Raw genomic sequence first — 113,407 nt, forward strand, 5'->3', positions numbered from 1 at the left:
TTCGTAGAGGCAGTTGTGGAAGTAGAAGAATTCGAGATTCTTGAACTCGGTGGTGGCCGCGCTGAACAGCTCCTCGCACAGCTTGATGAAGGGATCCATCGAGCCGCCGACATCGAGGAACAGCAGCAGTTTCACGGCATTGTGCCGCTCGGGCCGCATGTGGATGTCGAGCCAGCCCTGCTTCGCCGTACCCTCGATCGTCGCATCGAGGTCGAGCTCGTCCGCCGCGCCCTCGCGCGCGAAGCGGCGCAGGCGGCGCAGCGCCATCTTGATGTTGCGGGTGCCCAGTTCCTTGGTGTTGTCGAGGTTCTTGAACTCGCGCTTGTCCCACACCTTGAGCGCGCGCTTGTGCTTGCTCTCGCCGCCGATCCGCACCCCCTCGGGATTGTAGCCCGAATTGCCGAAGGGCGAGGTGCCTCCGGTGCCGATCCACTTGTTGCCGCCCTGGTGGCGCTTTTCCTGTTCCTCGAGCCGCTTCTTGAGCGTCTCCATGATCTCGTCCCAGTCGCCCAGGCTCTTGATCTTCTCCATTTCCTCGGGCGTGAGGAATTTCTCGGCCACTGCCTTGAGCCAGTCCTCGGGAATGTCGACCGGGTTCTGGCCGTAATCGGTGAGGATGCCCTTGAAGGTTTTCTGGAACACCTGGTCGAACCGGTCGAGCAGGCCTTCGTCCTTCACGAAGGTCGCGCGGCTGAGATAGTAGAATGCCTCGGGTGATTGCTCGATCACGTCGCGGTCGAGCGCCTCGATCAGCGTGAGGTGTTCCTTGAAGCTTGCGGGAATTCCCGCCGCGCGCAGCTCGTCGACGAAATTGAAGAACATGCCCGGAGGTCTAGCGCGTGCCGAACGGCTGCACCAGTGCCGGAATCGCAAAGCATTTTTACGGTCCGCTAACCATCTGTCTTTATGGCGACCCGCAGCAAAAGATATCGGGGGTCACACAAGAATGGAACTCAGCGCGATCGATGCCCGTGGCGCATCGGCCCTGGACCAGATTCCGGAAGCTTGCGGCAAGGTAACCGTGGGCTGTTCGGACGTTGCAGGCATCGTCCAGGGAGTGATCGATTCCTTCGGCCATTTGCGCAGCGAATATGTCGAACTTCAGGGCACGGTGAGTGCGCTCGACGAAGACCAGCGCAAGGTGCTCGAGGCCAGCGACGAAGCTCGCCTGCTTTCCGAACGCGCGATCGAACGCCTCACCCATGGCTCGACCATGATCAGCAATTCGCTGAACGAGATCGGGAACCTCCTCAGCCTGGTCGAAACGCTGACCGAGCATGTCACCGGCTTCGCCGCAGCGATGGACCAAGTGCGCCGTTCGAGCCAGGAAATCGACCAGATCGCCGAAACCACCAACATCCTCGCGCTCAACGCCACGATCGAGGCGATGCGCGCGGGCGAGCAGGGCCGAACCTTTGCAGTCGTCGCCAACGAGGTGAAGGCGCTCGCCAGCGAGACCCGCAAGGCGACCGAAGAGATCGGGCGGACAATCGACATGCTGGGCAACGAAGCCGGCATGGTCATCGAGAAGATCGAAACGGGTGCCCAGGCGAGCAGCCAGGCCAAGAACTCGGTGAGTTCGATCGAAGACACGATGCGCAGCGTCACCGAGTTGCTGTCCGAAGTCGACGGCCAGCAGGACCTTATCGCCCGCAACACCGCGACCATTTCGGGCCACGTCCATCGGGTGCAGGATGTGCTCGGCGATTTCGATGGCGCGGTGAGCGAGAACGAGGAGAAGCTCGCGACTGCCCATGGCCGCATGGAAGAGCTCGAGCTGATTGCCAGCGACATGTTCGACAAGCTGGTCAAGGCCGGGCTGTCGCCGCAGGACAGCGCCATGGTCGAGAAGGCGCAGAGCCATGCGCAGGAGATCGTCGACATTGCCGAACAGGCCATCGCCGACGGCAAGCTGACGATGGACCAGCTCTTCGACCAGAACTACCAAAAGGTGCCGGGGACCAATCCGGAGCTGTTCCGCACCGGACTGAGCGACTGGGCCGATGCCAATTGGCGACCGATCAACGACCGCGTAAGCAATGAGGGCGGGGCGGTGATCATGTGCTCGCAGGCCGACATGAAAGGCTTCCTGCCGACGCATGTCAGCGAACACTCGCGCAAGCCGACCGGCGAACTGGTGCACGACACCAAATATTGCCGCAATGGACGGATCATTCTCGAAGGCGTCGATCACGTCGCCAAGACCACGAGCGATCCCTACACCATGGCGGTCTACCGCCAGGAAGGCGACGGCAAGAACTACCTCGTCGTGCGCAACGTCTACGTGCCGGTTCACATCAACGGCCGCCGCTGGGGCGACTTCGAGCTCGCCTACAGCTTCAACTGAGCTGACGCCTTTCTCCTGGGCAAGACGCCGGTTCGCGCAGAGGCGCGGGCCGGCGTTCTACGTCTGCCGGCGCGCCATGAAGGCAAGGCGTTCGAACATCATCACGTCCTGCTCGTTCTTGAGCAGCGCGCCGTGGAGCGGCGGGATCGCGGCGTTGGGATTGGCGTCCTGCAGCACGTCGAGCGGCATTTCCTCGTTGAGCAGCAGCTTGAGCCAGTCGAGCAACTCGCTGGTCGAGGGTTTCTTCTTGAGACCCGGCACTTCGCGGATCTCGTAGAAGACCTCCATCGCCTTGGTGACGAGGTTCTTCTGGATGCCGGGAAAGTGGACCTCGATGATGTCGCGCATGGTCTCGCGGTCGGGGAACTTGATGTAGTGGAAGAAGCAACGGCGCAGGAAGGCGTCGGGCAGTTCCTTCTCGTTGTTCGAGGTGATCACCACGATCGGGCGTTCCTTGGCCTCGATGCGCGTATGCGTCTCGTAGACGTCGAAGCTCATCCGATCGAGCTCCTGCAGCAAATCGTTGGGAAACTCGATGTCGGCCTTGTCGATTTCGTCGATCAGCAGGACGGGCAGCTCAGGTGAGGTGAAGGCCTCCCACAGCTTGCCCTTCTTGATGTAGTTCGAAATGTCGTGGACGCGCTCGTCGCCCAGCTGACCGTCGCGCAGGCGGGCCACCGCGTCGTATTCATAGAGGCCCTGCTGCGCCTTGGTGGTCGACTTCACGTTCCATTCGATCAGCGGGGCGTCGATCGCCTTGGCGATCTCGTGCGCCAGCACCGTCTTGCCCGTACCCGGCTCGCCCTTGACCAGCAGCGGTCGACGCAGCGTGACCGCGGCATTGACGGCCACCTTGAGGTCGTCTGTGGCGATATAGGATTTCGTGCCTTCGAAACGGGTCGGTTCGGTCATCGGTTTTCCCTTGCAACTTTACGTTAGCGTTAGGGGGCGGGCACGAGACACGCAAGGGGGCGTTGAGGGTTCAGACCCGAGGAGGACACATGCCGACCGAACGGCTCACCATTCCCACCACCCGTGGCTACGAACTGTCGGGAGCGCTTGAACTGCCGAGCGGGCTGGTGCGCGGCGCGGCGGTGTTTGCGCATTGCTTCACCTGCACCAAGCAGAGCCTTGCGGCGGTTGAGGTCACACGCGCGCTGGCGCAGCACGGGATCGCGACGCTGCGCTTCGATTTCACCGGGCTGGGGCAGAGCGGCGGCAATTTCGGGCGCGCGGGCTTCGCGAGCGACCTCGAGGATTTGATCGAATCGACCCGCTACCTCGCGGACCGCTTCGGCAAGGGACTGCTGCTCGTCGGCCATAGCCTCGGCGGGGCGGCGGTGCTGGCAGCCGCGGACATGCTGGAGGAGGATACTGTCGCCGCCATCGCGACCATCGGCGCGCCGGCCGAGGTCGAACACGTGCTCGGCACCATGAAGGGCGATTTCGCTGCCATCGAGCGCGATGGCGAAGGCGAGGTCGATATCGGCGGTCACCACTACAATCTCAGCCGCGACTTCCTGGAGGCGGTCCGAGAGGTCGACCTGCTCGCCAAGGTCAAGGCGCTGCGTATCCCGCTGATGTTCTGTCATTCCCCCACCGACGAGATCGTCGACGTCGACAATGCGGCACAGCTCTTCACCGCCGCCAAGCATCCCAAGAGCTTCATCAGCCTCGCCGGGGCCGATCACCTGCTGACCCGCAGCGAGGATGCGGGCTTTGCTGCCGGGGTGATCGCGAGCTGGGCGCATCGCTACATCCCGATGCGCGAAGACTGGCCGATGCCCGAGCAAGGCGTGGTGGTGAAGACGGGGCACGGGAAATTCGGCACCGAGGTGCATACGCACAGCCACCGTTTCCTAGCCGACGAGCCCACCAGCTATGGCGGCGACGACAGCGGCCCGACGCCCTACGATCTGCTCAACGCCGCGCTCGGCACCTGCAGCGCGATGACGATGAAGATGTACGCCGACCGGAAGGGCTGGCCGCTCGAGGGTGTCACCGTCACGGTCACACACGAACGCGACCACAAGGACGAGTGCAATCATGTCGCGGCGATGGAGGAGGGCCGCCAGATGCAGGCGCTCCACCGGCGAATCGAGCTACAGGGCGACGCGCTCGACGAAGACCAGCGCGCGCGGATTATCGAGATCGCCGACAAGTGCCCGGTTCACCGCACGCTCGAAGGCGTGCTGCACGTGCATACGAAGAGCGTCGACTAGGCGTCGATCATCTCGCGGTCGAACTCGCCGGCATTGTTCTGGATGAAGTTGAAGCGGTGCTCGGGGTTGCGGCCCATCAGCTGGTCGACGAGGTCCTTGACCTTGGCGCGGTCCTCGAATTCGGGCGGCAGGGTGATGCGGATGAGGCTGCGCGTGTCGGGATCCATCGTGGTCTCGCGCAGCTGGCCGGGGTTCATCTCGCCGAGGCCCTTGAAGCGACCGACCTCGACCTTCTTGCCCTTGAACACCGTTTCCTCGAGCTCCTTGCGGTGCGCGTCGTCGCGGGCGTAGCGGCTCTCCTTGCCCGCGGTCAGGCGGTAGAGCGGGGGCTGGGCGAGGTAGAGATGCCCGTTGCGGACCACCTCGGTCATTTCCTGGAAGAAGAAGGTCATCAGCAGCGTCGCGATATGCGCGCCGTCGACGTCGGCATCGGTCATGATGATGATGCGGTCGTAGCGCAGGTTTTCGGGGTCGCAATCCTTGCGCGTGCCGCAGCCCATGGCGAGCGTCAGGTCGGCGATTTCGCTGTTGGCGCGGATCTTGTCTGCAGTAGCGGAGGCGACGTTGAGGATCTTGCCGCGGATCGGCAGGATCGCCTGCGTCTTGCGGTTGCGCGCCTGCTTGGCGCTGCCGCCCGCGCTGTCGCCCTCGACGATGAACAGCTCGGTCTCGCCGTCGCCTTCGCCCGAACAGTCGGTGAGCTTGCCCGGCAGGCGCAGCTTCTTGGCATTGGTCGCGGTCTTGCGCTTGATCTCGCGTTCCTGCTTGCGCCGCAGGCGCTCGTCCATCCGCTCCATGACCTGGCCGAGCAGCGCCTTGCCGCGGTCCATGTTGTCGGCGAGGAAATGGTCGAAATGGTCGCGCACCGCGTTCTCGACAAGGCGCGCCGCCTCGGGCGAGGTCAGGCGGTCCTTGGTCTGGCTCTGGAACTGCGGATCGCGGATGAAGACGCTCAGCATCACCTCGGCGCCGGTCATCACGTCGTCTGCGGTGAGGTCCTTCGCCTTCTTCGCCCCGGTCAGTTCGCCGAAGGCGCGCAATGCCTTGGTCAGCGCGCCGCGCAGGCCTTGTTCGTGGGTGCCGCCATCGGGTGTCGGCACCGTGTTGCAGTACCAGCTGGTCGAGCCGTCGGAATAGAGCGGCCAGGCGATCGCCCATTCGACGCGGCCGGCTTCGTCGGGGAAGTCCTGACTGCCCGCGAAGGGCTGCGCGGTCACGCATTCGCGCCCGCCGAGCTGTTCGGCGAGATGGTCGGCGAGGCCGCCAGGGAACTTGAACACGGCTTCGGAGGGGACGTCCTCGCTGGCGAGGCTCTCGGCGCATTTCCAGCGGATCTCGACCCCGGCGAAGAGATATGCCTTGGAGCGCGCCAGCTTGAACAGCCGCTTGGGGCTGAACTGGCGGTCGCCGAAGATCTCGGTATCGGGCACGAAGCTGACCGTGGTCCCGCGGCGATTGGGGGTCGGGCCGAGCTGTTCGAGCGGGCCGAGCGTCTGGCCCTTTGAAAAGCTCTGCGCGTAGAGTTGCTTGTCGCGCGCCACCTCGACCCGCGTGTCGCTCGACAACGCATTGACCACCGAGACTCCAACACCGTGGAGGCCGCCGCTGGTGGCATAGGCCTTGCCCGAGAACTTGCCGCCCGAATGCAGCGTCGAGAGGATTACCTCGAGGGTGGACTTGCCGGGAAACTTGGGATGTTCGTCGACCGGCATGCCGCGGCCGTTGTCCGCGATGGTGATCCGGTTGCCCTCGTCGAGGCGTACCTCGATCCGCGTTGCATGGCCGGCAACCGCCTCGTCCATCGAGTTGTCGAGCACCTCGGCGACCAGGTGGTGCAGCGCGCGGTCGTCGGTCCCGCCGATATACATGCCGGGGCGGCGGCGCACGGGTTCGAGGCCTTCGAGGACCTCGATAGAGGAAGCGTCATAGTCGCCGGAGGAGGTCGGCGCATTTTCGAACAGATCGTCGGACATGGGTAAAGGCTATATCGCGCGCTTCTCTCTTCGAACAAGCGCGCGGGAGAGGTTATCCGCCTCGCTCAGAAGCGGTCGGCCGCATTCTCCACGACGACCACAGAGCCCTCGCGGACCTCGCGCACTTCGAAGGCGCGCTCGACCAGCCCGTCGCGGGTGAAGCGGAACGCCCCGTCGAGCCCGAGGAAGCCGTCGTCGCTGCGCAGCGCGCCCTGCGGGAAGTCGCGGCCCACGCGCCAGTCGCGCGCGACACGGAGGGTCAGTAGCACTGCGTCGTAACCGAGCGTGGCAATGCGATAGGGCTGGCTGCCGAAGCGTGCCTCGTAGCTGTCGACGAAGCGCTTGTAGCGACCGTCCGATACGGCCGAGAACCACGCGCCGCGAAGCGCCGATGCGCGGGTGACCGAGCTCTCGCCGCTCCACAATTCGGTGCCGAGCAGCTGCGGCGTGGTCGCGCCGCCCGATTTCAGCACGCCCGCCGCCTGCGCCGCGAGACGAGCGCCATCGGCGATCAGCACGGTGTCGTAGCCGCCATGCGCCTTGAGTCGTTCGGCCGCACTGACGATGGAGGTGTTGCCGCGTGCGAAGCGCTCGGTCCACACCACCGTCCCGCCATAGGCGGCAACCGCATTGCGCATCGCACTCTCGGCCCGCGCGCCATATTCGCCGTCGGGGGCGATGATGGCGAAGTTCCGCGCCCCCTTGCCGCGCGCGTACTGCACGCTGCGCATGATCGACTGCTCGGGAATGTGGCCCATGATGTAGACGTCCGGGCCGGCCGCGCCGGTGTCGTTCGAGAAGGAGATCACGGGCACATCGGCCGCCTGGGCCGGCGCCACCACCGAGGGAATGTTCGAACCGAGCAGCGGGCCGAGGATCAGCTTGTTGCCCTCAGCGATCGCCTGGCGCGCCGCCGCCTCCGGACCCTTGGCCGTATCATAGGTGGTGATCCGCAGATTGCTCGCATTGGTGTCGAGCAAGGCCATGGTCGTGGCATTGGCGATCGACTGGCCGACCGCGCCGTTCTGGCCCGACATCGGCACCAGCAGCGCGATGCGGTGGCGCGTCTCGTCGCTCGGCAGCGTCTCGGTCGGCTCGGGCGCGGGCGTGGTGGCGACGGGGCGAGGGCGCTCGGCGCCCTTCGGGATCACCGAACAGGCACCCAGAATGGCGGCCAGTCCTACCGTTACCAGTGTCCGACGGTCGAAAGTCCAGCGCTTCATCTTGCCGCGTCCCTCACTCTTGGTTCATGGAGCAGGAGTGACAGACGCCACCCTTCCCGAAAATTCCCTTACGCCGGGGCTCTATATCGTCGCCACCCCGATCGGCAACCTTGGCGACATTACCCTGCGTGCCATCGAGGTGCTGCGTGGCTGCGATGCGGTCGCTTGCGAGGACACGCGGGTGACGGGCAAGCTGCTCAAGCATCTCGGGATTTCCAAGCCCTTGTGGCGCTATGACGACCACAGCGAGCATCGCGACCGCACCAAGCTGGTCGATGCCGCCCGCACGCGCGCCGTCGCATTGGTGAGCGACGCCGGGACGCCGATGATTTCCGATCCGGGCTATCGCCTCGTCAACGACTGCCGCGCCGAGGGAATTCCCGTTACCGCATTGCCCGGCGCCTGCGCCGCGATCACAGGGCTGGCGTTGAGCGGTCTGCCCAACGATCGCTTCCTATTCGCCGGTTTCCTGCCCTCCAAGGACAAGGCGCGCCGGGAAATGCTCGAGGAACTGGCGAGTATCGATACGACGCTGGTGTTCTACGAAACCGCTCCACGCCTGGCGAAATCGCTGGCGGCGATCGAGGAGGTCCTGCCCTATCGCGATGTGGCGGTGGCGCGCGAACTGACCAAGCTGCACGAGGAGCTTCGGCGCGGGCTCCCCGCCGGCCTGATCGCCTATTACGAGGCCAACCCGCCACGCGGCGAGATCGTCCTCTTGGTCGGTCCTCCTCCCGAAGAGTTGGCGAGCGAGGAAGATGCCGATGCGCTGCTGGTCGAGGCGCTGCGGACGCTGAAGCCTTCGCAGGCGGCGGCACAGGTCGCCAGGTCGACAGGCTTCGATCGCAAGACGCTCTACGCCCGGGCGATGGAGCTCCGCTCCGCATGAAGCGCCAGCTGGCCGAGAAGAGTGGCCGCGAGGGCGAAACCCGGGCGGCGCTCTGGCTCAGGGCCAAGGGCTGGCAAATTCTCGATCGGCGGGTGAAGACACCAGCGGGCGAAATCGACCTCGTTGCCAAGCGTGCCAATGTGGTCGCTTTCGTCGAGGTCAAATGGCGCCGCAAGCGCGCCGATCTTGACCACGCGGTGGACGAATACCGCCTCTCGCGCGTCGCCGCCGCGGTCGAGGCGGTTGCGCATCGCTATGCGCAGGGCGGCGAAGATATCCGCATCGACGTCATCCTCCTTGCGCCGGGAAGCTTCCCCCGCCACATCGCCAATGCATGGCAGCCCTGATCGCGGGCAGGCCGCAGGAAATCGGAGTTCGAGATGAGTTTGCGCGTCGCCGTCCAGATGGACCCGCTCGAGAGGATCAATATCGCGGGCGACAGCTCCTTTGCGCTGATGCTCGCGGCGCAGGCGCGCGGTCACGAAGTCTGGCATTACGATGTGAACAGCCTCGCCTATGAAAGCGACGGTACGCCGCACGGACGAATTACTGCCCATGCGGCTCCCGTCACCGTCCAGCGGGTCGAGGGCGGTCATTTCAGCATGGGCGAGCGCCGCCGGATCGATCTTGCGCGCGATATCGACGTCGTCCTGATGCGTCAGGACCCACCGTTCCACCTCGGTTACATCAGCGCGGCCTTCCTGCTCGACCGTCTCAAGGGTACCACGCTGGTGGTCAACGACCCCCGCGAGGTCGTCAATGCGCCCGAGAAGATGTTCGTGCTCGACTATGCGCGCTTCATGCCGCCGACGCTGGTCGCGCGGCATCTCGACGATCTGCGCGATTTCCAGAAGAAGCACGGCGCGATGGTGGTCAAACCGCTCCACGGCAATGGCGGCAAGGCGATCTTCCGCCTCGATGAGAGCGGCACCAATCTCTCGGCCCTGTCGGAAGTCTTCGACCAGACCTGGCCCGAACCGCACATGGTCCAGCCCTTCCTTCCCGAAGTCTCCGAAGGCGACAAGCGCATCGTGCTGGTCGATGGCGAATTCGCCGGCGCGATCAACCGCTTCCCGGGCGAAGGCGAGTTCCGTTCGAACCTCGCGCAGGGTGGCCATGCCGAAGCGACGACGCTGACCGCGCGCGAGGAGGAAATTTGCGCCGCGATGGGCCCCGAACTCAAGCGACGCGGACTGGTCTTCGTCGGCATCGACGTGATCGGCGGCAAGTGGCTGACCGAAATCAATGTCACCAGCCCGACCGGCATCGTCGCGATCGACAAGTTCAACGGCACCGACACGCCCGGCCTCATCTGGGACGCGATCGAGCGCAGGCAGGCGGACCAATAGCGCGCCTCGCGCATTGAAGCGCCATGCACGGCTTCATTCTCGGTGCGATCGCCGCAGGCGGCTATCTCGGCATTTTCGTGCTGATGGCGCTGGAGAACATCTTCCCGCCGATCCCGTCCGAGATCATCATGGGCTACGGCGGGTTGCTCGTTGCCCGCGGGCAGATGGAATTCCTTCCGTTGCTGCTTATCGGGACTTTGGGCACCGTCGCGGGAAATTACTTCTGGTTCTGGCTCGGCAAGCGCTGGAAGGAAGACCACCTCAAGCGTTTCATCGTGCGTCATGGCCGCTGGCTGACCTTCGAGTGGAGCGAGTTCGAGGCGGCACGCGACAAGTTTCGCCGAAACGGCGAATGGATCGTCTTCTTCCTCCGTTTCTCGCCCTTCCTGCGGACGATCATCTCGCTGCCAGCGGGGCTGGCGCAGATGAAGCTGTGGCGATTCCTCCTGTTCACCTTCCTCGGCTCGCTGGTCTGGAACGGAGCGTTGATCGCAGGTGGATCCGCGCTCTCCGGCCTGATCGAACGCTACGAGACTTACGCCAGCTGGGCGGTTGGCCTGTTCCTGCTCGGCGGGCTCGTCTGGTACCTCTACCGGATCGCCAAGTGGAGCCCGAGCGAGGCCGACACCTAGTCCTTCTCGCGCGGATGCGCGTTGCGATAGGTGTCGAGCAGGCTTGCCGCATCCACCTTGGTGTAGATCTGCGTCGAACCGAGGCTCGCATGCCCGAGCAGTTCCTGCAGGCTTCGCAAATCCGCGCCCGCGCCCAACAGGTGCGTCGCAAAGCTGTGGCGCAGCGCATGCGGCGTCGCGCTGTCGGGCAGTCCCAGCGCCTTGCGCGCCCGGGCGGTCGCCTTCTGGACCATGCCCTGCGCCAGCGGGCCGCCCTTCGCCCCGCGAAACAGCGGATCGTCCCTTCCCAGGGGCCAGGGGCATTGCGCAGCATAGTCGGCCACCGCCTCGCGCACGATCGGGAGCAGCGGGACCACACGCTGCTTGTTGCCCTTGCCGGTGACGGTCAGCCGTTCGCCGAGGGGGAGCGCACCCCCGGTCAGCGAGAGCGCCTCGGCAATGCGCATCCCCGCCCCGTAGAGCAGCAACAGCACCGCACGGTCGCGTGCGCCGATCCAGTCCTCGGTCGCGATCGCTTCGACAGTGTCGGCGAGACCGAGCGCGTCGTCTGGCGTGACGGGACGCGGGAGCCCCTTCTTGATTCTCGGGCCGCGCAGGCGCGGGGGGTCGGTCAGCGCATGCCCGGCCTGGGCCCGGGCGAATGCGATGAAGGCCTTGAGGGCGGACAATTCGCGCGCGGTCGAGGCATTGGCGAGCCCGTCCGCGCGGCGCGATGCGAGATGGCCGCGCAGGCGCGTCGCGTCGAGCGCGGCCACGCTGTTCCAGTCGGTCAGTTCGAGAGCGGCAAGCAGCCGCTCTGCCGTCCTGCCGTAGGCGCGCACTGTGTGCGGGGACCGCCGCAGGCCGAGCGCGAGATGATCGTGCCAGGCCTCGAGCAGGTCCGCCTTGCTCATGAAGCGACGAGGTCCGCCTGGACCAGTTCGCCGAGCAGTGCGTCGAGCAGGGGCATGCCGCGCGGAGTGACGCCGATCCGTTTTCCCTCGCTCCAGGCCAGTCCGAGGTCGCGATACAGAGCCAGTCTGGGCTGGTCGATCAGGGCTTCAGCGGTGGTATCGAAGCGTCGGGCGAGGGCGGCGAGATCGATGCCCTCCGCCAGTCGCAGCCCCATCAGCAGCGCCTCGCTCGCCTGCTCGCGGCGGCCGAGATCGCGCGCTTCGGCGATGCCATGGCGCTGCCGCGCGACGGCAGCGAGATAGTTCTCGGGCTTGCGATGGCGCACCGTCGCGATCTCGCGCCTGCGTCCATGTGCACCGGGTCCAATCCCGATGTAATCCTGATAGCGCCAGTAGGTGAGGTTGTGGCGGCTTTCCTGGCCCGGGCGGGCATGGTTGCTGATCTCGTAGGCGGGCAGGCCGGCCCTGCCGGTCATCTCCCGAGTTACCGCGAAGAGATCGGCCGCACGGTCGTCGTCGAGAGGTTCGAACAGCCCGCGCCGCACGTCGGTGGCGAAGCGCGTCGCCGGTTCGATGGTCAGCTGGTAGAGCGAAATGTGATCGGTGCCGAGCGCCAAGGCGCGGCCCAGTTCGGCGTGCCATGCGGCCTCGGTCTGGTCGGGACGGGCATAGATCAGGTCGATCGAGATTCGCTCGAAGTTGCTCTGCGCGGTCGCGACGGCCGCGAGCGCCTCGTCGACGCCGTGCATCCTGCCGAGAAAACGCAACGCCTCGTCGTGCAGACTCTGCACGCCCAGCGACACCCGGTTGACCCCGGCAGCGGCCAGATCGGCGAAATTCGCTGCCTCGACGCTGTTCGGATTGGCTTCCAGAGTGATTTCGATTCCGGGGTCGAAGCCCCACAGGCGCTCCGCCTCGTGCAGCAGATCGGCCACGAGAGCCGGCGGCATGAGCGAGGGAGTTCCTCCTCCAAAAAAGATACTTGCTAGCGGTTCTTGCGAATCCGCTTCAGCATGCTCGTGGTGCATGTCCGCGAGCAGGGCCGCCTTCCATTCCGCGACATCCGCAGAATCCCGGACATGGCTGTTGAAGTCGCAATAAGGACATTTTGCGATGCAGTAGGGCCAGTGAATGTAGAGTGCGCGAGCCACGTATGCCTTCAGTCAATCTTAACCATCACGGCCGATTCAGCGCCGTCATGACCCAGTCGAAAAAATGGATTGCGCCCCTTGCCGGGGCATTTGCCCTTCTTTGTGCCACGGGCAGTGGCATGGCTGCAAGCAGCTCGTCCTCGAGCATGGCGAGTCGCGACCTTCCCGCAATGCGCTCGGTCGACCGGCGCGGCCCCAGCGATCTTCATCTCGCGGCGCGGATCCTGAGGGCGCATAACGACGAACGCCAGCGCCTGAGCCTCAAGCCGCTCAAGTGGAATGTCCACCTCGAGCGCGAGGCGCGGGAATGGGCGCAACATCTCTCGAGCAAGGGGATGCTGCAACATGCCGACCAGCGAGGCCGCAACCAGACGGGCGAGAACCTCTGGATGGGCACGGCGGGGCATTGGCCGGTCGAAAACATGGTCGGCATGTTCATCGACGAGAAGAAGCACTACCGGCACGCGCGCTTCCCCGACATTTCCAAGACCGGCAACTGGGCCGATGTCGGCCATTACAGCCAGATCGTCTGGCGCGATACGCAGGAAGTCGGCTGCGCCGTCGCGACTGCGCGGGGCAACGACGTGCTGGTGTGCCGCTATTGGCCCGCAGGCAATGTCTGGGGCCAGAAGGCCTACTGATCCTCAGCCGAACTGATCGGCGACCAGCTTGCCGAAAGCGTCGGCACGGTGGCTGATGGCGTGCTTTTCCGCCGGATCGACCTCGGCAAAGGTCTGCTCGCGTCCCTGCGGCACGAAGACCGGATCGTAACCGAACCCCATCGCCCCGCGCGGCGGCCAGGTCAGGCTGCCCGGCGCGGTGCCCTCGTAGACCGCTTGTTCGCCATCGGGCCAGGCGAGTGCGAGCACGCAGTGGAAGGCACAGGACCGGTCGACCCCGTCGCCTTTCGCCTGCAGCATGCCCTCGACCTTGCCCATCGCCATGTACCAGTCGCGCCCCGGTTCGCCTTCGAACCACTGCCGTTCGGCCCAGTCGGCGGTGTAGACTCCCGGCCGCCCGTCGAGCGCATCGACCGACAAGCCGCTGTCATCGGCAAGCGCCACGAGCCCCGAGGCCTCTGCCGCCGCGCGCGCCTTGATCAGCGCGTTCTGGACAAAGGTCGTGCCGGTTTCTGGCGGCTCGGGAAGACCGAGCGAGCCGGCCGAGATGCACTTCACCCCATGCGGTTCGAGCAGCGCGGAAATCTCCTTGAGCTTCCCCGCGTTATGCGTGGCGATCACCAGCGTGCCCGAACCGATGCGGCGGGTCATTTGCGGACGGCCTCGTCCTGTGCCTTGAAGATCTGCGCACAGCCCATCTGGGCAAGCCGCAGCAGCCGCAGGAAGGCTTCCTCGTCATAGGGCGCGCCTTCGGCCGTGGCCTGCGCCTCGGCGATCTTGCCGCCCTCGATCAGCACGAAATTGGCGTCCGCATCGGCATTGCTGTCTTCGGGATAATCGAGGTCGAGCACCGGCGTGCCCTTGTAGACACCGCAGGAAATCGCCGCCACCTTGGCGGTGATCGGGTCCTGCGTGATCGCGCCCGACTTCAGCAGCCCGTCGACCGCGAGCCTGAGCGCAACCCACGCGCCCGAGATCGAGGCGGTGCGCGTGCCGCCATCGGCTTGGAGCACATCGCAGTCGAGCGTGATCTGGTGCTCGCCGAGCTTCTTCATGTCGACCACGGCGCGCAAGCTGCGTCCGATCAGCCGCTGGATTTCCTGCGTCCGCCCGCTCTGCTTGCCCTTGGCCGCTTCGCGCTGGCCGCGCGTATGGGTGGCGCGCGGGAGCATCGAATACTCGCCGGTAACCCAGCCTTCGCCCTTGTTGCGCATCCACGGCGGCAGGCGATCCTCGACGCTGGCGGTGCACAGCACGCGCGTCTCGCCGAAGCTGATCAGGCAGCTGCCCTCGGCATGCTTGGTATAGCCGGTTTCGATGGTGATGGCGCGCATTTCGTCGGGCGCACGGCCGGAAGGTCGCATGGGAATCTCCATTGCAGTCGAGTCTCGACGGGCGCTGTGGCGCATGGGTCTTGAGGCCGCAAGGGGAGTGGCTAGATAGGAGGCATGAATTCGCCTCCACTCACCGATCTCAGCGACCGCGCGCGCGAGATATTCCGCCTCGTCGTGGAAGGCTATCTCGACAGCGGCACGCCGGTGGGATCGAAGGCGCTCGCGGGCCCAAGAGAAGAAGGGGGCGGTGGAGTGAACCTGTCCCCCGCCTCGATCCGCAATGTCCTCGCCGACCTCGAGGCGCGCGGACTGCTTGCCGCCCCCCACACCAGCGCCGGACGCATGCCGACCGAGACGGGCCTGCGGCTGTTCGTCGATGCGATGATGCAGGTTGCCGAGCCCACACGCGAGGAGCGCGCGGCGATCGAACAGCGGTTGTCCGAACCCGGTCCGATCGAACGCGCGCTCGAGGAAACCAGCGCGCTGCTGTCGGACCTGTCGGGCGCTGCGGGGATGGTCATGGTGCCGACGCGCGAACCGAGGCTGGCGCAGATCACGCTGACCGCGCTCGATGCCACGCGCGTTCTGGCCGTGCTGGTCAGCGAGGACGGCCATATCGAGAACCGTATCCTGTCGCTCCCCGCCGAAGCTTTGGCCACCTCGCTCGAACAGGCGAGCAACTATCTCACCGCGCGGATCGCCGGGCGGACGCTGGCCGAGGCGGCGGGCGCAGTCGAAGAAGAAATCGCCAGCGGCAAATCGGCGCTCGACGAGGCTAGCCGCGACCTGGTCCAGCGTGGACTGGCGATCTGGAGCGAGGATTCGGCCCAGCGCCCGGTGCTGATCGTGCGCGGTCAGGCGAACCTTCTCGACGAGTCCGCGCTGGGCGATATCGAGCGCGTGCGTTCGCTGCTCGACGACCTCGAAAACAAGCAGTCGCTCGCGGGTCTGCTCGACCGCGCGCGCCGCGCCGAGGCGTTGCGTATCTTCATCGGCAGCGAGAACCGGCTGTTCTCGCTCTCCGGCTCATCGGTCATCGCCTCGCCCTATCGCGACCGCGATGGCAAGGTCGTCGGCGTGCTGGGGGTGATCGGCCCGACTCGGTTGAATTACGCGCGGGTCGTCCCCATGGTGGATTTCACCGCCCGATCCTTGGGCAAGAGAATAGGCTGACAGGGTTTTTCGAGTGAACGACGAGAACAAGCACGAACCGCAGAAGCAAGCGGTCGACGAAGAAGTGGCGCGCGAGATGGAAGGCGTGCCCGAGCACCTGCGCAGCGACAGCGACGAAGCCGACGGTGAGGACAAGGCACTCGAAGAAGCGCTTTCGAAGCTGCGCGGCGATCTCGAAACCGCGATGCAGGACGTGCTCTACGCCCGCGCCGAAACCCAGAACGTGCGCCGCCGCCTCGAAAAGGACGTGCAGGACGCACGCAATTACGGTGCGACGAGCTTTGCGCGCGACATACTCAGCGTGGCGGACAATTTGTCGCGCGCGCTTGATCACGTGCCCGAGGAACTGCGCGAGAGCGACAAGGCGAAGAACTTCATCGCCGGGATCGAGGCGACCATGCGCGAGCTGGACAAGGTCTTCAACGCCAACGGCATCACGCGCATTGCCGCCAAGGGCATGCCGCTCGATCCCAACCAGCACCAGGCGATGATGGAGATCCCGACCGCCGAGGCCGAACCCGGCACGATCGTGCAGGAAATGCAGGCCGGCTACATGATCAAGGACCGCCTGCTGCGTCCGGCGATGGTCGGCGTGGCCAAGAAGCCCGACTGATCGGCCAGAGGAGGGACGACACATGAGGACTGCCATGATCGGAGCGGCGGTCCTCGTCGCCTCCGCCTGGGTTTCACCTGCCATCGCTCAGGACAGCGCCGACGAGCAGGTCGAAGCGCTGGGCGATGCCTATTACGACTACAATCTCGCAGAGTTCGGCCTGACCGAGACGGCCAGCGGCGATACCGAATATGGCGATCATCTGTGGTCGGTCACTCCTGCGGCGCAGCGCGCGCGGGCGGCGAAGTACGCGGAGCTCCTCGCACAGCTCGATGCCATCGACCGCTCGCAGCTGAGCGAGAAGGTGGTCACCGATGCGCTGGTCCTCAGGACCTTGCTCGAGGGCGAGATCGGTGACGCGCGCTTTGCCGAATGGGAAATGCCCTTCGACAGCGACAGCAATTTCTGGTCATACCTCGCGTCGTCGCGCGGCTTTACCACGGTCGAGGATTACGAGAACTACATCGGCCGGATGCGCGACATTCCGCGCTATTTCGCCGAACAGACCGCCAACGCCCGCGCCGGGCTGGCGCGCGGTTTCTCGGTCCCGCGCGTGACGCTCGAAGGGCGCGACGTCTCGATCGCTTCCTATGTCGTCGACGATCCCGAGCAGAGCCCGTATTGGAAGGCTTTCGCCGACATGCCGCGCAGCATCCCGGAAGCCGAGCAGGAGCGGCTGCGGGCGGCAGGCCGCGCGGCGATCGCCGAGAGTGTCACTCCGGCCTATGCCGACTGGCTGCGCTTCTTCCGCGAGGAGTATCTGCCGCGCACGCGGACTTCGCTCGGCGCAAGCGAGTTTCCCGAAGGCGAGGCCTATTACGCCCAGCAGATCCGGCAATACACCACGACCGACCTGACCGCCGAACAGATCCACCAGATCGGCCTGAAAGAAGTCGCGCGGATCACCGCCGAGATGGAGAAGGTCAAGGCCGAGGCAGGCTTCGAGGGCACGCTCGGGGAATTCGTCACCTTCCTGCGCACCGATCCGCAATTCGTCGCCAGGACGCCCGACGAGCTGATGGGTGTCTCCGCCTATGTCGCCAAGCGGGTCGACGGGAAGATCGGCGACTATTTCGGCTTCCTGCCGCGCCACCGCTTCACCATCCGCCCGGTCGATCCGGCGATCGCGCCGTTCTACACGGCGGGGCGGGGCGGGCTCGATGCCTGCCAGATGAACACATACGACCTGCCCTCACGCCCGCTCTACAATATCCCCGCTTTGACGCTGCACGAATGCTCGCCCGGGCACAGCTTCCAGGGTGCGGTCGCGCTCGAGCAGGAAGAGGCGCCGCGCTTCCGGCGCCAGACCTATTTCTCGGGCTTCGGCGAGGGCTGGGGTCTCTACACCGAATATCTCGGCGAGGAGATGGGCATCTATCGCACTCCCTACGAGAAGTTCGGGCGGCTATCCTACGAAATGTGGCGTGCCGCGCGGCTCGTCATCGATACCGGCATCCACCGGTATGGCTGGACCCGCGAGCAAGCGGTCGAATATTTGTCGAGCCACACCGCGCTGTCCGATCGCGAAGTCGGGACCGAGATCGACCGCTACATCAGCTGGCCGGGGCAGGCGCTGGCCTACAAGCTCGGCGAAATAACCATCCGCCGCGTGCGCGCCAAGGCCGAAGAGGCGCTCGGCGAACAATTCGACATCCGCAAATTCCACGATGTCGTCCTGTCGCTCGGCTCGGTGCCGCTACCCGCGCTCGAAGCGCGGATCGACGCCTTCATCGCCGATGGCGGGCAGGGCCTGCCCGGCGTGACCTACGACTGAGGCCAGGATCCCCGGGAACGCACGCAGACTGCATCCGTAAGTGACCCGACAGGGATGCAAACGGAGATTTCCATGAATATGAAGCTTCTTCTCGCACCGGCTCTGGCCGTGTCGAGCCTCAGCCTGGGTGCCTGCGCGCAAAACTATGCGGTCGAAGGCGCTGCCGCAGGCGCTGCGGCGGGTGCCGGGCTGGGCCTGCTGCTCGGCGACGACATCGAGACTTACGCGCTGGCGGGCGCCGCGATCGGCGGCGTCATCGGCTACGCCAAGGACAAGAACGATCGCTGCGACGGGTATTACGGCGATGGCCGCTATGTCGACGATGACTGCCGCTACGACGATCGCTACGCGCGCTACTGGTAGGCCTCGATCTCGAGCGACCCCTAGCCGGTCGCCCCTGGGAAGCGCACCAGAAGGTCATAGGCGGAGGCGTCCGCGGCGCCCGCCAACTTGATCCCGTTGCGTAACCAGAAGGCGTGTTTGACGATCTCGGCCTGCTGCTCGATCCCGTAACGATCAAGCGGCCAACCGGGCTTGAGCGCATAGTCGTATCGGGCCCAGGGCATCCGGCGCGTGACGAGATACCATTCGCCGCGGGTCTGCACCTGCCAGACATGCACCAATTCGTGAATGAGCAGTCCCTGCCGCAACACGTTCGCGACCGAGAAATCGTCGCAGTAGCTGTCCGAATCCGGGTGAAAATGCAGATGTCCGCGCGGCGCCATGGTGACCCGTCGCGGCTGAAGAGGAAACCATTTCCGTCGCCGGATGGTCACCCGCGAATAATCGATCGCGTCGCCAAACACCGTCCGTGCGAGTTCGATCTCGCCCGACGTCAGTGGACGTTCTCCTCCTGCCCGGCAGGAAGGCGCGACAGCACTATCGTGGCTCTTGAGGCCGAGACTGTCGCGCCCTAGGCTCAGCGCTCGTCCCCCGCCGCGCGGATTTCCACCGGGAAGGACTTCTTCTTGCCGCCGACCACAGTCAGGGTCATCTCGGTCGTCCCGCCGGCTTCCATCGTCGGGGCGAGATCGAACACCATCACATGGAAACCGCCAGGCTCGAAACTCTGGCTATCGCCGGCGTTGACCAGCACCTGGCCGAGGCTGTCCATCGTCATCTGGCCGTCCATTTCCATCGAACCGTGCAACTCGGCGCTGCCCGCTCCTTCGACATCCGCGCGCCGGATCGCGTAATTCTTCTCGCCGGTGTTCTTGACCTCGAAATAGATCGCCCCGGGATTGCCCGAAACCGCGGGCAGCATCAGCCGCGCATTGCTGACTTCGAGTGCGACCTCGTCGGCCGCGGGGGCCGCCACGTCACTGGATTCTCCCGAACAACCGGCCAGTGCAACCGTCGTCAATGCCAGCGCCACGGGCGCGAAATGCGTAAATTTCATGGATTTGTTCCCCTCTCTTCCTGCCCGAAAAACTAGCGCGGCCCCTCCCTTGTGCCAAGAGAAACCACACCTATATCGCCCATGTAATACACCACCGGATCGAGCCGCCGACCGGTTCCGCCATTCTCGGGGAACCCATAGTGCGGTGTCCAACGACTTGAAACAGATGGGGAAACCATGAGCAAAGTTATCGGTATCGACCTCGGCACCACCAACAGCTGTGTCGCCGTGATGGACGGGGGCAAGCCCAAGGTCATCGAGAATTCCGAAGGCGCGCGTACCACGCCGTCGATCGTCGCCTTCACCAAGGATGGCGAGCGCCTGATCGGCCAGCCGGCCAAGCGTCAGGCGGTCACCAACCCCGACAACACGCTCTTCGCGATCAAGCGCCTGATCGGTCGCCGCTTCGACGATCCGCTGACCAAGAAGGACATGGAGCTCGTCCCCTACGACATCGTCAAGGGCAAGAACGGCGATGCGTGGGTCGAAGCCGGTGGCGAAGACTATTCGCCCAGCCAGGTTTCCGCCTTCATTCTGCAGAAGATGAAGGAAACCGCCGAGAGCTATCTCGGCGAAACCGTTACCCAGGCGGTGATCACCGTCCCCGCATACTTCAACGACGCGCAGCGCCAGGCGACCAAGGACGCCGGCCAGATCGCGGGCCTCGAGGTGCTGCGCATCATCAACGAGCCGACCGCCGCGGCGCTCGCCTATGGCATGGACAAGGAAGACGGCAAGACCATCGCCGTCTACGACCTTGGCGGCGGCACCTTCGACGTCTCGATCCTCGAGATCGGCGACGGCGTGTTCGAAGTGAAGTCGACCAATGGCGACACCTTCCTCGGCGGCGAGGACTTCGACAGCGCGATCGTCGAATATCTCGCTGAAGCGTTCAAGAAGAAGGAAAACATGGACCTGAAGGCCGACAAGCTCGCCCTCCAGCGTCTCAAGGAAGCTGCGGAAAAGGCCAAGATCGAGCTTTCGAGCTCGGCCCAGACCGAAGTGAACCTGCCCTTCATTACGGCTCGCATGGAAGGCGGCAGCTCGACCCCGCTGCACCTCGTCGAGACGCTCACCCGCTCGAAGCTCGAGCAGCTCGTCGGCGATCTGATCAAGCGCACGCTCGACCCCTGCAAGAAGGCGCTCGCCGATGCGGGCGTGTCGAAGGACCAGATCGACGAGGTCATCCTCGTCGGCGGCATGACCCGCATGCCCAAGGTGCGCGAAGTGGTCGAGGAATTCTTCGGCTCGAAGCCGCACACCGGCGTGAACCCCGATGAAGTCGTGGCCATGGGCGCCGCGATCCAGGCCGGCGTGCTCCAGGGCGACGTCAAGGACGTGCTGCTGCTCGACGTGACCCCGCTGTCGCTGGGCATCGAGACGCTCGGCGGCATCATGACCAAGATGATCGACCGCAACACGACGATCCCGACCAAGAAGACGCAGACTTATTCGACCGCCGAGGACAACCAGAACGCGGTGACCATCCGCGTTTTCCAGGGCGAGCGCGAAATGGCGGCCGACAACAAGTTGCTCGGCCAGTTCGACCTGGTCGGCATCCCCCCGGCGCCGCGCGGCGTGCCGCAGATCGAAGTCACCTTCGACATCGATGCCAACGGCATCGTCAACGTCAGCGCCAAGGACAAGGGGACCGGCAAGGAGCAGCAGATCCGCATCCAGGCCTCGGGCGGTCTTTCTGACGACGACATCGAGAAGATGGTCCAGGATGCCGAGAAGTTCGCCGACGAGGACAAGAAGCGTCGCGAGGGCGCCGAAGCCCGCAACCAGGCTGATAGCCTCGTCCACGCGACCGAAAAGCAGCTCGAAGAGCATGGCGACAAGATCGATGCTTCGCTGAAGAGCGAGGTCGAAGAGAAGGTCGCGGCGCTCAAGACCGCGCTCGAAGGCGACGATGCCTCGGACATCAACGCCAAAGCGCAGGACCTGTCGCAGTCGGCGATGAAGATGGGCCAGTCGATCTACGAGCAGGAGCAGGCCAAGGCATCGACCGAAGCTCCCGAAGGCGGCGACGCCGGGAACGACGGCGGTGCGGAGGAAGAGGTGGTCGACGCCGAATTCTCCGAAGTCGACGAAGACTCGAAGAACTGATCGCCGGATGAGAAGCCAATCGCCATCGGTGCGCCAATGCACCGGTGGCGATTAGCCATTGGAAAGCCATGTCGACGACCGAAACCGACCTTTACGAACTGCTTGGGGTGACCCGCGACGCCGATGGCGCGACGATCAAGTCCGCCTATCGCAAGCTGGCGATGAAGCATCATCCCGATCGCAATCCCGGCTGCACCGAGAGCGAAAACACCTTCAAGGCGGTCAGCGCCGCCTACGAAGTACTCAAGGACCCGCAGAAGCGTGCGGCCTATGACCGCTACGGCCATGCCGCCTTCCAGAATGGTGGTGGCGGCCACGGGGGCGCCGATTTCGGCGACCTGGGCGATATTTTCGAGACCATCTTCGGCAGCGCCTTCGGCGGCGGTGGCGGGCGTGCCCGGCCGCGCCGCGGTGCCGATCTGCGCTACGACATGCAAATCGATCTCGAAGAGGCCTTCCACGGCAAGTCGACCGAGATCGAGATCGAGGTCTCGCAGAATTGCGAAACCTGCCACGGGTCGGGCGCCACGCCCGGCACCCGCGCGCGGACCTGCAATTTGTGCCACGGCCAGGGCACCGTCCGCGCCAAGCAGGGCTTCTTCGTGGTCGAGCGTCCATGCCCCAATTGCCACGGTAGCGGCGAAGTCATCACCTCGCCGTGCCGCGACTGCCGCGGCGAGGGCCGCGTCGACAAGCCGCAGACGCTCGAAGTGGACATCCCGCCGGGGGTCGATACCGGCACGCGCATCCGCTTGTCGGGCAAGGGCGAGGCGGGCCCGCGCGGCGCACCTCCCGGTGACCTCTACATCTTCGTCCACGTCAAGCCGCACGCGATCTTCCAGCGCGAAGGCACCACGCTCGCCACGCGCGTGCCGATCAGCTTCACCACCGCCGCGCTCGGCGGCTCGATCGAGATCCCCAATCTCGACGGCGAAAATGTGACGATCGAGATTCCCGCGGGTATCCAGTCGGGCAAGCAGTTGCGCCAGCGCGGTGCGGGCATGCCCGTGCTGCAGGGGCGCGGTCGCGGCGACCTGGTGATCGAGATTGCGGTCGAGACGCCGACACGGCTGTCGAAGGTCCAGCGCGCGCTGCTCGAACAGTTCCGCGAGCAGGAAACCGGCGAAGAATGCCCCGAGAGCCGCGGCTTCTTCGACAAGGTGCGGGATGCCTTCGGCGGGTGATTGCCAAGCGGGGCGGTGCTCGCGATAAGCGCCCTCCATGCTGCCATCGCTGACGATCATCGACGATTTCCTTGCTGACCCCTGGGCCGCGCGCCGCGCGGCGCTGGCGCTCGACTATGCCGCTCCCGGGGCGGGCGGAAACTATCCTGGGCGCGATTCGACCAAGCCGCTACCGATGGACGGCATCGACGCCGCGGTGTCGCGCCATGTCGGGATCGAACTCACCGGCGCCAAGGGCACCGAACACGGCCATTGCCGGATCACGCTCAAGTCCGACAAGGGACGGAGCGGTGTGCATATCGACCCGGCATTCTATTCGGGCATCCTCTATCTCTCGCGTCCCGAGGATTGCGCGAAGCCGGGAGCGGGCGGGACCGATTTCTTCCGCCACAAGCGCACCGGGCTCGAGCGCGTGCCCCCCAATGGCGCGGACCTTGCCGCCAGCGGTTACGACACGCTCGACGACCTCATCACCGACGTCGTCAACAAGGACACGACCCAGCCAGCCAGGTGGGAGCGCGTGATGCGCGTGCCGATGCGCTTCAACCGACTGGTGCTGTTTTCGCCCTGGCAGTTCCACAACGCCGCGCCCGCTTTCGGGACCGAGCCTGAGAATGCGCGCCTCGTTGCGCTGCTCTTTTTCGGCCGGAAGAAAGCCTAGGAGAAGCGCTCGGCGACTTCGCCGCGGATTTCGTCGATCAGGTGCTGTGCGCAGCGGCCCGATGCCTGTTCCTCGTCGAGGATCGCGTCGAAGGCTGCGCGCTTGACCTTGCGGCATCGTTCCTCGGGAAGCGGCTTGTCCACCGTCGAACAGACGAGGTCGATCATGCGCTCGGCGCCGTGGAGGCGGCCCCAGAGATAGTCGTTCTCGCGATAGGCCCGGCTGAAGAAGGCACCGAAATTGTAGAACTCGATCCCGCGCAGTGTCGCCGTCGTCCCGCCCTCGCGTATGCTCCGGGCATCGTCGGGGCTGATGCGATCGACCTTGACCGGGTCGAATTCGGTCAGCCCCTCGTTGCGCAGCAGCGGGAGCGTGGCGACATCGTAGAAGGGGAAGCCCAAGTAGGTCAGCAGCATGCGTCGACGCAGGTTCTTGGGCATCTGGTCGAGCGCTACCGAAAGCATCTCTTCGGCTCGGTCGTCGAGGTCGGGCAACAGGCGTTTCGCCTCGACGCGGTCGAGCAGTGCGCCAGGTTCCGCCATGACTCCTTCGGCGGCCTGTTCGAAATCGGAACCCAGAGCGTTGACACCCTCCTTTGCGAAATAGAGCGCGAGGATGCGGTAGACGGCATCGCGCCCGCGTTCGAGCGCCTCGTCCGAAATGTCCGGGTCCGCTTCCCAGTCGCGCGCCATCCGACGGGCCAGGAGGCGCAGCCGGCGGATGCGAAACCCGATATCGTGCTCGCGGAAGAAGGCGATTGCCTCGGGAGACGCACCCCCGGAAGGGGCAGTCAGCCGCTCCAGCCCGCGTCGGAGCAACTCCTCTCGCAGGACGGCTTCGATCGGGGAAGGTTCGTCGAAGCCGAGCTTGGGCGCGCCCGACAGCGCGAGCCGCGCGAGGCGCATGACGATGGCGGAGAACTTGGCCTGGGCGTAGGCGTGAAAGGCATAGCCGGCGCGTTCGGCGGCAGCCTGCTGCGCCTTCTGCCGCCACGCCCGGAGGCGCGCGGGCGTGGGGCTGTCGAGGAACAGCGTGCGACCGAAGAGCTTCTCGACCACCGCATCGACCTCGGGGCGCAGCGCGGCGACGATCCGGTTGAGGCGCTCCGCCTCGCGGCTCTGTTCCTGGATCTGGTCGAGATTGTCGCGGATCGGCTGCTCACGCGGGATGGTCGAAAGCGACCCGAAGATCGCGGAGAAGAAGCCAACCGGTTCGTTCTTGCTGGCATTCACATCGCCGAAACTATCGGGCCGCGGATCGATATAGACGAAGCGACGATCGACCTCGCGCTGTGCGGGCCGCCCCTCCAGCGCCGCAATGGCTCCCGAAAAGGGCTTGTTGACCAACACCGAGCCATCGATGAGCGAGACGTGGTCGAGCGAACCGCGCACTGCGTGGACCGGCATGATGCGCTCGAGAAAGGCCTCGCGGCCCGGCCAGGCGCGCTCCGTGAGATCGGACAATGTGTCGATCTCCTCGATCCGCAGCGGAGGGAAGGCGCCGGGAAAACTCGCCGTGGCGCGCGCGGCGAAGACCAGTTCGAGCGGATTGGCCAGGTCGGATCCGCCCCTCGCCGGCGTATTCGCGCGGAAGGCAATCGGCATCCGGTGCTCGGTATCCTCGACCACCGGCGGGCTGTGGAGACGGATCAGCTCGTGAAAGCCGTAATAGTCGGTCGCCGTGACATAGAGGTCGAGCGGGTGTCCGGGCGGGAGAAGGGGATCTTCCACCGGCCCTGCAGCCATGGCCGAAAACGCGGTTTCGAGCAGACGCGAGAAGCCCAACCCCGAAAACGGAGGCTCGAACCACCGGCCGCGGATCAGGTGCGAAACTTTGCGCTCGACCTCGGACTGCGTCTCGGGCGAGACCGCATCGGCAATATCGCTCCCCGGGCGGTTGAGCAGCCAGGTCGCAAAGGGTTGCGCCCACATCTTCGAGAAACGCCATTTCAGCCGCGCGGCCGGATCGACCAGTTCGTCGACGTCGGCGACTTCGAGCCACAGATCGGTCAGCGGTTCGAGCGATTGCCCCGAATGCACCGCCTGGGCCAGGAAGACGGCGTTGATCCCGCCCGCGCTCGCGCCGCTCATGATGTCGGGCAGCACCCTGAGCCGCAGCCCCTGTTCGCGCGCCAGGCTTTCCAGCAGCTCGCGATAGACCGCTTCGACGCCCTTGCGGGCAGGCCCCTCGACATGGAACTCGCGACTGGCCCGGGCCAGGTGCCAAAGCTCGCGTGTCACACCGTGCATGTAGATCGCCAGGCTCACGCCGCCATAGCAGACCAGTGCGATCCTCAATTCCTTTTGACGCATCGAAGGTGCTGTGCACGGATAATACGCGCAAGGCAATTGCGTTCCGCAAATGTTCCGTTTAGCAGGGGGCATGGCCAAGCCCAAGAAACGCTATGTCTGCCAGGCCTGTGGCAGCGTCTCGCACCGCTGGCAGGGCCAATGCGCCGACTGCGCAGAATGGAATACGCTGGTCGAGGATGTCCCGGCAACGGTCTTCTCGATGAAACACGACCTGTCGAGCGGGGGCAGGGCGGTCGAGTTCGTCGACCTCGACAAGCCCGGCGCGCTACCCACGCGGCAGCCCACCGGGCTCGCCGAATTCGACCGGGCACTGGGCGGTGGACTGGTTCCCGGATCGGCGATCCTGCTCGGCGGCGATCCGGGGATCGGCAAGTCGACGCTCCTCTTGCAGGCTGCGGCGAAGATCGCGCGTGAAGGACGCGGCGTGGTCTATGTCAGCGGGGAGGAGGCTACCGCACAGGTCCGCATGCGCGCCGCGCGATTGGGGCTGTCGGATGCACCGGTAAAGCTCGCTGCGGCGACCGGGGTGCGCGATATCCTCACCACAATTGGTTCAATGGACACGCCCGCACTGCTGGTGATCGATTCGATCCAGACGATGCATTCGGACACGATCGAGGGCGCTCCGGGTACGGTCAGCCAGGTGCGCGGCTGTGCCTTCGAACTGATCCGCTACGCCAAGGAAAACGGTGTCGCGCTGGTCCTCGTCGGCCATGTGACCAAGGACGGCAGTATCGCCGGTCCGCGCGTGCTCGAACACATGGTCGACGTGGTGATGAGCTTCGAGGGCGAACGCAGCCACCAGTACCGCATCCTGCGCGCGCTCAAGAACCGTTTCGGCGCGGTCGACGAGATCGGCGTCTTCGCCATGGCGGGCGAGGGACTCGAGGAGGTCGACAACCCCTCGATGCTGTTCCTCTCCGGACGCGACGAACCGATGGCGGGGAGCGCCGTCTTCCCCGCGATCGAAGGCACGCGACCGGTGCTGGTGGAGATCCAGGCGCTGATCGTGCGGCTGCAATCGGGCGCGACGCCGCGCCGTGCGGTTGTGGGCTGGGACAGCGGGAGGCTCGCCATGCTGCTGGCGGTGCTCGAATCGCGCTGCGGGCTCAATTTCTCCTCGGCCGAGGTCTATCTCAACGTCGCCGGCGGCTATCGCCTGTCCGACCCGGCAGCCGACCTCGCGGTGGCCGCGGCGCTGGTCAGCGCCATGGCCGACCGGCCGCTCCCTCCGCGCAGCGTGTGGCTCGGCGAAGTCTCGCTCGCGGGCGAGATCCGCCCCGTCGCGCATGGCGGATTGCGCCTACGCGAAGCGGCCAAGCTCGGCTTCGATCGCGGCTTCGGCCCCGCAGACGTTAAGGCGGGATCGGCGGCCATGACCTACGATGGCCTCTCCCAACTGGCCAATCTCGTTGACCGGATAATCGGGAGTTCATAAGGCCCCGATGAAGGAAGGGTCATGACGGGTTTCGACTTTATCGTCCTGCTGATTGTCGGCATCGCCGCCGTGGGCGGCTTCCTGCGCGGCTTCCTGCAGGAAGTGCTGTCGCTCGCTGCCTGGGTACTGGCCGCCTTCGCCATCCGCTTCCTGCACACGCCGCTCACGCTGGCGCTGCACGACTACATCGGCCGCGACATCACCACCTCGCTCCTGTCCTTCACCCTGCTGCTGCTGATTCCCTATGCGGCGATGAAGGTCATCGCCAACAATGTCGGCAAGGCATCGCGGGATTCGCTGCTCGGCCCGGTCGACCGCGTGCTCGGCTTCGGCTTCGGGGCACTGAAGGGCAGCGTCATCGTGGTCATCGCCTTTTCGCTGCTGGTGCTCGGCTACGACACCGTCTGGGGATACAAGGGCCGGCCCAGCTGGATCACCACCGCGCGCAGCTATGAGCTGGTCGATGCGAGCTCGCGCGCTCTGGTCGAGGTGCTTGCGCAGCGGCGCGCGCAATTGCGCGAACGCTCCGCCAGCGAAGAGTGATGGCGTCCCCACGCGCCGCGGCGCTCTATTCACCCGAGCTGCTGGCGCTCGCAGTCGAACTGGCCGAGGTCCCCTACGACGATCGCGCGCGCGCCATCGGCCATGCGCGTTCGCGCAGTTGCGGCAGCGTGATCGACCTCTCGTCCTCGAACGCAGAGAGGATCGAAACGGTCGGGATCCGGGTCTCCGCCTGTGCGGTGGGGCAAGCCTCGGCAGCGATCTTCGCCCGCGAGGCCGCCGGAATGGATGCCGAGGCGGTCCAGACCACGATCGAAGAGCTCGGCGAATGGCTCGAGGGCAGGGCGCCGAGCGCCATCCTGCCGCGGCTCGAACTGCTCGAAGCCGCACGTCCGCACCGCGGCCGCCACGAGGCGATTCTCCTGCCGTGGAGAGCCGCGCTAGCCGCGCTTTCCAACCCAGGAACGCCGGGCTAGACCTTTTTTCAGACAGAACGATATCGCGGATGAGGGAGCGCGACATGCCCGACGGCGCAGAGGCCACGCAGAGGGAACCGACCGAGCAGGAAATCCGCCTGGTCATCGCCGCCAGCAGCGCGGGGACGATCTTCGAGTGGTATGATTTCTTCATCTACGGCACGCTCGCCGGGCTGATCGGCGCGGCCTTCTTCCCGAGCGACAACGAAACGCTCGAAATCCTGCTCGTCTGGGCCGGCTTCGCGGTCGGCTTCGGCTTCCGCCCGCTGGGCGCGATCCTGTTCGGCTTCCTCGGCGACAGGCTCGGGCGCAAATACACCTTTCTCGTCACCGTCACCCTCATGGGGATCGCCACGGCAGGCGTCGGGCTGATCCCGAGTGCGGCGAGCATCGGCCTGGCCGCGCCGCTGATCGTGCTCGGCCTGCGTATCCTCCAGGGCCTCGCGCTGGGCGGCGAATATGGCGGGGCGGCGATCTATGTCGCCGAACATGCGCCGCCCGAGAAGCGCGGCTTCTACACCAGCTTCATCCAGGCGAGCGTGGTCGGCGGTTTCGTCCTGTCGATCATCGTGGTGATCGCCTGCCGTGCGCTGATCCCGGCGGAGGATTTCGCCGCGTGGGGCTGGCGCATTCCCTTCCTGCTGTCGATCGCTTTGCTCGGCATATCGCTGTGGATGCGGCTCAAGCTGTCCGAGAGCCCCGTGTTCAAGGCGATGAAGGAGGCCGGCGAGACGAGTGCCAATCCGTTCAAGGAAAGCCTGACCTATCCGGGCAATCCCAAGCGCATCTTCGTCGCGCTGTTCGGTATCACCGGCGTGCTCACCACCATCTGGTACACCGCCTTCTTCTCGGGCCTGTCGTTCCTGCGCGGTCCGATGCGGGTCGAGGAGAGCCTCGTCGAATGGATGCTGCTGATCGCAGGCGCAATCTCGATGAGCTTCTACGTCGTCGTCGGCCGCTGGTCCGACAGGGTGGGGCGCAAGAAACCGATCATCATCGGCGCGCTCGCCTCGCTCGCGCTGCTGTTCCCGGTGTTCTGGGGCATCGGATCGCTCGCCAATCCGGGGCTCGAAGCAAGCGCCCGGGCCGCGCCCGTCACCGTCAGCGGTGCGCAGTGCGAATACGATCCCTTCGCCGAAATTCAGGCCAGCCCCTGCGGCCGGGCGCTGCAGGATCTCACCGCGCTCGGGGTCCCATATGCCATCGGCGACGGCGCGACCGCCGAACTCGCGATCGGGCAGGACAGCTACAGCTACGAAGGCCTGCCCGACACCACGCGCCGTGCGATCATCCAGGCCTGGCTCGAAGGCAATGGCTATGATTTCGCGCGCCAGACGCCGCCCTTTGCCAGCGTGATCGGGATCATCGCGCTGCTGCTCGTGCTGGGCATGCTCTCGGCGCTGACCTACGGCTCGGTCGCGGCTTTGCTGACCGAGATGTTCCCGGCCAAGATCCGCTACAGCTCGATGTCGATCCCCTACCACATCGGCGCAGGCTATCTGGGCGGTTTCCTGCCGCTGATCGCGGGATATATCGTGGCGATGACGGGCAATGCCTACGCCGGGCTGTGGTACACCATGGTCGTGGTCGGTTTCGGCCTCATCGTCGCCTGGTGGGGCCTGCCCGACGGCCCGCCGCGCGACTTCGCGGACGGCGGGCAGGACCCGGCCGCCTCTCCCGCCACATCGTGAGTATTGCATGACCGAGCTTCCGCCGCCGACACTGCGGCTGCGTATCGACAGCGACGCGCTGACGCATAACTGGCAGACCCTCGACGAGCTGTCGGGCGGCGCACGCGCAGGCGCAGCGGTCAAGGCGAACTGCTACGGCCTCGGCGTCGATCGTTGCCTGCCGATCCTGCGCGACGCCGGCTGCCGCGATTTCTTCGTGGCGCATTGGAGCGAGGTTCCCGCGGTGCTGCGGCATGTCCCTGCGGACCAAGTCTCGGTCCTCCACGGGCCGCATGGCGCCGATCATGTCAGCTTTGCCCGCGCGACCGGCGTGCGACCGGTGATCGACAGCCTGCAACAGGCGAAGCTCTGGACCGAGGGCGGGGGAGGGGCCTGCGACCTGATGGTCGACACGGGGATCAATCGGCTCGGCGTGGCTCCTGCGGACCTGTCCGCCCCGCTCATCCAGGCACTCGAGGTCGATGTGCTGATGAGCCACCTCGCCTGCGCCGACGAGGACAGCGCGATGAATGCGCGCCAGCTCGACCGTTTCCGCGCCTGCCTGCCCGCAGTGAAGCACAAGGAAGCCAGCCTCGCCAACAGTGCGGGCATCGCGCTCGGCGAAAACTATGCCTTCAATCTCACGCGCCCCGGCCTCGCGCTCTATGGCGGCACGCCCCGGGCGGAACTCGATGGCCGCATCGCCCAGGTCGCCTTCCCGCAGGCGGCGCTGATCCAGACGCGCGAGCTGCAGGCGGGCGACACGGTCGGCTACAACGCCACCTTCACTGCGCCCCGGGCAATGCGCACCGGGGTGGTCTCGCTCGGCTATGCCGACGGTATCCTGCGCAGCTGGGGCGGGGGGCATTTCGTCCACGCCGACCGCAAATTGCCGATCCTCGGCAAGGTCTCGATGGACATGATCGTGCTCGACCTCACCGAGGCCCCCGAACTCGCCGAGGGCGACTGGGTCGAGCTGCCGTACTGCCTGTCCGATGCTGCGCAGCAAACCCTTCTTTCACAATATGAATTGCTCACCGTTCTGGGCCGTCGCTTCGGTTGACCTTCGCGTGATGTTGCGCTGCGGTTTGTGCACGTGCTAATCCTCTTGCAGCGCACAATTGGGGAGCATGTGACAATGGCCAAGCGGACCGCCGAGGGCGAACCGATCATCATCAAGAAATACGCCAACCGGCGACTCTACAACACCGACACCAGCAGCTACATCACGCTCGACGACCTCGCGAAAATGGTACGCGAGAATGTCGACTTCCATGTGCTGGACGCCAAGACCGGCGACGACATCACCCATACGATCCTGACGCAGATCATCGTTGAAGAGGAAAGCCACGGTTCGCAGATGCTGCCGGTCAGCTTCCTGCGCGATCTCATCTCGATGTACGGCAATTCGATGCAGGCGATGATGCCGAGCTATCTCGAGGCGAGCATGGCGAACCTGCGCAAGAACCGCGAGCAGTTGCAGGCGGCCTTCGCCAAGGGGATGGAGAACAATCCGCTGGCCAAGATGGCCGAGGCCAATTTCAAGATGATGCAGAACGCGGCCGAAGCCTTCATTCCCGGCCGCAACAAGCCGGGCCAGGACAAGCGGACACCGGGCCAGTCGGACGAGCTCGCCCAGATGCGCGAGCAGATGGCGGCGATGCAGAAGAAGCTGGACGAATTGAGCAAATGACGGCATCGGCCCGCGCGCCGATCCGACCAGCAACAACGGGAACTACATCTTGGCCCAGATCCGCCATGCCTTGAACACCAGGCGCGAAGACGATTTCGCCGCATGGTACCAGGAAGTCATCAGCGCTGCCGAAATGGCCGAGGAATCGGGCGTGCGCGGCTGCATGGTGATCCGTCCGTGGGGCTATGGCATCTGGGAGCGGATGCAGCGCCTGCTCGACGACCGGATCAAGGAAACCGGTCACGAGAACGCCTATTTCCCGATCTTCATCCCGCTGTCGAATTTCGAACGCGAGGCCGAGCATGTGGAAGGCTTCGCCAAGGAAATGGCCGTCGTCACGCACCACCGGCTGATCGCGGGCAAGGATGGCGGGCTGGTGCCCGATCCCGAAGCCAAGCTCGAAGAACCGCTCGTCGTCCGTCCGACCTCGGAAACCATCATCGGCGACGCGATGGCGCGCTGGGTCCAGAGCTGGCGCGACCTGCCTCTGAAGCTCAACCAGTGGGCCAATGTCGTGCGTTGGGAAATGCGCACCCGCATGTTCCTGCGCACCAGCGAATTCCTCTGGCAGGAAGGCCACACGGCGCATGCCGACGAGGCCGAGGCCAAGGAGCACACGCTGCGGATGCTCGAGGTTTATCGTGCCTTCGCCGACGAGGATCTCGCGCTGGCGGTGATCCCCGGCGAGAAGCCCGAGAACGAACGCTTCCCCGGCGCGGTGGAGACCTGGTCGATCGAGGCGATGATGCAGGACGGCAAGGCGCTCCAGGCCGGGACCAGCCATTATCTCGGCACCAATTTCGCGCAGGCCTCGGGCATCAAGTTCCAGAACAAGGAAGGCAGCGAGAGCCTCGCCCACACCACCAGCTGGGGCGTCTCGACGCGCATGGTTGGCGGCGTGATCATGACGCATGGCGACGATGACGGGCTGCGCCTGCCGCCCAAGATCGCGCCGCAGCAGGTCGTGATCCTGCCGATGCTGCGCGACAAGCCCGAAGACCAGGAACTGATCGACTATTGCGAGGCACTGCGCGCGACGCTCGCGACGCAGAGCGTGTTCGGCGAGCGCCTGCGCGTCCTGCTCGACACGCGCCCCGGCAAGGCCGCGCAGAAGCGCTGGGACTATGTCCGCAAGGGCGCCCCGATCATCGTCGAGGTCGGCGGTCGCGATATGGAAAACGGCGTCGTCTCGATGCTCCGCCGCGACCGGCTATGGGACGAAGAGACGGGCAAGCCTGCCTTCCAGAACCCGACCCGCGAGGTGGCCGGCCAGACCATCGCCGACGTGCTCGCCGACATGCAGGCTGCCTATCTCACCGAAGCCGCCGAGCGCCGCGATGCCAACATCATCCGCGGCGTGACCGACTTCGCCGAGGTGGAAAAGCACTTCGCCGCCTCGCGCTATCCGGGCTGGGTCGAGGTCCAGTGGTCGAAGCCGACCGGCGACGCGCTCGAAAAGGTCGTCGAGCGGCTGAAGGAACACAAGCTCACTATCCGCAACGTCCCGATGGACGCGGCGCCGGTCGACGGCAGCTGCATTTTCACCGGCGAGGCAGCGGTCGAGCGAATCCTGCTAGCGAAGGCCTACTGACTTGAAATGACGCGGGCTTTGCCCGAAGCAGGCGCGCATGAAGAAAACGCTCCTGCTCGCCGCCCTCGTCGCCACCCCGCTTTCCGCACAGGAGAGCGATCCTGCGGCGGGCGTGTCGCAGGAGCGGCTGCGTGCCGATATCGACACGCTGGTCGGCTTCGGCACGCGGCACACGTTGTCAGAACAGGATAATCCCGAGCGCGGGATCGGCGCCGCGATCGACTGGGGCCTCGCCGAATTCGGCCGCATTTCCGACGACTGCGGCGGCTGCCTGACCGTGGTCGCGCCGGAGCGGATGGTGACGGGTTCGCGCATTCCCGACCCCGTCCGCCTGCGCAATGCGGTCGCGATCCAGCGAGGGACCGAGCGGCCGAACGAGGTGGTCATCGTCCAGGGCCATATCGACAGCCGGGCCAGCGACGTGCTCGACTGGCAGAAGGATGCCCCCGGCGCGAACGACGACGGGTCGGGCACGGTTCTCGTGCTCGAGGCCGCGCGCAATCTGTCGCAGCGCAGCTATCCGGTGACGATCGTCTATGCGCTGCTGTCGGGCGAGGAGCAGGGCCTCTTTGGAGGCCGGCTGATGGCCGACTATGCGGAAGAGCACGGCTGGCAGGTCAAGGCGGTGCTCAACAACGACATCGTCGGCGGAAGCTGCGGCAGCGATGGCTGGTGCGACGATGCCCATGTTCGCGTCTTTTCCGAAGGGCCGCGTGCCGACCTGACCGAGGACCTCCGCGCTGCGCAGCGTCGCGAAGGGGGCGAGAACGACACGCCGAGCCGCAACCTCTCGCGCTATATCGACCGGCTGGCCGACGAGAGCGAAGGCGGGCTCGACGTGCGCCAGATCTGGCGGACCGACCGCATGGGACGCGGCGGCGACCAGATTCCCTTCCTCGAAAAGGGCTATCCGGCGGTGCGCTTCACCGTCGCGGTCGAGAACTACAACTGGCAGCACCAGGACCTGCGGACCGAGGACGGGATCGAGTATGGCGACACGCCCGACAAGATGGACTTCGCCTATCTCGCCAAGGTGACCCAGCTCAATATCCGCACGCTCGATGCGCTCGCCCGTTCGCCCGTGCCGCCTGCCTCTCAGGCCAAGGCTGCGGTGCAGACCTTCACCGACGTTGCCTGGGAAGAGGTTCCCGGCGCGATCGGCTACACCGTCTGGCAGCGACGCACCGACGAGCCCTACTGGCGCCCCGAGCCGGTGATCGAGAATGTCGTCGCGACCAGCGCCCGCCTCAATGGCGTGCGCGGCGACGACTGGATCTTCGGTGTCAGCGCGATCGGCGCCGACGGAACACGGAGCCCCGTCTCCAGCGCGGTCCCCGCGGGACAATTCGCGCCCAATCCGGCGGAGGAGGGTGAAACCCGCTAGGCGCGTCCCCATATGGCGCGCATGACAAAACAGAACAAATTCCAGCAGGCCAAGGGGCTGCCGTCGAAAGAACAAATTCTCGAATTCATCCAGACCTCCGACACCCCCGCCGGCAAGCGCGAGATCGCCAAGGCGTTCGGGCTGAAGGGGCAGGAAAAGATCGCGCTCAAGAAGCGCCTCAAGGACATGGCCGAGGAAGGTCTGATCGACGGCAAGCGCACCGCCTATCACCGCATGGGCGGCGTGCCCAAGGTGACCGTGCTCAAGGTCGTCGCGATCGAGGATGGCGAAGCCATTGCCGAGCCCGAGAACTGGGCCCCCGACAGCAAGGAAAAGCCGCCACGGCTGGTGGTGAAGGACAGCAAGAAGGTTGCCACGGTCAAGCGCGGCGACCGCATCCTCGCGCGTAACGAGGAAACGCCGCGTGGCTGGGTCGCGCATCCGATGAAGAAGCTGCCCGCACGCACCGAAGGCCTAATGGGCGTCGTCGAGTTCGATGGCGCGGGAAAGCCCTGGCTCGCGCCGGTCGACAAGCGCGTGCGCGACAGCGCGCCCATCGGCGATCTCGGCGAGGCGAAGGAAGGCGAGCTGGTGCTCGCCGAACGCATGGGCAAGTCCGCGCGCTCGAAGGTCAAGGTGGTCGAGGTGGTCGGCGACCCGCTCGCGCCCAAGGCCTTCAGCCTGATCGCCATCGCCAAGCACGGCATCCCGCACATCTTCCCGCAGGAAGCCATCGCCGAGGCCGAACGCGCTGTCGACCTGCCGCTCTCGCCCGACCACCGCGAGGACCTGCGCGACGTCCCCATCGTCGCGATCGATCCCGCCGATGCGCGCGACCATGACGATGCCATCTGGGCCGAGCCCGACGGGAAGGGCGGCTACAAGGCGATCATCGCGATCGCCGACGTCAGCTACTACGTCCGCCCCGGCGGCGCGCTCGACCGTGAGGCGCGGAAGCGCGGCAATTCGGTCTATTTCCCCGACCGCGTCGTGCCGATGCTGCCCGAAGTGCTCAGCGCCGATGTCTGCAGCCTCAAGCAGGACGTCGACCGCGCGGCGATGGCATGCCACATCCGCATCGACAAGGACGGCAAGGTCAGCGACTGGCGCTTCACCCGCGCCATCGTCCGCCTGGCGAAGAACATCGCTTACGAGGACGCACAGGCGGCCGTCGATGCGGGCGATGCGCCCGAATACCTCCAGAACCTGTGGGGGGCGTGGAAGCTGCTGTTCAAGGCCCGCGAAGCCCGTGATCCGCTCGACCTCGAGCTGCCCGAACGGCAGGTGCGCCTCAACGACGAGGGCAAGATCGAGGAAATCACCGTGCGCGAGCGGCTCGACGCGCATCGCGTGGTCGAGGATTTCATGATCGCCGCCAATGTCGCCGCGGCCAAGGCGCTCGAGGCGAAAGCCGCGCCGGTCGTCTATCGCGTCCACGAACAGCCGAGCCGCGAGAAGCTGCTCGCCTTCCGCGAATATCTCGCCAGCCAGGGCCGCAAGTTCGCCCTCGGCCAGGTGATCACGCCGGGCCTGTTCAACCGCATGCTCAAGGACATCGCCGACCCGGCGGAAAAGGCGCTGATCATGGAAGCGGTGCTGCGCAGCCAGACGCAGGCCTTCTACGGCCCGCAGAACGCAGGGCATTTCGGCCTTTCGCTCGGCAGCTACGCGCATTTCACTTCGCCGATCCGGCGTTATGCCGATCTGCTCGTCCACCGCGCGCTGGTCGATGCCTACAAGCTCGAACAGCCCAAACCCAAGGTCGACCTGCCCGAGGGCACCGGCCTGTCCGACCGCGACAAGACCGCGCTCCACCAGATCACCGACGCGATCAGCCAGACCGAGCGGCGGGCGATGGAGGCCGAGCGCGACACGATCGACCGCTATGTCGCCGCCTGGCTCTCGGGCCGCGTCGGCGAGACCTTCGATACGCGCATCACCGGCGTGCAGGGCTTCGGCTTCTTCGCCACGATCGACAAGCTCGGCGGCGATGGGCTCGTCCCTGTCAGCACGCTCGGGCGGGAGTATTTCAGCTATGACGAGGCCGCGCGCAAGCTCGTCGGCGAGAGCAGCGGCAAGGAATATGCCGTGGGCGACCGGCTGAGGCTCAAGCTCGCCGAAGCCAATGCGCTGACCGGCGCGCTCAAGTTCGAAGTCCCCGACAGCGACGGCTCGGGGATCGAACCGCGCGGCAACCGCGCCCCGGAGAAAAAGCGCACGCACCAGAAGCGCGGCCCCAAGAAGGGCCCCGCCAAGGGCAAGGGCGCACCGCGCCAGTCGTACGATCAGGGCAAGCGCGGTCGGCCGGGCAATATCCGCCACCAGGGGCGCAAGAAGAGCTAGGCCATCAGCCGCTGGAGCAGTTGCGCCGACGGGCGATCGGCGGGGTAGAACGCCTCGATCGCCAGTTCGGACAGCGTCACGTCGACCGGCGTACCGAAGATCGTCACCGTCGAGACGAAGGACACCCGCCCGACCACCGTGTCGATCACCAGCGGCACCGCGATATCGGTGGCGAGCGTGGTCTCGTTGTCGTTCGCCTGCCGGTCGTAGCCCGCCAGTTCTTCGTGCAAGGCGGCCAGAACCGGATCGGCACTCGCCTCGACCTGCCGCGCGAGGCGGTGGAGGATATGCGCGCGCCATTCGTCGTAATTGACGATCTGCGGAGCAAGCCCGTCGGGATGCAGCGCGATCCGCAGCACGTTTGTGGGCGGTTCGAGGAGCGCGGCGGACACCTGCTCGGTCAGGATCGTCACCGCGGCATTGGCCGCCACCATGTTCCAGTGGCGGTCGACCGCCAGCGCGGGGTAGGGCTCGTGCCCGGCGAGCACATGGTCGACGATCGCGCGCATCGCCGCCATCTCCTCGCTGGCCAGCGGCCGCTCGCGATATCCAGGGGCGTAGCCCGCCGCCAGCAGCAGCGCGTTGCGCGCACGATGCGGCACGTCGAGACATTCGGCGAGCCGTTCGATCACCTCGGGGCTGGGGCGCGAGCGCCCTGTCTCGATGAAGCTGAGGTGCCGCGTCGAGATCTCGGTATCGAGCGCCAGGTCCATCTGGCTCATCCGCCGCCGCGCGCGCCATTCGCGAAGCTGTTCGCCAAGCGGTGCTACGTCCATCGCAGGGCTCCCTTCACCCGCCTGCCTAGCGTGGGCGCGAATGCAGTTCCATTACCTCGCGGGTAATCGACCCGCCGCCTTTCCGGCGCGATGCTGGCGACTTCGACAACCGGAGTATCGATCATGAACCTTCGCACCACATTGCTGCTCGATGCCGCCAGCGCGGCGCTGTTCGTCCTCCTGTGCCTCGGCGCCACCGGCACGCTCGCCGCGATGACCGGCCTGCCTGCAACCGTCGTCGCGATCGCCGGCTGGATCTGCGTGCCCTCCGCGCTGCTGTTCCTGTGGCAGGCCTTCAGTCCCTCGCGCCCGCTGCTCGCCGCGGTGGTCGCGGGCAACGCCGCCTGGGTCCTGGCCAGCATCGGCGTGTGGCTCGCCTTCTTTAGCCAGCTCACGCCGCTCGGCCACGCAATCCTGATCGGCCAGGCTTGCGCGGTCGAATTCTTCGCCTTCATGGAATGGCGCGGCGCGAAGGCGCTGCGGCGCGAACAGCTGGCGAGTTAGGCCAGCTCGTCGATCGCCTCGCGGCTCAGCCCGCCGGGGACGAGGTAGAGCGGGCAGGGCAGCTGCCCGGCATGCCCCGCGAAATGCGTCACCAGCGGGCCCGAATTGCCCTCCGCGCTGGTCGCCAGGACCAGCGCGGCGATGCCGCCGTGTTCCTCGATATATTTGCGGATCACGTCGGCGGGCGGGCCCGGACGCACCGCGATGATCGGCATCTTGCCCATTTCGCCGAAGATGTTGCCGGCGGCCGAATTGGCCATCACCTCGGCGCGCTGGCGCGCTTCCTCCTCGATCGTCGCCTGCACCCCGCCGAAGGCGTTGAAGGTCTGCTGCGGCACCAGCGCGAGGATATGCACCGATCCGCCGGTCTTCTGCGCGCGCAACGAGGCGAAGCGCAGGGCGGTCTTGGCTTCCTCGGTCTCGTCCATCACGACAAGGTATGTACGCATAGTCGATTTTCCCCTCGCGCAGCGCCTATCCGCTAATTCGTATTCTACGCAAGGACCTTGCGGCGCATCGCCCTTTTCGCCAGAGGTGCCAGCGAACTCACTCCCCAGCGAGGACGTAACGTCAAGACCATGCCCACGCCGATCAAAATGCCCGCCCTGTCGCCCACCATGGAGGAAGGCACGCTCGCCAAATGGCTGGTGAAGCCGGGCGACAAGGTCGAGGCCGGCGACATCATGGCCGAGATCGAGACCGACAAGGCGACGATGGAATTCGAGGCGGTGGACGAGGGCACGATCGCCTCGATCGCGGTCGACGAGGGCACCGAAGGGGTCAAGGTCGGCACCGTCATCGCCATGCTCGCCGAAGAGGGCGAAGATGTGGACGAGGCCGCCAAGGCTGCGCCCGCGGAAGCGGAGAGCGAGGCCAAACCCACCCCCGCTCAGCCTGAGCCTGTCGAAGGCCAGGCGAAACCGGCAGCGGCAGAGTCCGGTAACAGTCCTTCGACAGGCTCAGGACGAGCGGATGGTGCCAAGGGTGACCGCATCATTGCCTCGCCGCTGGCGAAGCGCATTGCCGAGCAGAAGGGCATCGACCTCGCGGGTGTGACGGGCAGCGGTCCCAACGGCCGTATCGTCAAGGCGGACGTCGAAGGCGCGCAGCCCGGCGCTGCACCGGCGAAGGCCGAAGCGGCACCCGCCGCGGCCGCTCCCGCCAAGCCCGCAACGCTCGGCGGCGATCTCGATGCGCCCTACGAAGCGCAGAAGCTCAACAATGTCCGCAAGGTCATCGCGCGGCGCCTGACCGAAGCGAAGCAGACCATCCCGCATATCTACCTTACAGTGGACGTGCGCCTCGATGCGCTGCTCAAGCTGCGCGGCGAGCTCAACAAATCGCTCGAGGCCGACGGCGTGAAGCTCTCGGTCAACGACCTTCTGATCAAGGCGCTCGCCCGCGCGCTCCAACGCGTGCCCAAGTGCAATGTCAGCTTCCAGGGCGACGAGCTGTTCCAGTACAGCCGCGAGGACATCTCGGTCGCGGTCGCCGCGCCCTCGGGCCTGATTACCCCGATCATCCGCGATGCGGGCCGCAAGGGCCTCGCGCAGATCAGCACCGAGATGAAGGAGCTTGCGGGCAAGGCCAAGGACGGCAAGCTGCAGCCGCAGGAATTCCAGGGCGGCACCGCCTCGCTCTCCAACCTCGGCATGTTCGGCACCAAGCAGTTCGACGCGGTGATCAACCCGCCGCAGGCGATGATCCTCGCGGTCGGCGCGGGCGAGCAGCGCCCCTGGGTGGTCGACGGAGCATTGGGCGTCGCCACCGTGATGAGCGCCACCGGCAGCTTCGACCACCGCGCCATCGACGGCGCCGACGGCGCGCAGCTGATGGAAGCCTTCAAGCAGCTGTGCGAGAACCCGATGGGGCTGGTGGTCTAAAGCGTGTTACCTCGTCGCCTCAAGATTCAGCTCTGGGTCGCAACTCTCATCACGCCAATAGTTGTTTGGCCACTTGTCTGGCTTGCGAGGGAGATTGACGTCGATGGCTTCGCTTGGCCGCAGGATGCTTACGTTCTGACCGGTGTGTACGGATCGAGCGTCATCCTGACGGGACTCGGCTTACTTCTGGTTGCTCTCCCCTCAACCTTTGCAGGCGAGAAGCTATCTCAAGGCAAGCGATGGGGCGTCATAGCAACAAACTCCTGTGTCGCTGTACTGCTATGCGCCGGGATCAATGCGCTCGGAATTGCGGAACCATTGCTAAGCGCAATGCTCGCCCACGTTGTGTTCGCGGCCACGATATTCACTGCGCTCTACGCAACAAGGGACGATTTCGTTGGTGAGACCGCAGTTGCCTGATCGCTCCCCCCTCATCCGCGTCACCGCCATGCCGACCGATCTCAACCCCTATGGCGGGGTGTTCGGCGGCTGGCTGATGAGCCAGATGGCGCTCGGCGCCGGTTCGCTCGCGAGCCGCGAGGGGAAGGGCAAGGCGGTGGTCGTCTCGGCCAGCGATTTCGCCTTTCCCGGCGCGATGCAGGTGGGCGACGAGCTCTCGGTCTATTGCGACATCGTCGCGACCGGCACCACCTCGCTGACCATCGCCGCCGAGGCCGTGGCGCGCGAACGCAATGGCGAGGCCGAGACCAAGGTGGCGCAGGGCACCTTCAAATTCGTGCTGCTCGACGAAAACGACCGCCCGCGCGCGGTGGCGCAATGGGCATGAGCGCTGTCCTACAACATGCTCGCCATGCGATAAGCACGCGCATGATCCGCACCCATTCCCCGCTCCGGACCGCTTCGCAGCGCGGCTCTGCGCGAGCCGGATTTTCTTCGCTTGGACCGTGTAACACCCGGTCCATGTCTGCGACCAAACGAGAGATTACAGAGACGAATCATGGCTGACACCCAATACGACGTTATCGTGCTCGGCTCCGGCCCCGGCGGCTATGTCGCGGCGATCCGCTGCGCGCAGCTGGGGCTGAAGACCGCCATCGTCGAACGCGAGTTGCTCGGCGGCATCTGCCTCAACTGGGGCTGCATTCCCACGAAGGCACTGCTGCGTTCGGCAGAGATCCTCCATTACGCGCAGCATGCGAGCGATTACGGGCTCAAGATCGCCGGCAAGATCGAGGCCGATCTCGAAGCGGTGGTGAAGCGCAGCCGCGGCGTCGCCAAGCAGCTGAACCAGGGCGTCACGCACCTGATGAAGAAGAACAAGATCGCGGTGCATATGGGCGAGGGCACGCTGACCGGCCCGACCAGCCTCACCGTCAAGGGCGAGAAGGGCGAGGAAAAGCTCAGCGCCAAGCACGTGATCGTCGCCACCGGCGCTCGCGCGCGCGACCTGCCCTTCGCCAAGGCCGACGGCAAGCGCGTCTGGACCTACCGCCACGCGATGACCCCGCCCGAGATGCCAAAGAAGCTGCTGGTCATCGGCAGCGGCGCGATCGGGATCGAATTCGCCAGCTTCTACAACGATATGGGCTGCGACGTGACGGTGGTCGAAATGCTCGACCGCGTCGTTCCGGTCGAAGACAAGGATGTCTCCGCCTTCCTCGAGAAGAGCCTGACCAAGCAGGGCATGACGATCATGACCGGCGCGGGCGTCGAGGACCTGAAGGTCACTGCCAAAGGCGTGACGGCCAAGATCAAGGCCAAGGACGGCAAGGTCAGCGAGACCGAGTTCAGCCATTGCATCGTCGCCATCGGGATCGTCCCCAACACCGAGAATGTCGGGCTCGAAAAGCTCGTCGAGATGGATCGCGGCTTCATCCAGATCGACGATTACGGCCGCACCAAGTCCAAGGGTCTGTGGGCGATCGGCGACTGCACGCCGGGCCCGTGGCTGGCGCACAAGGCGAGCCACGAAGGCGTCACCACCGCCGAGGCGATCGCGAAGGAACTGGGCAACAAGGAGGTCCATCCGCACCCGCTCGACCGCAACAACATCCCCGGCTGCACCTATTGCCACCCGCAGATCGCCAGCGTCGGCCTGACCGAAGCCAAGGCCAAGGAAGCGGGCTACGAGGTCAAGGCGGGCACTTTCCCCTTCATCGGCAACGGCAAGGCCATCGCGCTGGGCGAGGCCGAGGGTTTCGTGAAGACCGTCTTCGATGCCAAGACCGGCGAACTGCTCGGCGCGCATATGGTCGGCGCCGAGGTGACCGAGATGATCCAGGGATTCGTCGTCGGCAAGACGCTCGAGACCACCGAGGCCGAACTGATGCAGACCGTCTTCCCGCATCCGACGATCAGCGAGAGCATGCACGAGAGCGTGCTTGCGAGCTACGGGCGCGCGCTGCATATCTGATCCCAAACGGGGAGGGCGAGTAAACAGTGACCGGGTTCCTGATCCTCGCCTTCCTCATCCTCGTTGCCGGGGTGGTCGCGGTGCCGCTGGCGAGCCGCTTCGGACTCGGCTCGGTGCTCGGCTACCTGCTCGCGGGCATGGCGATTTCGCCCGTGCTTGCCTCGCTCAGGGTCAATGTCGAAGCGCTGCAGGTCTTCGCCGAGTTCGGCGTGGTGATGATGCTGTTCATCATCGGGCTCGAGATCGAACCCAGGCGACTGTGGGCGATGCGCGGCAAGCTCGCCGGGCTCGGCGGCGGGCAGGTGCTGCTGACGACGCTGGTGATCGCGGGCATCGCGCTGATCGACCGGCAGCCCTGGCAGACCGCGCTGGCGATCGGCATGGTTCTCGCGCTCAGCTCGACCGCGATCATCGTCCAGACGCTGACCGAAAAGGGGCTGCTCAAGACCGAGGGCGGTGAGGCCAGCTTCTCGGTGCTGCTGGTGCAGGACGTGGCGGTGATCCCGATCCTTGCGCTGATCCCGCTGCTCGCCCTGCCAGAGCTCGGGGGCGCGGCCGCTTCCGGCGAGGAGGTGCATGGCGGCATCGACCTCACTGCGCAGATGAGCGGCTGGCTCGCCGGGTTAACGCGCGTCGGCGCGGTCGCCGCGGTGGTCGCGCTCGGCATCTTCGCGATCCGCCCGCTGTTCCGCTACATCGCCAAGGCGAACCTGCGCGAGCTCTTCACCGCCGCCGCGCTGGTGGTGGTGATCGGCATCGCGCTGCTGATGTCGCTGGTCGGTCTCTCGCCCGCGCTCGGCGCCTTCATCGCCGGCGTGGTGCTGGCGACGAGCGAATACCGCCACGAACTCGAAAGCGACATCAACCCGTTCAAGGGACTGCTGCTCGGCCTGTTCTTCATCACCGTGGGCGCGGGGATCGACTTCGAACTGGCGAGCACGATCTGGGGCTCGGTGGTGTTCTGGGCTGCGGTCACCATCGCCGCCAAGATCGCGGTGCTGCTCGTGGTCGGCTGGCTCTACGGTCTTCGCAAGCAGGCGCTGTGGCTGTTCTGTCTGAGCCTGCCGCAGGCGGGGGAGTTCGCCTTCGTCCTGATTGCCTTCGCAGTCGGCAATGCCGTGTTCGACCAGGCCTTCGCCGACCAGCTGCTGCTGATCGTAGCGCTGTCGATGCTCGCCACGCCGCTGCTCTTCATCCTCTACGACAAGCTGATCGCGCATGCCTATTGCACCGGACAGGCGCCCGACGAGGCCGATGTGATCGACGAGGAGAATCCGATCATCATCGCCGGTCGCGGCCGAGTCGGCGGGATCGTCGACCGCATGCTCGATGCCGCGGGACACCGCGCTACGGTGATCGACTACAACAGCCAGCATCTCGAGAACCTCAAGAAGTTCGGCATCACCACCTATTACGGCGATGCGACGCGGCCCGACCTGCTGGCGAGCGCAGGGATCGAACGCGCACGCATCCTGGTGGTGGCGCTCGACGAGCGCGAGCAGATCGACAAACTGGTCCGCTACGCCTGCACCAATTTCCCCAACCTCCATGTCGTCGCGCGCGCCAAGGACCGCGACCATGTCTATCACCTGTGGGCGATGGGCTGCCGCGACATCATCCGCGAGACCTACGACAGCGCGCTGCGCATGGGCCGCTCGGTCTACGAAGCGCTCGGGCATGATCGGCAGGCCGCGATCGCGATGGTCGATGCGTGGGAAGAGATGGACCGCACCTCGATGCGCGAGATCGCCGACGTCTACCGGCTCGACATCCCGGCCTACGAGAACGAGGCGCTCCTCGCCAAGATCAGGGAGCTCAAGGCCGAGTGGGATCCCAAGCTCCGCGATGCGATGGACGAGATCGCCGCAAGGGGTCGCTGAGATGACGCAGGGCACGCATCTCTACGTTCCCGACGAGCGCAACGAAGCGGTCGTCATCGACATCAACGGCGAGCATGTCGCGCGGCCGGAGGCCAAGGTCAGCGTCTTCGACAGCGGCTTCATGCTCGGTGACGGCGTGTGGGAGGGCATCCGCCTTCACCGGGGCCGGCTCGCCTTCCTCGACCGCCATCTCGACCGGCTCTGGCGCGGGGCCAAGGCGATCCTCATGGATATCGGGATATCGCGCGAGGAGATGGAGCGCCGCCTCTATGCCGTGCTCGATGCCAACGGCATGTATGGCGACGGCGTCCACATCCGCCTGATGGTGACGCGCGGCATCCGTTCCACCCCCTATCAGGACCCGCGCGTGGTGGTGACGCCCGCCACCGTAGTGATCATTCCCGAGTGGAAGGAGCCCGCGCCCGAAACCGCCGAGCGCATGTTGTGCCTCGCCACCGTCCATGTCCGACGCGGCTACCCCGACGTGCAGGACCCGATGCTCAACTCGCACAGCAAGCTGAACTGCATCACCGCCTGCATCCAGGCGGCGCAGGCGGGCGCGGACGAGGGGCTGATGCTCGACCCGCACGGCTTCGTCGCGACCTGCAATTCGACCCACTTCTTCATCGTCAAGGATGGCGAGATCTGGACCTCGAGCGGCGACTACTGCCTCGACGGGATCACCCGTGCGGTGGTGATCGAGGTCGCGCGCGAGGCGGGCATCACCGTGCGCGAGCGCAATTTCTCGCTCACCCATGTCTACGGCGCGGAGGAGGCCTTCACCACCGGCACCTTCGCCGGCGTCGCCCCGGTCGGATCGGTCGACGGACGCGTGCTCGGCAGCGAACGCGGGCCGATGGTCGAGCGTTTGCAGCAGCTCTATCTCGCGCGGCTGGCACAGGACGTGGTGGCGAGGCAGCGCCCGTGACGGTACGCATCGCCATGTGGTCGGGGCCGCGCAACATCTCGACCGCGATGATGCGCAGCTTCGGCGCGCGCGCCGACTGCGCGGTCTCGGACGAGCCCTTCTACGGCGCCTTCCTCGCTGCGACCGGAGAGCAGCATCCACTCGCCGCGGAAACCATCGCCGACATGGATTGCGACTGGCATTCGGTGCTCCGCAGACAATCGGGTGAAGCGCCCCGCGGCAAGCCGATCTGGTACCAGAAGCACATGCCGCACCATATGGTCGGCCCGGTCTCGATCGCCGACATGCCCGATCATCGCCACGCCTTCCTCATCCGTGCTCCCGAACGCGTGGTGGCAAGCTATCGCCAGAAGAACGAGCTGCGCGAGCCCGAGATGCTCGGCTTCGCGCGGATGCGCGCCTATTTCGAAGCCGAGGCCGAACGGACGGGTGTGACCCCGCCGGTGGTCGATTCGGACGATATCCTCGCTGATCCCGCCGACACGCTCGAGAAGCTCTGCGGCGCGCTGGGCATCGACTGGGATCCCGCCATGCTCTCCTGGACGCCGGGCCCGCATGCCGAGGACGGGGTGTGGGGCGCGCATTGGTACGACAAGGTCAATGCCTCCACCGGCTTCGCTCCTCCACCGGCCGATCTGCCCGAACTCGATGGCGACTACGCACGCGTCGCGGAAGCGTGTCGCGCGGACTACGAAGCGCTCAAGCGCTACGCCCTGTGCTGACCTGTCGGTGGATGGCCGCTGGCGGAGAGGGTGGGATTCGAACCCACGAAGGGCTTGCACCCTTGCCGGTTTTCAAGACCGGTGCATTCAACCGCTCTGCCACCTCTCCGCGAGCGCGGGGCTAGCTAGGCATTTCGCCCGGACTTGTCACGTTTTTCCGGGAACGACGATGGTTGATGCATGGTACAAGACGAATGACACTTGCCGTTAAGCTAGCCTCTGCGACAATTAGACCATGAATTTTCGACGCTTCTTCGCCACACTCGGGGCTTTGGCCCTGACCTTCCCCGCTGTCCCGGCGGCCGCCCAGTCCGGCCTGGATTTCGACAGCTATCTCCAGATCCTGATCGCCCGCGCGCGGGCCGAGGGCGTCAGCGACGCGACGCTCGCGCGGATGACCGCGGGGCTCGAACCCAGCGACAGGGTGGTCTCGCTCGATCGTAGCCAGCCCGGTTCGTCTAGCGGGACGGGCTATCCCCCGCTCGCGCCCTATATCGCCTCGCATGTCGATGCCGCGCGGATCCGCGGTGGGCGTGACGTGCGCGCAAGCTGGTCGGGCACGCTGCGCTCGATCGAGCGAGACTATGGAGTGCCGGGGGAAATCCTGGTGGCGATATGGGGGCACGAGACGGCCTATGGCGCGGTCAAGGGCGGGTTCGACCTCTCGCAGGCACTCGCCACTCTCGCCTGGGAAGGCCGCCGCCGCGAGCTCTTCGCGAGCGAGTGGGTGGCGCTGATGAAGGTAGCGGACAAGGGCTATTCGCGCAGCGATCTCAAGGGCAGCTGGGCGGGCGCCTTCGGCAATCCGCAATTCCTCCCTTCGGTCTATCTCCGCCTCGCCGCCGACGGCAATGGCGATGGCCGCGCCGACATCATGCACAATGGCGCCGACACGCTGGCTTCGATCGCCAACTATTTCCGCGACGCGGGCTGGCGCGCAGGGCAGCCTTGGGGCGTGCGCGCCTCGGTCCCCGCGGGCTTCAATGTTTCGGCCTATCGAACGCGGATCGTCGCACCGACCTGCGCGCGAGTCCATGAACGTCACAGCGTCTACAAGACGGTGCGCGAGTGGCATAACCTCGGTGTCCAGCCCCAGCGCTCTATCGGCGACGATGTGCTCGCGACGCTGTTCCAGCCCGACGGGCCGGGAACGCCTGCGTGGCTGTTAACCTCGAATTATCGGGTCATTCTCGAATATAACTGCTCGAACTATTACGCGATGAGTGTGGGGCTGCTGGCCGATGAAATTGCCAATTAGGGTTCTTGCGACTGCCTTGTCGGGCCTCGGCCTGTTGACGCTGGGTGCCTGCGCGAGCACCGCGAAGCCCGCGCCCGGTTCCGTCGCGCCCGTTCAGGCCAATGGCCCGGCAGCCGACTATCCCGTGGTGATCGGAGATCCGTACACGATCGACGGCATCACCTACACGCCGGTCGATACGATGAATTACGACCGCGTGGGCTATGTGACCGCAGATCAGGGCGCCGTGGGCGTCACAGGATCGCACCGCACACTGCCGCTTCCCAGCTATGTCGAAGTCACGGCACTCGATACCGGGCGCACCATTCTCGTGCGGCTTGAGCGCCGGGGCCCGATGATCAACGACCGACTGCTCGGCCTGTCCGATGCCGCACTCGCCCAATTGGGTGTGGGCGAGGGCGCCCCGATCCGCATGCGGCGGGTCAACCCGCCCGAGGAGCAGCGCGCCGAGCTGCGCGCCGGACGGGAAGCTCCGCCGCGCATGGATACGCCACAGGGATTGCTGGAGGTCCTCAAGCGGCGCCTTCCAGAGCAAGGCTCCGCTCCCTTGGGCGACCCGCGCCAGGCCGAAGTGAGCGGGACCGCGCCCAGCGCGGAAGCGATTGCCAGGCTCGATCCCAATGAGGAGGCTGCCGTGGAACCCACACCGGAAGAGCCCGCAGAGCAGCCCGCGCCACCGCCCTCCGAGCGCCCGGGTGGCCCCGAATTGCCCGACGCCTTCGAAGGAGGTCCCGCCGCTGCGCCGGTGATGGTTCCGACTGCGCCGGATGGCAGGTTCGCAGTCCAGCTCGGGGCCTTCTCGGTCCGGGCCAATGCCGAAAGGCTGGCGCGCGAGGTGCAGGGTTACGTCGAGACAAGCGGCTCACTCGCCATCGTCCGCGTCGGCCCCTTCGCAACCCGTGGACAGGCCGAGGAGGCGCTCGCCAAGCTGCGCGCGCGCGGTTATAGCGACGCCCTGATACGAACACTCGACTGACACGCCGCGGCTCCCGCCCGGCACGGGAGTACAATTGCGTAACCGTCTGATTTCGCTGGCTGCGCTGACAGCCGCTCTCATTTCCACTCCGCTCGGGGCGAAGGACGCGAAAGAGCCTTCGATCCCCAGTGAAGACGATGCGCCCATCGCCTACCTGATCGACGCCGCGAGCGGGCAGGTGCTGTACCAGCGCGATGTCGACCGCCGGTTCATGCCCGCCTCGATCACCAAGGTGATGACGACCTTCCTCGCCTTCGAATGGATGGAGGAAGGGCGGCTGTTCCCTCAGCAGGTTTATGGCGTTCGCCCCGAGACATTCAAGCAATGGCACCGCAAGGGATCGACCATGTTCCTGCCCGCCGATGCGCGAGTGACGGTGGACGATCTGCTCCACGGCATCACCACCGTTTCGGCCAACGATGGCGCCGTCGTGCTCGCCGAGGGCGCCGCGGGCACGGTCGAGGACTGGGTCGCCGCGATGAATGCCAAGGCGCGCGAGATCGGCATGACCAATTCGCACTACGGCACGCCCAATGGCTGGATGGACGAGGGCAAGACCTTTGTCACCGCGCGCGATCTCGGCACTCTGGCGCGCGCCATGGTCACGCGTCATCCATCGAAATATCGCCATTTCGTCGGTGCCAAGGGCCTCAAGTACAATGGCATCGAACAGCGCAATCACGACCCCATTTCCGGGGTCGTGCCGGGTGCCGACGGGATCAAGACCGGGTTCACCAACCAGGCCGGCTACGGCTTCCTGGGATCGGCCAAACGGAACGGCCGGCGGCTGATCATGGTGGTCGCGGCGAGCCCCACCGGGCGCGCCCGCAACCGCGCGGCGCGCAGCTTCATCGAATGGGGCTTCAAGAGCTTCGACAGCCGGACGCTGTTCGCCAACAAGGCACGCATCGCCAGCGCGCGGGTTCAGCAGGGCGGCGCGGCGCAGGTCGGGCTGACCGCACGGGGACCGGTGCGGATTTCGGTTCCCAAGGGGCAATCTCCCAAGGTCTCGCTGACCTTGCGCTACGAAGGCCCCCTGCAGGCGCCCATCGCCAAGGGCGAGGAAGTGGCCGAGCTGGTGGTTTCGATCGATGGCATGCCCGAGCACCGGGTGCCGCTGGTCGCGCGCGAGGAAGTGCTCAAGGCGACCCCGGTGCAACGCGTGTTCAACGCGCTGCGGAGCTGGGTGACGTGACGCGAGGCCGCTTCATCGCCTTCGAGGGCGGCGAGGGCATGGGCAAGTCGACCCAGGCACGCCTGCTCGCCGATGCGCTGCGCGAACAGGGGAGGGAGGTGGTCCTGACCCGCGAGCCGGGCGGTACGCCCGGTGCCGAGGCGATCCGTAGCCTGCTGCTGGCGCCTCCCGGCGAAGGATGGACGCTCGAAGCCGAAGCGCTGCTCTTCGCCGCTGCGCGCGCGGACCACGTGGCGCGCCAGATCAAACCGGCGCTCGATCGCGGGGCATGGGTCGTCTGCGACCGCTTCCTTGATTCGAGCCGGGCCTATCAGGGCGTTGCAGGCGGGCTCGGAGACGAGCGCGTGCGGGCGCTGCACGATATCGGCAGTGCGGGCCTGCTGCCCGATCTCACCATCGTGATCGATGCCCCGGCACAAGCCGTCGCCGAGCGCCTTAGCCGGCGCGACGGCGACAGCAGCGACGCGATCGGCGGCCGGGCGGCGGAGTATCATGCCAGCGTCAACGCCTCCTTCCTCGATTTCGCGCGCTCCGAACCGCACCGCTTTGCGGTCATCGACGGGACCGGGTCGGTGGACGAGGTGCACCGGCGCATCGTCGAGGCTGCGGCACCTTTGTGGGCAGCGTCTTGAACCTGCTCGGTCACGAGCCAGCCTGGCGCGAATGGCGCAAGGCGATGGCGGGTGAGCGGATGCACCACGCCTGGCTGTTCGCCGGACGTCGCGGAGTCGGCAAGGCGAGCTTCGCCCAGGCTGCTGCTCGCGAGCTGGTGGGCGCCGCACCGGGCGAGAGCGGACACCACCCCGACATCGTCACGCTGACCTACGGCCCGAAAGACGACAAGGAAGAGCGCAAACGCGCGGACGGCAAGCCGTTCGAATTGGCGCGCAGTATCCGTATCTCGCAGATCCGCGCGATGCAGGCCCGTCTCGGCACGAGGCCCACGCTGGGCGAGAGGCGGGCGATCATCATCGATCCGGCCGACGATCTTGAGCGCAATGCGGCCAACGCCCTGCTCAAGAGCCTCGAGGAGCCCCCGCGAGGGACCTATTTCCTGCTCGTCGCGCATAGCCCGGCGCGGCTCCTGCCGACGATCCGCTCGCGCTGCCGCGTGCTGCGTTTCCCGACCGTTTCGGATACCGAGATGAACGGCCTCCTCGGCGAGATGGCGCCCGGCGCGGATGATGCGACCCGCGCAGCCGCGATCGTGGCTGCCGCCGGCTCGCCCGGCGCGGCGCTGGAATTCGTCGAACTCGAACTGGGCAAGGTCGCGCAGGCGATGCACCAGATCCTCGAGCGGGGCGATCCCGATTTTCATCTGCGTGGTGCGCTGGCCGGTCTGATCGGCGCGCGGCCCGATCGCGACAGGATCCGCGCGATTCTCGAACTCGCGCGCTCGGTCGTGGCGCAGCGTCTCGATGCGACGCTCTCCGATCCGCGGCCGATCATCGATACTCATGGCGAACTGGTGCGCCTCACGGGCGAGCAACCGACCTACAATTTCGATGCCGGATTGCTCGCCATGGAAATCGGCACCTTGCTCGCCAAGGCCGCTACGGCTAGCGAGCGGGCCGATGGCTGAACCCTATTACCTTACCACTGCGATCCACTATCCCAACGGCAGGCCGCATATCGGCCATGCCTACGAGACGATCGCCGCCGATGTGATGGCTCGTTTCCAGCGCCTGCGCGGGCGCGAGGTGCGCTTCCAGACGGGCACCGACGAGCATGGGCTGAAGATGGCGCAGAAGGCACGCGAGCTGGGCAAGACTCCGCGCCAGCTGGCGGATGAAATGTCCGGATATTTCAGGGAATTGTTCGACGTTCTGAACATCTCCTATGACCGTTTTATCAGGACCACCGATGCCGATCACCATCGCGCGAGCCAGGCCATCTGGAAGGCGATGGAAGAGAAGGGCGATCTCTATCTCGATCGCTATGAAGGCTGGTACTCGGTCCGCGACGAAGCCTATTACGACGAGAAGGAACTGATCGAGGTCGAGGGGGACGAAAAACTCTCGCCGCAAGGAACGCCGGTCGAATGGACCGAGGAAGAGACCTGGTTCTTCCGCCTGTCGAAATATGCCGAACCGCTGCTCGAACTGCTGAACACGCCGGGCTTTCTCGAGCCAGCTAGCCGGCGGAACGAAATGGTGGCCTTCGTCGAGCGCGGCCTGCAGGACCTTTCGGTCAGCCGAACGAGCTTCGACTGGGGCGTCAAGGTGCCGGGCAGCGACGGGCATGTCATGTATGTCTGGGTCGATGCGCTGACCAATTACATCACCGGAGTCGGCTATCCCGACGGCGGCGAGATGTGGGAGAAGTTCTGGCCCGCAGACCTCCACCTGATCGGCAAGGACATCGTCCGCTTCCACACGATCTATTGGCCCGCCTTCCTGATAAGCGCCGACCTGCCGCTGCCGAAGAAGGTCTTCGGGCATGGCTTCCTGCTCAATCGCGGGGTCAAGGAATCGAAGTCGCTCGGCAATGTGACCGATCCGATGGAACTGGCCGAGCGTTTCGGCGTCGATGCGTTGCGCTATTTCCTGCTCGCCGAAGTCACCTTCGGGCAGGATGGAAGCTATTCGGCAGAAGCGCTTGTAAACAAGGTGAATGCCGAGTTGGCAAACAGCTTCGGCAACCTCGCGCAACGCACGCTGTCGATGATCTCGAAGAATATGGACGGCAAACTCGAAAGCTTTGAATCTAATGCAGCGGATGACAAACTTGCCCTGACTGTCGCGACGGCCTGCGGTACAGAACTGCCGCGCGAATTCGAGAAGCTGAATTTCTCGGTCGGGATCGAAGCCTGGCTCCGGGCCGTTTACGCCTGCAATGCCTATGTCGACGAACAGGCCCCCTGGGCGCTCAAGAAAACCGATCCAGAGCGGATGAAGGCCGTGCTCCAGACGCTGTACATCGCCATCCGCGATCTCGCCATCGCCATCCAGCCCGTGGTCCCCGAAAAGGCCGGTGCCGTGCTCGACCAGCTTGGCGTGAGCGCGGAAAGCCGAAACTATGCCGACCTTGCCGATGCCGGATGGTTCGCCGCGCTCGTTGCCGCAGGCCACACGATCGAGAAGCCGACACCGGTGTTCCCGCGGCTCGAACTGCCGAGCGAAGAGCCGGCTTGATGCTGGTCGATAGCCATTGTCACCTCGAATACGAGGGCCTGGTCGACGACCAGGCTGCGGTGCTCGATCGGGCGCGCGAGGCGGGAATCGAGGCCTTTCTCAATATCTCGACCAAGCGCGCGGAATGGGCGCAGGTCGTCGGTACCGCGCAGGCTAGGCCTGACGTCTATGCAAGCGTCGGCATCCATCCGCACAATGCCGACGACCATCTCGACCTTACGCGCGAGGAACTGCTCGCCGCGACCCGCGATTCCAAGGTGATCGGCATCGGCGAAACCGGGCTCGACTACTATTACGACCATTCGGACCGCGCTGCGCAGCAGCGCCTGTTCCGGCTCCACATCGATGTGGCGCGCGAAGTGCAACTGCCCGTCATCATCCACACGCGCGATGCCGAGGACGATACGCTGGCGATCCTCGACGACGAGCTGGGGAAGGGGGCTTTCCCCGCACTGATCCATTGCTTCACCGCTTCGGCCGATTTCGGCAGGCGGGTCCTCGATCTGGGCCTGTCGGTCTCCATATCGGGCATCGTCACCTTCAAGAACGCCCGCGACCTGCAGGATTTCGCCAGGGATATCCCGCAGGATCGGCTGCTGGTCGAAACCGACAGCCCGTTCCTGGCGCCGGTCCCGCATCGCGGTAAGCCCTGCGAGCCCGGATTCGTGCGCGACACCGCGCAATTCCTCGCCGATCTGCGGTCTGAATCGCTCGAGGAACTCGCGCGCTATACGACCCGGAATTTCTACGCGCTGTTCAGCAAGGCGGCGGCGTGAAGCTGCTGATGCTCGGCTCGGGCACCTCGACCGGGGTGCCCCGGATCGGAAATGACTGGGGCGAATGCGATCCGCATGAGCCGCGTAATCGGCGGAGCCGGGTGTCGATCGTGGTCGAGAACGATGCGGGCCAGAGGATCCTCGTCGATACCTCGACCGATCTCCGGGCGCAGTTGCTCGCGAACGGCATCGAAAAAGTCGATGCGGTGTTCTGGACCCATGACCATGCCGACCATTGTCACGGCATCGACGATCTGCGGGTCATGCGTTACGACCGCTCGAACCCGCTGCCGGGCTTCGCCAGCAAGGTCACCTGCGAAAGGCTGCGCCGACGGTTCGACTATGTGTTTGAGGGCCAGTTCGGCTATCCTACCATTGTCGGTCTCAAGGATATTGCGGAAACCCAGCTGGTTGCGGGATTTTCCTTCGATCACGTCGAAATGCCGCACGGCCCGGTGACGAGCACCGGGTTCCGTTTCGAGGCAGACGGGAAGTCGATCGTCTATGCGACCGATTTCAGCGAGATCACACCGGCCATGGTTCGGTGCTTCGAGCGCGCGGACATTCTCGTCGTCGATTGCCTTCGCCGGCGTCCGCACCCGACGCACGCGCATCTCGACATGGCGCTCGATCTCGCGCGCAAGGCCAAGGTGCGCCGGACGGTGCTGACGCATATGGACAAGAGCATGGATTACCGCAGTCTCTGCGACGAAGTGCCCGATCATGTCTTGGTCGGTTACGACGGCCTGGTGATGACGGCATGAGCGAGCACCAGCTGGTCTCGCTCGTTTCGCTGGTAGGTTTCCTGATCCTGATCGGCGCCGGATTCCGTACGCACAATGTCGGGTGGAAGAAGGGATTCTTCATGGCTGGTGCATGGGCGGGGATCTTTGCCGTGGTCATCCTGTTCATCGGCGCCGTTCGCTAGGTACCGTTTGTTTAACATAATATATATTATCGCACTGACGTCGAGAACGTGGGGATCGCTGATCAGGCGGCCTTCCTGCCCCCCTCACCACACGCTATTCTGAGGCGATGTCAGAACAGACCGACCGACTTCTCGCGATCATGTCCCAACTCCGCGACCCGCAAACGGGTTGCGAATGGGATACGGCGCAGACCTTTGCCACCATCGCTCCCTATACGATCGAGGAAGCCTACGAAGTCGCCGATGCGATCGAACGTGGCGACATGGACGATCTGCGCGGCGAACTCGGTGACCTCTTGTTCCAGGTCGTGTTTCACGCGCGAATGGCGGAAGAAGCCGGCGATTTCGCCTTCGAGGACGTTGCCAGGCACATCGCGGACAAGATGGAAGCGCGCCATCCGCACATATTCGGCGACGAAGGTGGCGTGATGGAAGACGGCCGCTGGGAAGACCTCAAGGCCGCCGAGCGTGAATCGGCAGGTGCCACCAGTGCGATGGATGGCATAGCGCAGGCGCTGCCGGCCTTGCTCCGCTCGCACAAGCTCCAGAAGCGCGCCGCGCGCGTCGGCTTCGAATGGCATGACGTCAGGGGGCCCATCGAGAAACTGCAAGAGGAACTCGCCGAACTCGAGGCCGCCGAAACCGACGAACAGCGCCTGATGGAAGCCGGCGACGTGCTCTTTGTGGTCGTCAACATCGTTCGCCGCTATGGCGTGGATCCCGAGCAGGCGCTCCGCGCTTCCAATTCGAAATTCGAAAAACGTTTCAGAAAGATGGAGCAGCTATCGCAGATCGACGGCGAGGAGTTTGCCGTGCTCGATCTCGATACGCAGGAAGGCTACTGGCAGCGCGCCAAGCGCGAACTCGGCTAACGCATCGCCTCGAACTGGCCCAGTTCCTTGGGATTGAGGCGAACGGTGATCAACCGCTTGGCGACGCCCTCCTCCGCCTCGACGTCCTCGATCACCTCGCCATGGGCGTGCAACCATGCGATCCGGCGACCATCGCTTGCCGCCACTTCGAAGGTCCTCAGTGCGGCATTGCGCGTGAGCATCTCGCCGAGCCGTTCGAGCAGGCTATCGACGCCTGCGCCGGTGAGAGCCGAGAGGGCAACGATGTCGTCGGCCCCCTCGATCTGGCTAGCGAGTTCCTCTGCGTCCGCGGGCGCGAGTTGGTCCCACTTGTTCCAGATCTCGAGAATGGGAATCGATGACGCCTCCCCCTCCTCGACCACGCCGAGGTCGCGCAGGACTTCGAGCACCTGCGCCTTCTGGGCGCCGGTCGATGGGTTCGAGATATCGCGAACATGGCAGATGACGTCGGCCGAGGTGACTTCTTCGAGCGTTGCGCGAAAGGCCGCGACGAGTTGCGTCGGGAGGTCGGAAATAAAGCCGACGGTGTCCGAGAGGATCGCCTTTTCGACCCCCGGCAAGGCGATCGCACGCATCGTCGGGTCGAGCGTTGCGAAGAGCAAATCCTCCGCCATCACCCCCGCCCCCGTCAGGCGGTTGAACAGCGTCGACTTGCCCGCATTGGTATAACCAACCAGCGCGACGACAGGCCACGGGGCCCGTTCGCGCCGTTCGCGGTGCAGCCCGCGCGTCTTGCGGACCTGTTCGAGTTCCTTGCGCAGCCGTCCCATCCGCTGGCGGATCATCCGCCGGTCGGCTTCGATCTGCGTTTCGCCGGGGCCGCCCAGGAAGCCGAAGCCGCCGCGTTGCCGTTCGAGGTGGGTCCAGCTGCGCACGAGTCGGCTCTGCTGGTAGTCGAGATGCGCCAGCTCGACCTGCAGCCGCCCTTCAGCGGTCGCTGCCCTCTCGCCGAAGATTTCGAGGATCAGCCCGGTACGATCGATGACCTTGCGCCCGAGCTTGTCTTCAAGATTGCGCTGCTGGATCGGGGTGAGCGCACCGTCCACGACGACCAGCTCCGCCTCGTTCTGTTCGCAGGCGATGCGGATGTTGTCGACCTGCCCTGCCCCGAACAGCAGGTTGGGGCGCACTTCGCGAACCGGCAGGGTGAAGCTCTCGGCGATGACAATGCCGATCGCCAGCGCCAGGCCCTCCGCCTCCGCCAGGCGCGACTGTGCGTCGAGATCGTACGATATCCCGCGGATGTCCGGGCACACGACCAGTGCCCGCGCACCGCGCGACACCTCGCCCATCAGATCGTCATCGAAACTCAGTTGTCGGACTCTTCTTCCCAGTCCTCGGTCAGATCGACCGGGGTTGCCGGCTGGATCGTCGACACGGCATGCTTATAGGCAAGCTGGACGTAGCCGTCACGCTCGAGCAGCATGCAGAACAGGTCATAGGCGGCGATCCGGCCCTGCAGCATGACCCCGTTGACGAGGAACATCGTCACTTGCGCTTCCGCCTGGCGCACGCGGCTGAGGAAGACATCCTGCAGCAGGCGCTGCTTTGCCCCCGATCCCTGGCTGGCGAACTGGCTCGTATCGACCGGTTGCGCGGGCATGATGGTGCTGATCGCATGCTTGTAGACCAGCTGCGACTGCCCGTCGCGCCGCAGGAGGATCGAGAAATTGTCGAACCAGGTAACGATACCCTGAAGCTTGACCCCCTTGACGAGAAACATCGTCACCGGAGACTTGTTCTTGCGGAGGAGGTTGAGGAAGGCGTCCTGCAGGTTTGCAGGTCGATTGGCCGAACCGGCTTCAGTCGGTTTCGCGCGTGGTCGTGCCGAGAGAGTACGATCGCCGGACATGTCTTTTTCCCGTTTTTTGGCAGCCCCCCGGACGGAGCCGCAATCTGGGCGCCCACCACGCCCGAGTGTGTGCGCAATTGCTCGCGAACCTCCGTATTGTGGAAGAAAATCTCAAATAGCGCAACGCAATCCTGATTTCCGCCTAGAATGCGTAACTTTCGCCCAAGGCGTCAATTCTTTCGATCCGGGGGCTTGCGCTCTACCATCCCGAGCAGCTTGAGCTTACGGTGCAGTGCTGAGCGCTCCATTCCGATGAAAGTCGCGGTTTTCGAGATATTTCCGGAGAAGCGACGGATCTGGACGGTGAGATACTCGCGTTCGAAATTCTCCCGCGCCTCGCGCAGCGGAGCCCCCATCATCGCACCAACGACGCTGTTGCCACCGAGCTTGCCGCCGAGAACCTCTTCAGGGAGCATGTCGACCTCGATCTGTTCGAGGCTGTCGCGCGGGGTCAGGATGATCGTTCGCTCGACGACGTTGCGCAACTGGCGGACATTGCCCGGCCAGTCATAGGCCTGCAGCGCTGCCATCGCCTCGTCGCTGATGGTCGGCGGGCGCAACCCCTGTTCGGTGGCGTAGCGGGCGAAGAAGCTGTCGGCCAGGGCCGGGATGTCGTCCCGCCGCTCGGCCAGCGACGGCACTTCCACCGGCACGACATTGAGGCGATAAAACAGGTCTTCGCGGAAGTGCTTCTCCTCCATCTCCTTGGCGAGATCGCGCGAGGTCGAAGAAACGACACGCACGTCCACTCCGATCTGCCTCGTGCCCCCTACCCTGACGAAGCTCTGCTCCGTCAGGACGCGAAGGATACGAGCCTGCGTCGACAGCGGCATGTCGGCCACTTCGTCGAGATAGAGCGTGCCGCCGTCCGCGGTTTCGAGCAGTCCGGGGCGAACCAGCTTGCCGTCGGCCTCCTCGCCGAAGAGTTCCTCCTCGAAGCGCTCGGGCGTGATCCGCGCGGAATTGACGATCACGAAGGCCTTGTCGGCTCGCTGGCTCCAGCTGTGCAGCAGGCGCGCGGCGACCTCCTTACCGGCTCCGGCTGGTCCGGTGATGAGCACCCGGCTTCCCGTCGCCGCGACGCGTTTCAGCGTGGCGCGGACACCGTTGATCACGGCCGAATTGCCGGTGAACTCGTCGCCCTGCGCCAGGTTCTCGCGCAGACGCGAATTTTCCCGCCGCAGACGTTCGGTCTCGGTGGCGCGCTCGACCAGATGCAGCAGGCGCTCGGCTTCGAACGGCTTCTCGATGAAGTCTATCGCCCCGCGGCTGACCGCGCTGACCGCGGTGTCGATATTGCCGTGGCCGGAAAAGATGATCACCGGCAAGTCGGGTTCGCGTACCTTGATCGCGTCGAGCACCTCGAGCCCATCCATCGGGCTGCCGTGCAGCCAGACGTCGAGCAGGACGAGGCTGGGCCGTTTCTCGTCGACGGCATTGAGGGCCGAGGTGCTGTCCCCCGCGGTACGGCAGTCGTAACCCTCGTCGCTCAGCACCCCGGCGACCAGTTCGCGAATGTCGCGTTCGTCGTCGACGATGAGAATATCCAACGCCATGCGTCCCTACCCTTCTGTCTTCAAGCTGGCTGGCTCGCCGCCCGCGGCGGCAAGCGGATCGCGCGCAAACCGCATGGTCACGCGCGTGCCCCCGGTTTCGACCGAGGTGAATGTCATTTCCCCGCCGTGTTCCTCGACGATCTTGTTGACGATCGCGAGCCCTAGCCCGGTACCCTTCTCGCGCGTCGTCACATAGGGTTCGAGGATGTTCACGCGGTCCTGCGGCAGCCCGATCCCGTTGTCTTCCACCGACACGGTCACGAAATCCTCGCCAGGCTCCACCTCGACGAGGATCTTGCCGCGATAATCGAATTCGGCCGACTGGGCCTTGGCCTCGATCGCCTCGTAAGCGTTCTTGAGCGTGTTGGTCAGGGCCTGGCCCAGCTGATGCCGGTCGCACTGAATGCGCAGGGGACCGTCCTCGGGCCCCTGGAGCCTGTAATTCACGTCGGGATGCGCCACTTCCTGGAGGAAGAGCGACTGGCGAACGAGGTCGAGCGCGTCCTCCGGGCGGAAGCTCGGCTTGGGAAGACGCGCGAAGCTCGAGAATTCGTCGACCATCTTCCGCAGGTCACCCACCTGCCTTACGATCGTGCTGGTCAACTCGTCGAACAGTTCGCCGTCCTGTTCGATCTGCTTGCGATACCGACGCTTCAGGCGCTCGGTGGCAAGCTGGATCGGTGTAAGCGGGTTCTTGATCTCGTGCGCGATGCGCCGCGCCACGTCCGACCAGGCGGCCTGCCGCTGGTCGAGCAACTGGCGGGTGATGTCCTCGAAAGTGATGACGTGTCCGTCGCTCTCGCGGCCGATCTTGACGGCAAAGGTCAGCAGTTCGCCATGGCGGCTGTGCGAGATCACACCCTGTGCCAGTCCAGCCCGTACCATCGCCCCGATTTGAGGGGCGACGTCGTCTAGAGTGGTGGCGCCTTGTCCTGACTCCAAGTCGATGCCGAGCATGGTGTAGGCGCGCGCGTTCATCAGCAGGACGTTGAGATCGCCGTCCACGGATATGACCCCCGCACTGACCGATTCGAGAACCGCTTCCATGAAGCCGCGCCGTTCCTCGAGCTCGGTATTGGCCGACAACAGGGCATCGGTCTGCTTTTCGAGCTGAGCGGTCATCCGGTTGAAGGCCCGGTTGAGCAGGCCAATCTCGTCGGCACCCGTGCGCCCTTCGACCCGCAGTGCGAAATTGCCCGCGCCGACCTTGCGCGCGGCAGCCACCAGATCGGTCAGCGGTTCGACCTGCCGGTCGGCGAAACGGAGCGCGAACCAGACGGCGAGCCCGACCAGCGCCAGCGAGACGAAGAACAGCGCGAGATTGAAGCGCAGCTGGAGCGCGCGCGCGCGCTTGGTCAGCTCGTCATAGGCGGTCGAGATCGACCGCGCGGTCTGCCAGCTGCGGAAACTGCCCGCTTCGGCATTGCGGGCGGTGTAGAGATAGATCCCGGCGTCGCGGTCGATCGGTGCCACGGCCTCGATGCGCTCCGGGCTCCCGCGAACCGCGACCTGCTCGCCCTGCGCGAGCCGGGCCAGTGAATCCTGTGCGAAGGCGCGCGGATCGCTCTCCTCGTTGAGGCCGTAGACAACCGCGGTGCGCATCGACTTGTCGGGCATGGCCTGCAGGATCGCACTCTCGATCACGTCGCGCGGTTCGGCCTGGTACTGGTAGACGAGCGCGAAATTCGGATCGGTCACCTGGACGCGCCCGAGGATCGCGCGCATGTCCATCGCCATCGAGATCGTCTCGTTGGCGAGGTCGAGCTGGTTTTCCTCGTAATAGCCCTCAGCGAGCCGGTTGGCGTTTTCCATCAGCCCGCGCGAATCGTCGGAGAACCAGAAATCGACTCCCGACTGGAAGAGGAAGGCGGCAAACCCGGCCACCAGCAGCGTCGGCACCGCAGCGATCATCGAGAAGAAGAATACCAGCCTGACGTGGAGGCGCGCCGTGCTCCCCGCGGCGCGGCGCAAGGCGATACGGCGCCCAGCAAGGACCAGCAGCGCCATCGCAGGGACCAAAGTCCCGATGAGCAGGCCCGCGACTTGTCGCGATGGCAACAGCGCGCCGTTGGGAGGTGCATTGGAGAATGTGGCCCAGGTGCTGGCCACCATGACGAGGAAGGCGACAGCGGCGAGAACTTCGATATAGCCGAAGACATTCTGCCTTCGCGAGGTCACGACGAACCTGCGCCACCAGCGGGGCGTATGCCGCCTTGCTCCTGCCATGTTCGTTGCCATCGTGGCGCGCATACAACGGCACTGTTGCAGATATGCAAGTACAAATTCGACAAACGGAGCTTTGCGATAGGCCGTGTGCCTATGCTCTATCGCCTGCGAGCGAAGCTTTCCGGTGCGATGTCGAGTTCGGAAAGGCGCTTGCGCAAGGTGTTGCGGTTGATCCCCAACATGCGTGCCGCGCGTAACTGATTGCCTCCGGTACGGTCGAGAGCCAGTTCGAACAGGGGTTTCTCGAAGGCGGCCAGCGCAGCGTGATAGACCGCCCCGTCTGCCGGGCGTGCGCCATCGATCCATTCCTCGATCGCTGCGTCGAAACCCGACTTTCCGGGCTCCTCGCCTGCCTTCGCGGGCAGCGGCAGGACATCCTCGACGGTTTCGCGATCGATCACCTCGTCGCGCGCGAGCAGCGCCAGGCGGAATACGGCGTTACGCAATTCGCGTACATTGCCGGGCCACCTGCGTGCCGCGAGCGCCGAAATGGCCTCTTCACTTGCCTGCCGCCCCGGCAGGCCTTCGCTGGCGGCCTGTCCCAGGAAATGGCGGACCAGCGCGCCGATATCTTCCCGCCTTTCGCGCAGCGGTGGCAAGTGGATCGGCACGACGTTGAGCCGGTAGTAGAGATCCTCGCGGAAGCGTCCGTCGGCGATCATCGGCCCCAGATCGCGATTGGTCGCCGCGACGATGCGCACGTCGACCCCGATTTCCTGGCGCCCGCCGACCCGCCGTATGCGCCCCGACTGCAGCGCCCGCAGCAGCCGCGTCTGCGCCTCGGCAGGCATGTCGCCGATCTCGTCGAGGAATAGCGTGCCGCCATTGGCTTGCTCGAACTTGCCGATCTGCTGGGCAACCGCGCCGGTGAAGGCACCGCGCTCGTGGCCGAACAGCTCGCTTTCGAGCAGATCGTGGGGAATGGCGGCCATGTTGACTGCGACGAAGGGCCCGGTCTTGCGCGCCCCGAGCTCGTGGATTGCCTCGGCGACCAGTTCCTTGCCCGTCCCGCTCTCGCCTGTGATCAGCACGGTGAGATCGTTGCGCAGGACGCGGGTGATCATCCGGAAGACACCCTGCATCGCCGGGCTGCGGCCGATCAGCGGGAGTGCGCCCTCTTCGCTCTCGCCAGCACTGGCGGCAGCGGGGCGATTGGCAACCGCCTGACCCACTGCCTGTGTCAGCTCGTCAAGATCGAAGGGCTTGGGGAAATATTCGAAGGCCTCGCTGTCGCTCGCGCGGACGGCCGTATCGAGCGTGTTCTGCGCCGAGAGGACGATCACCGGCATGTCGGGGGCGAGCTGGCGCACCGCACCGATCGAGGCCAGTCCGTCGCCATCGACGAGCATGACATCGGTCAGCATGACGTGGAACTCATGGTCCGCCAGCAGTGCATCGCGACGGGCGATGCTGTCGCAAGCCGTGACTTCGAAACCGTCCTCGCGCAGCGCCTCGGTGATTACCGTGACGATGCTCCTGTCGTCTTCGACCAGCAGAACCCTGTGCGCCATTACGCTCCCCTAGCCTGCCACCGGCAGGTTGATCCGAAAATGCGTTTCGCCGGCACGCTCGTCGCGCTCGTGCGAAATCCGCCCGCCCATGTCGCGCAGCAGCTTGCGCACGAGCGAGAGGCCGAGACCCTGGCCGTGCGGCTTGCTCGACACGAAGGGCTCGAACACGTGATCGCGCAGCGCGGGGTCGATGCCGGCTCCGCGGTCGGTCACGGTTATCTCTATCGGCAGGCGCGTCGCCTTGCCGAAGCGGATCGTGTTGAACACCAGCCCGCTAATGAAGCGCGTGCGAACAATCACCTGCGGCTGCTCGCAGGTCGCGCTGGCGTCGCAGGCATTGGCGAGGAGGTTGATGAGCACCTGTTCGAGCGCCCCCTGATCGGCCGCCACCGGCGGCAGCGAGGGGTCGAACTCCTCCACGAGTTCGCAGGCCTCGCTCCGTCCGGCGCGCACGGTACCCATGGCGTTGCGGATCGCCTCGTGGAGATTGCACGGGCCGGTCACCTCGACCGGCTTCGCGCCCAATTGCTGCATCCGGTCGATCAGCTCGGCGATCCGGTCGACTTCGGCCGAGATCATCTTCGCGAGCGGCTTGTCCTTCCCCGCGACCCGGCGCGCGAGGAGCTGGCTCGCCCCGCGAATCGCCGAGAGCGGATTCTTGATCTCATGCGCGAGGACGGCCGGCGCGCGGAGCTCGACCCGTTCGCTCTCGTCCTCGTCATTCTCGGGTTGCCCCGCATCGGACAGGGTCACCACCCGCCAGCCCGCGTCCGAATGCATCGGCGAGCTGCTGATATTGACGCGCCGGTCGCCCACCGCGGTGGCGATCGTGACGCCCCGCGCGATTACCTGCGCATCGGCGGTAGCCAGCCTCTCGCACAGCCGTTCATCGGCAATGCCCACGACATCCCAGAAGCGTTTCTCCGACAGCTTGCGCGCACTGCGGCCGAGCATTTCCTCTGCCGCGTGGTTGGCTTCTACGATGGTGTCGTCCTCGTCGAGCAGCAGCACCGCGAAGATCAATGCGGCCAGCTGGGCCCGTGCGCCGGGAGCGGTCGTCACGCGGCCTTGCGCTCCAGAATGGGCTCGTAGAACCGCTCGAGCTCGTCGAGGACCTTGCGCGGATCGTCGATGAAATTGACGAAATTGCGGAAGTCCGCCGAACCATGCAGGCCCTTGGTATACCAGCCAAGGTGCTTGCGCGCGATCTTGGTACCGACGCCTTCGCCGTAGTGGTCGAGCATCATCGTGTAGTGTTCGACGAGCGTCGTATATTGCTCGTCGAAGCCGGGGGAATCGAGCACCTCGCCGGTTCGCCACCAATGCATCACCTGGCCCAGCAGCCAGGGTTTGCCATAGGCCCCGCGCCCGATCATGATCCCGTCCGCACCCGACTGGTCGAGCGCCTTTGCAGCATCATCGATCGTGCAGATGTCGCCATTGGCGATGACCGGAATCGAGACCGCATCCTTGACCTTGCGGATGAAGGCCCAGTCGGCGCTGCCCTTGTACATCTGGTTGCGCGTCCGACCGTGGACGGTGACCATTTTGATGCCCAGATCCTCGGCGATCCGCGCCAGTTCGGGGGCGTTGAGATCTGCATGGTCCCAGCCCATGCGCATCTTGACCGTCACTGGCACCTCGACCGCCTTGACGGTCGCTTCCATCAGCTTCGTTGCCAGAGGTACCTCGCGCATCAGCGCCGAGCCGGCGAGCTGGCCCACGACCTTGCGGACCGGACAGCCGAAATTGATGTCGATGATCGCCGCGCCATTGTCCTGTTGCAGCTTGGCCGCCTCGGCCATGCTCGTGGGATCGCATCCGACCAGCTGCATCGACACCGGTTCCTCGGTTGCGTCCCAGGCCGCCTTCTGGATGCTCTGGCGCGTCTCGCGGATCGCCGCCTCGCTCGCGATCATCTCGGTCACATTGAGTCCCGAGCCATAACGGCGCACGAGCTTGCGGAACGGGAGGTCGGTCACCCCCGTCATGGGCGCGAGCACGACCGGCGTGTCGATCGACACGTCGCCGACGAGGATCGGCTTCGGCGGCGCCGGAGGAAGGGGGGAAATGGTCATGCCGGAATTCGTTGCCTAAATATTGGGCAGGCACATAGTGCGTTGCAGCGTAAACGGCAAGCCGCTAGCGGGCAGCTTTCGTATGCAGGACATGCCGCCCCTTCCCAGCTTCGCCGCGATCGTCGTCGCGGCCGGGCAAGGCCTGCGCGCGGGCCAACCGATGCCCAAGCAATTCGCGGTTTGGTGCGGCAAACCAGTGCTGCGCCATTCGGTAGAGGCTCTGCTCGCTGCAGGCGCCCACCCGCTGGTCATTGCGATCCCGCCGGGAGCCGAAGACGTCGCGCGGGGTGCACTTGCCGGTCTTGACGGCTTCACGCTCGTCGAAGGCGGCGAAACCCGCCAGCAATCGGTCGCTCGCGCACTTGCGGCGATCGCGGCGGCCGAGCGCGTCCTGATCCACGATGCGGCGCGCCCCGACCTGCCCCGGCGGGTGATCGAGCGTCTGCTCGACGCGCTCGACAGTCATCCCGGTGCGATCCCGGTGCTCCCGGTGGTCGACAGCCTCTCGATCGACACGGATGGCGTGATGTCCGACAGCGCCCCGCGCGAGCAGCTGCGCCGCGTCCAGACGCCCCAGGCCTTTCGCTTCTCGGCTATCCGGGATGCTCACCAGAAGTGGTGGGGCGATCTCACTGCCGGAGACGACGCGCAGGTCCTGCGCGCGGCAGGAGGCCAGGTCGCGCATGTCCCGGGTGACGAGCGCCTCGCCAAGCTGACATTCGCGGAGGATTTCATGGCCGCCTTGCCCCCCATTCGCACCGGCATGGGTTTCGACGTCCATCGTCTTTCCGCGGGCGAGGAGCTGTGGCTCGGCGGAATCCGCATTGAGCATGACAAGGGGCTGGCCGGGCATAGCGATGCCGATGTCGCGCTCCACGCCATTGTCGATGCGCTGCTCGGCGCCATCGGTGACGGTGATATCGGCAGCCACTTCCCTCCCAGCGATCCGCAGTGGAAGGGCGCCAGCAGCGACCAATTCCTTATCCACGCCGGCCGATTGGTCGACGAAGCCGGATATTGGGTGGGCAACATCGACCTCACGATCATCTGCGAAGCCCCCAAGATCGGCCCCCATCGCGAGGCCATGCGCGCGCGCATCGCCGGGCTGCTCGGCGTTGACATCACAGTGATATCCGTAAAGGCCACAACCACCGAACGCCTCGGCTTCACCGGTCGTGGCGAAGGCATCGCCGCGCAAGCCGTGGCGACCCTCTTGAGGAAGTGAGAGAGATCATGCCCCTCGAAGCCCTTCTCCCCGACGACATCGCCGCGCTGGCGAAGCGCGTGGTCGAGGATAATATCGCCATCGGGCGCAAGGTCGCCTTGGCAGAGAGCTGTACTGGCGGGCTTGTCGCGGCGGCGCTTACGGAAGTGCCGGGATCATCGGCAGTGCTCGACCGCGGCTTCGTGACCTATTCCAACGAGTCCAAGATGGAATCGCTCGGCGTGCCGCTCGAAATCATCGAGACCTTCGGTGCGGTGTCGATCGCCTGCGCGTGGGCCATGGCCAAGGGCGCGCTCGAGACCAGCCATGCCGACCTCGCCATTGCGATCAGCGGTGTCGCCGGACCGGGCGGCGGGACCGATCTCAAGCCGGTCGGCACGGTCGTGTTCTCACGCGTTTTCCGTGGCGACGAAGGCGAGCCCGAGGGCGAACTCAAGATTTTCGAACCAACCTCGCGAGCCGAGGTCCGCCGGCAGGCCACGATCTGCGCGCTCGAATTGCTGTTGCCCTAGAGGTTCGCAGCCGCGTTCTCGCGCCCGTAAAGCTCGTCGGCGCGGTCCTCGAAGGCCTGTACCATCTTGCGGAAGGCGCGGTCGAAATACTGGCCCGCCAGCGCCTCGAAAACCGCATTGCGGAACGTGAAATCGACGCAAAAGTCGACTTCACAACCGCCGTCATCGGCGGGGGTGAAAGCCCAGTTGTTGTCGAGGTCCTTCAACGGTCCGTCGACATAGATCACTTCGATGTGGCCAGGACGCTGCTTGAGCACCTTGGAGGTGAACTTTTCGCGGATCGCCTTGAAGCCCACGAGCATGTCGGCGACCATTTCGGTTTCGCTGTCGCTGCGAATCCTGGTTGCAACGACCCAGGGCAGGAATTTGGGGTAGCTTCCGACGTCGGCCACCAGGTCGAACATCTGTTCCCGGCTGTAGGGTAGGCGACGCTTCTCGCGGATTCCCGGCATCAGGCGCCCTGCTTGGCGAGCTTCGCTTCGCGCGCTGCGCGCATCTGGGCGAAATCGTCGCCGGCGTGATAGCTCGACCGGGTCAGCGGGCTCGACGCGACCTGAAGGAAGCCCTTGGCCCGAGCGATCGCGCCATAGGCGGCAAACTGCTTGGGAGTCACGAATTCCTCGACCTTGGCATGCTTCGGTGTCGGCTGGAGATACTGCCCCATGGTGATGAAATCGATGTCTGCGCTGCGCATGTCGTCCATCACCTGGTGCACTTCGAGCCGCGCCTCGCCGAGGCCGAGCATGATGCCCGACTTGGTGAAGATCAGCGGATTGTGTGCCTTGACTTCCTCGAGCAGACGCAGAGAGGCGTAATACCGCGCACCCGGGCGGATCGTGGGATAGAGCCGCGGCACGGTTTCGAGATTGTGGTTGAAGACGTCGGGGCCGGCTTCGCAGATCTCTGCGATTGACTGCTTCATCCGGCCCTTGAAGTCGGGCGTGAGGATTTCGATCGTCGTGTTCGGCGTCTCGCGGCGCAGCGCGTTGATGACCTTGACGAACTGCCCGGCTCCGCGATCGGGCAAATCGTCGCGATCGACGCTGGTGATGACGATGTGTTCGAGGCCCATCGCTGCAGCAGCAGCCGCGGTATGCTCGGGCTCGAGCGGATCGACCGGCATCGGCATGCCCGTCTTGATGTTGCAGAAGCGGCAGGCGCGCGTGCAGGTGTCGCCTAGGATCATCACCGTGGCGTGCTTCTTGGTCCAGCACTCGCCGATGTTCGGGCAGGCGGCTTCCTCGCACACGGTGTGCAGGTTGAGTTCGCGCATCAGCTTGCGCGTTTCCTGATAGCCCTTGCTGACCGGTGCCTTGACCCGAATCCAGTCGGGCTTGCGCTGCATCTTGGGGCGTTCGCCCTCGGGCTGGGGTGCGGAGGAGAGATCGTTCATTGCGCGGCCCATCTAGGCCCCCTCCCCGCTCTCGGCAACCCGCATAGCAATGCGCAGGGCCTTGCATCCGGGACGGTTTCGGGGCAGCGGAGCGCGCATGAAGACATTCGACGAGATGATCGAGGGCTACGCCCGTTTTCGCGCCGGTGACTGGAAGCGGCAGCACGAGCGCTGGAGCCAGCTCAAGGAGGGCCAGTCTCCTCAGGTCATGGTCATTTCCTGCTCGGACAGCCGAGTCGATCCCGCGCAGATCCTCGATGTCGATCCGGGCGAGATCTTCGTCGTTCGCAACGTCGCCGCCCTCGTCCCGCCCTACGAGACCACGCCGGGCCGGCACGGCGTTTCGGCGGCCCTGGAATTCGCCGTACAGTTCCTCAAGGTGCGCGAGGTGGTCGTCATGGGCCACGGCATGTGCGGCGGCTGCCAGGCGGCGCTGACGCAGGATCTGCACGGCAGCGAGCCCGGCGATGGCGGCTTCGTCGCGCACTGGATCGACATGCTCGACGAGGTACGCGATCCGATCGCCGCCGAAATGGGCACGAGCGGGCGCGAGGCCGAACGCGCGATGGAACTGGCGGCGGTCAAGGTCAGCCTTGCCAACCTTCGGACGTTTCCCTGCGTGCAGGAAAAAGAAAAGCGCGGCAGCCTGAAACTGCGCGGTGCCTATTTCGCCATTTCGGACGGTGTCCTGCATCTGCTGGACGAGAATAGCGGGGAATTCCGGCCCGCCTCATGACTTGCGCGGGCGGGGGCATCAGGCCATGTGATCAAGCATGTCCGACAGTGATCTCAAAAACATCGCGCTGCTGATCGACGCAGACAACACGACGCCCAAGGGCATCGACCCGGTGCTGACGGTGATGGCCGAGTTGGGCCAGGTCAACATCAAGCGAGCCTACGGGAATTTCGCGAAGAACAATCTCTCCAAATGGGGAGAGATCACACACAAATACGGCATCCAGCCCCAGCAGCAGTTCGATCTCACCGCGGGCAAGAACGCTACCGACATGGCGATGACGATTGATGCGATCGACCTGCTCTACCAGGGCAAGGTCGATGGCTTCGGCATCATGAGTTCGGATAGCGATTTCACTCCGCTGGTCACCCGCCTCCGCCAGGATGGCCTGGTCGTCTACGGCTTCGGCAGCACCAAAAAGACCCCCGCCGCCTTCAAGAGCGCCTGCACCCGCTTCATCGACATCGATGCACTCATCAAGGGTGCGTCCGACGAAGTCGAAGCGCCCAAGGCGCCAGCAGCGGCAGCAAAGACCGGAATCGACGAGGAGTTGGTCGAGTTACTCGGCACGGCATGGAAGGCCGCGAAGCGCGACGACCAAGGTTTCGCCTCGCTCAGCGAGGTAGGCAATATCGCGGGCAACCGGTCGAGTTTCGACGTCCGCAACTACGGCTTCAAGCGCCTGTCCGATCTGTTCGAATCGCTCGACCAGTTCCAGGTCGAGCGGCGCGATAACAATCTCCTCTACGTCAAACGACTGCGCTGACGAAAAAGGGCGCGAACCGCAGTTCGCGCCCTTCCGGTTCCCGTATTCGGGAAAGCTTACATCGCGCCGCCGGCAGCCTTCTGGGTCGCATAGATGGCCCAGAGGTTGGCGATCGCCTTGCGTGCGCCTTCGACCTTGTTGAAGGTCGCTTCCGCCTCGGCATACTTGCCCTGGTCGAACTGAGCGATACCCAGGCGGGTCAGCACCATTGGCGTATTGGCGCTCGGCATGTTCAGGGCCTTGGCATAGAAGGGCTCGGCGTCCGCCGCGCGGTCCATGGCGAGCAGCGTATCGCCGGCTGCCAGGACGGTTGCCAGCGTGGCGCCCGACTTGTTGGCATCGGCCATGAGCTTGTCGATATCCGCACGGTCGGTCGCGGCACGCTCCGCCGCCTGGCGACGCGTATCGGTGACATAGGGATCGGTCTTGTCGAGCTTGCCCTTGGCATAGCCTTCATCGATCACCGAGACCACCTCGGCGGGCAGGCGGCGATAGTCAGCTGCGTCGACATATTCGAGATAGAGCTTGCCGTCGCGCAGCACGCCGACACGTTTGCCGAGACGCAGCAGGTCGAGGATTTCGGGATTCTGGTAGCCGCCCGTGTTGAGCAGGATGGCGACGGCGTCGCCCCAGCTGTCCTCGCCCGGATACTGCTTGACGTACCAACTCGAATATTTGTTGGCTTCGGCGTTCAGGTTGTTGTTGTAGGCCTGCGCCAGACCACGCTTGAGCCATGCTTCGTCGACGGTCTCGCCGGCGGCGATCTTCGCATTGATCAGGTCGCTGAGGTAGGTGAGGCCCTGCTGCGCCTGATCTTCGGCGAAATAGCTTTCCGCGACGAAGATCAGAGGGTCGTTGTCGGTGTAGCCGGCATCCGCCGCCGCCTGGAAATAGGGGCGGGCCTTGGCATAGTCGTTGGCCGCATAGGCCAGCTGGCCGGCGACGAAATTGAACTGGCCGACATTTTCCGCCGGGACCTTGCCGCTCTTCAGCATCAGTTCCATGCCCTGAAGCGCCATGGCCTGGTCCTGCTGCTTGGCAGCGTTCGAATAGATGAAGCTACCCGCTGCGTAACGATCGTCGTCGTTTTCGAGCGCTGCAAGCAGCGTCGGGAAGCCCGCCTTGAGCGCGGCATAGTCGACCGGCTCGGCCTTCGCGAGTTCCTCAAGCGGCTTGTAGGCCGCGACGAATGCTTTCGAATAGGACGGCTTGGCCTGCTTTTCCTTCTTCGCGGCATGCGCGGGGGTGTCGAGCACGGTCGCACCGGTGATGCCGCCGGCGGTCAGCGCCAGGGCAAGAGCAAGGGTCGAAGCCGCACCATTCTTGCGGGCAAGACGGGTGAAAATCATGTGATAAGCTCCCAAGAGTGGAAAGGGGATCTGAGCGCACCGTGCGCCGGTTCAATTCGGGCTGGGCGGCACATGCCGCGTGTGGGCTCTCATTGCAAATTCTTCTACCGAAATGCGGCTGAACGCGCTTTGAATGCGCCTCCGCCCAACCGTTCATGGTTCCCATCGCTGGCGACAGTACCCATATGTGGAAAAAGCGCATGAAACCGGGCTTTGGTTCCCTGCGCGAGTGGCGCTTTGCCCCCCCATCGCCTAGGCTCCACGCAATCACGACATAAGCAGTTCGCAGTACGGAAACACACGTTTTGTCCGACGATACCGACCTTCTGGATACCCCCGCCCCCGGCGGTCACGATTACGCGCGCATCGACATCGTCGATGAGATGAAGACCAGCTATCTCGATTACGCGATGAGCGTGATCGTCAGCCGCGCGCTGCCCGACGTGCGCGACGGTCTGAAGCCGGTCCACCGCCGCATCCTTTTCGCCAGCCAGGAAGGCGGATTCGTCGCCGGGCGGCCCTATCGCAAGAGCGCCAAGATCGTCGGCGACGTGATGGGCAACTACCACCCGCACGGCGACGCCGCGATCTACGATGCGCTCGCGCGCATGACGCAGGACTGGTCGCTGCGCGTCCCGCTGGTCGATGGCCAGGGCAACTTCGGCTCGATGGACCCCGATCCGCCGGCCTCGATGCGCTACACCGAGGCGCGCCTCGCGCGCGTCGCCAATTCGCTGCTCGACGATCTCGACAAGGACACGGTCGACTTCACCGACAACTACGACGGATCGCGGCGCGAGCCGACGGTCCTTCCGGCGCGCTTCCCCAACCTGCTGGTCAATGGCGCCGGCGGCATCGCGGTCGGCATGGCGACCAACATCCCGCCGCACAATCTCGGCGAGGTGATCGACGGCTGCCTCGCCTTCATCGAGAACCCGGCGATCACCTCGGAAGACCTGTTCGAGATCATCCCCGGGCCCGATTTTCCGACAGCGCCGCTGATCCTCGGCAAGTCGGGCGCGCGTGCCGCCTATACGACGGGCCGCGGCTCAATCCTCATGCGCGCCCGCCACGAGGTCGAGACCAGGGGCAACCGCCAGTCGATCGTGCTTTCATCGATACCCTACCAGGTGGGCAAGAGCGGGCTGGTCGAGAAGATCGCCGAGGCCGCCAAGGACAAGCGGATCGAGGGCATCTCGGACATCCGCGACGAGAGTTCGCGCGAGGGCGTCCGTGTGGTGGTCGATCTCAAGCGCGACGCCTCGCCCGAAGTCGTACTCAACCAGATCTGGCGCTACACGCCAGCGCAGGCGAGCTTCCCGGCCAACATGCTCGCGATCCGCGGCGGCCGCCCCGAAGTGCTCACGCTCCGCGATTTCGTGCAGGCCTTCATCGGCTTCCGCGAGGAAGTCATCACCCGCCGCACCAAGTTCGAGCTGAACAAGGCACGCGAACGGGCGCATATCTTGCTCGGCCTGGTGGTCGCGGTCTCGAACCTCGACGAGGTCGTGGCGATGATCCGCAGCTCGTCCAATCCGGCCGATGCACGCGCCAAGCTGCTCGCCAAGGAATGGCCGATCGGCGACATCGCGCAATATATCGCGCTGGTCGAGGCCATCGAGCCGACCGACGAACAGAGCGGCGGCACCTATCGCCTGTCAGAACGCCAGGTGAAGGCGATCCTCGACCTGCGGCTCCACCGCCTGACCGCGCTCGGCCGCGACGAGATCGGCGACGAGCTCAAGGAACTGAGCTTGGCGATCGAGGAATATCTCTCGATCCTTGCCGACCGCGTGAAGCTCTATGGCGTGATGCGCGAGGAACTCGAAGAGATCCGCAACACCTACGCCACGCCGCGCATCAGCGAGATCGCCCCCGCCTGGGACGGGATCGAAGACGAGGATTTGATCGAGCGCGAGGAGATGGTGGTTACCGTCACCCACGGCGGCTACATCAAGCGCACCCCGCTCGATGCCTTCCGTGCGCAGAACCGCGGCGGCAAGGGTCGCAGCGGCATGGCGACCAAAGACGAGGACGCGGTGGTCGAGATGTTCGTCACCTCGACGCACAATCCGGTGCTGTTCTTCACCAATACGGGCCGCGTCTATCGCATGAAGGTGTGGAAGCTGCCCGAGGGCGGCCCGCAGACCAAGGGCCGCCCGATGGTCAATCTCCTGCCGCTAGGCGACGAGGAGCGCGTGACCAACGTGTTGCCGCTGCCCGAGGACGAGAACGAGTGGTCCAAGCTCAACATCGTCTTCGCCACCGAGCAGGGCATGGTGCGCCGCAACTCGATGGATGCCTTCACCAACGTGCCGAGCAACGGCAAGTATGCGATGGGCTTCGTCGAAGGCAGCGGCGATCGGCTGATCGGCGTCCGACTGCTGACCAAAGACCAGGAAATCTTCCTCGCCTCGGATGCCGGCAAGGCGATCCGCTTCTCCGCCACCGATGCGCGCGAAACGAAGAGTCGTACCGGCATCGGCGTGCGCGGGATGAAGCTCAAGGACGGTCAGAAGGTCGTATCGATGGCAGTGCTCGATGCCGGAGAATGGACGACCGAGGACCGCGATGCCTATCTGCGCGCCGCTCCGTGGAAGGACAATGATGCCGAACCGGCGCTCGCAGCCGAGACCATCGTCGAGATGGCCGAGGCGGAGGAATTCGTTCTCACGCTGACCGCCAACGGCTACGGCAAGATCTCGTCGGCCTATGAATACCGCACCATCGGGCGCGGCGGACAGGGCCTCACCAATATCGGCACGCCCGACAGCAATCCCGACCGTAACGGGCCCGTGGTTGCAAGCTTCCCCGTCCGGCACGGCTCGCAGCTCATGCTCGTCACCGACCAGGCGAAACTGATTCGCATGCCGATCGATTTCCGCCACCTGCTCGAAGGCGAGGATCCCGGTGGCTTCCGCATCATCGGGCGCGGATCGGCGGGCGTGCGCATCTTCAATGTCGCCAAGGGCGAACATGTCGTCGGCGCAGCGCTGATCGACGAAACCGAGGAGCCGGAGAACGAGGCCGAGGAAGCGGTGGCTGACGAAATCGCCGCACACGGCGGCAGCCTCAATCCGACCACGCCGCACACCACGGCGCATTCGGACAAGAATATCGAGGGGGAACCGGGCGGATGAGCCTGACGGTCGAGCCCAGCGGACGGGCGTGCGGTGCACGCGTGACCGGGCTCGACCTTTCCAAACCGGTGTCGCCGGACCTCGCGCGGGAAATCCGCGCGATCTGGCTCGAGCACAAGGTTCTCGCCTTCCCAGACCAGCATCTGGACGACGATGCGCTCGAGGCCTTCACGCTCGCCATGGGCGGGTTCGGCGAGGACCCCTTCTTCGCGCCGATCGAAGGGCGCGACCATATCGCCGCGATCCTGCGCGAGGCGGACGAGGACACACCGCTCTTCGCCGAAAACTGGCACAGCGACTGGAGCTTCCTAGATCAGCCCCCGGCGGGGACCTGCCTGATGGCGATCGATATCCCGCCGACAGGCGGCGACACTTTGTTTGCCGATCAGGCCGCTGCCTTTGCGGCGCTACCCGAGGAGCGGAAGGCCTACCTGCGTAGCTTGACCGCGATCCATAGCGCCAAGCTCGCCTATGCGCCCGAAGGCACCTATGGCGCGCGCGACACGGGCCGCACGATGGCGATCCGCCCGGACGAAAGCGCCCGGGCCACACAGATGCATCCGCTGGTCCAGCGACATCCTGAAACGGGAGTAGAATGCCTCTATTCGACGATCGGCTACATCGTCGGCATCGAGGGGATGGAGCAGGCCGCGGCAATCGCCCTGCTGGCCGAACTGTCGCAGTGGCAGGCGCGCGAGGAGTTCGTCTATCGCCATCGATGGGAGCCGGGCATGCTGGTGATGTGGGACAACCGCTCGGTGCTCCACAAGGCGACCGGCGGTTACGAGGGCCACCGCCGCGAATTGCACCGCACGACCATCGCCGCCTGGCGGGGCTAGGCCACGGCGCGCTGCGCGCCCTTCCGCAGCGTCTGTACGACCGCCACCGCGATCAGGAACTGCGCCCCGTAATAGAGCGGCCAGATGAGCCACGAGGTGACAGCTTCGGGGACGACCTGCGCCTCGCGTCCAAAGATCAGCAAGTCGCTGACGACGAACATTACCGCCCCCACCCCGACACGGTAACGCGGAAAGCGACTGGTCCAGGCCGCTGCGGCCATCGCGCCGACCACTGCCGAGTAAGCGGTCGCTACGATCCAGTTGTCGAGCCCGTAGGTCATCGTGCCCGCGATCACCGGGGTCAGGAACAGCAGCGTTGCACCGGCAAGCACCTGGCTCAGCGTCGCCTTCTCGCGCGGATTGCGCAGGTAAAGCGCGCTTGCGAGGAGGTGGCCGATGGCGAACAGGCTCCCGCCGACGAGGAAACTGATCTCGAGCGCGATGTCGCCTGCTGCGCCGAAGACCATCACGAGGGTTATCAGGAGCCCGTCCAACGCGCGCGCGCGGAACGCGGCGTAGGCGGCCAGGAAAGCCACGCCCGCCCCCTTCCACAGCATGAGCCATGTACCGCCGATGGGATCGTCGGACACGAAGAAGTAGCTGATGCCCGCAATCAGGCTTGCGAGCAGCCAGGGGCGATGTTTGGCGAGGGCGCGGCGTGGCATCGCGCGACGCTAGGCCTTGTCGAAGGCCCCATGCAAGCACTAGGGCGCGCGCGATGACCCACGATATCCACATCATTGGCGGCGGCCTGGCCGGCAGCGAGGCAGCCTGGCAGCTCGCGCAGCGCGGCTTCAAGGTACGCCTCTCGGAAATGCGCGGCAGCGGCGAGATGACCCCGGCGCACCAGACCGACGGGCTCGCCGAACTGGTCTGCTCGAACAGCTTCCGTTCGGACGACGACACCAAGAACGCGGTCGGCCTGCTGCATCACGAGATGCGCCGCCTCGACAGCCTGATCATGCGCGCGGGCGAAGTCGCTCGCGTCCCCGCGGGTTCGGCCATGGCGGTCGACCGCGATGTCTTCTCGGCCGAAGTCCAGCGAACGCTCAATGAACACCCCAATGTCACCGTGGTACGCGAGCGGGTCGATGCCCTGCCCGCCTCCGGCCCGACCATTGTCGCCACCGGCCCGCTGACCGCCCAGACGCTGGCCGACAGCATCGTCGCCGCCACCGGACAGGACCGGCTCGCCTTTTTCGACGCCATCGCGCCGATCGTTCACCACGACAGCATCGACATGTCGAAGTGCTGGATCCAGAGCCGCTGGAACAAGCGCACCGAAGCCTCGAACGAGGGGGGCGACTACATCAACTGCCCGATGACCAAGGAGCAGTATCTCGCCTTCCACCAAGGGCTGATGGACGGCGAGAAGACCGAATTCCGCGAGTGGGAGGCGGACACGCCCTATTTCGATGGCTGCATGCCGATCGAGGTCATGGCCGCGCGCGGGGTCGAAACGCTCCGCTACGGTCCGATGAAGGGCGTCGGGCTCGACAATCCCTTCGATACTTCTGAGGAATTCCCGCAGGGGCGCTGGCCCTATGCGGTGGTCCAGTTGCGACAGGACAACAAGCTCGGCACGCTGTGGAACATGGTCGGCTTCCAGACCAAGCTCAAATACGGCGCGCAGATCGAACTCTTCCGCACGATCCCGGGGCTCGAGAATGCAGAATTCGCCCGCCTCGGCGGATTGCATCGCAATACCTTCATCAATTCGCCGCTGGTGCTCGACCGGCAACTGCGGCTCAAGGGCGGCGAGCATGTCCGCTTCGCGGGCCAGATCACCGGTTGCGAAGGCTATGTCGAAAGCTCCGCCGTCGGGCTGATGGCGGGGTTGATGGCGGCCGCCGAACTGGGCGGCCGCGACTGGACGCCGCCACCGCGCACGAGCGCCTTCGGCGCGCTGCTCTCGCATATCACAGGCGATGCCGAGGCCGAGACCTTCCAGCCCATGAACGTCAATTTCGGGCTTTTCCCGCCGCTGCACGATGTCGGCAAGAAGGTCCGCAAGGAAGCCTATACCAATCGCGCCAAGGCCGACTTCGGCGAATGGCTCACACAGGCGGAACTCACCGCCGCCTAGCAGGCGCAGCGGGTCTTCCTGGTCGGCTTGGGCGCCGTCGCGGCGAACTCGGCCGGGGTGAGCTGGTTGTCGCCATCGGCATCGGCGCCTTCGAACTTCTCGACCGTGGCCACCGCCCATTCCTCGAAATCGAGCAGATTGTTGCCGTCCTTGTCGAGCTTGCGGAAGCCGTTGGAGCGGGTCGAAAGCATCTCGGTGCGGGTGATGCGCCAGTCGCGGTTGCGATCGTAGCGGAAGAAGCGGCGCTGCTCCTTGGTGAGCTCCGTCGCTGCCGGAGGCGCGGGCCCGACCGCATCGCCTGCATCCGAGGCGGGAATCTCCGCCTCGGCGGCAGGCGCTTCGACCGGTTGCGGCGGCGGCGCGCCCTGCTCGATCTGGGCCCGGCCCTGCCACCAGAAGGCACCCAGCCCCACCAGCGCCAGCGCTATGATGGCTCCCAACACGATCCGGTTCATGCGCCACCCTCCCTCGCCTGCAGGCGGTTTATCTAGCGCCCGAAGAGACCCAATCGCAAGGCGATCAACGGGCTAAGTCGATCGCCCAAAAGCGGGCGACCTCCAGAATTCAGCGAACGCCGGGCCAGTCCACCGATGACCGACAGGGGTCGCAAGGGGCGCGGCAGGCGCAAATTCTGGCGAGCAATCTCGGCCGCGCGATTGAGCACAGCGTCGCGTTCGTCCGGCTCCTGCGTGTGGACGGCGAGATCGGCGAGCGCCCACAGCGTTCCAGCGCGTTCGGCTTCGTTCGCGGCGCTGGGGCTGCCGGCGCGTTCGGCCAAAGCCCGCGCAAGGCTCGCCCGCCCGGCAACGAAAGAGGCGCGGTCGGCTTCGCTCAAGGGACGCTGAGAAAGCAGAGCCTCCCACCCGTCGACGAGGTCGCGAAGCGCCCGCTCGCAACCCTCCCAGCTCCGGCCAATGAGATCGAGCAGCGGATCGCCATCGGGGCGGGCAGTTGCCGGCTGACCGAACTGGTCCCGCCACCAGGCAAGCCGCATCTGGCCGAGCATGGGCTCGGTCGCGCCGAGCACCATCCGCCCGATGCGTCCGTCGAGCGCGAAGGCCGCAAGCCACAGATCGCGGTCGCGGCCCGCGCTCGCCAGTGCGATGCGCGAGACCTCGGGGCATTCGTCGATCAGTTCGGCACGCTCCACCGAAGCGCCCTCCGGGTCAGTCGCGGTAGCAGACCTTCTTGACCGCCGCGACGATGCGCGGTGTGTCGATCAGGGCGAGCTTCTCGAGATTGGCGGCATAGGGCAGCGGCACGTCCTCGTCGCATACGCGGGTGACCGGCGCATCGAGGTGGTCGAAGCCTTCCTCCATGCAGATCGCGATCACTTCCGACGAGATCGAACAGGTCGGCCAGCCTTCCTCGGCGATCACCAGGCGGTTGGTCTTGGCGAGCGAGGTGAGGATCGCGTCCTTGTCGAGCGGGCGCAGCGTGCGCAGGTCGATGACTTCGGCCTCGATGCCTTCGCCAGCCAGTTCCTCCGCCGCTTCCAGCGCGAGGCCGACCGCGATCGAATAGGCGACGATGGTCACGTCGGAGCCTTCGCGCATGATCCGCGCCTTGCCGATCGGCAGGACGTAATCCTCGATATCGGGCACATCGAAGCTGCGACCGTAAACTAACTCGTTCTCGAGGAAGACCACCGGGTCCTCGCAGCGGATCGCCGCCTTCATCAACCCCTTTGCGTCGGCCGCGTCATAGGGCGCAATGACGATCAGGCCGGGGACGCTCGCATACCACGGGCCATAGTTCTGGCTGTGTTGGGCACCGACGCGGCTTGCCGCACCATTGGGGCCGCGGAAGACGACCGGGCAACGCATCTGGCCACCCGACATGTAATTGGTCTTGGCCGCCGAATTGATGATGTGGTCGATCGCCTGCATCGCGAAATTGAAGGTCATGAACTCGACGATCGGGCGCAGCCCGCCCATCGCGGCGCCGGTGCCGATGCCTGCGAAGCCGTATTCGGTGATCGGCGTGTCGATCACGCGCTTCGGCCCGAATTCGTCGAGCAGGCCCTGCGTGACCTTGTAGGCGCCCTGATACTGGGCGACTTCCTCGCCCATCACGAAGACGCGCTCGTCCTTGCGCATTTCCTCGGCCATGCCGTCGCGCAGCGCTTCGCGGACGCTGGTCGAGGTGAAGCTGGTGCCTTCGGGGACCTCGGGGTCCTTCACATCGGTCTTGCGCGCGGGCTTGGTGATCTCGGCTTCGCTCGGTTCGCGTCCGACGTCCTTGCCCTCGCCCGGCGTGTCCTCGACCGGAACGGGTTCGTCAGGCGCTTCCGTGGCGGAAACGTCCTCGCCCTCACCCGCAATCATGGCGATCACGGTCCCGACTTTCACGCCCTCGGTGCCTTCCTCGACGAGGATCTTGCCGAGCGTGCCTTCATCGACCGCTTCGAATTCCATCGTCGCCTTGTCGGTCTCGATCTCGGCGATGATGTCGCCGGCAACGATCTCGTCACCTTCGGACTTGAGCCACTTGGCGAGCGTGCCCTCTTCCATGGTGGGCGACAGCGCGGGCATCTTGAGTTCGATAGCCATGGCTCAATACTCCCCGACCAGAACGTCGGTGTAGAGCTCGGACGCCTCGGGCTCGGGCGAATTCTCGGCGAAGTCAGCGGCTTCGGTCACGGTCTTGCGAATGTCCTTGTCGATGGCCTTGAGGTCGTCCTCGCTGCTGCCGTTTTCGATCAGCAGCTTCTTGATGCCCTCGATCGGGTCCTTGTGCTCGCGCACGTCCTGCACTTCCTCGCGCGTGCGGTATTTCGCCGGGTCGGACATGGAGTGACCGCGATAACGGTAGGTGTTGCATTCCATCAGCACCGGCCCCTTGCCTTCGCGCACGTGCGCGAAGGCGATTTCGGCGGCCTGGCGCACCTCGAGCACGTCCATGCCGTTTACATCCATGCCGGGAATGCGGAAGGCGGTACCGCGACGGTGGAATTCGGTCTCGGCCGAGCTGCGGCCGACTGCGGTGCCCATGGCATACTGGTTGTTCTCGACGACGAAGACGATCGGCAGCTTCCACAGCGCCGCCATGTTCATCGTCTCGTAGACCTGGCCCTGGTTGGCCGCGCCGTCGCCGAAATAGGCGAGGCACAGCCCGCCGTCATTGTTGTACTGATGCGCGAGCGCGAGCCCGCCGCCGAGCGCGACCTGCGCACCGACGATGCCGTGCCCGCCGTAGAACTTATGCTCGGTCGAGAACATGTGCATCGACCCGCCCTTGCCCTTCGAGATGCCGGCCTCGCGGCCGGTGAGCTCGGCCATGATGACCTTGGGATCGATGCCGTAGGCGAGCATGTGGCCGTGATCGCGATAGCCGGTAATCACGCTGTCCTTGTCGCCGTCGAGCGCCGATTGCAGGCCGATCGCGACGGCTTCCTGGCCGATATAGAGGTGGCAGAAGCCGCCGATCAGGCCGAGGCCGTAAAGCTGGCCAGCGCGCTCCTCGAAGCGGCGGATCAGCAGCATCTGCTCGTAGAAATGGAGCATCTGCTCCTTGCTCGCCTTGAACTGGCGATCCTTCTCGAGCCGATCCTGCAGCGAGTGAAGGATGAAGTCGGTGTCCTCGGCGGGCGACTTCGTGGCGGTCTTCTTGCTCCGGGGGGCTTTGGCCAAGACTTTTGTCCTTGTTCTTCCGGGGAGGAATATCGGTTGCGCCTATAGGCACAGGCGCATGGCCCGCGCAACGGGGCAGCGCATGTGCATACGAAAACCCTTACGGAAAGCTGTGGTTTCCGCCCGACATTCGCGCGGCGTCACTCTTCGAGCTTGATGACCACTTCGTCGGGATGGACGACATTGAGCTGGCTGCGCAGCAGTTCGCCGACCATGTCGGGATCGGCGTGGTCGGGATCGAGCAGAGCCACGCGGTTCTCCAGCGCGGTGCGTTCGGCTTCCAACTCGGTCAGCTGGGCCTTGCGCTGGTCGAGCAGGCGCAGGTTCTCGCTCCAGGCGAGCAGGCCCGAGGGACCCGCAATGGCGAGTCCGCCCATGATCAGAAGCGCTGCCAACGCAGCATGCTGCGTGACTTTCGCCTTGTGAATCAGGGCCGTGGATTTCCTGCGGTGCATAGCCACACAGAATCACAGTTAACCCCGCCGCGCAAGCGCAAACTGCGAGGGATTCCGGGCGCTTCAGCTATTTGCGAAGGCCTGCGGCGAAAAGTCCTCAGGCGCGTCGACTTCGGTGATCGGTTCGTCGCGATCGTCGTATTCGGTCCGCAGCGCGCGGCTCATCACCCCATGCATGAAATAGAGGCAGGTGATGTAGGTCAGCTCGAGGATTTCCTCGTCGGTGAAGGCCTCGCGCAGCTGCGCGAACAGCACCTCGGGAACGCGGCCGTGATGCATCACCAGGCGATCGGCATAGGCCAGCACCAGGCGCTCGCGCGCGTCGAACAGCTCGCTTGCCTGCCAGTGCGGCAAGGCCGCGATCTTGTCCTCCGACGCGCCCAGCCCTCTCAGCGACTTGCAATGCTGCGAGAAGACGAACTGGCTGCCGCAAGCCCAGCCTGCCCAGGCTTGCCCGAGTTCGCGCAGCACCGGATCGATCTTGCGCTCGGGGCTGCGGTAGTAGGCAAAGCCCTGCGCCGCGTGTTTCAGCGTAGCGGGCGAATTGGCGAAGACGGTCCACCAATCACCCGGCGTCCCGGTGGAGGTGCCCGGCTCCGCCACCGGATCGCGCTCGCCGAAGAGGAAATTGTAGAGCGGCAGCGTGACCTCCGCATCGGCTTCAGCCCGCGGGACTTCGCGCAGCCGCGGCATCAGGCATCCATCGTGGCGGGTTCGTGCCGCACGTCCTCTGGAGTGAACTTCCGGGTGAAGGCGGCGAATTCCATCATGATGCCGTTGGGATCGGTGAAATAGACCGAGCGGACGAAGACGCCCTCGTGCACGTCCCTCGCGACGCCAGCGTGGCTGTCATCGTGATTGACCACGGCGTGCGTGTGCGGGACGCCGGCGGACTCGAGCTTGTCGAGCGCTGCCTCGAGGTCGGCCTCGTCCATATTGAAGGCGATGTGGTTCATCGACCCGACCGCCGTCTTGGAATCGTATGGGAAATTCTTCACCGAGGCGATGCCCGGCGCCATGGCCGGCGCATCCTTCCACCAGAAGAAGGCGACGCTCGCCCCACCCCCGCAATCGAAGAAGAAGTGCTGCCCGCCGTCGGGCAGTTGCACGGTCTTGACCAGCGGCATGCCCAGCACGCCGGTGTAGAAATCGACCGTCTGCTTCATGTCGCGGCATACCAGCGCGATGTGGTTGATGCCCTTGTTCGTCTCGAACATGCCCGCTCTCCTCCGGGTGGGAGGATGCCAAGCATCGTGCCGTCGCGCAATCGGAACCATGCGTCCCGCCAGACAGGAGCCGACCTTGACACGAGACGGTATCAAGTGTAACTATTTTCCCGAGCCAACCAACATAATTCCAGAGGATTGAAATGCCCGATCTCTTCGAAAACCCCATCGGTCTCGACGGCTTCGAATTCGTCGAATTCTGCGCCCCTGAAAAGGGAGTGATCGAGCCGGTTTTCAAGGCGATGGGCTTCACCCATGTGGCGACGCACCGGTCGAAGGACGTCGACCTGTGGCGCCAGGGCCAGATCAATCTGATCCTCAACTACGAACCCAAGAGCGCCGCGTGGTTCTTCGCCCGCGAACATGGGCCTTCCGCCTGCGGCATGGGTTTCCGCGTCCGTGACGCGCGCAAGGCCTATGCCGAACTACTCGAGCGCGGCGCCGAACCCGTCGCCGTCCAGACCGGCCCGATGGAACTTCACATCCCCGCGATCCGCGGCATCGGCGGCGCGATCGTCTATCTGATCGACCGCTACCAGGATGCCGAGGGCAATGGCCTGTCGATCTACGACATCGACTTCGAATATCTGCCCGGCGTCGAGAAGCACCCGGTCGGCGCCGGCTTCAACGTGATCGATCACCTCACCCACAACGTCTACAACGGCCGCATGAAGTACTGGGCGGACTATTACGAGACGCTGTTCAACTTCCGCGAAATCCGCTTCTTCGACATCAAGGGCGAATACACCGGCCTGACCTCGAAAGCGCTGACCGCGCCCGACGGAAAGATCCGCATCCCGCTCAACGAGGAAGGCGAAGGGGGCAAGGGCCAGATCGAAGAATTCCTCAAGGAATTCAACGGAGAAGGCATCCAGCACATCGCGCTGATCTGCGACGACCTCGTGGGCTGCTGGGATAATCTGAAGCAACTCGGCGTGCCGTTCATGACCGCGCCGCCCGAAACCTATTACGAAATGCTGCCCGAACGCCTTCCCGATCACGGCGAACCGGTCGACGAGCTCAAGGCGCGCGGAATCCTGCTCGACGGTACGACCGAAGGCGGCCAGCCCCGCCTGCTGCTGCAGATCTTCGCCGAGGCTCAGGTCGGCCCGGTGTTCTTCGAATTCATCCAGCGCAAGGGCGACGAAGGCTTCGGCGAAGGCAATTTCAAGGCGCTGTTCGAAAGCATGGAGCGCGACCAGATCAAGCGCGGCGTGCTGAGCGTCGACGAGGCGAAGACGGTCGAAGCGGAGCCGGCGGAATGAGCGACGTCGCCAACCATCCCGTGAAGCTGGGCGGCGTCCACCACGCCGCCTACCGCTGCAAGGACGCCAAAGAGACCGTCGAATGGTACGGCAAGGTCCTCGGCATGGACTACACCACCGCCTTTGCCGAGGACCATGTGCCCTCGACCGGAGACTACGATCCCTACATGCACGTCTTCCTCGACGCAGGGAACGGCAACATCCTCGCCTTTTTCGAACTGCCGAACCAGAAGGACATGGGCCGCGACGAGAACACGCCCGCCTGGGTCCAGCACCTCGCCTTCAAGGTCGGCAGCGAAGAGGAATTGCTGGCCGCCAAGGAGCATGTCGAAAGCCTCGGGATCGACGTCCTCGGTCCGACGCATCACGGCATCTTCAAGTCGATCTATTTCTTTGATCCCAATGGCCATCGCGTGGAACTGGCGGCCGATATCGGCACCGAAGAGCAATATGCCGAACTCAAGCGCGTCGCCCCGCTGATGCTCGACGAATGGAGCCAGACCAAGAAGGCGCCCCGCCACGCCGACTGGCTGCACGAGCTCGCGCGCAAGGAGCACGGCCACAGCTAAGCGCCGGGCGGAAGGAACCTCACCCTTTGTGTTGCGTTGCAGCGCAAAGGGAGTTCCGCACACGTGAATTACATCGGTACGCTGCGCGAACAGCTGCGCGAGATGGGCGAGGGTTTCGTCGCCAGCCTTCCCAGCCTCGCAATCGCCTTCTTCATCGTCCTGCTGACATGGATCGTCGCGCGTTTTGCCGTGCGCATTTCCGACATGATCGTCGGGCGGACCGAAATCAGGGCCAGCCTCAAGACGCTCATCGACACGCTGGTCAAGCTCGGGATCTGGCTGTTTGGCCTGTTCGTAGCCGCGATCGTGGTCATGCCCGACCTGACCCCTTCCAGCCTGCTCGCCGGGCTCGGCATCGGTGCGGTGGCGATCGGCTTCGCCTTCCAGGACATTTTCGAGAACTTCCTCGCCGGCGTCTTGATCATGCTGCGCGAGAAGATGCGCATCGGCGACGTCATCGAGTGCGAGGGCATCGCCGGCAAGGTCGAGCACATCACCCTGCGCGAAACGCATGTCCGCAAGCTGTCGGGTGAGCTGACCGTCGTGCCCAATTCGATCCTCTTCAAGAACCCGGTGGAAATCCTCACCGATGTCGACGAACGGCGCCACGAGGTGGTGGTCGGCGTGTCATACGACACGCAGCTCGATCACGCCGCCGAGGTGATCCGCCGCGCGGTCGAGGATGTCGAGGACGTCCTCGCCAGCAAGGGCATCGATATCTTCGCGCAGGAATTCAATTCGAGCTCGGTCGACTTCCTCGTGCGCTGGTGGGCCGGTTCCGCCCCGCGTGCCGGATGGGAAAGCCGGGACAAGGTCGTCCGCGCGATCAAGGCGGGGCTCGATGAGGCCGGGATCGAGATCCCCTTCCCCTATGTCACCCATACCTTCAAGGAGACCGTCCCGGTCAGCCTGCTGGGTGACACGCGCCGAAAGACTCCTTAAGGTTTCGAATCAAGACGGGATTTCCCCGATCTTTCACCGGGAACCCGTCGTGCCGCAATCGATCGGACACTTGGCTTGAACGACACTGCGCGACTGACCGGCGCGCAGGAAACTTCGCTCGCCATCGCCGCCGCGGTGGTCACCGCCAATGCATATTACATCCACCCGATCATCGGAGAGGTCGCCGACCATTTCGGTGTCAGCCATGCGCGCATCGGGCTGGTTCCCGCGCTCAACCAGCTGGCGCTGGCGCTCGGCATCTTCATGCTCCTGCCGCTCGGCGACCGCATTTCCAACCGCCGGCTGACCATCGCCTTCGCCGCAGGGCAGACCGCGTCGCTGGCCATCATGACGCTGGCGCAGGGCTTCACCCTCTTCGTGATCGGCTCCACCCTGCTCGGTTATTTCACCATCGCGCCCTATTTGCTGCCCGCCTATGCCTCGAAGCGGGTCGCGCCCGAACGCCTCGGGCAGGTCACCGCCAAGCTCGCCGCCGGGGTCATCCTGGGGATCCTCGTCGCGCGCGTCGGCGCCGGTGTCATGGCCGAGCATCTCGGCTGGCGTTCGGTCTACTGGCTGGCCACCGCGCTGATGCTCGCAGTGACGCTCGCCCTTCCCCGACTGATGGAAGGCGGAGAACGGTCCGCGAGCGACAGGCAATCCTATCCCGCGCTGCTGATGTCGGTCTTTCCGCTGATCGCCCGTCACCGCGAGATCGCGATCTCTGGCGCGATCCAGGCGCTCAACTTCGGCCAGTTCATCGCGGTGTGGCTCGGCCTCGCGCTCTATCTCACCTCGCCGCAGATGGGCTATGGCACCGATACCGTCGGCTATCTTGCCGGGCTGGCGGCGGTAAGCATCGTCTCCACGCCTCGGCTGGGACGGTGGGCGGACCATGTCGGACCGCGGTGGGCGCGCGTGATCTTCGCGCTGATCCAGCTCGCGGGGATCGCCCTGCTCTATCCACTGAGCGGATCGCTCTGGACGCTCCTCCTGCCGCTGTTCGTCACCAATCTCGTCGGCCCGGGCATCGATGTCACCGGAAGGATGACCTTCCTCGCGCTCGATCCCGCGGTCCGCACCCGCCTGACGACGGTCTATGTCGTGATCATGTTCGTCGGCGGCGGGATCGGGAGCTTTGCAGGCACCGCAGTGTACGACGCCTTCGGCTGGGCCGGGACCTGCGCGCTGATGGGCCTGTGCTCGCTGCTGCTCACCGCGTTGGCGATGACCGCCCGCCGCTTCGGCAGATAGTGGTGCGCCCGACAGGATTGGCGCCTGCGGCGCCGTCTCCGCTGCGCTTCGACTCCGAAAAGGTCCGATCCCGAGGCGTCGAACCACAACAGGCGGCCCCTCGCAGGACCGCCTGTTGTGGTGCGCCCGACAGGATTCGAACCTGTGGCCCCCAGATTAGGAATCTGATGCTCTATCCTACTGAGCTACGGGCGCATTGCGGCCCCGTATAGCGGCTCGCCGCCGCGAGGCAATCAGTTGAGTTCGTCGGGCGGAGCCACCGGCACGAGCAGCGGGGCGACGGCAATGCCCTCGGCCGAAAGTTCCTCCGCCTGATCACGCGTGGCGCGACCGTGGATCGGTGCCTCGTCGGTCTCGCCATAGTGCATCTCGCGGGCCTTTTCCGCAAAACGGTCGCCGACCCAGGTGCTTGTCTCGAGCGCCTTGGCCTGCGCCTTGGCGAGCCCTTCGAGAGCCTTCTTCACAGCAGACGGCATGTCGCCGGTGGTCATCTGCCGTGTCTCGCCGCTGCTCTCGGCGCGCGCATTGCCCTTTGCCGGTACCGAAGGCGCCATGGGCGCTTTGCCCACCTCGTCGCAGCCGCAGGTCGGGCATTCGATCAGTCCGCCCGCCTTCTGCTCGGCGAAATCGTCGGACGAGCCGAACCAGCCCTCGAAACGGTGGCCATGGCTGCAGGATAGGTCGAACACGATCATTGCGGGGCCTATTTGGCGATTTCGCGGCGGTTGGCAAGGCTCGGCACCTGCGCGCGCACCTCTGCGATCCGCGCCAGATCGATGTCGCAGAAGCCGAGGCCAGGCTTCTCGCCGCCCATGTCGAGCAGAACGTCGCCCCAGGGATCGACGACAAGGCTGTGGCCATAGGTGCGGCGCCCGTCCTCATGCTCGCCGACCTGTGCCGCAGCGACCACGAAAGCGCTCGCCTCGATTGCACGGGCACGCTGGAGAACATGCCAATGGGCCGTCCCAGTCGGGACGGTGAAAGCGGCGGGGATGGCAATGACGTCGCAGCCCTGACGGCCAAGCGCGTCGAACAGCGCCGGAAAGCGGATGTCGTAGCAGATCGTCAGCCCGAGCGTGCCGACCGGTGTTCCGGGCACGGTGACGAGCTGAGAACCGGGCTGATAGGCGTTGGATTCGCGCCAGCTCTCGCCGCTGTCGAGGTCGACATCGAACATATGGATCTTGTCGTATCTGGCCATGATCGCGCCTGCGGGATCGATCACGAAGGCGCGGTTGGCCCAGCGCCCGGCGCCGGTGTCGAGCGCGAGCGACCCCAGCGAGACCCATATGCCATGCTCTCGCGCGGATTCGCGGACCTTCGCGAGCACCGGCGAATCCTCTTCGGGAATGATCGACGAAGCGGCGCGCTTGCGGTCGCGATCGAGCATCCCCGACATCTCGGGCGTGAAGAGCATCGTCGCGCCGCCCTGCGCTGCCTGTGCGACCGCCTCGGCCAGCACGCGCGCATTGTCCGCGGGATCGATCCCCGCGGTCATCTGGAGGACGGCAATACGCGGCATCAGCCGCCGAGCAGCGCGTCGAGCCTGCCCTCGCGTTCGAGCGCGGCGAGATCGTCGGACCCGCCGACATGCGTTTCGCCGATGAAAATCTGCGGTACCGTCATCGCATTGGGCGCGCGCTGGAGCATCTCCTCGCGTTTCGGTCCGCCCAGCGTGATGTCGAATTCGGTGTAGTCGACCCCCTTCTGGTCGAGCAGGCGCTTGGCGCGGAAGCAGTATCCGCAACCGAACTTCGTGTAGATGTCGACCTGGGGCTGGCTCATGGAATTCCTCTTGTATTCAAGCGCGAAACTAGCGCGCGCAACAGGCACTTGAAAGCCCAAACGGTGCGCCTATCTCGAAGGTGTCGCCACGATGATCGTGGCGGCGACGGGGTGCCGAATGCGGGCCCCGCCCTGATAGAATCGCTCACAAGAGGATTTGTTTCGATGAACCGTATGGACCTTACCCCCTTCCGTCGCTCCACCGTCGGCTTCGACCGTGTGTTCGACCTGATGGAACGGCAGGCGCGCGGCGCCGGCGGCGACAATTACCCCCCCTTCAACATCGAGCGCCGCGGCGATGACGACTATCGCATCACGCTGGCCGTGGCCGGCTTCCGCAAGAGCGACCTCGACATCGTCGCGCAGCAGAACCTGCTCGTGGTCACCGGCCGCAAGCGCGACGAGGTCGCCGAAGGTGAAATGCTGCATGTCGGCATTGCCAATCGCGGCTTCGAGCGCCGGTTCGAACTGGCCGACTACGTCCGGGTCGCCAATGCCGACCTCGCCGATGGCCTCCTGGTGATCGACCTGGTGCGCGAAGTGCCCGAGGCGATGAAGCCCAAGAAGATCGCCATCGGCGGCCAGCAGCCGCTCGAAGTGGTCAAGGGCGACGAGGACGACGGCGACAGCAAGGCCGCCTGAGCGTTTTCGATCTTCTTCAGAACTGGAAACGAATAGGGGGCGGAACTTGGGTTCCGCCCCCGCGACGCATGACGCCGCCTAACCTCGAAATCGACCGTCCGGGTCGCAGAAGACGACCGTCATCGAGGCAAGCCCCACCGCTTGCGGGCGAAGCGTTGTCTCGTGAATTCACGCCTTTGGAGCGGGAATGCGGTGCATCCTGCATCAGATATAACAAAAGATAAACCCGCCAGCGCAGCGTGTGCGGATTTTGTCGCAAGGCTACAAGCGCCTGCGACTCCCTCGTCAAGGAAATCAGCGGTTTAGGAAAATTCGCTGACAGGTCGGCTCAGACGAGGCGGGCCTGCTCGAGCGCCGCGCCGACGAAACCCGCGAACAGCGGATGCGGATCGAAGGGCTTCGACTTGAGTTCGGGGTGGAATTGCACACCGACGAACCACGGATGGTCGGGCCGCTCGACGATTTCGGGCAGCAGTCCGTCGGGCGACATGCCAGAGAAGATCAGGCCCTGCTTTTCGAGCGGATCGACATAGGCGCCGTTGACCTCGTAGCGATGGCGATGGCGCTCCGAAATCGTCGTCGCGCCGCCATAGATGCTCGAGACATGGCTGTTCGCAGCCAGCTTCGCGTCATAGGCGCCGAGCCGCATCGTGCCACCGAGATCGCCCCCGGCTTCGCGGGTCTGCAGTCCCTCTTCGGTCATCCATTCGGTGATGATGCCGACCACGGGTTCCTCGGTCTCGCCGAATTCGGTCGAGCTCGCCTTGGCGAAGCCCGCCGTACGCGCCGCCTCGATGCAGGCCATCTGCATGCCGAGGCAGATCCCCAGGAAGGGCACCTTGCGTTCGCGGGCGAAGCGGACCGCCGCGATCTTGCCCTCGCTGCCGCGTTCGCCGAAACCGCCGGGCACGAGGATCGCATGCATCGGCTCGAGCCGCGCGGCGATCTCGGCATCGTCGCTCTCGAAGACCTCGGCGTCGATCCACTTGATGTTGACCTTGACCCGGTGGGCCATGCCGCCGTGGACCAGCGCCTCGTTGAGTGACTTGTACGCATCCTGCAGGCCGACATATTTGCCGACAACGCCGATCGTGACCTCGCCCTCGGGGTTCGAATGGCGGTCGACCACATCGTACCAGCGCGACAGGTCGGGATCGGGCGCATCGGTGATGCCGAAGGCGCGGAGCACCTCGGTATCGAGACCCTCGCCGTGATACTGCAGCGGCACCGAGTAGATCGACGGCGCATCGAGCGCGGGGATGACCGCTTCCTTGCGCACGTTGCAGAAATTGGCGATCTTCTGGCGTTCGCTGTCGGGGATCGGATGCTCGGCGCGGCACAGCAGCACGTCGGGCTTGATCCCCAGACTGGCGAGTTCGCGCACCGAGTGCTGCGTCGGTTTGGTTTTCAGCTCGCCCGCCGCGGCGATATAGGGCACCAGCGTGACATGGACGCTGAGCGTCTGCCACGGTTCGAGCTCGTTCCGCAGCTGGCGGATCGCCTCCATGAAGGGCAGGCCCTCGATGTCGCCGACCGTGCCGCCGATCTCGCAGAGGATGAAGTCATGATCGTCCTGCCCGGCGAGCGCGAAGGCCTTGATCTCGTCGGTAACGTGCGGGACCACCTGCACGGTCGCGCCGAGATAGTCGCCGCGGCGCTCCTTGGCGATGATGTCCTGGTAGATCCGGCCCGAGGTAATGTTGTCGCCCTGATGCGCCGACACGCCGGTGAAGCGCTCATAATGGCCGAGGTCGAGGTCGGTTTCGGCCCCGTCGTCGGTGACGTAGACCTCGCCGTGCTGATACGGAGACATCGTCCCCGGATCGACGTTGAGATAGGGGTCGAATTTCCGGATGCGGACCTTGTAGCCACGCGCCTGAAGGAGGGCAGCGAGCGATGCTGCCATGAGACCTTTGCCAAGCGAGGAGACCACGCCGCCGGTGATAAAGATATACCGCGCCATGGGAGTCGGGCCTTAAGCTGAAGGGTTGAGTCGGGGCAAGCACAAACACATGCAAATCGCGCCGCGTACGCGGCGCAATCCACAGGCCTGCAACGGAGGTTGGGTTATTCGGCTACGTCGGCCAGCGGGTCGTCGCCGGCCGGGGCGCCTTCGCCAGTCGTGGCCGGGCCAAGCGGGTCGGCCGGGGCCGCCGGAGCCACCGTCCGGTCAAGCGTCGATTCGATGGCGTCGCTGCCGGTGGTTTCAACCGCGACCGCGGCAAGCGCGATCGACAGCACCACGAAAGCCACCGCTAGCCACTTGGTCGAACGGGTCAGAAAGTCCGCCGCACCGCGCGCGCTCAGCATGCCCGAGGGGCTGCCGCCGACACCGAGGCCACCCCCTTCGGAGCGCTGCATCAGGATGACGCCGACAAGCGCGGCTGCGACGATCGCCTGGACGACGGTGAGAAACAGGAACATGCGGATACTCTTGGAACTGCGGTAGCGGGGTTCACGCGCATTTAGGCACGCGCGCGGCAAACGGCAAGCGTGGCGGGATCAGACCTCTTCGGCCTCCGAAGCGCCGACCACGATGCCGAGAAAGTTCTCGGCCGAAAGGCTGGCGCCGCCAACCAGCGCGCCGCCGACTTCGGGCGTCGCGAGGATTTCGCGTGCATTGTCCGGCTTGACCGAACCGCCGTAGAGAATGCGCACCTGCGCCGAGGCTTCCGCACCGTAGGTCTCGTCGAGCAGGCCGCGGATCGCCCCATGCATCGCGGCGATGTCGTCGGGGGTCGCGGTGCGCCCGGTACCGATCGCCCAGATCGGCTCGTAGGCGATCGTCAGCCGCTCGGCGGGATCCTGGAATGCGGGCAGCGCCGCCTTCAGCTGCGCGAGCACGAAGGCCTCCGCCTCGCCTGCATCGCGCGTTTCGAGCGTTTCGCCGCAGCACAGGATCACCCGCAGGCCTGCATCGAGCGCGGATTCGATCTTGGCATTGATCAGTTCGTCGGTCTCGCCATGGTCCTGGCGCCGTTCGCTGTGACCGAGGATGACGAACTTCGCACCCGCATCGGCAATCATCGAGGCATTGATGTCGCCGGTGTGCGCGCCTTCCGCACCGGGATGGCAGTCCTGTGCGCCGACGCCGATCTGCTCGGCCTCCTTGTGGACCGCGTGAATCAAGGTGTAGGGCGGCGCCACCGCGACCTCCACCTTCATGTAGCGCTGTGCGGCACGGTCGATGGCGCGTGCTTCGGAAAGCATCGCGCGCGTGCCGTTCATTTTCCAGTTTCCGACGATATAGGGCCGTTCGGCCATGGGTAAGTCCTGCGAATTATCTGAATCTGTCGCCCGCTATACCGGGCGTGGGATTGGCTCCGCTAGACAAGGTTTGATCGCACGTCAAAACCCTTTGCAACCTGTTGCCGGGAGGTCGCAGGGCGGATAAAGCGCCCCAACCCAACCAGGCCCCGCCTGATCGACAGCCGCCAGATACGGGATAGCCCGCACGCCATGTTCCAGTTCTTCCGCAATTTCTTCAAGACCAAGCTCGGCCTCGCGATCTCGCTGGCCTTCCTCGGTCTGATCGCCCTCGCCTTTGCCAGCGCCGATGTTTCCGGCAGCGGCGCATTCGGCGGAATTGCCGGCGGGGACCGGGTGGCTGTCGTCGGGGACGAAAAGATATCCACCGCCGACCTGGTTCGGGGCGCCAATAACGGCCTCGAAAGGCTGCGGCAGGAACAACCGACCGCGACGATGCAGGCCTTCCTGCGCGAAGGCGGTCTCGATAGCGCGCTCGATGCCCTGATCGGCCGCGCCGCGCTCAAGGGCTATGCCGAAAAACACGGGGTCCGTGTCGGCGACAATCTGATCAACAGCGAAATCCGCATGATCCCGGCCTTCCGCGGCCCCGATGGCAATTTCAGCGAGGATATCTACCGGCAGACGCTCCAGCAGCAACGCCTTACCGATGCACAGGTCCGCGACGATCTCGGGGTCGGCCTGCTGTCGCAGCAATTGCTGATCCCCGCCGGCTTCGGCGCGACCGTTCCCGACAAGCTGGCCTATCGCTATGCCCAGCTGTTCAAGGAACGCCGCAAGGGCGAGGTCGCTCTGCTTCCAGCGGCGACCTATGCGCCGACCGGCAAGGCCGATCCCAAGGTCCTGCGCGCCTATTACCAGAAGAATCGCGATGCCTTCGTCCGCCCCGAACGCCGGACGATCCGCTTCGCCACTTTCGATTCGAACGCGCTGGGCGACCGGGTCGAGCCGACCGATGCGGAGATCGCCGCACGCTACAAGCGCGACGCCAAGCAATATGCTGCCAGCGAAACGCGCAACGTGACGCAGGTCATCGTCCCGACCGAAGCCGCCGCCGATGCCATTCGGAAGCGCGTGGTCGCCGGCGAGTCCTTCGAAGCGGTTGCGCGCGAGGCGGGCCTGCGTGCCGCGCCGGTCGTCGATGTATTGCGCGAAGGCCTCTCGGGCCAAGCCTCGCCTGCCGTGGCCGCCGCCTATTTCGCCGCTGCGCGCGGCTCGATGACCAAGCCGGCACGCAGCCCGCTCGGCTGGCACATCGCGCGCATCGATGCCATCGACGCCACCCCGGCGCGCACGCTGGCCCAGGTGCGTGACGAGATCGCGACCGCGCTGCGCGAGGAAAAGCGCGTTCGCGGCTTGGCCGACCTCGCCAGCGAAATCGAAGAACAGCTCGACGATGGCGCGACGCTGGCCGAAGTCACCAAGGACCTCGATCTCGATCTCGAAAGCACCGAACCGGCGGTTGCCGACGGTCGCATCTTCGCTTCGCCCGGCAAGTCGGTGCCCGAGGTGCTGCGTCCCGCGCTCTCCACCGCATTCCAGATGGATGTGGAAGAACCCGAGATTGCGCCGGTCGAAAGCGGGCAGACCTATCTGGTCTACGAAGTCAGCGACATCGTTCCTGCCGCGACCGCTCCCTTCGACGAGATCGCAAAGCTCGTCGAGGCGCGTTGGCGCGCGACCGAAGGGATGAAGGCCGCTCAGGCGGCCGCCGACCGGGTCATGGCGCGCGTTCGCGCAGGCAAGTCGATCAGCGAGGCGCTGGCCGCCGAAGACCGTCGCGTGCCTCCCGCCCAGAAGATCGACATGACCCGCGAAGATCTCGCCCGCCAGCGCGAGCGTCGCATCCCGCCGCCGATCGCGCTGCTGTTCAGCATGGCCGAGGGGACGACCAAGAAGCTCGAAGCGGGCGGCGATGTCGGCTTCTTCGTGATCAAGGTCGACGATATTGCGATGGACGATATCGCCAACGACGATCCGCTGATCGCGCAGGCGCACCGCCAGATGGGCCCGCTCCTCGGCGACGAGTACGCCCAGCAGTTCGGTCGTGCGATGCGCGAGGATCTGGGCGTTTCGCGCAATCCGACGGCGATCGAAGCCGTGCGCAAGCAGCTGGTCGGGAATTGAGGCGCGCTTGAGTAGCGGCCTGAAAGGCGTCGAACGGGCACAAGCGGCACTGGCGCGAGGCAATCCTGCGCTAGTGTGGCGCGAAATCGTTGCCGATACCGAGACCCCGGTCGGCGCAGCGCTCAAGCTGTTCGAACCGGGGCGCGGAGATTTCCTGCTCGAATCGGTCGAAGGCGGCGAGATCCGCGGGCGCTACAGCCTCCTGGGGCTCGACCCCGATCTCGTCTTCCGCGCCACGGGCGAGAGTAGCGAGATCAATGCCAGATGGGGGCAGACGCGAGATGCCTTCGTCGCTTGCGAACAGGGCACGCTGGATAGCCTGAGGGCCCTGGTCGAATCCTGTCGCTGCGAAGTGCCCGAGGAATTGCCCCCTGCCCTCGCCTGCCTCGTCGGCCATTTCGGCTACGAGACCATCGGCCTAGTCGAAAAGCTTCCGCGCCCTTCCGCGGACCCGCTCGAACTGCCCGACATGCTGTTCGTGCGGCCCACGGTGCTGCTGGTGTTCGACCGGCTCAGCGATGCGCTGTTCTGCATCGCGCCGGTATGGCGCGACGGTTCGATCGAGCAGGCGGGCGAGCGGATCGACGAAGTTCTGCGCCGTCTAACCCGCGCGACACCCGGCGACAGGGCCGATGCCGCGCAGCATCCCGACCCCGCCCTCGCCCCGACGATGCCGGCGCAGGACTATGCGGCGATGGTGCTGCGGGCGAAGGAGTACATCGAAGCGGGCGACATCTTCCAGGTCGTGCTGTCGCAGCGCTTCACCTCACCATTCGCGCTGCCGCCGATGGCGCTCTATCGTGCGCTGCGCCGGGTCAATCCCTCGCCCTTCCTCTATTTCCTCGACATGCCGGGCTTCGCCATCGTCGGTTCGAGCCCCGAAATCCTCGTGCGCGTGCGCGACGGCGAGGTCACCATCCGACCCATCGCCGGGACCCGCCCGCGCGGCGCGACGCCGGCCGCCGATCGGCTCGCCGAGCGGGAGCTGCTGTCCGACCCGAAGGAACGCGCCGAGCACTTGATGCTGCTCGACCTCGGGCGCAACGACGTCGGCCGCGTCGCCGAATGCGGCACCGTCACCGTCACCGAGAGCTTCACCGTCGAGCGCTACAGCCACGTCATGCATATCGTCAGCAATGTCACTGGCCGAGTCGACCCGGCGAAGGATGCAATCGACGCGCTCTTCGCGGGCTTCCCCGCAGGCACAGTCAGCGGTGCGCCCAAGGTGCGCGCCTGCGAGATCATCGCCGAGCTCGAGCCCGCCACGCGCGGGCCCTATGCCGGCGGTGTGGGCTATTTCGCGCCCGACGGCTCGGTCGACAGCTGCATCGTGCTGCGTACCGCGGTGGTCAAGGACGGCACGATGCACGTCCAGGCCGGCGCGGGGATAGTCGCGGACAGCGATCCCGCCTATGAACAGAGAGAATGCGAAGCGAAGGCGGGCGCGCTGCTCGCCGCGGCGAAGGAAGCCGTCCGTCTCGCGAAGGAGCCCGGGTTCGGCCAATGAAAACGACTATCGCCGCGCTGGCGCTGCTGGCGCTGACTGCCTGTGAAGCCCAGCCCGAGGGCGAGCCCGTCGCCCGCGCTCGGATCGACGGCAAGGCGGAGGATGCTGCGCCCTCGCCCGAGCCGAGCCCGAGTGAAACGCTCGCCAGCCAGGTCGAAAGCGCCTGCCGCTCGATCATCTTCGAAGACACGCCGCTGACCCATTGCCTTGCCGTGCCCGAACGCAACACGATCGAAATGGCGCTCGGCTCGAACGGCAAGCCTTATCGCAGCCTCAAGGACTTCGCCGCTGCGAGCGACGGCGAGACGATTGCCTTCGCGATGAATGCCGGGATCTTCGATTCCGAAGGCACCCCGGTCGGCTATTTCGTCGAGAATGCCGAGCGTCGGCAGACGCTCGACACCGGCACCGGGTCGGGCAATTTCTACATGAAGCCGAACGGCGTCTTCTATGGCAGCGATGGCAAGTGGATGGTGCGCGAAACCGACTGGTTCCTCGCCAATGTCACCGACCGCCCGCAATTCGGCACGCAATCGGGCCCGATGCTGGTGGTCGACGGCAAGATCCACCCGCAGATCACGCATGACGGCCCCTCGCGGCTGGTGCGCAATGCGGTGGGCGTCGACGACGAGGGGCGCGCGCATTTCGTGATCTCGAACGCTCCGATCTCCTTCGGCAAGCTCGCGCGCTTCTACCGGAACGAACTCGAGGTGAAGAACGCTCTGTTCCTGGACGATACGGTTTCACTTCTGTGGAACCCCTCGACCGGGCGCCTCGATACGGGCGCGCCGATCGGCCCCATCGTCGTCGTCAGGAAGAAGGCCAGCGAATGACCCAGGACCGCCGTACGCTCTATCCCGAGATCGAACCCTACGAGACCGGCATGCTCGATGTCGGCGAGGGCCATTCGCTCTATTGGGAGCGTGTCGGCACGCCCGGCGCAAAGCCCGCGGTCTTCCTCCATGGCGGTCCCGGCGGCGGCATGGCACCCGATCATCGCCGCCAGTGGGACCCGGCGCTCTACGACGTCCTGCTGTTCGACCAGCGCGGCTGCGGCAAGTCGCTGCCCTTCGCCGAGATCGAGCACAACGACACCTGGCGAATCGTCGATGATATCGAACGCCTGCGCGAGATGTGTGGCCACGAAAAATGGCAGGCCTTCGGTGGCAGCTGGGGTTCGACGCTCGCGCTCGCCTATGCGCAGAAATATCCCGAACGCGTGAGCGAGCTGGTGCTGCGCGGCGTCTTCCTCGCCCGCCAGCAAGAAAGGACCTGGCTCTACAGCTACGGCGCGAGCGAAGTGATGGCCGAGCAATGGGACCAGTTCACCGGTCTCATCCCCGAGGACGAACGCGGCGATCTCGTTCGCGCCTATTACGAGCGCCTCACCAGCGATGACGAAGCGACGCGCCTCGCCGCCGCGCGCGAATGGTCGCTGTGGGAAGGCAATGTCGCCACGCTGCTGCCCAACGAGGCGCTGCTCGAAAGCTTCGGCGATCCGGCCAAGGCAGTCCCCTTCGCCCGCATCTGCGCGCGCTTCTTCCTCGAGGACTTCTTCCTCGAGGAGAACCAGCTGCTCGCCAATGTCGACAAGCTCGCAGGCATCCCCGGGATCATCGTCCAGGGGCGGCACGACATCTGCACTCCGCCGAGCGCCGCCTGGGCGCTGAAGAAGGCCTGGCCCGAAGCCGAGCTCTGGATCGTCCCCGATGCCGGCCACAGCGCCAGCGAGCCGGGCATCGTCGACGGCCTCGTGCGCGCGACCGACAAGCTGGCCGGCAAAACGGCGTGACGTCATAGGGACGTTTCGCGTCTCGCAGCTTTCCTTGCTTGAAAGGCCGGCGCTAGCGCCTCATTGACGCCGGAACATGACCGACAGACGTTCCATCCTCGTAATCGACAATTACGACAGCTTCACCTTCAACCTCGTCCATTACCTGATGGAACTGGGCGCCGGCGTGGAGGTGGTGCGCAATGACGCCATTTCGGCGCGCGAGGCCCTGGCGGCGGACCATGCGGGCTATCTCATCTCGCCCGGCCCCTGCACGCCGAATGAGGCGGGGGTCAGCCTCGACCTCGTGGCGGCATGCGCCGAAGCGGGCAAGCCGCTGCTCGGCGTCTGCCTCGGCCACCAGGCGATCGGCCAGCATTTCGGCGGGCGCGTGACCCGCGGCGGACTGATGCACGGCAAGACGTCACCCGTGACGCATGACGGCAGCGGCGTCTTCGCCGGGCTGCCCTCGCCCTATACCGCGACGCGCTACCACTCGCTCATCGTCGAGGACATTCCCGACTGCCTCGTGGTCAATGCGACCAGCGAGACGCCCGGGCTCGACGGCAGCAGCGTGATGGGCTTCCGCCATCGCGAACTGCCGATCCACGGCGTCCAGTTCCATCCCGAGAGCATCGCTACCGAGCACGGCCATGCGCTGCTCGCCAATTTCCTCGAAATCTGCGGCATCGCCGCGAAGGTCCCCGCATGAAGAGCCTCCCCGACGCCAGGCAGCATCTCGGCGAGGCGGAGGCCGAGGAAATCTTTGGCTGGATCCTCGACGGCGAGACATCCGAAGAAGAGATCGCGCGCTTCCTCGTCGACATGTCCGCGCGCAGCGAGACCTCGGACGAAATCGCCGGGGCGGCACGGGCGCTGCGGGCGCGGCTGATTCCGGTCGATGCCCCCGAAGGCACGGTCGACTGCTGCGGCACCGGCGGCGACGGCCATCACACGCTCAACGTCTCGACCGCCGTCAGCCTCGTCGTGGCGGCCTGCGGCGTGCCGGTGGCGAAGCACGGCAACCGCGCGGCGAGCAGCAAGGCGGGCGCGGCCGATACGCTCGAGGCGCTCGGCCTCGACATGGAAGCGGCGGGAAGAAGCGCCGAGAAAACACTGGCGGAACTGGGAATTTGTTTCCTCTTCGCCAAGAACCACCACCCCGCCATGGGCCGCATCCAGCCCATCCGTCAGACGCTCGGGGTGCGCACCATCTTCAACTTGATGGGGCCGCTGTCGAACCCCGCCGGCGTGCGGCGCCAGCTGATCGGCATCGCGCGGCCGGCCTATGTCCCGATCTATGCCGCCGCCAAGGCCAAGCTGGGGACCGAACGCACCTTCATCGCCTCGGGCGACGAGGGGCTCGACGAACTCAGCCTTGCGGGCGGCAACGAACTGGCCGACGTCGTTGATCACGATTTCGAGATGCGCCGCGTGGTCGCGGTGCAGGCGAACCTGCCGCATGCGCCGGTCGAGGCCATCCGGGGCGGCGATCCGCAGCATAATGCGCGGGCGCTGGAGGCACTGCTGATGGGCGCGCCCGGCCCGTATCGCGACGCCGTTCTGTTCAACGCCGCCGCGACGCTGATCGTCGCCGGACGCACCGACGACTGGACCGAAGGCGCGGAGATCGCCGCCGAGGCGCTCGATTCGGGCAAGGCCAAGGAATTGCTCGAACGCTGGATCGAAATGGCTGCGTGACATGAACAAGCTCGACGAAATCTGCGCGACGAAGCGCGAGGAAGTGGCGACACGCAAGGCGGCCCGGTCGCTCGCCGAACTGGGAGCGCTCGCCGCCGGCCAATCCGCGCCGAGAGGGTTCCGCGCCGCGCTCGACCGCGCCCAACAGGACGGCTTCGGGCTGATCGCGGAGGTCAAGAAGGCATCGCCCTCCAAGGGTTTGATTCGCGAAGACTTTCACCCTGCGGACCACGCCCGTTCCTATACCGAGGGCGGCGCAGCCTGTCTCTCGGTGCTGACGGATGCCCCCTATTTCCAGGGTCACGAGGACTATCTGGTCGAAGCGCGCGCCGCCTGCGAGCTGCCGGTGCTGCGCAAGGATTTCATGGTCGATCCCTGGCAGGTGCTCGAGGCCCGCGCGATCGGTGCCGACGCGATCCTGATCATTGTCGCCGCGCTCGACGACACGCTGATGGCCGAGATCGAGGCCGCCGCCTTCGACCAGGGCATGGATGTGCTGGTCGAGGTCCATGACGAGGCCGAAATGGAACGCGCTTCGCGGCTGCGCTCGCGTCTGATCGGGGTCAACAATCGCGATTTGCGGACTTTCACCACCGACCTTGCGACGACCGAGAGGCTCGCGCGGCTCGCGCCCGAAGGCGCATTGCTCGTGGGAGAAAGCGGCATCGCCAAGCATTCGGACTGCCAGCGACTCGCGCGGAGCGGCGTACGCTCCTTCCTCGTCGGCGAGAGCCTGATGCGGCAAGCCGATGTAGCGCACGCGACGCGCACTTTGCTGGAAGGCTGACCCCGCAGGGCCCAAAGCGTGAACGCCTGTTCCGCGCGCCATCGCGGAAAAATGGCGCGATTGCTTGACTTGACGAATCGAGTTGCTTACTTGTTCCGCATTCGTTCACAGATTTGTGAACAGGCGTAACGGGAGTTCGCATCATGCTGACCGCCAAGCAGCACGAGTTGATCCGTTTCATCCAGCAGCGGCTGGAAGAGACCGGTATCTCGCCGAGTTTCGAGGAAATGAAGGAAGCGCTCGACCTCAAGAGCAAGTCGGGCGTGCATCGCCTGATTTCCGCGCTCGAGGAACGCGGCTTCATTCGCCGCCTGCCCAACCGTGCGCGCGCGCTCGAAGTGGTCAAGCTGCCCGAGGATGCGGTGATGGGGTCGCCCAAACCCGCGGCGGCCAACGACGCGGTCGGGGCGGCGATGCCGACGAGGGCGGTCGCTCCCGAACCCGCCAACGACATCATCGACGTGCCCCTTCACGGCCGGATCGCCGCCGGCGCCCCGATCGAGGCGATCGAAGGCCAGTCCTCGATGCCCGTGCCCGCCGCCCTGCTCGGCCCCGGAGAACATTACGCGCTCGAGGTTTCGGGCGATTCGATGATCGAGGCCGGCATTTTCGACGGCGACTTCGCGCTGGTGAAGCGCACCGACAGCGCGCGTGATGGCGAGATCGTGGTTGCGCTGGTCGACAATGAGGAAGCGACGCTCAAGTACCTGCGCCGCGATGCGGGACGCATCCGGCTCGATCCCGCCAATGGCGCCTACGAACCGCAGATCTACGAAGCCCATCGGGTCCAGGTCCAGGGCAAGCTCGCGGGGCTCCTGCGCCGCTATCACTGAGTGGTCGGCGCGCGCTCACCGATCGGGCGCGTGCCACCATCCGTGGACACCCTGCTCCTGGCTCACCGTGTCTATCCGCTGGCGATCGAGGTAGATTGCGGTGCCGCCCTCGCGTTCGAGAAACCGGCGATCGGCCGTGAGCCAGCGCGGACGACAACTGCGCGGCAGGAAGCGCGGGGCAATGACGAGATCCGCCTTCGCGCAGGCCGCAGCTAGCGCGCGCTCCTCGACCAGTTCGCGGTTGCGCGCGACGAGAACCGCCCAGTCGCGTCCTCCCCGTCTCAGCGACAGCACGCAGAATTCATCGCTGCAGCGGCTCCCCGGCCATTGCTCCAGCAGCAACGGTTCGCGCATGCTGCCCGCGAGTTCGAGCAGATTGTCGCGCGCGTAGCCTCCCTCGCCCTCCCGCAGCACCAGCAGGCGCTCGCTCTCGTTCGCCACGCCGATATCGCGCCCGTCGCGCGTGATCAGGATGTCCGGCACCGGGGCCAGCACGATCAGCACGACCGCCACCGCGATCGGTGTCAGGCCATATATTCGCGTCCGCCCATGCCATAGCGCCAGCCACAGCGCGCCTGCTGCATAGAGCACGACCGTGCCAGTCGGGATGCGGGGCGCAAGCTTCACCGACCCGGGTTGGTCGGCGAAGAAATGCGCGATTCCGAGTAGTGCCTCGAGTGAATGCCCGACCAGCCACCACACCGGCCCGCCCGCCCCGACGAGGTCGAGCGCGAGCGCCAGCGCCACCAGCGGCATGGCGAGGAAGGTCACCAGCGGGATGGCGAGAAGATTGGCCGCCGCGCCATAGACCCCGGCCCTGTGGAAGTGGAACAGGACGATCGGCATGAGCGCCAACTCGATGACGAGGCCGGTCAGGAACAGCACGGCCGTCCGCCGACCGGCGCGCCGGAGCCAGCTCTCTTCGCGCGGCGCCAAAAACGCCCGGATCGCCGAGGCATTGTGCAGCGCGACGATCGCGATCACCGCGGCGAAGCTCATCTGGAAGCTCGGGCCGACAAGCGCCTCGGGCCACAGCGCCAGGACCACGCCCGCAGCCACCGCCACCATCCGCAGTGAAAGGGGTTCGCGCCCGATCGCCAGTGCGATCAGCACCAGCAGCGCCCCGATGCAGCTGCGAACCGTCGGCACCTCGGCCCCGGTCAGCAGCGTATAGCCGATCCCCGCCGCCGCAGCCGCGCCGGTCGCCACCAGAGGCAGACGCACGCGCAGCGCGAGCCACGGCCATAGCGCCAACAGCCTGAGCGCAAGGACATAGACAGCGGCGATGATCGCGCTGACGTGCAGTCCGCTGATCGAGAGCAGGTGCGTGAGCCCCGCATCGCGCATCGCCTCCTCGTCGGCCTCGGGGATGGCGCCGCGGTCTCCGCTCGCCAGCGTTGCGGCGACGGCACCGCGCGTTCCGCCGAGGCTTGCACGCACATGCGCCGACAGGCGCCGCTGTATCGCAGCCAAGGACAGTTCGGTTTGTGCCGCAGGTTCGACCAGCTCGATCTTGCCGACCAGGCTTCCCGTCGCACTGAGTCCCTCGAACCAGGCCCGACGCGCGAAGTTGTAGGCTCCCGGAACGATCGGCGGCGACGGCGGCATGAGCCGCGCTGCGAGGCGCACCCTTGCACCCTCGCGCAGGCCCGGGAGGTCCTCAGCAAGCGGTACATTGATCCGATAGGCCAACGCTCGCCCGTTGCCCCCATCGCGCGCCGCCAGAACCAGTCTGACGCGATCTTCGGCCGGCTGTTCCTCGCGCTCGAGGATGCGTCCGTCGATCCGCTCGAAGCGCGGTTGTTCGATCGGCTCCGCGCCGACCAGCGCCGAGCGCGCCCAGACCAGTGCGATGCCCAACGCCAGCGCGAGAGCGAGCGAGGCGAGCGCCGCCAAGACATGTCCTCGCCTCTCCCGCCCGCGCCACACCAGCGCCGCCGCAATCACACCGGCTAACGCGACGGAGATGGCTGCAAGCCAGTAAGCCGGAGCAGGAAGCGCGAACCACAGTCCGATTCCCGCTGCAAAGGCCACCACCAGCCAGGGTCCGCGGTCGAATTCGGCGCGTTCGAGGAAGGCGTCGAACTGTGCGGGGAAACTGGACAATCCCGCGCGCATGGGCCAAGGGCGCGGCACTGCATCGCGGGCCTCCTCGCCCGCCTCCCCCATCGGTACCGAAGGCGTCCCCCGCGTCGCCATGCACAGAGTTGAAAGGAAGCGAGAGACAATGGCAAGCGATAGCGGCAGCAAGGCCCCTCCGGTCGTCACCCGCTTCGCCCCCTCGCCCACCGGCTATCTCCACATCGGCGGCGCGCGCACCGCGCTGTTCAACTGGCTCTATGCGCGCCACCACGGCGGGCGCGTCCTGCTCCGCATCGAGGATACCGACCGCAAGCGCAGTACCCAGGACGCGATCGACAAGATTATCGACGGGCTCGACTGGCTTGGGCTCGAATTCGACGAGCCGCCGTTGTTCCAGTCCGACCGCGCCGAGCGCCACGCCGAGGTCGCGCGCAAGCTGCTCGACGCAGGCCACGCCTACAAGTGCTACGCCACGCCCGAGGAACTCGAGGCGATGCGTGCCGAACAGCGCGCCAACAAGCAGCCGATGCGCTACGATCGCCGCTGGCGCGATCGCCACGAAAGCGAAGCCCCCGAAGGCGCGCCCTACGTCATCCGGCTGAAGGTCCCGACCGAGGGCGAGACCACTATCGCCGACGAGGTCCAGGGCAAGGTCACCGTCCGCAATGCCGAGATCGACGATTACGTCCTCCTGCGCGCGGACGGCACCCCGACCTATATGCTCGCGGTAGTGGTCGACGACCACGACATGGGCGTGACGCATATCATCCGCGGCGACGACCATCTCAACAACGCCTTCCGCCAACTGCCGATCATCCGCGCGATGGACGCGATCGAGGGCGGCTGGCCCGATCCGGTCTATGCGCATGTCCCGCTGATCCACGGGCCCGACGGGGCAAAGATGTCGAAGCGCCACGGCGCGGTCGGCGTCGAGGCCTATCGCGACGACGAGGGCGTGCTGCCCGAGGCGCTGTTCAACTATCTCCTGCGGCTCGGCTGGGGTCATGGCGACCGCGAAGAGATCACCAAATCCGAGGCGATCGAACTGTTCGACCTCGACGGCGTGGGCAAGGGTCCCGCGCGCTTCGACATCAAGAAGCTGCAGAACCTCAACGGCCATTACATCCGCGCCGCGGATGACGCCCGCCTCGCCGCGATCGTCGCCGAGCGGATCGGACCGGAGGCCGACATAGCGCTGCTGACCGAAGCCATGCCGGTGCTCAAGACACGTGCGAAGTCGATCAACGAACTGGTTGAAGGGTCGGCATTTCTATTTGCCAAACGCCCGCTGGAGATGACCGACAAGGCGGCTGCGCTGATCGACGCCGAGGCGCGCGAGCGGCTCGCCGGCTTGTCCAAAATGCTGCATGTGCAAAATGACTGGACAATCGAGGCGCTGGAAGCCACTACGAAATCGTATGCGGAGGCCCTCGAGCTGGGTCTCGGCAAGCTCGCGCAGCCCATGCGCGCGGCGCTGACGGGCACGACCACGTCGCCCGGCATTTTCGATGTGCTGGTCCTGTTGGGCAAGGAAGAATCGCTCGCGCGTATCGATGCGCAGGCCCTTCCCGCAGGCACCGAAGAGAACGACTGAGGAGACACGCGTGGCCGACAAGCAGGCAACCCTCGATCTGGGCGGTCAGACCCAGGAATTCCCCGTGCTGCAGGGCAGTGTCGGGCCGGACGTCATCGACATCCGCAAGCTCTACGGCTCGACCGGTAAGTTCACCTACGATCCGGGCTACAAGTCGACCGCCAGCTGCGAGAGCGCGCTGACCTATATCGACGGCGAAGAAGGCGTCCTGCTCCACCGCGGCTACCCCATCGGCCAGCTCGCCGAAGGCTCGTCCTTCATGGAAGTCAGCTACCTGCTGCTGAACGGCGAACTGCCGAGCCAGGAAGAGCTCGACGACTTCACCTACACGATCACGCGTCACACCATGGTGCACGACCAGTTGCGTCAATTCTACCAGGGTTTCCGCCGCGATGCGCACCCGATGGCGATCATGTGCGGTGTCGTTGGCGCGCTTTCGGCCTTCTATCACGACAGCACCGACATCTCGGACCCCGAGCAGCGCAAGATCGCCAGCCACCGGCTGATTGCCAAGATGCCGACGATCGCGGCGATGGCTTACAAATATTCGGTCGGCCAGCCCTTCATGCAGCCGAAGAACGAGCTGAGCTATACCGGCAACTTCCTGCGCATGACCTTCGGTGTTCCGGCCGAGGAATATGAGATCCACCCCGCGATCGAACGCGCGATGGACCGCATCTTCATCCTCCACGCCGACCACGAACAGAACGCCTCGACCTCGACCGTGCGCCTCGCCGGTTCGTCGGGCGCCAATCCCTTCGCCTGCATCGCGGCCGGCATCGCCTGCCTGTGGGGCCCGGCGCATGGCGGCGCCAACGAGGCGGCGCTCAATATGCTGCAGGAAATCGGGTCGCCCGATCGCATCCCGCACTATATCGAGCGCGCCAAGGACAAGAACGACCCGTTCCGCCTGATGGGCTTCGGCCACCGCGTCTACAAGAACTACGATCCGCGCGCGACCGTCATGCAGCAGACGCTGCGCGAGGTGTTCGACGCGCTGAACGTCAACGACCCGGTGTTCGAAACCGCACTGAAGCTCGAGGAACTCGCGCTCAACGACGATTACTTCAAGGAAAAGAAGCTTTTCCCGAACGTCGATTTCTACTCGGGCATCATCCTCAACGCGATCGGTTTCCCGACGACCATGTTCACCGCGCTCTTCGCCCTTGCCCGCACCGTGGGCTGGGTGGCGCAGTGGAACGAGATGATCTCCGATCCCGCGCAGGTCATCGGCCGTCCGCGCCAGCTCTACACCGGCCCGACCGAACGCGACTACGTTCCGATCGGGAAGCGCTGAGATGCGCTTCGTCCTCATGGTCTTCGGAGTGGCGCTCATGCTCTCCGGAGGCCTATGGGCGCTCCAGGGCCTCGGCCTGGTCATGTGGCCGGCCGAGAGCTTCATGCTCGCCGAGCGCCAGTGGGCGCTTTACGGAGCGATCACATTCCTCATCGGGGCATTGCTGTTCTGGCGCGGTTCGCGCCGCCGCTGATCAGCGCGGCGTCTGCCGCAGATCGTCGGCCGCCGGCACCGAAAGGGTGAAGCGTGCGCCCTGCCCCGGCGCGCTTTCCACCGTCAGATCGCCGTCCATCGCGCGCGCAATTCGGCGCGAGATGTAGAGGCCGAGGCCCGAGCCGCCGTCACCGCTGCGCCCGAGCCGCTCGAATTTCTCGAACACTCGTTCCTGCTGCTGCTCGTCGAGTCCGTGGCCCTGGTCGGCAACGGTGATCAGCGCGCGGCTGCCGATGCGGTCGAGCCGGATCCACACCTGGCTCTCGTCGGGCGAATAGCGGATCGCATTGGCCACGAGGTTGAGCAGGATCTGCAGCACGCGGCGGAATTCGGCGATCGCCAGCTGGCTCTCGCCTTCGGGCGGGGCGACCAACGTGATGCCCTTTTCGCGCGCCCGCACCCCGAGGATGCCGCAGGCGCGGCGGGCGACGTCGGCCAGCTCGATGCGGTCGGGCGCAGTGACGAAATCCTCCGATTCGACCACTTCGAGATCGGACAAATCGTCGATCAGCGCGAGCAAGTGCTGCGCGGCCGTGGCGATGTCGGCGGCATAGGAACTGTATTCGTCCGCCAGCGGACCGGCGAGCTTGGTGCGGATCGTCTCGGCATTGGCGATGATCCGGTTGATCGGCTGGCGAAGTACCGGGGTCAGGTCGCGTCCGAACGAAGGTCCCTCGCTCGTCTCGACAGCGGCACCATCATCCGCGATCGCCAGAGGGCTGTCGGCGCTCAGGTAGAGCACGAAGCCGGCGCTGCCGGGTTGCGGTTGCCCCAGCGGCTCGAGATGCGCGGTCCAACTGCGCTGCGAGCCGTCGATCTCGCACCGCGCCCCGTCGAGCAGGCGCCAGTGCAACGGCTGCTGGTGCGCATTGCCGGGCAGGTCGACGAAATCGGTCCAGGGCTTGCCTACATTGGCGAGCGCCTTCTGCGCGAACTCGGCGAGATCGGGCGCCTCGGTCTCCACCGACAGCAGACGCTGGTTCGAATCGAGCCGTGCGGTGCAATCGGCCAAATGGCGGTTGATCTCGATCCGCCGCCGCGCCGCCGCGATATCGTTCTCGGGCGGCAGGTCCTCGCTCTGCCAGCTGACCACATCGATCGTGCAGCCCGCGGCCTCGCCCGCCTCGTTTGTCAGCGGAGCGATTTCCACCCAGGCCGTAATCCGGTGCTCGCCGTCGACCGCCTCGAACTGACGCGCGAGTCTCAGGCCGAAGCGCTGGGTCTTTTCGACCAGCGCGAGGAGTTCGGGGATGGCAAGCCGCGTGCCGACAGCGCCGCCGCAGGCCACCTGAAGCTGCGCGAGCGGCTCCTCGGCCTCGACCAGCCTGCCCTCGGTATCGGTCCGGGCATGCGCAAGATATCGTGTTCCGACAGTCGCCATGATCACTCGATTCCGGAAATAGATGTTTCGGCGAGCAAGCGGCGCGCCTCTTCTGTTGCAAACGCGGCGACGGCCCGCTGTGGCTCGGCCTGCGGATCGAGGCGCAGCACCTGTCGCTCGACATCGCCGCTATCGAGCCCGGCGGCGCGCAAACCCAGTGCGAGGCGGGCGGTCTGCTTGTGATTGGTCGACAGCACTGTGGCGGTGCGCGACTGTCCCGAACGGGTGGCGAGCGCGGAGAGGAACAGCGCCGCACCGGCCCGATCGATGTCGAGCGCCTGCAGGCCCTCGTTGCCCATAACCGTGACCACGCGTGCGAGGAGCGCAATCCGCCCCGCCCCTTCGTCGAACGCTTCGCGCAGCTTGCTCTCGGCGCGGATCATGGCATCGGAGCGGACCTGCCCGACATAGTCGCGCCAGCCCATCAGCAGGTGGTGGAACAGGTCGCCCGGCAATTCGCTGAGCGGAAGCTCCATCCGCCGCTGGCTCTGCGCAAACCGCGCCTGAGCGGTAAGCGAGGCCATCGCCGCGCTGGCGAGGCTGCTGTCTTCATCGGCGATCAACTCCTGCACCAGCGGCGAAAGGACAGGGTCAATGCCATATTGAACTTCCAGCTTTTCGGTCAGCTGCCATTCGATCGCCAGGGCGTGACAATGCGCCAGCAGCGCCGGACTGCCGAAGAAATGCTCCGCCAGCGCCGCGCCATGGCGCTCGGCAAAGGCTTCGCGCCCTGCCTGTCCCGCGGCTTCGGCCTGCGCCCGCAGCACCTGCCAGGCCAGATGGTGACACATGCCACGGATGCGCGCGACGATCTCGTCGCTGAACAGCGAATGGTCAGGCGTGGTCAGCAGATGCGACAGGATCGGCGCAATGCGCTCGAGCGCGGCATCTTCCGCAGCGAGCGCCTCGCGCAGGGTCTCCTGGTCCGAAGCGACCTCAGGGGATGCGGCATCAGGCATCGTCATGATCCAGAAATAGCATCGCCATGGTTAATTGCGCGTTATGTCTGCGGCTCGGACGTCAAGAACAGCGAGAGCAGCACTCCCAGAGCCAGCACCCCCGCCACCGGCTGCATGATACCGAGCACCGCCGCGGGGACGAGCAGGACGGTCAACAGGACCCGGTCGGCATAGCTGCGCCGCCAACGTCGGGCGGCGATCCGCTCGCCCAGGTGCAGCAGGCCGAACAAGACCACCGGAACGAACAGCCGCAGCCATTCGGAATCTTCCGGAGATGCGCGGGCGATCAGAATGACGAGCAGCGGATCGAGCAGGACAGTCAAAGCCTGGACGAGCATCGGCACCTGGGGGCGCAACTGGCCTGCATGGGCGACCCGCCGAACCACCCCTTCCATGGCGAAGAACAGCGCTGCCATCACGGCGAATCCGAAGCCCGGGATCATCCATCCGGCGATGGCGGAGGACAGGGCGAGGAGGCACGCGATCGCCGAGCTCAGCGCGAGAACACGCGGCAGATTGCCCCCCATCGTATCCTGCGCGAGCCGCACGCCAAGGCGCTCGGCAATCGCCAGCCCGGGCGCGCTGAAGGGCGCGACATCGGCATGACCGGCGACCCAGCTCCGTTCGCGCGCCGCCAGTTCCTCGGCAGAGGGGTCGCGCAGCCAGCCATGTTCGTCGAGCAGCCGGGTCTCGAGCGGATAGGTGCGTGTGCCGGACTGCAGCGCAATGCGTAGGAGCGCGGAGGGCGCATCGACATCGCCGGGCAGATGCGCCAGCTGTTCGACCGCACTCCCGCGCACCAGCAAGGCTCCCGCCCAGGCGAAATGCGCATCGATCCGCTCGTAGCCCCTTGCGATCGCCGGGTCTTCGGGAAACACGAGAATGCCGGGTTTGGCCAGGTGCCGTGCGATGGCTGCTTCGTCGGGCAGGACCCCCGCTTCGAAAACCAGCAATTCGTCCTGCGCGGCGACGATGCCCGACAGCTTGTGCGGATCGCGCAAGGCGATGAACCGCGCTCCTGCGGCCTCGGCACGATGCTGCAGAGCGATCACCTCGCGTCCCACCGTCCCGGCGAGACAAGCCACCGTTTCGCAGCCTGCCGCCAGCGCGATGTCGAGCTGGCGATCGACCAGGCGCGCACCGGCCAGCGTGCGGTACGGCGCAGGCACGGCGCGCGGATCGGCAGGGCTGTGGAGCACGGACAGCAGGGCGATGCGCACGCTTTACTCCGCATTGCGAATGGTTGGTCGAAATCCGCTTCTAGGGATGCCCTACCCCGCTCGCCAAGGGGGCTGCGCCGGTTTCCCTCAGTCGAGCGCGTCGATGAAGGCTTCGATCCGACGGATGACACTCGGATCGCCGGGTGCTCCCGAACGCGCCTCGGCCGCCAGGCCCATCAACTCGACGGCATGGAAACTCGCGGCGATCGCGTGAAGTCGCTCGGCAGCAACCTCCCAGTTCGCATCGCAGCGCGCCCTGCGCAGCAGGTCGAGCTGGCGCGCCGTGCTGTCGACGAATCCGGCACGTAGCTCGTTCCGGAGCGCAAGATCGTCGCCGGCCGCGCTCGCCAGGGCGGCAGTGAATGCAATGGAGTGGTACGCCATCGCCACAGCCTGCAGCCAATCGGTTAATGGTGGTTTAAGCCTGCCACCTTTGGTGATAGTTTCGACAGCGATGAGAAAGCGCTCGCTGATCCAGGCCGTCGAACAGTCGGCCGATGAAAGCCCTTCGGAAGCTCAGGCTTCTGAGGAGGTTGTGGAAGAAAGCTCGAACATGGAAGAAGACGTGTTCGAGGAAGAATGGATCGAGGAGCCCGAACTGCCACGCCATTACGGCTGGGTCATTCCCGCGCTCGCCTTCGTGGCGGTAGCGGGATGGACCGGCTTCTTCCTCTGGGCGCATCAGGCCACCATACTGACCCGCCCTGCCCCTGGGGAAGCGATCGATCTGATCGTCCAATGGACGATCCCCGTGCTGTTCGTGATTTCGCTCTGGCTGCTCGCCATGCGCAATTCGACGCGCGAAGCACGACGCTTTTCCGAAGTCGCGCACAGCCTTTCACTCCATTCCGCTGAACTCGAAACCCGCTTGGCCCGCGTCAATCGCGAACTGAGCCTGGCGCGCGAATTCCTCTCGAGCCAGAGCCGCGAACTCGACTATCTCGGCCGGACCGCGACCGAACGCCTGTCAGAACATGCCGATCGCCTCCAGGCGCTGGTCGGGGAGAATGGCGAGCGAGTCGAATCGATTGCAAGTGTCAGCGTTACGGCGCTGGAAAACATGGGTAAATTGCGAGACAACCTGCCAGTTATCGCCAATTCGGCCAAGGATGTCTCCAACCAGATCGGCAGCGCCGGGCGCACGGCTCAATCGCAGCTCGACGAGCTCGTTGACGGGTTCGAGCGGCTCAACGAATTCGGCGCTGCGAGCGAGCGCCAGGTTTCGTCGCTGCGCGAACGGGTCGACGCGGCACTCGAGGCCTTCACCGCACAGGCCGACCAGCTTGCGGCTATCACCGATCAGCGTTTTGCCGAATTGCGCGAGCGGAGCGAGAGCTTCCGCGGAGAGCTCGACAGCCGCGAAGTGGACGCGCTCGCCGCCATCCGCTCGCGCTTCGAGGCACTGCAAAGCGAACTCGCCGAGCTCGATGCGGCGGCCGAGGCGGAGCGCGCGGCGGCGATCGACAGCCTGAGCGAACGGCTCGCCACGCTGCGCGACGAGGCAGTACAGGCGGGCGCGACGATCCGCGACGGCGAGGCGCACGCACTGACCGCCTGGCGCAACCAGATCGAGGCACTGCAACAGCGGCTGCGCGATGCGGTGGCCGAAGTCGAGCGGATCGACGAGGCCGCGCTCGCCGCTGCCAATGCCAAGCTGGCCGCGCTCGCGGCCGAGGCGGAAGCCGTCGATGCGCGGGTCGCCGAACGGAACCGGGCCTTCGCCGCAGAGACCGCGGAGCGCCAGAGCGCCTTTGCCGAGGCCGAAGAGCAGGCCGAAACGCGCCTCACCGAGCGCCTTGCCGCGCTCGACGAAGCGATCGCCGAACGCCGCGCGGCACAGGCCGAACAGCTCTCGATCATGGCAGCCGAAGGCGAGGAACTCGCCGAGCGGATCGAAGCGCTCGGAGCGATCTTCCAGACCATTTCGGAACAGGGGCGCGCCGCGGGGACGGATCTCTCGAACGGCATTTCCGAACTCTCCGCGAAGCTCGCCGAGAGCCGCGAGGCGCTCGACGGGACCGATTCGGCGGTGGCATCGCTGACCGACGCCAGCGTGCGACTGCTCGAGTTGATCCAGGCCAGCGCCAAGCACAGCCGCGAGGACCTGCCCGAAGCGATGGAAGCCAGCGAGGCGCGCCTAGCCGGCATCGAACATCGGGCCGAAGAGGTTAAAGCCCTGCTCGATCAGGCCAGGGCGGCCGGCGAGGCGCTCACCGCAAGCATGGAAGCGGCCGAGAGCCGGAGCCGCGACGCGATCGACGGCGTCGAGGCTTTCCAGGCACGCTTCGGCGAAACGAGTGCGGGCCATGCCGACAGCATCGACGGCCTGCGCGCAAGTGTCTCAGCGCTGGGCGAGGAAAGCGCCGCTCTGTCGGACAAGGCGCAAGGCGAATTGCGCGACGCCATCGCGGCTCTGGAAGCGAGCGCGCGCGAAGCGCTGGCGGCGATCGAGGATGAGCAGGCCCAGCGCATCGCGCGCATCGCGGAGCGGGTCGGCGAGCAGAGCGCGGCGGCGATCGACCGCGCCTTGCGCGAGCACACCGCAGAAGCGATCACCGCACTCGACAAGGCGACCGGGCGCTCGGCCGAGGCCGGGCGCGAGGTCACCCGCCAGCTGCGCGATCAGCTGGCCAAGGTCAACGAGCTGACGGGAAACCTCGAGAACCGTATTGCCCATGCCCGCGAACGCGCCACCGAGGAGGTCGACAACGACTTCTCGCGCCGTGTCGCCCTCATCACCGAGAGCCTAAACTCGAACGCCATCGACATTGCCAAGGCGATATCGACCGAGGTCACCGACACCGCCTGGGCAAGCTATTTGCGGGGCGATCGCGGCATTTTCACCCGCCGTGCAGTCCGCCTGATCGACAACACCGAGGCGCGCGAGATCGCCGAGCTTTACGATGCCGATCACGACTTCCGCGAACATGTCAGCCGCTACATCCACGATTTCGAGGCTATGCTGCGCACCATGCTCTCGACGCGCGACGGCCATGCCGTCAGCGTCACGCTGCTCAGCAGCGACATGGGCAAGCTCTACGTCGTGCTGGCACAGGCGCTCGAACGCCTGCGGCAATGATCAATCGGCGTCGGGGCCCCAGACGATGAGGTCCTCGACGCCGATCCATCCGTAGATGTAGTTCAGGACGAACAGCGCCGTCACGACTGCGGCGAGCGCGGCTGCGCGCAGCAGCAATCTGCCGGGGCGAAACTCGACCGGCGCGCTGTCGGCCTGGCCGGGGATTTTCTCCAGCCCAGCCTCGTCGTGCGTGCGCACGCCGAAGGGCAGCAGCAGGAAGGCGCTGAATACGAAGAACAGGAAATAGATCGCGAGGACGCTGGTCCACTGCATCGCTGCGTCTCCTAGAGGTTCGGCACGATCACGCGCACCTGCGGGCGCTTGCCCGACCAGCGCTGCGCCGCCCGGCGCGCGGCGAGACGGGCCGCTTCGTGGACACTGGCCTCGTTGCGCCGGTCCGCACCGCGCAGCTTGCCGATGGCATCGCGGATGTCCTTGGTCGCTTCGGCGACGAAGTCCTCGTAGTCCTCGTCGAGCGGGAGGCCGAGACTGTCGAGCCGCGGGTTGAGATCGCCGTCGAGCGCGACGATCACTACGCCTTCGCGCATGATCCGGCGGCGCATGGCGATCGCCTCGCCATCGGCGGGCACGATGATGTCGCCATCGAGCACGAGCCGTCCGGCGCGCACTTCGGCCACCTTGCCCGGCGCTCCTGGAGCGAGCCGCACCAGATCGCCGTTCTGCTGTACCACTTGATCGGGGATGCCGCAGGACTGCCCCAGGCGCGCCTGTTCCTGCATGTGCCGCATTTCGCCGTGTACCGGCAGCAGAATGTCGGGCCGCAGCCAGCCATAGAGCGCTTCGAGCTCGGGACGGCCCGGATGGCCCGAGACATGGATCATGCTCTGGCGGTCGGTGACCATGGTGATACCGCGCGCGGCGAGCCGGTTCTGGACCGCGCCGATGGCGATCTCGTTGCCGGGGATCTGGCGGCTGGAGAATAGCACGACATCGCCGCGCACCAGTTCGAGCGGGTGGTTTTCTTCCGAGATCCGCGAGAGCGCCGCGCGGGGCTCGCCCTGCCCGCCAGTGGCGAGGATCAGCAGTTCGCCGCGCGGCAGCCCCATCGCCGTGTCGAAATCGACCGGTTCGGGGAAGTCCTCAAGATAGCCATTGGCCTGCGCTACCTCGATGATCCGGTCGAGCGAGCGCCCAGCGACGCAGACCTGCCGCCCGGTCTCGCGCGCGACATCGCCGAGCGTCTGCAACCGCGCGACATTACTCGCGAAGGTGGTGACCAGCACGCGCTTGCCCGCGTGGCGCTGGACCTCCTCGAGCAGCCCCTTGTGCACAGCGCCCTCGGACCCGCTCGGCGCGGGATTGAAGACATTGGTGCTGTCGCAGACCAGCGCGAGCACGCCTTCGTCGCCGATTTCGACCAGCTCTTCCT

At 65.5% G+C, this 113,407-nt stretch carries 108 protein-coding genes and 2 tRNA genes (2 of these 110 running past the window's edge); 64 read left to right on the plus strand and 46 right to left on the minus strand.

The features are described from left to right. Positions 1–822 carry the 5' portion of a vWA domain-containing protein gene (locus tag K3181_RS14760; protein WP_221603891.1) on the minus strand. Its footprint begins 360 nt before the window's first position, so the window shows 822 of its 1,182 coding nt (coding positions 1–822); the start codon lies at positions 820–822; its stop codon lies off the left edge, out of view. 124 nt (positions 823–946) lie between these two features. On the opposite strand from K3181_RS14760, the gene K3181_RS14765 reads away from it, so the two are divergent. After that, complete coding sequence (locus tag K3181_RS14765; RefSeq protein WP_221603892.1) at positions 947–2,347, plus strand: methyl-accepting chemotaxis protein; 1,401 nt, start codon at positions 947–949, stop codon at positions 2,345–2,347. 57 nt (positions 2,348–2,404) lie between these two features. Here the strand turns inward: K3181_RS14765 and K3181_RS14770 are convergent, their stop codons facing one another. After that, entirely contained in the window at positions 2,405–3,259 is an 855-nt protein-coding gene (locus tag K3181_RS14770; RefSeq protein ID WP_221603893.1) for an AAA family ATPase, read from the minus strand. Positions 3,260–3,348: 89 nt separating this feature from the next. Here K3181_RS14770 and K3181_RS14775 point away from each other — a divergent pair, with 89 nt between their 5' ends. Then, positions 3,349–4,569, plus strand: a complete 1,221-nt coding sequence (locus K3181_RS14775; protein ID WP_221603894.1) for a bifunctional alpha/beta hydrolase/OsmC family protein — start codon at positions 3,349–3,351, stop codon at positions 4,567–4,569. Here the strand turns inward: K3181_RS14775 and parE are convergent. Both parE and K3181_RS14785 read right to left on the minus strand, forming a co-directional pair. Next, positions 4,566–6,542 (minus strand): DNA topoisomerase IV subunit B, encoded by a 1,977-nt coding sequence (parE, locus tag K3181_RS14780; RefSeq protein ID WP_221603895.1) that lies wholly within the window; start codon positions 6,540–6,542, stop codon positions 4,566–4,568. The genes K3181_RS14775 and parE overlap by 4 nt on opposite strands. Positions 6,543–6,607: 65 nt before the next feature. After that, positions 6,608–7,765, minus strand: a complete 1,158-nt coding sequence (locus K3181_RS14785) for a penicillin-binding protein activator (protein ID WP_221603896.1) — start codon at positions 7,763–7,765, stop codon at positions 6,608–6,610. Positions 7,766–7,802: 37 nt separating this feature from the next. Between K3181_RS14785 and rsmI the strand changes: the two genes are divergently transcribed. The 4 genes from rsmI to K3181_RS14805 are packed head-to-tail and all read left to right on the plus strand — an operon-like array spanning position 7,803 to position 10,635. Then, positions 7,803–8,654: a 16S rRNA (cytidine(1402)-2'-O)-methyltransferase gene (gene rsmI / locus K3181_RS14790; RefSeq protein ID WP_345725517.1), complete on the plus strand. Its 852-nt coding sequence runs from the start codon at positions 7,803–7,805 to the stop codon at positions 8,652–8,654. Next, positions 8,651–9,001, plus strand: a complete 351-nt coding sequence (locus tag K3181_RS14795) for a YraN family protein (protein WP_221603898.1) — start codon at positions 8,651–8,653, stop codon at positions 8,999–9,001. Before rsmI ends, K3181_RS14795 begins: the two co-directional genes overlap by 4 nt. A gap of 33 nt (positions 9,002–9,034) precedes the next feature. Then, positions 9,035–10,003, plus strand: a complete 969-nt coding sequence (gene gshB, locus K3181_RS14800; protein WP_221603899.1) for a glutathione synthase — start codon at positions 9,035–9,037, stop codon at positions 10,001–10,003. Between the two features lie 23 nt (positions 10,004–10,026). Continuing rightward, on the plus strand, positions 10,027–10,635 hold the full coding sequence (locus tag K3181_RS14805; RefSeq protein ID WP_221603900.1) for a DedA family protein: 609 nt from the start codon (positions 10,027–10,029) through the stop codon (positions 10,633–10,635). On the opposite strand, the gene K3181_RS14810 is transcribed toward K3181_RS14805, so the two are convergent. Further along, entirely contained in the window at positions 10,632–11,528 is an 897-nt protein-coding gene (locus K3181_RS14810) for a tyrosine recombinase XerC (RefSeq protein WP_221603901.1), read from the minus strand. The genes K3181_RS14805 and K3181_RS14810 overlap by 4 nt on opposite strands. Beyond that, positions 11,525–12,679, minus strand: coding sequence for a radical SAM family heme chaperone HemW (gene hemW / locus K3181_RS14815; protein WP_221603902.1), 1,155 nt, complete (start codon positions 12,677–12,679; stop codon positions 11,525–11,527). Before hemW ends, K3181_RS14810 begins: the two co-directional genes overlap by 4 nt. Before the next feature lie 119 nt (positions 12,680–12,798). On the opposite strand from hemW, the gene K3181_RS14820 reads away from it, so the two are divergent. Further along, on the plus strand, positions 12,799–13,320 hold the full coding sequence (locus tag K3181_RS14820) for a CAP domain-containing protein (RefSeq protein WP_247715176.1): 522 nt from the start codon (positions 12,799–12,801) through the stop codon (positions 13,318–13,320). Between the two features lie 3 nt (positions 13,321–13,323). On the opposite strand, the gene rdgB is transcribed toward K3181_RS14820, so the two are convergent. Beyond that, positions 13,324–13,950, minus strand: coding sequence for an RdgB/HAM1 family non-canonical purine NTP pyrophosphatase (rdgB, locus tag K3181_RS14825; protein WP_221603904.1), 627 nt, complete (start codon positions 13,948–13,950; stop codon positions 13,324–13,326). Next, the gene (rph, locus tag K3181_RS14830) at positions 13,947–14,663 is read right to left on the minus strand and encodes a ribonuclease PH (RefSeq protein ID WP_221603905.1); all 717 of its coding nucleotides are present in this window, start codon (positions 14,661–14,663) and stop codon (positions 13,947–13,949) included. Before rph ends, rdgB begins: the two co-directional genes overlap by 4 nt. 84 nt (positions 14,664–14,747) lie before the next feature. On the opposite strand from rph, the gene hrcA reads away from it, so the two are divergent. The 4 genes from hrcA (at position 14,748) to K3181_RS14850 (ending at position 18,556) form a co-directional block, all read left to right on the plus strand. Beyond that, the gene (gene hrcA, locus K3181_RS14835; protein ID WP_221603906.1) at positions 14,748–15,806 is read left to right on the plus strand and encodes a heat-inducible transcriptional repressor HrcA; all 1,059 of its coding nucleotides are present in this window, start codon (positions 14,748–14,750) and stop codon (positions 15,804–15,806) included. A 13-nt stretch (positions 15,807–15,819) separates the two neighbouring features. Continuing rightward, entirely contained in the window at positions 15,820–16,419 is a 600-nt protein-coding gene (gene grpE, locus K3181_RS14840; protein ID WP_221603907.1) for a nucleotide exchange factor GrpE, read from the plus strand. 22 nt (positions 16,420–16,441) lie between these two features. Continuing rightward, entirely contained in the window at positions 16,442–18,193 is a 1,752-nt protein-coding gene (locus K3181_RS14845; protein WP_221603908.1) for a DUF885 domain-containing protein, read from the plus strand. Positions 18,194–18,265: 72 nt separating this feature from the next. Then, positions 18,266–18,556 (plus strand): YMGG-like glycine zipper-containing protein, encoded by a 291-nt coding sequence (locus tag K3181_RS14850; RefSeq protein WP_221603909.1) that lies wholly within the window; start codon positions 18,266–18,268, stop codon positions 18,554–18,556. 20 nt (positions 18,557–18,576) lie between these two features. Here the strand turns inward: K3181_RS14850 and K3181_RS14855 are convergent, their stop codons facing one another. Both K3181_RS14855 and K3181_RS14860 read right to left on the minus strand, forming a co-directional pair. Next, complete coding sequence (locus K3181_RS14855) at positions 18,577–18,999, minus strand: vgr related protein (protein WP_345725518.1); 423 nt, start codon at positions 18,997–18,999, stop codon at positions 18,577–18,579. Between the two features lie 113 nt (positions 19,000–19,112). Beyond that, positions 19,113–19,592 carry a copper chaperone PCu(A)C gene (locus tag K3181_RS14860; RefSeq protein ID WP_221603910.1) on the minus strand — a complete coding sequence of 160 codons (480 nt, stop codon included), beginning with the start codon at positions 19,590–19,592 and terminating at the stop codon, positions 19,113–19,115. 177 nt (positions 19,593–19,769) lie between these two features. Here K3181_RS14860 and dnaK point away from each other — a divergent pair, with 177 nt between their 5' ends. From dnaK to K3181_RS14875, 3 genes are all read left to right on the plus strand, one after another. Further along, positions 19,770–21,701, plus strand: a complete 1,932-nt coding sequence (gene dnaK / locus K3181_RS14865; RefSeq protein ID WP_221603911.1) for a molecular chaperone DnaK — start codon at positions 19,770–19,772, stop codon at positions 21,699–21,701. 68 nt (positions 21,702–21,769) lie between these two features. Continuing rightward, entirely contained in the window at positions 21,770–22,885 is a 1,116-nt protein-coding gene (dnaJ, locus tag K3181_RS14870; RefSeq protein ID WP_221603912.1) for a molecular chaperone DnaJ, read from the plus strand. A gap of 37 nt (positions 22,886–22,922) precedes the next feature. Then, entirely contained in the window at positions 22,923–23,546 is a 624-nt protein-coding gene (locus tag K3181_RS14875; RefSeq protein ID WP_221603913.1) for a DUF6445 family protein, read from the plus strand. Here K3181_RS14875 and K3181_RS14880 read toward each other — a convergent pair. Further along, positions 23,543–25,858 carry a patatin-like protein gene (locus K3181_RS14880; RefSeq protein ID WP_221603914.1) on the minus strand — a complete coding sequence of 772 codons (2,316 nt, stop codon included), beginning with the start codon at positions 25,856–25,858 and terminating at the stop codon, positions 23,543–23,545. The two genes, K3181_RS14875 and K3181_RS14880, sit on opposite strands and share 4 nt — an antisense overlap. Before the next feature lie 70 nt (positions 25,859–25,928). On the opposite strand from K3181_RS14880, the gene radA reads away from it, so the two are divergent. From radA to rnr, 9 genes are all read left to right on the plus strand, one after another. Beyond that, positions 25,929–27,296: a DNA repair protein RadA gene (gene radA, locus K3181_RS14885; RefSeq protein WP_221603915.1), complete on the plus strand. Its 1,368-nt coding sequence runs from the start codon at positions 25,929–25,931 to the stop codon at positions 27,294–27,296. 21 nt (positions 27,297–27,317) lie between these two features. After that, complete coding sequence (locus K3181_RS14890) at positions 27,318–27,839, plus strand: CvpA family protein (protein ID WP_221603916.1); 522 nt, start codon at positions 27,318–27,320, stop codon at positions 27,837–27,839. Next, positions 27,839–28,273, plus strand: a complete 435-nt coding sequence (locus K3181_RS14895; RefSeq protein ID WP_221603917.1) for an iron-sulfur cluster assembly scaffold protein — start codon at positions 27,839–27,841, stop codon at positions 28,271–28,273. Before K3181_RS14890 ends, K3181_RS14895 begins: the two co-directional genes overlap by 1 nt. Positions 28,274–28,317: 44 nt before the next feature. Then, positions 28,318–29,964: an MFS transporter gene (locus K3181_RS14900; protein ID WP_221603918.1), complete on the plus strand. Its 1,647-nt coding sequence runs from the start codon at positions 28,318–28,320 to the stop codon at positions 29,962–29,964. A gap of 7 nt (positions 29,965–29,971) precedes the next feature. Continuing rightward, positions 29,972–31,006 carry an alanine racemase gene (gene alr, locus K3181_RS14905; RefSeq protein ID WP_221603919.1) on the plus strand — a complete coding sequence of 345 codons (1,035 nt, stop codon included), beginning with the start codon at positions 29,972–29,974 and terminating at the stop codon, positions 31,004–31,006. A 75-nt stretch (positions 31,007–31,081) separates the two neighbouring features. Beyond that, the gene (phaR, locus tag K3181_RS14910) at positions 31,082–31,636 is read left to right on the plus strand and encodes a polyhydroxyalkanoate synthesis repressor PhaR (RefSeq protein ID WP_221603920.1); all 555 of its coding nucleotides are present in this window, start codon (positions 31,082–31,084) and stop codon (positions 31,634–31,636) included. Between the two features lie 49 nt (positions 31,637–31,685). Continuing rightward, the gene (gene proS, locus K3181_RS14915) at positions 31,686–33,227 is read left to right on the plus strand and encodes a proline--tRNA ligase (protein WP_221603921.1); all 1,542 of its coding nucleotides are present in this window, start codon (positions 31,686–31,688) and stop codon (positions 33,225–33,227) included. 37 nt (positions 33,228–33,264) lie between these two features. Beyond that, positions 33,265–34,611 carry a M28 family peptidase gene (locus tag K3181_RS14920; protein WP_221603922.1) on the plus strand — a complete coding sequence of 449 codons (1,347 nt, stop codon included), beginning with the start codon at positions 33,265–33,267 and terminating at the stop codon, positions 34,609–34,611. A 21-nt stretch (positions 34,612–34,632) separates the two neighbouring features. Then, positions 34,633–36,954 carry a ribonuclease R gene (rnr, locus tag K3181_RS14925; RefSeq protein WP_221603923.1) on the plus strand — a complete coding sequence of 774 codons (2,322 nt, stop codon included), beginning with the start codon at positions 34,633–34,635 and terminating at the stop codon, positions 36,952–36,954. On the opposite strand, the gene K3181_RS14930 is transcribed toward rnr, so the two are convergent. Continuing rightward, a complete protein-coding gene (locus K3181_RS14930) occupies positions 36,951–37,730 on the minus strand; it encodes a helix-turn-helix domain-containing protein (RefSeq protein ID WP_221603924.1) in 780 nt (259 codons plus the stop codon). The genes rnr and K3181_RS14930 overlap by 4 nt on opposite strands. A gap of 123 nt (positions 37,731–37,853) precedes the next feature. Here K3181_RS14930 and K3181_RS14935 point away from each other — a divergent pair, with 123 nt between their 5' ends. Continuing rightward, on the plus strand, positions 37,854–38,234 hold the full coding sequence (locus tag K3181_RS14935) for a hypothetical protein (RefSeq protein WP_221603925.1): 381 nt from the start codon (positions 37,854–37,856) through the stop codon (positions 38,232–38,234). Here the strand turns inward: K3181_RS14935 and K3181_RS14940 are convergent. After that, a complete protein-coding gene (locus K3181_RS14940) occupies positions 38,231–38,683 on the minus strand; it encodes a universal stress protein (RefSeq protein WP_221603926.1) in 453 nt (150 codons plus the stop codon). The two genes, K3181_RS14935 and K3181_RS14940, sit on opposite strands and share 4 nt — an antisense overlap. Before the next feature lie 129 nt (positions 38,684–38,812). Here K3181_RS14940 and K3181_RS14945 point away from each other — a divergent pair, with 129 nt between their 5' ends. The 6 genes from K3181_RS14945 to K3181_RS14970 all read left to right on the plus strand — a co-directional run bounded on the left by K3181_RS14945 (position 38,813) and on the right by K3181_RS14970 (position 46,021). Continuing rightward, the gene (locus tag K3181_RS14945; RefSeq protein ID WP_221603927.1) at positions 38,813–40,117 is read left to right on the plus strand and encodes a pyruvate dehydrogenase complex dihydrolipoamide acetyltransferase; all 1,305 of its coding nucleotides are present in this window, start codon (positions 38,813–38,815) and stop codon (positions 40,115–40,117) included. Positions 40,118–40,565: 448 nt separating this feature from the next. Beyond that, positions 40,566–40,904: an acyl-CoA thioesterase gene (locus K3181_RS14950; protein WP_247715177.1), complete on the plus strand. Its 339-nt coding sequence runs from the start codon at positions 40,566–40,568 to the stop codon at positions 40,902–40,904. Between the two features lie 171 nt (positions 40,905–41,075). Next, positions 41,076–42,491, plus strand: a complete 1,416-nt coding sequence (lpdA, locus tag K3181_RS14955) for a dihydrolipoyl dehydrogenase (protein ID WP_221603928.1) — start codon at positions 41,076–41,078, stop codon at positions 42,489–42,491. A gap of 26 nt (positions 42,492–42,517) precedes the next feature. After that, positions 42,518–44,371 carry a cation:proton antiporter domain-containing protein gene (locus tag K3181_RS14960; protein WP_221603929.1) on the plus strand — a complete coding sequence of 618 codons (1,854 nt, stop codon included), beginning with the start codon at positions 42,518–42,520 and terminating at the stop codon, positions 44,369–44,371. Position 44,372: 1 nt separating this feature from the next. Beyond that, positions 44,373–45,299 (plus strand): aminotransferase class IV, encoded by a 927-nt coding sequence (locus K3181_RS14965; RefSeq protein ID WP_221603930.1) that lies wholly within the window; start codon positions 44,373–44,375, stop codon positions 45,297–45,299. Beyond that, positions 45,296–46,021 carry a sulfotransferase-like domain-containing protein gene (locus K3181_RS14970; protein ID WP_345725519.1) on the plus strand — a complete coding sequence of 242 codons (726 nt, stop codon included), beginning with the start codon at positions 45,296–45,298 and terminating at the stop codon, positions 46,019–46,021. The genes K3181_RS14965 and K3181_RS14970 overlap by 4 nt, the downstream gene beginning before the upstream one ends. Before the next feature lie 19 nt (positions 46,022–46,040). On the opposite strand, the gene K3181_RS14975 is transcribed toward K3181_RS14970, so the two are convergent. Further along, positions 46,041–46,130, minus strand: a tRNA-Ser gene (locus K3181_RS14975). 126 nt (positions 46,131–46,256) lie between these two features. Here K3181_RS14975 and K3181_RS14980 point away from each other — a divergent pair. The 10 genes from K3181_RS14980 (at position 46,257) to mazG (ending at position 55,160) form a co-directional block, all read left to right on the plus strand. Then, positions 46,257–47,279, plus strand: a complete 1,023-nt coding sequence (locus K3181_RS14980) for a lytic murein transglycosylase (RefSeq protein ID WP_221603931.1) — start codon at positions 46,257–46,259, stop codon at positions 47,277–47,279. Then, the gene (locus K3181_RS14985; RefSeq protein WP_221603932.1) at positions 47,263–48,255 is read left to right on the plus strand and encodes an SPOR domain-containing protein; all 993 of its coding nucleotides are present in this window, start codon (positions 47,263–47,265) and stop codon (positions 48,253–48,255) included. The genes K3181_RS14980 and K3181_RS14985 overlap by 17 nt, the downstream gene beginning before the upstream one ends. Before the next feature lie 34 nt (positions 48,256–48,289). Then, entirely contained in the window at positions 48,290–49,450 is a 1,161-nt protein-coding gene (locus K3181_RS14990) for a D-alanyl-D-alanine carboxypeptidase family protein (RefSeq protein WP_247715178.1), read from the plus strand. Then, a complete protein-coding gene (gene tmk / locus K3181_RS14995; RefSeq protein WP_221603933.1) occupies positions 49,447–50,082 on the plus strand; it encodes a dTMP kinase in 636 nt (211 codons plus the stop codon). Before K3181_RS14990 ends, tmk begins: the two co-directional genes overlap by 4 nt. Further along, positions 50,067–51,032: a DNA polymerase III subunit delta' gene (locus K3181_RS15000; protein ID WP_345725520.1), complete on the plus strand. Its 966-nt coding sequence runs from the start codon at positions 50,067–50,069 to the stop codon at positions 51,030–51,032. The genes tmk and K3181_RS15000 overlap by 16 nt, the downstream gene beginning before the upstream one ends. Further along, positions 51,025–52,584: a methionine--tRNA ligase gene (gene metG, locus K3181_RS15005; RefSeq protein ID WP_221603934.1), complete on the plus strand. Its 1,560-nt coding sequence runs from the start codon at positions 51,025–51,027 to the stop codon at positions 52,582–52,584. Before K3181_RS15000 ends, metG begins: the two co-directional genes overlap by 8 nt. Further along, the gene (locus tag K3181_RS15010) at positions 52,584–53,360 is read left to right on the plus strand and encodes a TatD family hydrolase (RefSeq protein WP_221603935.1); all 777 of its coding nucleotides are present in this window, start codon (positions 52,584–52,586) and stop codon (positions 53,358–53,360) included. The genes metG and K3181_RS15010 overlap by 1 nt, the downstream gene beginning before the upstream one ends. Beyond that, positions 53,357–54,124, plus strand: coding sequence for an MBL fold metallo-hydrolase (locus K3181_RS15015; protein ID WP_221603936.1), 768 nt, complete (start codon positions 53,357–53,359; stop codon positions 54,122–54,124). The genes K3181_RS15010 and K3181_RS15015 overlap by 4 nt, the downstream gene beginning before the upstream one ends. Beyond that, positions 54,121–54,288, plus strand: a complete 168-nt coding sequence (locus tag K3181_RS15020) for a hypothetical protein (RefSeq protein WP_221603937.1) — start codon at positions 54,121–54,123, stop codon at positions 54,286–54,288. Before K3181_RS15015 ends, K3181_RS15020 begins: the two co-directional genes overlap by 4 nt. A 107-nt stretch (positions 54,289–54,395) precedes the next feature. After that, positions 54,396–55,160 (plus strand): nucleoside triphosphate pyrophosphohydrolase, encoded by a 765-nt coding sequence (gene mazG / locus K3181_RS15025; RefSeq protein ID WP_221603938.1) that lies wholly within the window; start codon positions 54,396–54,398, stop codon positions 55,158–55,160. Here mazG and hflX read toward each other — a convergent pair. The 7 genes from hflX to dusB form a co-directional block, all read right to left on the minus strand. After that, positions 55,157–56,452, minus strand: a complete 1,296-nt coding sequence (hflX, locus tag K3181_RS15030; RefSeq protein ID WP_221603939.1) for a GTPase HflX — start codon at positions 56,450–56,452, stop codon at positions 55,157–55,159. The two genes, mazG and hflX, sit on opposite strands and share 4 nt — an antisense overlap. A gap of 17 nt (positions 56,453–56,469) precedes the next feature. Next, positions 56,470–57,012, minus strand: coding sequence for an RNA chaperone Hfq (gene hfq / locus K3181_RS15035; RefSeq protein WP_221603940.1), 543 nt, complete (start codon positions 57,010–57,012; stop codon positions 56,470–56,472). A gap of 170 nt (positions 57,013–57,182) precedes the next feature. Then, positions 57,183–58,568 carry a nitrogen assimilation response regulator NtrX gene (gene ntrX / locus K3181_RS15040; RefSeq protein WP_221603941.1) on the minus strand — a complete coding sequence of 462 codons (1,386 nt, stop codon included), beginning with the start codon at positions 58,566–58,568 and terminating at the stop codon, positions 57,183–57,185. A 6-nt stretch (positions 58,569–58,574) separates the two neighbouring features. Continuing rightward, positions 58,575–60,806 (minus strand): sensor histidine kinase, encoded by a 2,232-nt coding sequence (locus K3181_RS15045; RefSeq protein WP_221603942.1) that lies wholly within the window; start codon positions 60,804–60,806, stop codon positions 58,575–58,577. An 86-nt stretch (positions 60,807–60,892) separates the two neighbouring features. Beyond that, on the minus strand, positions 60,893–62,305 hold the full coding sequence (gene ntrC / locus K3181_RS15050) for a nitrogen regulation protein NR(I) (RefSeq protein WP_221603943.1): 1,413 nt from the start codon (positions 62,303–62,305) through the stop codon (positions 60,893–60,895). A gap of 9 nt (positions 62,306–62,314) precedes the next feature. Continuing rightward, the gene (locus K3181_RS15055; RefSeq protein ID WP_221603944.1) at positions 62,315–63,367 is read right to left on the minus strand and encodes a two-component system sensor histidine kinase NtrB; all 1,053 of its coding nucleotides are present in this window, start codon (positions 63,365–63,367) and stop codon (positions 62,315–62,317) included. Beyond that, on the minus strand, positions 63,364–64,383 hold the full coding sequence (gene dusB / locus K3181_RS15060) for a tRNA dihydrouridine synthase DusB (RefSeq protein ID WP_221603945.1): 1,020 nt from the start codon (positions 64,381–64,383) through the stop codon (positions 63,364–63,366). Before dusB ends, K3181_RS15055 begins: the two co-directional genes overlap by 4 nt. 82 nt (positions 64,384–64,465) lie before the next feature. Here dusB and K3181_RS15065 point away from each other — a divergent pair, with 82 nt between their 5' ends. Beyond that, entirely contained in the window at positions 64,466–65,608 is a 1,143-nt protein-coding gene (locus K3181_RS15065) for a bifunctional 2-C-methyl-D-erythritol 4-phosphate cytidylyltransferase/2-C-methyl-D-erythritol 2,4-cyclodiphosphate synthase (protein ID WP_221604036.1), read from the plus strand. Positions 65,609–65,616: 8 nt separating this feature from the next. Further along, the gene (locus K3181_RS15070) at positions 65,617–66,120 is read left to right on the plus strand and encodes a CinA family protein (protein ID WP_221603946.1); all 504 of its coding nucleotides are present in this window, start codon (positions 65,617–65,619) and stop codon (positions 66,118–66,120) included. On the opposite strand, the gene K3181_RS15075 is transcribed toward K3181_RS15070, so the two are convergent. Both K3181_RS15075 and lipA read right to left on the minus strand, forming a co-directional pair. Further along, positions 66,117–66,572 carry a type II toxin-antitoxin system RatA family toxin gene (locus tag K3181_RS15075; RefSeq protein ID WP_221603947.1) on the minus strand — a complete coding sequence of 152 codons (456 nt, stop codon included), beginning with the start codon at positions 66,570–66,572 and terminating at the stop codon, positions 66,117–66,119. The genes K3181_RS15070 and K3181_RS15075 overlap by 4 nt on opposite strands. Next, complete coding sequence (lipA, locus tag K3181_RS15080) at positions 66,572–67,513, minus strand: lipoyl synthase (RefSeq protein WP_221603948.1); 942 nt, start codon at positions 67,511–67,513, stop codon at positions 66,572–66,574. The genes K3181_RS15075 and lipA overlap by 1 nt, the downstream gene beginning before the upstream one ends. A 97-nt stretch (positions 67,514–67,610) precedes the next feature. Between lipA and K3181_RS15085 the strand changes: the two genes are divergently transcribed. Next, the gene (locus K3181_RS15085) at positions 67,611–68,249 is read left to right on the plus strand and encodes a carbonic anhydrase (RefSeq protein WP_221603949.1); all 639 of its coding nucleotides are present in this window, start codon (positions 67,611–67,613) and stop codon (positions 68,247–68,249) included. A gap of 37 nt (positions 68,250–68,286) precedes the next feature. Further along, positions 68,287–69,015 (plus strand): NYN domain-containing protein, encoded by a 729-nt coding sequence (locus K3181_RS15090; protein ID WP_221603950.1) that lies wholly within the window; start codon positions 68,287–68,289, stop codon positions 69,013–69,015. 56 nt (positions 69,016–69,071) lie between these two features. Here K3181_RS15090 and K3181_RS15095 read toward each other — a convergent pair whose 3' ends face one another. Next, positions 69,072–70,364, minus strand: a complete 1,293-nt coding sequence (locus K3181_RS15095; RefSeq protein ID WP_221603951.1) for a hypothetical protein — start codon at positions 70,362–70,364, stop codon at positions 69,072–69,074. Between the two features lie 305 nt (positions 70,365–70,669). Here K3181_RS15095 and gyrA point away from each other — a divergent pair, with 305 nt between their 5' ends. Continuing rightward, positions 70,670–73,504: a DNA gyrase subunit A gene (gyrA, locus tag K3181_RS15100; protein WP_221603952.1), complete on the plus strand. Its 2,835-nt coding sequence runs from the start codon at positions 70,670–70,672 to the stop codon at positions 73,502–73,504. Beyond that, positions 73,501–74,343 carry a TauD/TfdA dioxygenase family protein gene (locus tag K3181_RS15105; protein WP_221603953.1) on the plus strand — a complete coding sequence of 281 codons (843 nt, stop codon included), beginning with the start codon at positions 73,501–73,503 and terminating at the stop codon, positions 74,341–74,343. The genes gyrA and K3181_RS15105 overlap by 4 nt, the downstream gene beginning before the upstream one ends. Here K3181_RS15105 and K3181_RS15110 read toward each other — a convergent pair. After that, positions 74,340–75,008 carry a lysoplasmalogenase family protein gene (locus K3181_RS15110; RefSeq protein WP_221603954.1) on the minus strand — a complete coding sequence of 223 codons (669 nt, stop codon included), beginning with the start codon at positions 75,006–75,008 and terminating at the stop codon, positions 74,340–74,342. The two genes, K3181_RS15105 and K3181_RS15110, sit on opposite strands and share 4 nt — an antisense overlap. A 53-nt stretch (positions 75,009–75,061) precedes the next feature. Between K3181_RS15110 and trmFO the strand changes: the two genes are divergently transcribed. Continuing rightward, positions 75,062–76,429: a methylenetetrahydrofolate--tRNA-(uracil(54)-C(5))-methyltransferase (FADH(2)-oxidizing) TrmFO gene (gene trmFO, locus K3181_RS15115; protein WP_221603955.1), complete on the plus strand. Its 1,368-nt coding sequence runs from the start codon at positions 75,062–75,064 to the stop codon at positions 76,427–76,429. On the opposite strand, the gene K3181_RS15120 is transcribed toward trmFO, so the two are convergent. From K3181_RS15120 to K3181_RS15150, 7 genes are all read right to left on the minus strand, one after another. After that, positions 76,426–76,884, minus strand: coding sequence for an EF-hand domain-containing protein (locus K3181_RS15120; RefSeq protein ID WP_221603956.1), 459 nt, complete (start codon positions 76,882–76,884; stop codon positions 76,426–76,428). The two genes, trmFO and K3181_RS15120, sit on opposite strands and share 4 nt — an antisense overlap. 32 nt (positions 76,885–76,916) lie before the next feature. Further along, positions 76,917–77,579, minus strand: coding sequence for a hypothetical protein (locus K3181_RS15125; RefSeq protein WP_221603957.1), 663 nt, complete (start codon positions 77,577–77,579; stop codon positions 76,917–76,919). 16 nt (positions 77,580–77,595) lie between these two features. Further along, on the minus strand, positions 77,596–78,981 hold the full coding sequence (locus tag K3181_RS15130) for a pyruvate dehydrogenase complex E1 component subunit beta (protein WP_221603958.1): 1,386 nt from the start codon (positions 78,979–78,981) through the stop codon (positions 77,596–77,598). Between the two features lie 3 nt (positions 78,982–78,984). Next, positions 78,985–80,061, minus strand: coding sequence for a pyruvate dehydrogenase (acetyl-transferring) E1 component subunit alpha (gene pdhA, locus K3181_RS15135; RefSeq protein ID WP_221603959.1), 1,077 nt, complete (start codon positions 80,059–80,061; stop codon positions 78,985–78,987). 140 nt (positions 80,062–80,201) lie between these two features. After that, complete coding sequence (locus tag K3181_RS15140) at positions 80,202–80,516, minus strand: FtsB family cell division protein (protein ID WP_221603960.1); 315 nt, start codon at positions 80,514–80,516, stop codon at positions 80,202–80,204. 63 nt (positions 80,517–80,579) lie between these two features. Beyond that, entirely contained in the window at positions 80,580–81,209 is a 630-nt protein-coding gene (locus K3181_RS15145) for a carboxymuconolactone decarboxylase family protein (protein WP_221603961.1), read from the minus strand. Next, positions 81,209–81,733, minus strand: coding sequence for a VOC family protein (locus K3181_RS15150; RefSeq protein ID WP_221603962.1), 525 nt, complete (start codon positions 81,731–81,733; stop codon positions 81,209–81,211). Before K3181_RS15150 ends, K3181_RS15145 begins: the two co-directional genes overlap by 1 nt. A 152-nt stretch (positions 81,734–81,885) precedes the next feature. Between K3181_RS15150 and hppD the strand changes: the two genes are divergently transcribed. The 4 genes from hppD to K3181_RS15170 all read left to right on the plus strand — a co-directional run bounded on the left by hppD (position 81,886) and on the right by K3181_RS15170 (position 85,772). Next, on the plus strand, positions 81,886–83,007 hold the full coding sequence (gene hppD, locus K3181_RS15155; RefSeq protein ID WP_221603963.1) for a 4-hydroxyphenylpyruvate dioxygenase: 1,122 nt from the start codon (positions 81,886–81,888) through the stop codon (positions 83,005–83,007). Beyond that, positions 83,004–83,576, plus strand: coding sequence for a VOC family protein (locus tag K3181_RS15160; RefSeq protein ID WP_221603964.1), 573 nt, complete (start codon positions 83,004–83,006; stop codon positions 83,574–83,576). The genes hppD and K3181_RS15160 overlap by 4 nt, the downstream gene beginning before the upstream one ends. Positions 83,577–83,639: 63 nt before the next feature. Next, positions 83,640–84,518 (plus strand): mechanosensitive ion channel family protein, encoded by an 879-nt coding sequence (locus K3181_RS15165; RefSeq protein ID WP_345725521.1) that lies wholly within the window; start codon positions 83,640–83,642, stop codon positions 84,516–84,518. A gap of 75 nt (positions 84,519–84,593) precedes the next feature. Then, positions 84,594–85,772 carry an MFS transporter gene (locus K3181_RS15170; protein WP_221603965.1) on the plus strand — a complete coding sequence of 393 codons (1,179 nt, stop codon included), beginning with the start codon at positions 84,594–84,596 and terminating at the stop codon, positions 85,770–85,772. A 118-nt stretch (positions 85,773–85,890) separates the two neighbouring features. On the opposite strand, the gene K3181_RS15175 is transcribed toward K3181_RS15170, so the two are convergent. The 4 genes from K3181_RS15175 to grxC form a co-directional block, all read right to left on the minus strand. Further along, positions 85,891–85,967 (minus strand) — tRNA-Arg (locus K3181_RS15175). 38 nt (positions 85,968–86,005) lie between these two features. Further along, the gene (locus K3181_RS15180; RefSeq protein WP_221603966.1) at positions 86,006–86,467 is read right to left on the minus strand and encodes a DUF1178 family protein; all 462 of its coding nucleotides are present in this window, start codon (positions 86,465–86,467) and stop codon (positions 86,006–86,008) included. An 8-nt stretch (positions 86,468–86,475) separates the two neighbouring features. After that, a complete protein-coding gene (locus K3181_RS15185) occupies positions 86,476–87,294 on the minus strand; it encodes a carbon-nitrogen hydrolase family protein (RefSeq protein WP_221603967.1) in 819 nt (272 codons plus the stop codon). Beyond that, positions 87,294–87,557, minus strand: coding sequence for a glutaredoxin 3 (grxC, locus tag K3181_RS15190; RefSeq protein WP_221603968.1), 264 nt, complete (start codon positions 87,555–87,557; stop codon positions 87,294–87,296). Before grxC ends, K3181_RS15185 begins: the two co-directional genes overlap by 1 nt. A 165-nt stretch (positions 87,558–87,722) precedes the next feature. On the opposite strand from grxC, the gene K3181_RS15195 reads away from it, so the two are divergent. Next, on the plus strand, positions 87,723–88,199 hold the full coding sequence (locus K3181_RS15195) for an Hsp20 family protein (protein WP_221603969.1): 477 nt from the start codon (positions 87,723–87,725) through the stop codon (positions 88,197–88,199). 328 nt (positions 88,200–88,527) lie between these two features. Here K3181_RS15195 and pyrG read toward each other — a convergent pair whose 3' ends face one another. From pyrG to tpiA, 3 genes are all read right to left on the minus strand, one after another. After that, positions 88,528–90,162, minus strand: coding sequence for a CTP synthase (gene pyrG, locus K3181_RS15200; RefSeq protein ID WP_221603970.1), 1,635 nt, complete (start codon positions 90,160–90,162; stop codon positions 88,528–88,530). Positions 90,163–90,266: 104 nt separating this feature from the next. Next, positions 90,267–90,623, minus strand: coding sequence for a preprotein translocase subunit SecG (gene secG, locus K3181_RS15205; RefSeq protein ID WP_221603971.1), 357 nt, complete (start codon positions 90,621–90,623; stop codon positions 90,267–90,269). A 78-nt stretch (positions 90,624–90,701) separates the two neighbouring features. Continuing rightward, positions 90,702–91,463, minus strand: a complete 762-nt coding sequence (tpiA, locus tag K3181_RS15210; protein WP_221603972.1) for a triose-phosphate isomerase — start codon at positions 91,461–91,463, stop codon at positions 90,702–90,704. 195 nt (positions 91,464–91,658) lie between these two features. Between tpiA and K3181_RS15215 the strand changes: the two genes are divergently transcribed. From K3181_RS15215 to lexA, 8 genes are all read left to right on the plus strand, one after another. Next, on the plus strand, positions 91,659–93,593 hold the full coding sequence (locus K3181_RS15215; RefSeq protein WP_221603973.1) for a peptidylprolyl isomerase: 1,935 nt from the start codon (positions 91,659–91,661) through the stop codon (positions 93,591–93,593). 7 nt (positions 93,594–93,600) lie between these two features. Continuing rightward, a complete protein-coding gene (gene trpE / locus K3181_RS15220) occupies positions 93,601–95,100 on the plus strand; it encodes an anthranilate synthase component I (protein ID WP_221603974.1) in 1,500 nt (499 codons plus the stop codon). Next, on the plus strand, positions 95,097–95,933 hold the full coding sequence (locus K3181_RS15225; protein WP_221603975.1) for a phosphodiester glycosidase family protein: 837 nt from the start codon (positions 95,097–95,099) through the stop codon (positions 95,931–95,933). Before trpE ends, K3181_RS15225 begins: the two co-directional genes overlap by 4 nt. After that, positions 95,930–96,892 carry a prolyl aminopeptidase gene (gene pip, locus K3181_RS15230; protein WP_221603976.1) on the plus strand — a complete coding sequence of 321 codons (963 nt, stop codon included), beginning with the start codon at positions 95,930–95,932 and terminating at the stop codon, positions 96,890–96,892. The genes K3181_RS15225 and pip overlap by 4 nt, the downstream gene beginning before the upstream one ends. A gap of 76 nt (positions 96,893–96,968) precedes the next feature. Continuing rightward, positions 96,969–97,583 (plus strand): anthranilate synthase component II, encoded by a 615-nt coding sequence (locus K3181_RS15235; RefSeq protein WP_221603977.1) that lies wholly within the window; start codon positions 96,969–96,971, stop codon positions 97,581–97,583. Further along, on the plus strand, positions 97,580–98,572 hold the full coding sequence (gene trpD, locus K3181_RS15240; RefSeq protein WP_221603978.1) for an anthranilate phosphoribosyltransferase: 993 nt from the start codon (positions 97,580–97,582) through the stop codon (positions 98,570–98,572). Before K3181_RS15235 ends, trpD begins: the two co-directional genes overlap by 4 nt. A gap of 1 nt (position 98,573) precedes the next feature. After that, positions 98,574–99,359, plus strand: coding sequence for an indole-3-glycerol phosphate synthase TrpC (gene trpC / locus K3181_RS15245; RefSeq protein ID WP_221603979.1), 786 nt, complete (start codon positions 98,574–98,576; stop codon positions 99,357–99,359). Positions 99,360–99,502: 143 nt separating this feature from the next. Next, positions 99,503–100,192, plus strand: a complete 690-nt coding sequence (gene lexA, locus K3181_RS15250) for a transcriptional repressor LexA (RefSeq protein ID WP_221603980.1) — start codon at positions 99,503–99,505, stop codon at positions 100,190–100,192. Positions 100,193–100,207: 15 nt separating this feature from the next. On the opposite strand, the gene K3181_RS15255 is transcribed toward lexA, so the two are convergent. Further along, positions 100,208–102,391 (minus strand): ComEC/Rec2 family competence protein, encoded by a 2,184-nt coding sequence (locus K3181_RS15255; RefSeq protein WP_221603981.1) that lies wholly within the window; start codon positions 102,389–102,391, stop codon positions 100,208–100,210. 28 nt (positions 102,392–102,419) lie between these two features. Here K3181_RS15255 and gltX point away from each other — a divergent pair, with 28 nt between their 5' ends. Genes gltX through K3181_RS15270 form a run of 3 tightly spaced genes read left to right on the plus strand, consistent with a single transcriptional unit; the run spans position 102,420 to position 105,358 of the window. Next, the gene (gene gltX, locus K3181_RS15260) at positions 102,420–103,868 is read left to right on the plus strand and encodes a glutamate--tRNA ligase (protein ID WP_221603982.1); all 1,449 of its coding nucleotides are present in this window, start codon (positions 102,420–102,422) and stop codon (positions 103,866–103,868) included. 10 nt (positions 103,869–103,878) lie between these two features. Next, positions 103,879–105,165 (plus strand): citrate synthase, encoded by a 1,287-nt coding sequence (locus K3181_RS15265; protein WP_221603983.1) that lies wholly within the window; start codon positions 103,879–103,881, stop codon positions 105,163–105,165. Between the two features lies 1 nt (position 105,166). After that, complete coding sequence (locus tag K3181_RS15270; protein ID WP_221603984.1) at positions 105,167–105,358, plus strand: hypothetical protein; 192 nt, start codon at positions 105,167–105,169, stop codon at positions 105,356–105,358. Here the strand turns inward: K3181_RS15270 and K3181_RS15275 are convergent, their stop codons facing one another. The 4 genes from K3181_RS15275 to K3181_RS15290 all read right to left on the minus strand — a co-directional run bounded on the left by K3181_RS15275 (position 105,359) and on the right by K3181_RS15290 (position 109,322). Next, complete coding sequence (locus K3181_RS15275) at positions 105,359–106,759, minus strand: sensor histidine kinase (RefSeq protein ID WP_221603985.1); 1,401 nt, start codon at positions 106,757–106,759, stop codon at positions 105,359–105,361. 2 nt (positions 106,760–106,761) lie between these two features. Beyond that, positions 106,762–107,724, minus strand: a complete 963-nt coding sequence (locus K3181_RS15280) for a hypothetical protein (RefSeq protein ID WP_221603986.1) — start codon at positions 107,722–107,724, stop codon at positions 106,762–106,764. 35 nt (positions 107,725–107,759) lie between these two features. Beyond that, positions 107,760–108,938 carry a hypothetical protein gene (locus tag K3181_RS15285; RefSeq protein ID WP_221603987.1) on the minus strand — a complete coding sequence of 393 codons (1,179 nt, stop codon included), beginning with the start codon at positions 108,936–108,938 and terminating at the stop codon, positions 107,760–107,762. A gap of 87 nt (positions 108,939–109,025) precedes the next feature. Further along, the gene (locus K3181_RS15290) at positions 109,026–109,322 is read right to left on the minus strand and encodes an Hpt domain-containing protein (RefSeq protein ID WP_221603988.1); all 297 of its coding nucleotides are present in this window, start codon (positions 109,320–109,322) and stop codon (positions 109,026–109,028) included. 70 nt (positions 109,323–109,392) lie between these two features. Between K3181_RS15290 and K3181_RS15295 the strand changes: the two genes are divergently transcribed. After that, complete coding sequence (locus K3181_RS15295) at positions 109,393–112,017, plus strand: coiled-coil domain-containing protein (RefSeq protein ID WP_221603989.1); 2,625 nt, start codon at positions 109,393–109,395, stop codon at positions 112,015–112,017. Here K3181_RS15295 and K3181_RS15300 read toward each other — a convergent pair whose 3' ends face one another. After that, positions 112,018–112,290, minus strand: a complete 273-nt coding sequence (locus K3181_RS15300; RefSeq protein ID WP_221603990.1) for a DUF1467 family protein — start codon at positions 112,288–112,290, stop codon at positions 112,018–112,020. It abuts the gene before it with no gap. 11 nt (positions 112,291–112,301) lie between these two features. After that, on the minus strand, positions 112,302–113,407 hold the 3' portion of the coding sequence (locus K3181_RS15305; protein ID WP_221603991.1) for a ribonuclease J. The gene runs 544 nt beyond the window's last position; the window shows 1,106 of its 1,650 coding nt (coding positions 545–1,650); its start codon lies off the right edge, out of view — the gene reads right to left on this strand; it ends in the stop codon at positions 112,302–112,304.

Source organism: Qipengyuania mesophila (assembly GCF_019711655.1).
GTDB lineage: Bacteria > Pseudomonadota > Alphaproteobacteria > Sphingomonadales > Sphingomonadaceae > Qipengyuania > Qipengyuania mesophila.

Bases quoted from the DNA above. Each gene is read 5' to 3' on its own strand.
- K3181_RS14765 (WP_221603892.1), top strand. From the start codon at position 947: ATGGAACTCAGCGCGATCGATGCCCGTGGCGCATCGGCCCTGGACCAG.
- K3181_RS14770 (WP_221603893.1), bottom strand. From the start codon at position 3,259: ATGACCGAACCGACCCGTTTCGAAGGCACGAAATCCTATATCGCCACA.
- K3181_RS14775 (WP_221603894.1), top strand. From the start codon at position 3,349: ATGCCGACCGAACGGCTCACCATTCCCACCACCCGTGGCTACGAACTG.
- parE (WP_221603895.1), bottom strand. From the start codon at position 6,542: ATGTCCGACGATCTGTTCGAAAATGCGCCGACCTCCTCCGGCGACTAT.
- K3181_RS14785 (WP_221603896.1), bottom strand. From the start codon at position 7,765: ATGAAGCGCTGGACTTTCGACCGTCGGACACTGGTAACGGTAGGACTG.
- K3181_RS14795 (WP_221603898.1), top strand. From the start codon at position 8,651: ATGAAGCGCCAGCTGGCCGAGAAGAGTGGCCGCGAGGGCGAAACCCGG.
- gshB (WP_221603899.1), top strand. From the start codon at position 9,035: ATGAGTTTGCGCGTCGCCGTCCAGATGGACCCGCTCGAGAGGATCAAT.
- K3181_RS14805 (WP_221603900.1), top strand. From the start codon at position 10,027: ATGCACGGCTTCATTCTCGGTGCGATCGCCGCAGGCGGCTATCTCGGC.
- K3181_RS14810 (WP_221603901.1), bottom strand. From the start codon at position 11,528: ATGAGCAAGGCGGACCTGCTCGAGGCCTGGCACGATCATCTCGCGCTC.
- K3181_RS14820 (WP_247715176.1), top strand. From the start codon at position 12,799: ATGGCTGCAAGCAGCTCGTCCTCGAGCATGGCGAGTCGCGACCTTCCC.
- rdgB (WP_221603904.1), bottom strand. From the start codon at position 13,950: ATGACCCGCCGCATCGGTTCGGGCACGCTGGTGATCGCCACGCATAAC.
- rph (WP_221603905.1), bottom strand. From the start codon at position 14,663: ATGCGACCTTCCGGCCGTGCGCCCGACGAAATGCGCGCCATCACCATC.
- hrcA (WP_221603906.1), top strand. From the start codon at position 14,748: ATGAATTCGCCTCCACTCACCGATCTCAGCGACCGCGCGCGCGAGATA.
- K3181_RS14845 (WP_221603908.1), top strand. From the start codon at position 16,442: ATGAGGACTGCCATGATCGGAGCGGCGGTCCTCGTCGCCTCCGCCTGG.
- K3181_RS14850 (WP_221603909.1), top strand. From the start codon at position 18,266: ATGAATATGAAGCTTCTTCTCGCACCGGCTCTGGCCGTGTCGAGCCTC.
- K3181_RS14860 (WP_221603910.1), bottom strand. From the start codon at position 19,592: ATGAAATTTACGCATTTCGCGCCCGTGGCGCTGGCATTGACGACGGTT.
- dnaK (WP_221603911.1), top strand. From the start codon at position 19,770: ATGAGCAAAGTTATCGGTATCGACCTCGGCACCACCAACAGCTGTGTC.
- dnaJ (WP_221603912.1), top strand. From the start codon at position 21,770: ATGTCGACGACCGAAACCGACCTTTACGAACTGCTTGGGGTGACCCGC.
- K3181_RS14875 (WP_221603913.1), top strand. From the start codon at position 22,923: ATGCTGCCATCGCTGACGATCATCGACGATTTCCTTGCTGACCCCTGG.
- K3181_RS14880 (WP_221603914.1), bottom strand. From the start codon at position 25,858: ATGCGTCAAAAGGAATTGAGGATCGCACTGGTCTGCTATGGCGGCGTG.
- radA (WP_221603915.1), top strand. From the start codon at position 25,929: ATGGCCAAGCCCAAGAAACGCTATGTCTGCCAGGCCTGTGGCAGCGTC.
- K3181_RS14890 (WP_221603916.1), top strand. From the start codon at position 27,318: ATGACGGGTTTCGACTTTATCGTCCTGCTGATTGTCGGCATCGCCGCC.
- K3181_RS14895 (WP_221603917.1), top strand. From the start codon at position 27,839: ATGGCGTCCCCACGCGCCGCGGCGCTCTATTCACCCGAGCTGCTGGCG.
- K3181_RS14900 (WP_221603918.1), top strand. From the start codon at position 28,318: ATGCCCGACGGCGCAGAGGCCACGCAGAGGGAACCGACCGAGCAGGAA.
- alr (WP_221603919.1), top strand. From the start codon at position 29,972: ATGACCGAGCTTCCGCCGCCGACACTGCGGCTGCGTATCGACAGCGAC.
- phaR (WP_221603920.1), top strand. From the start codon at position 31,082: ATGGCCAAGCGGACCGCCGAGGGCGAACCGATCATCATCAAGAAATAC.
- K3181_RS14920 (WP_221603922.1), top strand. From the start codon at position 33,265: ATGAAGAAAACGCTCCTGCTCGCCGCCCTCGTCGCCACCCCGCTTTCC.
- rnr (WP_221603923.1), top strand. From the start codon at position 34,633: ATGACAAAACAGAACAAATTCCAGCAGGCCAAGGGGCTGCCGTCGAAA.
- K3181_RS14930 (WP_221603924.1), bottom strand. From the start codon at position 37,730: ATGGACGTAGCACCGCTTGGCGAACAGCTTCGCGAATGGCGCGCGCGG.
- K3181_RS14935 (WP_221603925.1), top strand. From the start codon at position 37,854: ATGAACCTTCGCACCACATTGCTGCTCGATGCCGCCAGCGCGGCGCTG.
- K3181_RS14940 (WP_221603926.1), bottom strand. From the start codon at position 38,683: ATGCGTACATACCTTGTCGTGATGGACGAGACCGAGGAAGCCAAGACC.
- K3181_RS14945 (WP_221603927.1), top strand. From the start codon at position 38,813: ATGCCCACGCCGATCAAAATGCCCGCCCTGTCGCCCACCATGGAGGAA.
- K3181_RS14950 (WP_247715177.1), top strand. From the start codon at position 40,566: ATGCCGACCGATCTCAACCCCTATGGCGGGGTGTTCGGCGGCTGGCTG.
- lpdA (WP_221603928.1), top strand. From the start codon at position 41,076: ATGGCTGACACCCAATACGACGTTATCGTGCTCGGCTCCGGCCCCGGC.
- K3181_RS14965 (WP_221603930.1), top strand. From the start codon at position 44,373: ATGACGCAGGGCACGCATCTCTACGTTCCCGACGAGCGCAACGAAGCG.
- K3181_RS14980 (WP_221603931.1), top strand. From the start codon at position 46,257: ATGAATTTTCGACGCTTCTTCGCCACACTCGGGGCTTTGGCCCTGACC.
- K3181_RS14985 (WP_221603932.1), top strand. From the start codon at position 47,263: ATGAAATTGCCAATTAGGGTTCTTGCGACTGCCTTGTCGGGCCTCGGC.
- metG (WP_221603934.1), top strand. From the start codon at position 51,025: ATGGCTGAACCCTATTACCTTACCACTGCGATCCACTATCCCAACGGC.
- K3181_RS15010 (WP_221603935.1), top strand. From the start codon at position 52,584: ATGCTGGTCGATAGCCATTGTCACCTCGAATACGAGGGCCTGGTCGAC.
- K3181_RS15020 (WP_221603937.1), top strand. From the start codon at position 54,121: ATGAGCGAGCACCAGCTGGTCTCGCTCGTTTCGCTGGTAGGTTTCCTG.
- mazG (WP_221603938.1), top strand. From the start codon at position 54,396: ATGTCAGAACAGACCGACCGACTTCTCGCGATCATGTCCCAACTCCGC.
- hflX (WP_221603939.1), bottom strand. From the start codon at position 56,452: ATGGGCGAGGTGTCGCGCGGTGCGCGGGCACTGGTCGTGTGCCCGGAC.
- hfq (WP_221603940.1), bottom strand. From the start codon at position 57,012: ATGTCCGGCGATCGTACTCTCTCGGCACGACCACGCGCGAAACCGACT.
- ntrX (WP_221603941.1), bottom strand. From the start codon at position 58,568: ATGGCGTTGGATATTCTCATCGTCGACGACGAACGCGACATTCGCGAA.
- K3181_RS15045 (WP_221603942.1), bottom strand. From the start codon at position 60,806: ATGGCAACGAACATGGCAGGAGCAAGGCGGCATACGCCCCGCTGGTGG.
- ntrC (WP_221603943.1), bottom strand. From the start codon at position 62,305: ATGGCGCACAGGGTTCTGCTGGTCGAAGACGACAGGAGCATCGTCACG.
- dusB (WP_221603945.1), bottom strand. From the start codon at position 64,383: ATGACCATTTCCCCCCTTCCTCCGGCGCCGCCGAAGCCGATCCTCGTC.
- K3181_RS15065 (WP_221604036.1), top strand. From the start codon at position 64,466: ATGCAGGACATGCCGCCCCTTCCCAGCTTCGCCGCGATCGTCGTCGCG.
- K3181_RS15070 (WP_221603946.1), top strand. From the start codon at position 65,617: ATGCCCCTCGAAGCCCTTCTCCCCGACGACATCGCCGCGCTGGCGAAG.
- K3181_RS15075 (WP_221603947.1), bottom strand. From the start codon at position 66,572: ATGCCGGGAATCCGCGAGAAGCGTCGCCTACCCTACAGCCGGGAACAG.
- lipA (WP_221603948.1), bottom strand. From the start codon at position 67,513: ATGAACGATCTCTCCTCCGCACCCCAGCCCGAGGGCGAACGCCCCAAG.
- K3181_RS15085 (WP_221603949.1), top strand. From the start codon at position 67,611: ATGAAGACATTCGACGAGATGATCGAGGGCTACGCCCGTTTTCGCGCC.
- K3181_RS15090 (WP_221603950.1), top strand. From the start codon at position 68,287: ATGTCCGACAGTGATCTCAAAAACATCGCGCTGCTGATCGACGCAGAC.
- K3181_RS15095 (WP_221603951.1), bottom strand. From the start codon at position 70,364: ATGATTTTCACCCGTCTTGCCCGCAAGAATGGTGCGGCTTCGACCCTT.
- K3181_RS15105 (WP_221603953.1), top strand. From the start codon at position 73,501: ATGAGCCTGACGGTCGAGCCCAGCGGACGGGCGTGCGGTGCACGCGTG.
- K3181_RS15110 (WP_221603954.1), bottom strand. From the start codon at position 75,008: ATGCCACGCCGCGCCCTCGCCAAACATCGCCCCTGGCTGCTCGCAAGC.
- trmFO (WP_221603955.1), top strand. From the start codon at position 75,062: ATGACCCACGATATCCACATCATTGGCGGCGGCCTGGCCGGCAGCGAG.
- K3181_RS15120 (WP_221603956.1), bottom strand. From the start codon at position 76,884: ATGAACCGGATCGTGTTGGGAGCCATCATAGCGCTGGCGCTGGTGGGG.
- K3181_RS15130 (WP_221603958.1), bottom strand. From the start codon at position 78,981: ATGGCTATCGAACTCAAGATGCCCGCGCTGTCGCCCACCATGGAAGAG.
- K3181_RS15140 (WP_221603960.1), bottom strand. From the start codon at position 80,516: ATGCACCGCAGGAAATCCACGGCCCTGATTCACAAGGCGAAAGTCACG.
- K3181_RS15145 (WP_221603961.1), bottom strand. From the start codon at position 81,209: ATGCCGCGGCTGCGCGAAGTCCCGCGGGCTGAAGCCGATGCGGAGGTC.
- K3181_RS15150 (WP_221603962.1), bottom strand. From the start codon at position 81,733: ATGTTCGAGACGAACAAGGGCATCAACCACATCGCGCTGGTATGCCGC.
- hppD (WP_221603963.1), top strand. From the start codon at position 81,886: ATGCCCGATCTCTTCGAAAACCCCATCGGTCTCGACGGCTTCGAATTC.
- K3181_RS15160 (WP_221603964.1), top strand. From the start codon at position 83,004: ATGAGCGACGTCGCCAACCATCCCGTGAAGCTGGGCGGCGTCCACCAC.
- K3181_RS15180 (WP_221603966.1), bottom strand. From the start codon at position 86,467: ATGATCGTGTTCGACCTATCCTGCAGCCATGGCCACCGTTTCGAGGGC.
- K3181_RS15185 (WP_221603967.1), bottom strand. From the start codon at position 87,294: ATGCCGCGTATTGCCGTCCTCCAGATGACCGCGGGGATCGATCCCGCG.
- grxC (WP_221603968.1), bottom strand. From the start codon at position 87,557: ATGAGCCAGCCCCAGGTCGACATCTACACGAAGTTCGGTTGCGGATAC.
- K3181_RS15195 (WP_221603969.1), top strand. From the start codon at position 87,723: ATGAACCGTATGGACCTTACCCCCTTCCGTCGCTCCACCGTCGGCTTC.
- pyrG (WP_221603970.1), bottom strand. From the start codon at position 90,162: ATGGCGCGGTATATCTTTATCACCGGCGGCGTGGTCTCCTCGCTTGGC.
- secG (WP_221603971.1), bottom strand. From the start codon at position 90,623: ATGTTCCTGTTTCTCACCGTCGTCCAGGCGATCGTCGCAGCCGCGCTT.
- tpiA (WP_221603972.1), bottom strand. From the start codon at position 91,463: ATGGCCGAACGGCCCTATATCGTCGGAAACTGGAAAATGAACGGCACG.
- K3181_RS15215 (WP_221603973.1), top strand. From the start codon at position 91,659: ATGTTCCAGTTCTTCCGCAATTTCTTCAAGACCAAGCTCGGCCTCGCG.
- K3181_RS15225 (WP_221603975.1), top strand. From the start codon at position 95,097: ATGAAAACGACTATCGCCGCGCTGGCGCTGCTGGCGCTGACTGCCTGT.
- pip (WP_221603976.1), top strand. From the start codon at position 95,930: ATGACCCAGGACCGCCGTACGCTCTATCCCGAGATCGAACCCTACGAG.
- K3181_RS15235 (WP_221603977.1), top strand. From the start codon at position 96,969: ATGACCGACAGACGTTCCATCCTCGTAATCGACAATTACGACAGCTTC.
- trpD (WP_221603978.1), top strand. From the start codon at position 97,580: ATGAAGAGCCTCCCCGACGCCAGGCAGCATCTCGGCGAGGCGGAGGCC.
- trpC (WP_221603979.1), top strand. From the start codon at position 98,574: ATGAACAAGCTCGACGAAATCTGCGCGACGAAGCGCGAGGAAGTGGCG.
- lexA (WP_221603980.1), top strand. From the start codon at position 99,503: ATGCTGACCGCCAAGCAGCACGAGTTGATCCGTTTCATCCAGCAGCGG.
- K3181_RS15255 (WP_221603981.1), bottom strand. From the start codon at position 102,391: ATGGCGACGCGGGGGACGCCTTCGGTACCGATGGGGGAGGCGGGCGAG.
- gltX (WP_221603982.1), top strand. From the start codon at position 102,420: ATGGCAAGCGATAGCGGCAGCAAGGCCCCTCCGGTCGTCACCCGCTTC.
- K3181_RS15270 (WP_221603984.1), top strand. From the start codon at position 105,167: ATGCGCTTCGTCCTCATGGTCTTCGGAGTGGCGCTCATGCTCTCCGGA.
- K3181_RS15275 (WP_221603985.1), bottom strand. From the start codon at position 106,759: ATGGCGACTGTCGGAACACGATATCTTGCGCATGCCCGGACCGATACC.
- K3181_RS15280 (WP_221603986.1), bottom strand. From the start codon at position 107,724: ATGACGATGCCTGATGCCGCATCCCCTGAGGTCGCTTCGGACCAGGAG.
- K3181_RS15290 (WP_221603988.1), bottom strand. From the start codon at position 109,322: ATGGCGTACCACTCCATTGCATTCACTGCCGCCCTGGCGAGCGCGGCC.
- K3181_RS15295 (WP_221603989.1), top strand. From the start codon at position 109,393: ATGAGAAAGCGCTCGCTGATCCAGGCCGTCGAACAGTCGGCCGATGAA.
- K3181_RS15300 (WP_221603990.1), bottom strand. From the start codon at position 112,290: ATGCAGTGGACCAGCGTCCTCGCGATCTATTTCCTGTTCTTCGTATTC.